A 115,343-nucleotide genomic window follows, 5' to 3' on the forward strand; every position below is an offset into this window, starting at 1 on the left:
GTGCGGCGGTCGGCCAAATCCCCTTCGCTGTAGGCCACACTGCGCAGCAGTGCGTGGCTGAACTGCACGCGCCGGTCCTCGGTGACGCTCACCAGGGACCGTTCGATGGCAGGCTCCCACCGCCACAGGTCCGCACCGAAACCGGCTGCGGCCGTGATGGTGTCGATGGTCTCGTACCCGGCCCCCGCGGCGGCGAACAAGGTCAACCGCCGCGCATCGGGCGGCAGCTCCGACAGTTGCGCGGCGAACAACGCGTGCGCAAACCCGGAACCCACCATGTGGTTGCCCCGGAACCTGACCGAACCCGTCTTGCCATAGAACCGGGCTGATTCGATGAGGGCCAATGGATTACCGCCGGACCAGCGGATGATCTCACCGCGGACGCTCGCGTCAGGCACCAGCGACTGGGTCGCGATCAGTTCCGCGGCGGCGACATCGGACAGCGGCGCAACCTCGACCACCCGGAAGGAACGGTCGAGACCGTTGAGCTGGTCCACCTGCCGCGCGCTGATCAGCAACCGAACCGCAAGGTGCGGAACCCGGCCGATCACATAGGTGAGTACCTGGCGGGAGTCTGGTTCGAACCGGTCGAGATCATCGAGCACGATGACCAGCGGCCGATCACCTGCGACGACCGCCAACAGTGCCAGCACCGCCTGCTGCACCTGCGCCGGGCCGTGCTCAGCGGCGCCGCCGCCACCGTTGATGATGTCCTGCAGTGCATCTCGCAGTGGTGCCGGCAGATCGGCGATCCGCTCGGCGATGGGCCAGAGCAACTCGGTCAACGCGGTGAAGGGGCGCACGTGGTCCGGCTCGGAACCCCCGGCAAAAAGCACAGTCTCGTGCTGCGGCTGCAGCGATGCGACCGTGTGGCGCAGCAGCGTCGACTTTCCGATACCCGGTTCGCCGAGCAGAACAACTGCCTGGGGCGCGCCCGCAGCACCAGAGGCGACCTCGGTCATGAGACCGATCAACTGACCGCGCCCGACGATCGGCGACTTCGGATGTGTCAGCGTCACTCGAGACACCGCTTCCTGCGCAGCACAATCAGGCGGCGCCTTCTCATCGCTGTATCGCTTCGTCGAGGAAGCGCACACCCTGCTCCAGCGCGGCCCGGGCAGCGGGGGTGTCGCTCAGCTGGCTGAGCACGACGAAATCGTGCACCGTGCCCAGATAACGGGTGCAGGTCACCGGGACACCCGCCGCGCGCAGCAGTTCGCCGAACGCTTCGCCCTCATCGCGCACCACATCGGCCTCGGCCGTGACGATCAATGTCGGCGGCAGCCCGCCGAGATCTGCGACCGGGGCGCGAACCGGAGACACTGTGGGGCAGTCCAGATCACCGTCGCAATACGAGCAATGATCAGAACCTGTGGATGAGCCTCGGCGAGGCGGCGTAGGAAAGGGCGCACCTTCCCGAGGATGATCTGAATGTCGAAGGTCTGATCAAGAGCCGGCGTTGGCGCGCTGGTTCGGGAAGGTACGCCCATGCTCACGGTAGTTCACGATGCGGATTCATCCAACGAGGATGCTGGCTCGTCGCGGTCGTTGCTCGATGAGATTGTCCGCGACGGTGCCCGCCAGATGCTGGCCGCAGCGTTGCGGGCTGAGGTCGCCGCCTACATCGAGGCTCATGCCGGTGAGCTTGATGAGAACGGGCACCGGCTGGTGGTGCGCAATGGCTATCACCGCGAGCGCGAGGTGCTCACCGCGGCGGGCGCGGTGAGTGTGACCGCGCCGCGGGTCAATGACAAACGTGTTGACCCGGACACTGGTGAGCGGCAACGGTTTTCCTCGGCGATCCTGCCGGCGTGGGTGCGCAAGTCGCCGCAGATGACCGAGGTGTTGCCGTTGCTGTATCTGCATGGCTTGTCGACCAGTGATTTCGGTCCGGCGTTGGAGCAGTTCCTGGGCTCGGGTGCCGGCTTGTCGGCCACGACGATCACCCGACTCACCACGCAGTGGCAGGACGAGGCCAAGGCCTTCGAGGCCCGTGATCTGTCGGGCACCGACTACGTCTACCTGTGGGTCGACGGCATCCATCTCAAGGTGCGCCTGGAGCAGGAGAAGCTCTGTTTGCTGGTGATGATCGGTGTGCGCGCTGACGGCCGCAAGGAGCTGGTCGCGCTCACCGACGGGTACCGGGAGTCGGCCGAGTCGTGGGCTGATCTGTTGCGGTCGTGCCGACGTCGCGGGATGACCGCACCGGTGCTGGCCGTCGGCGATGGGGCCCTGGGGTTCTGGAAGGCCGTGCGTGAGGTGTTCCCGGCCACCGGCGAGCAGCGGTGCTGGTTTCACAAGCAGGCCAATGTTCTTGCCTGCCTGCCAAAGTCGGCTCATCCGGGGGCGATCGCGGCGATGCGGGAGATCTACAACGCCGAGGATATCGACCACGCGCAGGTGGCGATCAAGGCGTTCGAGGTGGACTACGGCGCCAAGTACCCCAAGGCGGTCGCCAAGATCGTCGATGACGCCGATGTGCTGCTGGAGTTCTATAAGTACCCGGCCGAGCACTGGGTCCATCTGCGCACTACCAACCCGATCGAATCAACGTTTGCCACGGTACGTTTGAGGACCAAGGTGACCAAGGGGCCGGGTTCACGCGTCGCCGGAATGGCCATGGCTTACAAGCTGATCGACGCCGCGCAAGCCCGCTGGCGAGCCGTCAACGCACCGCACCTGGTCGCTCTGGTCCGGGCCGGCGCGATCTTCCACAAAGGCAAACTGCTCGAGCGACCCACCGACATCACCCCGTCGGCGGACTCGGCACCGACCGAATCAACTGGAACGGAGGTCGCCTGAAACAAGCCGATCCACAGGTATTGACAATTCCTCTCGCAATACTGATCCCAATACCAGGCCTGCTCATCGCTGGTCAGCAGGTAGCCCTCGGCATATGCGTTGTGGGACGGGTACTCACACCGCGCGTCGGTCGGCGGGTAGTACAAGAGCTGCGCGCGAAGTCGCGGACCGCCACGGGCCTTGCACACCATGCTCACCGCCGCGGCGATCGTCGCGCCCGCGCAATCTCCGGCCAGTGCAAAGGCTTTCGGCTCGATTCCGAGGGACGCCGCATTGTCACGAACCCACAGCAGCGCGGCGTAGCACTCTTCCAACGCGACCGGATATCGAGCTTCCGGCGCGCGGCTGTACTCGGGAACCACGACGGCGGCGCGGCAACCTGTGGCGATGGCACCGACAACTCGCCCGTGCGTGTCCGCGTCGCCGAACATGAATCGTCCGCCATGCACGTAGAACACCGCGGGCAGCGCACCTTGCGCGTTCTGCGGCCGCACCAACCAAAACCCCACCAGTCCAGAAGGACCCACCGGCGCGGTGTGAAACCGGGCCACTGTCCCGGGCTGCTCGATGACGGTTCGCTGCGCTTCCCGCAGCGCCAGCCGGCCGTCCTGCGACCCCAGTTGTCCGAGCGTCGGTGGCGTGGCCATCGCCGCCACCAGACGCGCGATCGTCGGATCCAGCACCACGTCTCGACTCACGACATCCTCCCAACCGATGCGGCGGTCTCGTTGCGTGCAGAGGACTCTACGCTGCTTCCGTCGGGACGGGCGGGCGGTCGTGGCGAGCCAGTCAACCGACTGATGACGGGCACGCGTCGACAGCGCAGACTGGACCGTGCACACGTCTGTGGCAGCAGGAACAGGAGCAGCACGTTGGCTCAGAACAAGATGGTCCAGACATACGCCGTGATCGGTGCCACCGGGGCGACGGGCGGTGCCGTCGTCAGCGCCCTGGCCGAGCGTGGCCTGCGCGTCCGCGCCATCGCGCGTAATCCCCAATCGCCGCGCGCCCAGAAGCTCGCGCAGGAGGGCATCGAGATCGCGGCCGCCGATCTCGGCGACGAAAGAGCACTCACCGCGGCCTTCACCGGCGTCACGGGGGTCTTCGCGGTCACCACGCCTTTCGAAGAGGGTCCCGATATCGAAGTGGCCCAAGGACTGCACATCATCGGTGCCGCGGTGCAGGCCCGAGTCCCCCACCTGGTCTACGCGTCAGTGTCCAACGCCGACCAGCACACCGGGATACCGCATTTCGACAGCAAGGCCAAGATCGAACAAGCGCTGACCGAGTCGGGTCTGCCTCACACGATCGTCGGTCCGACCTATTTCTACGACAACATGCTCGGCGGGATCGACGAGCTCCGAGCGGGTCAATTCGCGTTGCCGTTGCCGACGACCACACCACTGCAGCAACTTTCGCGCCGTGACCTGGGCCGCTTCGTCGCCATCATCCTGCAGGAACCACAACGTTTCATGGGGTTGCGCATCGACGTCGCATCCGACGCTCCAACGCCACTCCAGATGACCGCCGCCCTCGAGCATGCATTGGGGTATCCGATCGAGCTGGTCACCTACGACCCGTCCCGAATCGCCTCCGCCGATATGCGGGCCATGTTCAGCTTCCTGTCCGCACACGGTTACAGCGCCGACATCGCCGACCTGCATCGGCGCTACCCGGAGATCGGCTGGCAGACGTTCAGCGACTGGGTGGACGAACACCTCACCACGCGCGCGTGAGCGGCTGGTAGGCGCACCACCCCGGAGACGCCCGGCCCCGGGATCAGTCGAGGATTCTCCGGGCCACATTGGTGGTGATCAGATCGAGGAGCTCGTCCGAATGGCCGGCAAGAACGGTGCGAATCGCGTACAGGGAGAAGCCTTTTGCTTGTTCCGCGGTGATCGCCGGCGGAATGCTCAGTTCGTTGCGTGCCGTCACCACGTCGACGAGGGCCGGCCCGTCGTGCGCAAGCACGTCGGCGATCGCCGCCTCCAACTCGGCAGGATGCTCGACGCGGCGAGTGAACAGGCTACATGTTCGAGCAAGCTCCGCAAAATCGGGGTTGTGCAGGTCCGTGCCGAACGTGACGATGCCCGCTGCCTTCATCTCCAGTTCCACGAAGTTCAGCGACGAATTGTTGAACACGATCAGCTTGACCGGTAATCGGTTCTGCACCAAGGTGATCAGCTCGCCGAGCAGCATGGTCAGGCCGCCATCGCCGGCTAGTGCGACGACTTGGCGGCGGCGGTCGGCGGTTTGCGCGCCGATGGCAAGCGGCAGCGCGCAGGCCATGGTGCCGTGGTTGAAGGAGCCGATGAGCCGCCGTCGACCGTTCATCGTCAGGTAGCGCGCCGCCCACACGACCGGTGAGCCGACGTCGACGGTGAAGACCGCATCGGTCCCCGCCAGCCGGTTGACCATGGCGGCAACGTATTCCGGACGGATCGGAGTGCGGTTGTGGTCGTTGACGGCAAGCGAATCGAGCCGATCCCGGGTCCGCCGGTAATGGCCGAGTGCACGGTCGAGGTGAGTTCGATCCGTTTTCGCCACCAGCATCGGATGCAGCGCGATGAGGGTGTCTCGCACGGTGCCCACGAGCCCGAGATCGATCGGTGTGCGGCGGCCGAGATGCCGGCCCCGAATGTCGACCTGGATGACGATCGCGTCCTCGGGATAGAACTGGCGGTACGGGAAATCGGTACCGAGCATCAGGAGCACATCGGCTTCCTTGATGGCCTTGTAGCCGGAGGCAAACCCCAGCAGCCCGGTCATGCCCACGTCGTACGGATTGTCGTACTCGACATACTCTTTGCCGCGTAGCGCATGCACCACCGGCGCCTTGAGCGTTCCCGCCAACTCAACCAGCTGCTCGTGCGCCCCCGCTGCGCCGGCGCCCGCGAGAATCGTGATTCTGGCCGATTGGTTGAGAATCGCGGCCGCGGCGGCCAGCGCGGTGTCGTCGGGCCGCACGATGGGCCGGGTCGGCAATACCGGGCGGACGCGGGCCGGCTCACGCAGCCTTTGCAGGAACACCTCACCCGGGATGACAACCACTGCCACGCCCTGTTCCTCGATCGCAGCGCGCATCGCCATCTGCAGCACGCGTACCGCGGACTCCGGGGTGCCGGCCATTTCGCAGAAGACACTGCACTCGCGGAACAGTTCTTGCGGGTGGGTTTCCTGAAAGTACTGAGAACCGATCTCGGCGGCGGGGATGTGGGCGGCAATGGCGAGCACCGGTACGCGGCTGCGTTGCGCGTCGAACAAGCCGTTGATCAGGTGCAGATTTCCTGGACCACAACTACCGGCACACACGGCCAATTGACCGGTCACCGCGGCGAAACCCGCGGCGGCGAAGGCGGCCGCTTCTTCGTGACGCACGTGCTCCCACGTGAATCCGTCGGCGCGCCGGATCGCATCGGTGAATCCGTTGAGACTGTCACCGGGCAGGCCGAACACCCGGTCCACCCCGCTGGCCTGCAGTGTGGCAATGACGTGGTCGGCAACAGTGGGCATCATCGATTGTCCTCGCTTGCGTCGTTGTCGCTCCTGTATAGCCGACGCTGCTGTCCCAGCCATCAGTTTCATGACTGAGCAAACCCGTTCAGTCAGCGATGCCAGTCAGCTGACTGATGACACGACCCCTGCCGTCCTGCGACGCTGACACGGGCGGCCGTCGCCGACCACCGCTCCCGCGTAAGGAGGTGGCATGACGATAACGGGGGATCCGTCGCCGACGAGTGCCGACGGCGAGCACGGGACCGCAGCGATCGGGCGGCCGGTCAACCGGGTCGAGGGCACTGACAAGGTGACCGGTCGAGCCCGCTACGCGGCCGACACCACGCTGCCCGGGGTGCTGCATGCGGTTCTGGTGCAGTCGGATATCTCGCACGGGCACGTCACCCGCGACTCGCTGGTCGCCGCCACCGCCCGCGCCGAGGCCGCACCAGGAGTGGTGTGTGTTCTGTCGCCGCTGAATTGTCCTTCCCTCCACATGCTTCCCGAGGTCCTCACCTGGGACCTGCCATTGGAACGCCGGCCACCACTGTCGGATCTGACGGTCCAGCACCGCGGTCAGCATCTGGCAGTCGTCGTCGCCGACACGCTGGAAAATGCGCAGTTCGCCGCGTCACTGATGGACCTGACCTATGACGAGCTGCCCGCCGTGCTGGCGGCTCGTGAGGCGCTCGACCGGCCCGAAGACCGGGACCACGGCGACGATCGGATCGTGCGCGGCGGGGTGTACCAGCCCGACCATTTCGTGAAACTGCCGGAAGAGAAACTCCAAGACCACCGCGGCCCCGCCGACGAACCGGTCGAGGGCATCAGAATCTCGTCGCGTTACACCACTTCGGAGAACGCCCACTACCCCATCGAGCTGGCATCGACGATCGCCAGCTGGGACGGTGATCACCTCACCGTGTACGACAGCACACGGTGGATCGACGGTGAACGACAAACGCTGGCAACCTATCTGGGCATCTCGGTCGACCACATCCGGATCGTCGCCCCATTGGTCGGAGGCGCGTTCGGCTCGAAGAGTTTCCTGTGGATGCACGTCGTGCTGTGCGCCACCGCAGCGCGGATGACGGGACGAGCCGTCAAGCTGGTCGTCAGCCGCGACCAGATGTTCACCTCGACCGGACACCGTCCGCGCACCGAACAACATCTGCGCCTGGTCGCTGACGCTCAGGCTCGGTTGACCAGCATCGAGCACCACACCCTCACTGAAACCTCCACCGTCGGCCACTTCTGCGAGCCGGCCGGATTGTCGACGCGGTTCCTCTATCAATCCCCGCGAATGGTGTTGTCGCACAACGTTGCCCGCGTGAACCGGCCCACCCCGTGCTTCATGCGCGGACCCGGCGAAGCACCGGGCTTGTTCGCCCTGGAAGTCGCGATGGATGAACTCGCGTACGAACTACGCATCGATCCGCTGGAACTGCGGATAGCCAACTACGCGGACAACGATCAAGCCAGCGGACGGCCCTGGTCCGACGAGCATCTCGTCGAGTGTTACCGGCAAGGGTCCGATCGCTTCGGCTGGGAGCATCGACCGCACCGACCCCGCTCGCTGCGGCGCGGCGGCGTGCTCGTCGGATGGGGCATGGCCACCGCCACCTATCCGGGGCGCCGGATGCCGGCCGGTTGTCACGTCCGCACCACACGCGAGGGCACTGTCGAATTCTCTTCTGCCACCCACGAAGTCGGCACCGGCGTGCGGACTGCCATGACCCAGATCGCCGCGGACGCCGCCGGTTTGAACCTGCCGCACGTCGCGTTCTTCTCCGGCGACTCGGACTTCCCAACCGCGCCTTATAGCGGCGCATCGCAAACCACTGCCGCCGTCGGTTCGGCGGTGTTCGAGGCTGCCCGCGAATGGAAGCGTCGGGTGCTCGAATACGTCATCACCGCCGCGAGCTCACCGTATGCCGGATGTGACCTGTCCGCGGTGGACATCCAGGGCGGCCAGATCGTCGGCAGCCGGCCGACACGGGCAGGCATCCCCGTCGCGTCGGTGCTCGCGACAGCAGACAGCGACCTGCTCGACCAGTTGTCCTTCACCGCCGGCAGCGGCGGGCCACCCGAAAACGGGCCGGTGTCACAGTCGTTCGGCGCCCACTTCTGCGAGGTGGAGGTGGACGAACAAATCGGGCGGGCATCGGTGACGAGATGGGTGGCGGTGATGGACTGCGGGCGGGTCATCAACCCGAAACTCGCACGTAGTCAGGTGATCGGTGGCATCACGTTCGGGCTCGGCATGGCGTTGATGGAGCAGGTGCCATACGACCCCGGAACGGGTCACGCCCTGGGCGAGTACTACCTGCCCACGCACGCCGACGTACCCGCCTTCGACATCAGCTTCATCGACGGTGCCGACCGCCACCTGACGGTATTCGGCGCCCGCGGTATCGGCGAGATCGGCATCTGCGGTGTGCCCGCCGCGATCGCAAATGCGGTATACCACGCCACGGGTCGACGCTCGCGCGACTTGCCCATCACTGTCGAAAATCTGTTGTCCCCCTTCAGCAATGCCCGCAAGGAGCCAACATCATGACGGCTGACAATTCACCACCGCACACTGTCGAGCTGTTGATCAACGGTGTTCCGGTCTCCGTGCATACCGATGTCCGCTCGACGCTGCTCGACCTGCTGCGCGAACGTCTCGAGCTCACCGGCACCAAGAAGGGCTGCGACCACGGCCTTTGCGGCGCGTGCACGGTCAGCGTCAACGGCCGGCGCGTGGTGAGTTGCCTGACGCTCGCCGTGTCGATCGACGGGGCCAGCGTCCTGACCATCGAGGGCATCGCGCACGGCGACCAGCTTCATCCGCTGCAACAGGCCTTCGTCGACCACGACGGATTCCAGTGCGGTTACTGCACGCCCGGCCAGATCAGCTCTGCGCATGCGCTTCTCGAAGAGCACGCCCGTGGCGACCTGTCCGCCGCGTCCTTCGACGGCCCGTACGCCGATCTTGCCAGGGGCCCCGAGGCCCTGTCTGCCAATGAGATTCGCGAACGCATGGCGGGCAACATCTGCCGCTGCGGCGCCTACCCCAACATCGTGGGCGCCATCGCGTCCTGCCTGCCCGAGTGTGGCCGATGAAGACATTCGACTTCCACCGCGCGCGCGACGTCGAGGACGCCCTCGGCCTGGCAGGCGCGACCGGCGGCAGCTACTACGCCGGCGGCACCAACCTGCTCGATCTGATGAAACTCGGTGTCACACAGCCGTCGTCGGTGATCGACATCGGCAGGCTGGGCCTGGACGAGATCACCGCCACCGACAGCGGCGGCGTGATGATCGGCGCGGGCGTGACGAACAGCGCGATCGCCAATCATCACCTGATCCGCACCAGGTACCCCGTGCTGTCACACGCGATCCTGTCCGGAGCGACCACACAGCTGCGGAACATGGCCACTGCCGGCGGCAATCTCATGCAGCGCACCCGCTGCCCGTACTTCATGGATGTCACGTTCCCGGCATGCAACAAGCGCGCGCCCGGCTCCGGGTGCGCTGCACGTGACGGGTTCAACCGCGAGCACGCACTGTTCGGCGCCAGCCCCGCGTGCGTCGCGGTGCACCCGTCGGACATGGCGGTGGCACTGACGATCCTCGACGCCGTCGTGCACGTACGGTCGCGTGCAGGCGCCCGCACCATCGCACTGGCCGAGTTCTTCCGGCTCCCTGGGGATCACCCAGAGCAGGACAACGTGCTGCATCCGGGTGAGCTGATCGTCGGTGTCGAGCTGCCGCCCTCCGAGTACGCCTTCCACAGTTGGTATCTCAAGGTGCGTGACCGCCACAGCTACGCATTCGCCCTGGTCTCTGTGGCCGTCGGCATGACGATCGACGACGGGATCATCACCTCGGCCGCAATCGCCATGGGAGGCGTCGCCGCCAGACCATGGCGGTCCACCGACGCCGAGGCCGCATTGGTGGGCAACGTTGCCGACACCACGACGTTCGGTCGCGCCGCCGAAGCGGCCATGGCCGGTGCGGTTGCGCTGAGCCAGAACGAGTTCAAGATCGATCTGGGCAAGCACAGTGTGGTGCGCGCCCTGCACAGAGCAACCACCCGGTCCTGACCCAGCGTCAATCGCTACCCACGTTGGCCGCCCGGATCACCGCCGCCAGCGACGCGGTGAGCACCGAGTCGCTGCGGCCGCACGACCAGCCGCCGCGGTGTTCGAGGTAGGTGACCGCGGTGGCGCCGATCGACTGCTGGGTGAGGCCCAGAATCTCGACAGGCCGGTCCACATCCGCCAGCGCCTGCGTCAGCGCCTCGACGGGGCCGACGCCGCGATGCGTACTGGTGCGGGCGATGCCGTTGACCGTCACCGTGATCTCGGTGGTGTCGTCACTGCTGACCTGCCAGTCCTTCAGCTCGACCGGGCCGCCGCAGCCCAGGTAGGTCGCCTCGAACAGGTCGTACAGCTCGGCGGCGGTCACCTCGGCGCCACTGCCGTCGGTATGGGCCTGCACGTGCCGGGCGAAGTCGATCTGCAGCCGGCGCGGCAGGTCCAGCCCGTACCCGGTGTGCAGCAGATACGCGATGCCGCCCTTGCCGGACTGTGAATTCACCCGGATGACCGCGTCGTAACTGCGGCCGATGTCGGCCGGATCGATGGGCAGATACGGCACCCGCCAATCGATTTCGCGTTCGTCGCGGTTCTCGGCCGCCGCCCGGGCCCGGTGTTCGGCCAGTCCCTTCTTGATGGCGTCCTGATGGGTTCCCGAGAACGCGGTGTGCACCAGGTCGCCCACGTAGGGATGGCGTTCGTGGATCGGCATCCGGGTGCAGTGCGACACCGTGCGGGCGATCGCGTCGATATCGGAGAAGTCGATCATCGGATCGACGCCCTGCGCATACAGATTCAGGGCCAGGGTGGCGATGTCGACGTTGCCGGTGCGCTCACCATTGCCGAACACACAGCCCTCGACGCGTTGCGCGCCTGCCAGCACGGCCAATTCGGCGCAAGCCACGCCGGTCCCCCGGTCATTGTGCGGGTGCACCGACAAGATCACCGCGTCGCGCCGGGCCAGGTTCCGGTGCATGTATTCGATCTGGTCGGCATACACATTGGGCGTCGCAACCTCGACGGTGGCAGGAAGATTCAGGATCACCGGCCGGCTCTCGGTGGCGTCCCACAGCTGCGCCACGGCGTCGCAGATCTCCAGCACGTAATCGGGCTCGGTGAGGTTGAACACCTCTGGCGAGAACTGGAACCGGATGTCCGGCATGTCCTCCGTCAAAGTCAGCACGTCGAGCGCGCCGTGCAGGATCAGACTGCGCAGCTCGTCGCGGTCCTTGCCCAGCACGGTGTTTCGCCACGTGGGCGCGGTCGCGGTGTACATGTGGATGACGACGTCGTTGCGCATACCCCGCACCGAGTCGACGGTGCGCTCGATCAGGTCGCGACGGGCCGGGGTGAACACCGCGATGGTGACATCCGGCGGTGCGATGTCGGTTTCGGCCAACAGGCGCACGAAGTCGAAATCGGTCTGGGACGCCGAGGGATAACCGACCTCGATCTCCTTGTAGCCGATGGCGACGAGCTGTTCGAAGAATCGGCGTTTGCGATCGGGGTCCATCGGCTCGGCCAGGGCCTGGTTGCCGTCGCGCAGGTCGACGGGCACCCACAGCGGCGCGGCGGTGATTCGCTGACTGGGCCAATCCCGTTGGATCACAGGGATGTCCACCCGATCGAAGACATCGGTGTAACGGTGCCACGGCATGGTTGACGGTTGTTGACGGTTCCAGGTGGTGCTCATGAGTGATCTGCTCTCGGTCAGGTTTGGAGGTGACCGGTCGCGACAGAGCCCCACGGCAGGGGGCCGGTCGTTTCAGACCCCGCCGCGGCAGCCAAGGAGAAGCACGCGCGTCATGATGGTTAGACTATACACAACTCCTCAGACAAGTAGAGAGGTTCCATGGTCTCGCAGGTATCGCGCCAGCCCTTGGCGGCACAGGCCGCCCAGCTTCTCCTGATGCGCATCAAAGACGGCGAATGGGCTCTCGGACAACGGCTTCCGGGCGAAACCACGCTGGCCGCCCAGCTCGGCGTCGGCCGTTCCACCCTGCGTGAGGCCATCCGCGAACTCGCCGGAAAGGGCGTCCTCGACAGCCGCCAGGGCGCGGGCGTCTTCGTCACCGCCCTCGATGTCACCGACGACTGGGACACCGTGCTGCGCAGCGCGAACGTGGCCTCGGTGATCGAGGCTCGCATCGCGATCGAGGCCGAGGGCGCCGCGCTCGCCGCAACGCGGCGCACACCGGCCGATCTGCGCACCATCCGGCGCACCCTTGCCGCCCGCGGCGTCACCGGCCAGTCGGTCCCCGAACATGTGGACGCCGACATGGCCTTTCACCGGGCCGTGATCGCCGCGGCGCACAACGACGTGCTGACCCAGCTGTTCGACGCATTCCTGCCCCGGCTGCGGCTGGCCATGATCGACATGCTGAAGATCCGCCCGATCGCATCAGAGCCGTGCGACCACGCACTGCATCAACAACTCGCCGACGCCATCGTCGCGCGCGATCCCGACGCCGCAGCCGCCGCGAGCCGCACCCACCTGAGCGCTTTGAAGGAGTCGTTCACATGACCCCGGTCCTCGAGATCGACAACGTGACCTTCCGCCGCGAAGGCAAGCAGATCATCGACGGCATCTCGCTGACGGTGCGCGAGGGCGAGCACTGGGCGCTGCTCGGCCCCAACGGCGCGGGCAAGAGCACGCTGCTCGGCTTCTGCGGTGCGGTGACGTTCCCGACGACCGGTGTCGTTCGGGTCCTGGGTGCGCAGATGGGCCGCACCGACCTGGCACCGCTGCGCCGGTCGATCGGCCACGTGAATCCCCGGCACCGGCTGCAGTACCCACTGACGGTGCGCGAGGTGGTCCTGACCGGGATCACCGGCACCATCGACACCGCGGCCCGCTGGACACCCACCGCCGACGACATCGCACGGGCCGACGAGCTGATCGGGACGGTGGGACTGACCCACCGCGCCGATGCGGTGTGGCCGACGCTCTCGCAGGGCGAACGGGGCCGGACCCTGATCGCCCGCGCGCTGATCGCCGAGCCGCGGCTGCTGCTCCTCGACGAACCGACAACCGGACTCGATGTCGCCGCGCGCGAGCAGCTGCTGGAAACCCTTGACACGCTTGAGCATTCACATCCCGAAATGGCTTCGATCCTGGTGACGCATCACCTCGAGGAGCTGCCGACGTCGACGTCCCACGCACTGTTGATCTCCGGCGGCCGCACGGTCGCGGTGGGACCAGCGGTCGAGACTGTGACGACCGATCATGTGTCGGAGGCCTTTTCGCATCCGGTCGAGGTCGGTTACGACCACGGCCGGTGGTCGGCGCGGGCAAAAGCCGGCCGGGTCATCGCCTAACACACCAGCCGGGCTCTGTCCGGCTATTGGCAGTATTACTGGCCAGTACCTTGCCGAATATCGGTAATTTACGTGCGCGACAGAGTCTTTCGGTTCTCTTGCGACGGTTGTCGAACTAGTGGTCTACTGCGAACTAGAACATGTTCTACTAGCCACCCGCAACGACGTGGACGCGGGAACGTAGTCGGGGAAATCTACGGACACGTGCAGGATTGCCGCATGCCCGTCGCCGGCGCCGTCGACGCGTCACCTGTATCGGATTCGACTCCGCCGCGCGGACAGCGAAAGGGCTGCGATGACCTCAACGACGGAAGTGACGAACCTCAGCCGGGCCGGGGACGCGTTCCCGCCGTACCCCTACAGCTGGTACGCGGTGGCGTTCGCCCACGAGCTGGGGCCCGGGACGGTGCTGACGCGGCGCTTCCTCGACGGCGAGATCATCGTCTTCCAGACTGCATCCGGCGAACTGTCCGCCGCCGAGCCCTACTGCCCGCACCTCGGCGCCCACATCGGGAAACGTGGCTGGGTCGACGGCGAAGCCGTGGTCTGCCCGTTCCACGAGTTCAGATTCGCTCCGTCGGGCACCTGCGTCTCGACGCCGACCGGAGAGCCGCCGCGCGGCGCGGCACTCAAGACGCTGCCGGTCCGCAACCACCTGGGCATGATCATGGTGTACCACGGTCCACCCGGGCAGCAACCGGCTTTCGAGCTCGACCTGCCCGCCGCCGATGCAGGCTGGCATCCGATCGCCACCAAGAAGCTGCATTTCAAGACCCATCCGCAGGAAGTCAACGAAAATGGTTTGGACCACGCGCATTTCGCGACCATCCACAAGTTCCGCGACTTCGTCGTACCCAAACCGATGGAGATCGACGGTCCGCGCATCTATACCGAATACGGTGGCACCAAGCCCATTCCGGTGATCGGCGGTGTCAGCTTCCACTTCAAGTCGGTTCTGGTTGGCCTCGGCTTCTCCCTGGTGGAGATCGCCATCCAGGGCGGCCTGACGGTCCGCCAGATGGTGCTGCCCACGCCGGTCGCCGAACGCAACGTCGACATCTACATCGGCATCGCCGCGAAAAGGCATGTGCGCAACCGGCTTGTGCGCGCGCTGCTGGCACCGGTCGAACGCCTGGCGGGCTGGATCGTGCTGCAGGTCGTCGCCTACGAGGTCCAGCGTGATCAGCTGATCTGGGACGACAAGGTGTACCTCGAGCACCCCAAGCTGACGCCCGGCGACGGGCCGATCGGCAAGTACCGCCACTGGGTACGGCAGTTCTACACGCCGGCGGCATGAACACGGCCATGCCCCGCGCCGAGCGGGTCAGCGGGATGGACGCCTGGCAGCTCTATCAGGAGACCGGGCTGCAGGTCGGCAACGGCATGTCGCTGATCCTCGTCGATCGCAGTTCGGTGATCGGAAATCTGCGGGACTACGTGGTGTCGGCCCTCGACAACCGCATGCACCTGATGCCCGCGTACCGCAAGGTGCTGTACGACCCGTGGTTCAACCTGGACCGGCCCATGCTGGTGGCCCGGCCGCAGATCGACGTGTCGGCGCATGTGACAGCCCTGCCCATGCCCGCGCCCGGAGGTGCAGTCGGTGCGGCCAAGGCGCTGGCCGCGGTCCGGGCAATGCACCTGGACCGACGGGAACCCTTGTGGCACATGTACGTTCTGGAAGACGACGACCCCGGCTACGCGTATCTCATCTCGGTGGTGCATCACCTCCTCGTCGACGGTGACTCGGCAATCGAGGTCACCGGTTGTCTGATGACACCGGGCGATCTGAGTACCCGGCCCGCCAAGGCCGTTCCCGAATCGGCGACGTTTCCGGCGCGGCCGGCGGCGATCGCGCGCGATGCCGCCGCCCGTAAGGCGCGGCGCCTCCGGCGACTCCCCCGGCTCGTGGCCACCTCGGCGCGCGTCCTGCGTGGCAAGTGGGCCGCCCGCCACCTCGACGTGAAAGCACCACGGACGGCGCTGAACTGTTCGCTGTCGGGTACCTCGACCGCGGCCGTCACCGTCCTGCCGCTCGAAGATCTCCAGACGGTGGCCCAACGGTTTTCGGTCACCATCAACCACATCCTGCTCAGCTGTGTGGGCGCCGCCCTGGACGGTGTACTGCACCGGCAGGGCCGGCGTCCGCAGCAGCCTCTGGTGGCGGCCGTGCCCTATGCGATGCGTGCTGCCGACACGTCCGACTACGTCACCGACGGCATCGGCACCACCACGGTGCTGCGCGTCAACCTGAACACCACGGTGGCCGATCCGGTGCGGCGCCTGCTCGCCGTCGCCGAACACGCGCGGGCGGTCAAAGCAGTGCAGGAACAACGGGGCGTCAACCTGTTTCGGCAGTGGAACGAATACGCTCCGGGCCGCGCCGTCAATCTGCTGTTCCGCACCATCGAGCGGTTCGGCCTGGCCGAACGGATCTCGTGGCCGTGCAACGTCATCGTGTCCAATGCCAGCGGCATCGCGGTCGACGATCCGGTGTTCCTCAACCTGCCGGCCCTGCGCTTCCATCCGGCCGGGCCGCTGTACCACGGCATGGGTCCCAGCGTCATCGCCATGTCCTGGAACAACAACCTGTGCCTGTCGGTGACGGCGGACTCCCGGCACGTCTCCGACGCCGCCACCATCACCGACGGCATCGAGTCCGAGCTCGCGACCCTACTGGCCGCGGCGCGTTAGGGTTTCGTGTTCACCCTGCGGTTCGACATGCGGGCCCCCGCCGGTGGCGCGCCGGCGTCGTCGCTGTATCCCGCCGCGCTCGACATGGCCGCGTGGGCCGAATCCCGCGGCCTGATCCTGCTGGTGGTGTCCGAGCACCACGCCGCCGAAGACGGGTACCTGCCCAGCCCGTTGCCGATGGCCGCGGCACTGGCCGCCCGCACCACATCGGTGCCCATCGCCGTGAGCGCCCTCATCCTGCCGTTGTACAACCCGGTGCGGCTGGCCGAGGACATCGGCGTACTGGACCATCTCAGCGGCGGACGGATCTCCTACACCTTGGGCGTCGGCTACCGGCCCGAGGAGTTCGAGTCGCTCGGCGTCGACTATCACCGCCGTGGCGAATTGGCCGAAGCGCACCTGACGGTGTTACTCAAAGCCCTTGACGGAGCGCCCTTTTACGACAACGAACGCGGTGTGCTGGTCCGGCCCGCACCCGAGCGCAAGGTGCGGCTGTCCTATGGCGGCGGCACGCCGCGGGCCGCACGCCGCGCGGCCCGCTTCGGGCTCGGGTTCAACGCCCAGAACAACCTGCCGGAGCTGGCCGACGCCTACTACGACGAATGTGCAAGGCAGGGCCGCGTTCCCGGCCGGATGCAGCAACCGCGGCCCGGGTTCCCGACGACGGTCTTCGTCGCCGACGACGTGGACCGGGCCTGGGACGAGATCGGGCCATACCTGCTCCACGATGCGATGACATACGCCGACGGCCATCACGACCCGCACATCGTCAGCCTGTCCACCGCGCAGACCATCGATGCGCTGCGTGCCGAAAACGGCAGCCACCGCATCTATTCGGTGGACCAGGCGATCGAGGCCATTGCCCGGGACGGGGTGCTGTCCCTGCACCCGCTCTGCGGTGGTCTACCGCCCGAGCTCGCCTGGCCCTACCTGCACCGCGTCGTCGACGAGGTCATGCCCGCCGTACCGCGCTAGAACCGGACGCCGGTGAGGGATTCCGCCGTCTCCCACAGGCGCTGCGCGACAAGCGGATCGCGCGCGGCAGGGGCGAGTTCGACCTTCACCGGCGCGCCCGTCATCTGCAGACGCCCGCCCGGGCCGTAGAAGTCACCGGCAACGGCGTCGGGATCGGTCGCCGCGCGCAGGATCGGCAGTGCCCCGCCGTCGGCGTCCTGCACGAACCACGACGTGGAGAACCGCAGCCGCGGGTGATACGCCAGCTGCTGCCACCCCTGGTCCCGCAGGATCGCCGTCCTGGCGCTGCCGGGGTGCGCGGCCACGCACATGGCCTGGTGCCGCCGGTTGTACTCGGACATGAACAGCAGTTGCGCGAGTTTCGAATTCGCGTACGCCTTCGTGCTGCGGAACTTCTTGCGGCTGTGCAGATCCTCGAAGTCGATGACGCCGCGGCGGTGCGTCACGCTGCTCACCATCACGATGCGCGCGGCGCGGTCGTGCAGCAGGCCCGTGAGGGCGAAGTGCCCGAGGAAGTTCACCCCGAAATCGCCCTCGAAACCGTCCTTCGTCTCGGCGCGCACCCGATGCATGACGCCGGCGTTGTTGATCAGCAGGTCGATCCTGCGGTGCCGCGCACGCAGGCTCTCGGCGCAGCGCCGCACCGACGCCAAATCCGCCAGGTCCAGTTCCGCGAATTCGGTTGTCGCGTCCGGCAGTGCGGTCTGCACCCGCCGAGCGGCCTCGGCATTGCGGCAGGCCAGCACCACCGTCGCCCCGAGCCCGGCCAGCCCCCTGGCGATCTCGACACCGATACCGCTGCCGGCGCCGGTGACCACCGCGACGCGTCCGTCCTGACGGCTTGCGTCGGCGAGGGTCCACGGTTCGCTCGTCATATTCGTTGCAGCGTAACCGACCGGGATTTGTGCACGATTTTCCGCGGCCGCCGCGGAAAATCGTGCACAAATCACTGGGTGGCGAACTCCCTGGCCTGGAGGTAGGCGCGCCAGCCACCGAACTCCGAGATGTCGGGCGCGGCGATGGCCTCTTCGTCGGCGCACACGAACCCGGTCTCCCAGGACCCGTCGTCGAGTTCCACCGCCGCCAGTCCCATCGGCGTCGGGAGGGCGACCAGGAACGTCCCGAGCGCCGCCGGCGAGAGCGACCAGCGCTCCACTTCGAAGGCCCGCCCGCCATGCGGCAGCCGCACCAGCGCGGGCTTGCCCGACGGCAGCGCCGTCATGCGATAGCGCTCGGCCGTGCGGGCCGGGCCGTCCCACCGCGCCCCGAGATCGTGGAGCTGACCGGCCAGCGGCTGATCACGCAGATGCGCACCGGCCACCACCAGCGTCATCACCCCGGCGCCCGCCCGCTCCGGCCACGACGCCACGGTGCCCCGGTCACCACCGCCCAGCCGGGCCGCGATGTCCGCCACCACGGCGTCATCGAAGGCCCGGCCCAATACTGTGACACCGAATTGCGCTGTGGTGCCGTCGGATTCGACAACCTCGCCTGCCGGAACCGCGACACCGCACATGTCGAAGAGATTGCAGAAATTGGTGTACGTGCCGATCCGGGCGTTGACCGCGACGGGGTCGGCCGCCACCTCCGCGAGCGTCGGCTGCAGCGGAGCGGTCGGGACGAGCAGCGCGTCGCACTCCTCCAGGGCCCGGAATGCCCGCTCCCGCAGGCGGTCCAGCTCACGACGGTCGCGCAGCAGTCCGGTCGCGGTGTGCGCGCCGCCGGCGGCGATGATGGCCGCGACGGTCGGATCGAGACCGGCATCGGCACCGGCGGCGGCGATGAAGTCCCCCACCGCTTCGGTACGTTCGGCGACCAGCGCGCCTTCGTACAGCAGCCGTGCGGCCGCCAGGAAGTCCGTGAGATCGATGGGAACGATTCGCATCCCGGCGTCCCGCGCGGCATCGACCGCGCGCTGGAACGCGACATCCCACCCGGGCGCCATCGCCGGGAGCTCGGCCGGGACGGCCAGGATCGGGTCGGCCGGGGCGGCGAAGCGGGTCGACGTGGGCCAGGGCCGCTGAGTCGTGGCTGCCATCACGGCCATGGCGTTCTCCGCCGTGGCCAGATCCCGCGCCAGGATCGTCACGCAGTCATAGCTCGGGCAGGCCGGGACGACACCCGCGGTCGACACCAGGCCAATGGTGCCCTTGATGCCGACCAGGCCCTGGTACGCCGCCGGCACCCGGCCGGATCCCGCCGTGTCCGTGCCGATTCCGAGGTCGGCCGCACCGATGGCCACCGCGACCGCCGAACCCGATGACGAGCCGCCCGAGATCCGGTCCGGCCGCTGCGCGTCACGCACGGCGCCGTAGGGGCTTCGGGTGCCGACGAGCCCGGTGGCGAACTGGTCCAGATTGGTCTTGCCGATCACCACCGCCCCGGCCGCCCGCAGCGCCGCCACCGCGGGCGCGTCGGCGTCCGGGGTGTAGGCGTAGCCCGGGCACGCGGCGGTGGTCGGGAGGCCGGCGACGTCGACGTTGTCTTTGACTGCCAGCAGCTGTCCGGCCAGTGGGCCCTGCGCCTGCGCGAACTCGCGGCGCACGGTGTCCTCGTCGCGCACGGTGATGAAGGCTTCCGGCCGCTGCGCGATGGCCGCGTAGGCGGCGCTGATCCGGTCCGTCATGCGACTTCCTGTCCTGTTGTGGCGCAGCGCTTCTTGCGTGCGCCGATCTCGCCGCTGGCCTCCCAGCGGGCGCGTTCCTCGTTGCGGGCGGCGGTCATCCGCTGTCGCACCGCGGCGATGTCGTCGGCCTCCCGCGCGAGGAAGGCCAGATGGTCGGCGATCCGGAACTCACCGTCGGTGATGTCGACGGTGCCGCGGCCGGCGGCGACGTCGGCCCGCAGGTCGGTGAGCTCATCGGAGGACACCGGATACCACGACACCTGGTCGAAGAACCGCAGCAGCCACGGCTGCTCGGGCTCGAAACCGGGTGCGGACAGCGGGAATCGGTGGTTCCACACCTGGGTGGTACGGCCCATCAGCTGGTAGCCGCCCGGGCCTTCCATGCCGTAGATGCAGAGGTAAGCGCCGCCGATGCCGACCGCGTTCTCCGGCGTCCAGGTCCGTGCCGGGTTGTACTTGGTGGTGACCACGCGATGGCGTGGATCGACCGGCGTGGCGACGGGCGCGCCGAGGTACACATCACCCAGGCCGAGCACGAGATAGCTTGCCGCATGGACGATGTCGAACACCTCCTGCTGCGACTCCAGGCCGTTCATCCGGCGGATGAACTCGATGTTGCTCGGGCACCACGGCGCGTCGTCGCGCACACCGTTGCGGTACCGGTCGATGGCCAGCCGGATGGTCGGATCGTCCCAACTCAGCGGCAGCCGAACCGAACGGCTCGGCAACACCAGCTGGTCGACGGGCCCGAGCGCGGACTCGAGATCGAGTACGAAGGCCGTCATCGCCTGGTGATCGGTGAGCGCGGCGTCGAACTTGACCTGCAGCGAACGGATTCCAGGCGTCAGGTCGATGATCCCGCGCGGCCGGTGTGCCTCGATCGCGGTGTGCAGGGCGTGCACCCGCGCCCGCAACACCAGATCCAGTGTCATCGTGCCGTATTCGACCAGCAGGTTGTCGTCGCCGCTGCGGCGCAACGTCATCGACGTCGTACCGTCGCCGGTGACCCCGCGGTGCAACACGCCGTCATCGCCGTCACCGCGCGGGCTGCGCACCACCGGCGACGCCGCGCGCCGGGATGTCCCCAGCGCCGCCAGCGGTGCCGCGGCACTGGCCCGCACCGGAACGAAGCGCACCCGGTCGCCGGGCGTGAGCTGTCCGAGCTTCCAGCGGTCCGCCGACGTCACCGTCACCGGGCAGACGAAACCGCCGAGGCTGGGTCCGTCCGGGCCGAGCAGGATTGGGGTGTCGCCGGTGAAGTCCAGTGCGCCAACCGAATACGGGGTGTCGTGGATGTTCGACGGGTGCAGTCCGGCCTCACCGCCGTCGGGCCGCGCCCACTGCGGTTTCGGCCCGACCAGGCGCACGCCGGTGCGGTCGAGGTTGTGGTCCACCAGATACGTGGCCTCATAGAGGCTCTCGATGTCAGCGCGGGTGAAGAACTCCGGCGCGCCGTGGGGTCCCTCGGTCACCGCCAGCCGCCATTCGTGACCGATCGATGGGATCTCCTCATCGGTGAGGCGGCGCGGTCGTCCGCCTGGAACACCCAGATCGAGACGGTCACCGGCCGCGAGCGCCCGCCCGCCGGCGCCGAACTTCCCGAGCGTGAACGTCGAGCGCGAGCCGAGGTACGCCTCGGCCTCGATGCCGCCGGCCACCGCGATGTAGATCCGCATGCCGACGCCCTGCACCGCACCGATCTCGAGCACGCCGGCCTCCGGGACGGCGATGGGCGCCCACTGCCGCGCCGGCACCCCGTCGAGCGTGACCGATACCGGCGCGCCGGTGACGCAGACGACCGTCGCCTCGTCGAATCCCAGTGTGGGACCGGCCATCGTGGCCTCGAGGCCCGGTGCCCCCTCGGCATTGCCGACCGCGAGGTTGGCCAGCCGCAGGGACAGGTCGTCCATCGGCCCCGACGGCGGTACGCCCACCTGCCAGTAGCCGATGCGGCCCGGCCAGTCCTGGACGGTGGTGCTCGGCCCGGGCCGCAGCACGGTGAGGGCGGATGGCGCCATTCGGGTACTCCTTCGAATGCAGAACGCGGTGCGAGAGAACGTGGATCAGGACGGGCGGGTGACGATCATCCGCACCGGTGTCGGATCGAAGCCGTTGCACGGGTTGTTGATCTGCGGGCAGTTGGACACCAGTACGAGGACGTCGGTGTCGGCGCGCAGCGCCACCCGCAGTCCCGGCGCCGACAGCCCGTCGACGATGCCGAGCGTGCCGTCGGCCTCCACCGGCACGTTCATGAAGAAGTTGAGATTCGGCGCCAGATCACGCTTTCCGAGACCGTACCGGGCGCCTTCGATCAGGAAGTTCTCGACGCAGGCGTGCTGGTGCCGGGTGTGGTGGCCGTAGCGCAGCGTGTTCGACTCCTGTGAGCAGGCGCCACCGACGGTGTCGTGGTTACCCACCTCGTCGGCCACGACGGTCATCAGTGCCTCACCGTCGCTGTCCCGCAGCACTGTTCCGGTGCTGACGAACAACGACCGTTGCGCCGTGATGGTGGTCTGGGCGCTGTACCGCCGGGACGTGTCGTGGGCGCCGTAGATCAGCGTGTCCACGGCCTGGTTGCCGCGCAGGTCGACGATGGTCAGCACATCGCCGGCCGCGACGATCGCCGACCAGGGGCCGCGGGCCTCGACGATCTCGTCGCGGATGGTCGTGCCGGACACCAGCGCGGGAACCGAGTCGATGGCGGTGCTCATGCGGGAACTCCTTCGGTGAGATGCAGTGCGGTCCAGACGTCTTCGGTGTTGCGGTGCGCGCGTTCGTATTCGGGCCCGATCGTTTCGGCGCGGGCGGCCAGGTCGGCCAGGTCGGCGGGGGCAGACCAGGCCAGCACCTCCAGGTCGGAGGTCTCGAAGGCCGGCGCCTCGTCGAGCGGGTGTGCGGTGTTGGCGATGGCGACGATCACCGGCAGGTGCAGGATCAGCTCGATGGCCGTGCCGGGTCCGGCCGAGCCCGTCGAGACCAGATGGCCCGCATCGTCGGCGCGGACGCCGTGGAAGAACGACACGCCGGGGCCGACGTCGCGCGGGCCGAGGCCGTGTTTGAGCGCGGCGAGCACCAGCAGCTCGCGCCCGGCCGGGCTGTCCGAGTGCGCGGTGCCGGCGCCGTAGCGCGCTTCGTTCTGGGCTCGGGTCGTGGTGCCGCACAGGGCATCGTGGTGGCCCGAGGTATCGGCGACGATGGTCGCCAGGACCCGTCCCTGGTCATCGAGCAGCGGATGCCCGGTGCCGAGGTACGCCTGCCACGGCACCTTGACGGTGTCGGCGGTGTTGAGCCGTTCCCAGGGGGCGTCGGCGCGCCACAGCAACAGATGCGCGCAGGCGCGGCCCTCGATGTCGGTGAGCCGCAACCGGGTTCCCCGGTCCAGCACCTTGCTGGTGTAGCGGCCGCCGGGCACCGTCTCGGCCCAGGTCAGGCGGTCGGCGTCGACGCCGGCGGGCGGTGTCGGCCACAGCGATGCCGGGACGACGGGCATGGCCGCGGTGTGCGTGCCGGCCTGTGCCCGGGCGTGCGCACGGGCCGCCGCGGTGGTCGAAGTGGTGGAAGTGGACGAAGAACTCATGAGAATCCTTTCGGCAGTAGCTGATTGGCAGAGGTCAGAGCGACCCGACGGGGCGCGGATGGGTCCGGCGGTACGGGAAGCACAGGGCGCCGAGCGCCACGATGGCGACGATGGTGAACGGCCCCGCCCACACCAGCAGCGGCATGGTGCCGGTCGGGTCGTAGATTTCCGGACGTGGCCAGGCCAGGTTGATCACCATCGCCACGCCGTACATCACGGCGAACAAGTTGACCGGCAGACCCCAGCGGCCCAGCGAGAACAGCGGCCGGCCGCCGGCGTCGGTAGCCGTGGTGTCCCAACGCATTCCGCGCAGTCGGTGTGCCAGGAGCGGCGCGGTCACCAGCAGGTAGGCGATATAGATCGCGATGATGCAGACGCTCGCCAGGGTCGCGAAGATCGCGGAGTTACCGACGTTCACCAGCAGCACACCGACACACGCGACACCGACCACGATCGCCGGCGGGATGGGCGTCCCGGTAGCCGGGTTGACGCGGGACAGCAGCGACGAGAACGGCAGCCGGTGATCGCGTGCCATGGAGAACATCAGGCGCGTGGCAGCGGTCTGAATTGCCAAGGTGCAGATGAAGATCGCGATCGCCACGTCGACGAGGAGCAACGTGCCCCACGGCGAGGACAGCACCGCACCCAGCACGTAGGGCAGGCCTTCGGTCGCGAGACGGCCGTCGGTCAGGCTGGGCGCGGCCATCAACGCGCCGATGATCATGAGACCGCCGCCGAGTGCCGAGACGGTGAGCGCCGACCGGATGGTGCGCGGGGCGACCCGACGCGCGTCGCGGGTCTCCTCGGCGAGTTCACCGGCCGAACCGAAGCCGACCATGACGTAGGCGGCCATCAGCCCCGAGGCGATCCAGGCCCAGCCGTAACCGGAACCCGTTGCACCGGTGTCGAAGACGACCTGCGGGCCACGCTGTGCGTGCGTGAAGAACACCCCGACGACCGCGATCACACCGATGATCTCGCAGCACACACCGATGGTCGCCACGCGCGACATCCAGCGGACGCCGATGCAGTTGATCGTGGTGGTGATGACCAACAGCGCCGTACCCAGCAGGACGGCGTTGGCGGCGCCGTCGGCCGACGTGAGGGCGGTGTCGGTGCCGATGATCTGGAAGCCCGACCACACCGCCGGCAGCACCACCTGCAGCGCGATGGCCGCGGCAGACGCCGTGATGATCTGGGCGAGGATCATGAACCACCCGCCGAACCAGCCGACGACCTCACCGCCGAGTCGACGGGCCCACTGGTAGATGGCCCCCGAGATCGGGTAGCGCGCCGCGAGTTCGGCGAAGCACAGGGCCACCGCGAACTGTCCGATGAACACCACCGGCCACGTCCAGAAGAACGCCGGACCGCCGAAACTGTATCCGAGGCCGAACAATTGGAAGATCGTGGTCAGGATCGAGACGAACGAGAAGCCTGCCGCGAACGACGCGAACTTGCCCAGCGAGCGGTGCAGCTGTTGGTCGTAGCCGAACTCGGCGAGATCGTCGTGGTCTGCCGGCGACGTGTTGGTAAATGTCATCCGATCCCGATTCTGCGAAGCCTAATACCTGTCAACTGACAGAATTAATGCGAAGCGTGACGCAGAGGGGTCACCGACGTTTCCGCCGTGGGTCGCGATGTAACAGTTGGGTTTCGTGCGAGCCGACGCTGCACGGAAGAGCGCAGGTGGCACAGTAGTGGCATGAGCCGCCCCGGCCGCCCCCGCCATCGCGACGCCCTACGCCCCGGCAGCACCGCCGTCGAGCAGATCCTCGATGCCGCCGGAGAACTGTTCGTGACGCAGGGCTTCACGGTGACCTCGACCCGGTCCATCGCCGAGGCCGTCGGCATCCGTCAGGCCTCGCTGTACCACCACTTCCCCAACAAGGAAGCCATCCTCGAAGCGCTGCTCGATGCGACGGTGGTGCCGTCGCTGGAGTTCGCGCGGCGCGTGACGCGGTCGGTGGACGATCCCAAGGCCGCCCTGTGGGCAGTGACGGCCGGCGACGCGGCCAACCTGCTGTCTGTGCCGTGGAACCTGGGCCGGCTGTATCTGCTGCCGGAGGTCGACGGCATCGAGGGCTTCCACCGCCGGCGCCGTGAGTTGCACGCCGTGTACCGCGAGTTGGCAGTCGATGCCGTGGGCGGCCGTGACGAGTTCCGCTGCGGCCTGCCGGTGCGGCTGACCGAGACGGTCATCGCACAGCGCGTCGACGACCCGGACATCACCGGTGACGACGTGGCCGAGGCCATCGCCGATGCGGCGCTGCGGGTACTTGGCGTCGACGTCGACGACGCCCTACGAGCCGAGGGCCGGGCGCTGGTCGAGCAACATCTGCCCTCGTCTGAGTGATTTGTGCACGATTTTCCGCGCCGGCCGCGGATTTTCGTGCACAAATCACTCGGGGGCGAGCAACTGGTCGGCGTCGAAGCAGCTGTGGTCGCCCGTGTGGCAGGCCCCGCCGACCTGGTCGACCTCGAGCAGCACGGCATCGCCGTCACAGTCCAGCCGTACCGAGTGCACGTACTGCGTGTGGCCCGACGTCAGGCCCTTGACCCACTGCTCACCGCGCGAACGCGAAAAGTACGTCGCCTCACGGGTTTCCAGGGTGCGGGCCAGCGCGTCGTCGTCCATCCAGGCGACCATCAGCACGTCGCCGGTGCCGCGCTGCTGCACCACCGCGGTGAACAGCCCGGCCTCGTTGCGCTTGATGCGGGCGGCAATCCCGGGGTCCAGAACGTTCATCGCACCGTGATCCCTTCGGCCGCCATCGCTTCCTTCACCTGACCGATGGTCAGCTCGCGGAAGTGGAAGACGCTGGCCGCCAGGACCGCATCGGCACCGGCCTGCACCGCGGGGGCGAAGTGATCGACGGCGCCGGCTCCCCCACTCGCGATCACCGGCACGCTCACCGCGGCACGCACTGCCCGCAGCATCGCCAGGTCGAACCCGGCCTTGGTGCCGTCGGCGTCCATCGAGTTCAGCAGGATCTCCCCGACCCCGAGTTCGGCTCCGCGCGTGGCCCATTCGATGGCGTCGATGCCGGTACCGCGACGACCACCGTGGGTCGTCACCTCCCAGCCTGACGGGGTCGGCACAGAACCTTCAGCGCCCTCCGGCACCGTCCTCGCATCGACCGACAGCACGATGCACTGCGAACCGAACTGGCGCGACAACTCCGACAGCAGCTCGGGCCGGGCGATGGCGGCGGTATTGACCGAGACCTTGTCGGCACCGGCGCGCAGCAGAGTGTCGACGTCCTCGACCGAGCGGACGCCGCCACCGACGGTCAGCGGGATGAACACCTGCTCGGCGGTACGGCGCACGACCTCGAGCATGGTCGAGCGGCCCGACGACGACGCGGTGACGTCCAGGAACGTCAGCTCGTCGGCGCCCTCGGCGTCGTACGCGGCGGCCAGCTCGACGGGATCACCGGCGTCCCTGAGATTTTCGAAGTTGACGCCCTTGACCACCCGGCCGCCGTCGACGTCCAGGCACGGGATGACGCGCGTTGCGAGACTCACAGGTAATCCTCCGGAACCCCAACGGATTTCACGATCTCCAGCATCCTCTCGTGCACACCGGGCGCGGCGGCCAACGCAGACTTCGAATCGGCGGTCCACGGCTCCCCGGCCAGGTCGGTGACGATGCCGCCGGCGGCCCGCACCAGAGCCGCGCCCGCGGCGTGGTCCCAGATGTGGTGGCCGAAACTGATTGCGCCGCCGAGAATGCCGGCGCCGACATAGGCCAGGTCCAGACCGGTCGCACCGTGCATCCGCACCCGTGAGCATTCCCGGGTCAGACTCGACAGCACCGCGTTGCGCCACCGCCCTGGGAACCGGCCCTTCGAATCGATGTTGAAGGTCTGGATGCCGACAATCGAGTCGGCCAGGGTGGTCTGCGCCAACGGCGGCAACACCGTATCCCCGTCCCGGACCGGGCCATCCAGTGTCGCGACGTACCGCTGACCCATGAACGGCAGCCACGTCAGCCCCGCGACGGGAGTGCCCCGCCACAGCAGGCCGAGCAGGATCGCCGCCATGGGCGAACCGGCTGCGTAATTGAACGTGCCGTCGATGGGGTCGAGCACCCACACCAGTTCGGAATCGATGGGCTCGCCACCGAATTCCTCGCCGTGCACACCGATCCCGGTCGCGGCCGTCAGTGCCGCGACGACCTGGCGCTCGATGGCGAGGTCGATCTCGGTGGCGAAGTCGTTGCCCTTCTTGCGAACTGCCGCGTCGGCCTGGTGGCCGGCGATGAACGGGGCGACGGCATCGTCGAGGATGCTGGTCGCGGCCGCGACCAGCTCTGCCAACCTCGCCGGTTCGATCACTTCACCGCGGCCAGGGCCTCGGGCAGCGTGAACCGCTCGGCGTACAAGGCCTTTCCGACGATGGCGCCCTCGACGCCCTGCCCCGTCAGGGTGGCGATGGCCCGCAGGTCGTCCAGGCTCGACACGCCGCCCGACGCGATGATCGGCGCCTTGGTGCGGCCGGCGACGGTGCTCAGCAGGTCCAGGTTGGGGCCCGTCAGGGTGCCGTCCTTGGTGACGTCGGTGACGACGTAGCGCGAGCAGCCTTCGCCATCAAGGCGTTCCAGCACGTCCCAGAGATCGCCGCCGTCGGTCTCCCAGCCGCGGCCGCGCAGGCGCCAGCTGCCGTTCTCGAACTGCACGTCCAGGCCGACGGCCACCCGGTCGCCGTACTCGCCGATTGCGCGCTTGCACCACTCCGGGCTCTCCAGTGCGGCGGTGCCGATGTTCACGCGGGCGCAGCCGGTGTCCATGGCCGCCTTGAGCGAGGCGTCATCGCGGATGCCGCCGGAAAGCTCCACCGCCACATCGAGTTTGCCGACCACCTCGGCCAGCAGTTCCCGGTTACTGCCCCGGCCGAACGCGGCGTCCAGGTCCACCAGGTGCACCCACTCGGCGCCGTCGCGCTGCCAGGTCTGCGCCGCCTCTAGCGCCGAACCGTAATCGGTCTCGCTGCCGGCCTTGCCCTGCACCAGCCGCACTGCCTTGCCGTCGACCACGTCGACGGCCGGCAACAGAATCAAACTCATAGCCCCTCAACCCAATTCGCCAACAGCGTCGCACCTGCGTCGCCGCTCTTCTCCGGATGAAACTGTGTCGCCGACAACGCGCCGTCTTCGACGGCCGCGATGAACGGCACGTGATGCGTGGCCCAGGTGACCTTCGCGTCGGCATGGCCACCCCACTGCTGGGCGGCGTAGGAATGCACGAAATAGAACCGGGTGTCCGGTTCGAGCCCCTTGAACAGCGTGCTGTCAGCCGCGGCATCGACGGTGTTCCAGCCCATGTGCGGGATCACCGGCGCATCGAGCCGGGTGACTTCGCCGGGCCACTGACCGCAGCCCTCGGTCTGCACGCCGAACTCGACGCCCTTCGAGAACAGAATCTGCATGCCGACGCATACCCCCAGCACGGGGTGCCCCGCCGCCAGCCGGTCGGCGATGATCTTCTCGCCGCCGATCGACCGCAGACCCGTCATACAGGCCTCGTAGGCACCGACACCGGGCACCACCAGGCCGTCGGCGGCAGCCGCGGCAGCGGCATCAGAGGTCACCTCGACAGCAGCGCCCACGCGCTCAAGTGCGCGCTGTGCGGACCGGAGATTGCCCGAGCCGTAATCCAGAACAACCAGCTTCTTTGTCACAGAGTGCCCTTGGTCGACGGCACGCCGGCCACCCGCGGATCGGGTTCGACGGCCTGACGCAGCGCCCGCGCCACGGCCTTGTACTGCGCCTCGGTGATGTGGTGCGGGTCGCGGCCGTACAGGGTGCGCACGTGCAGTGCGATCTTGGCGTTGAAGGCCAGCGACTCGAACACATGCCGGTTGATCACGGTGTGGTACGGCACCGAGGAACCCGCGATGGTGAAGGACACCATGGACTCGGGCTCACCGGTGTGCACGAAGTACGGACGGCCCGAAACATCAACGGCCGCATGGGCGAGCGTCTCGTCCATCGGAATGAACGCATCGCCGAACCGGCGGATGCCCTTCTTGTCGCCCAGGGCCTGGCCGAGCGCCTGACCGAGGACGATGGCGGTGTCCTCGACGGTGTGGTGGCCCTCGATCTCGACATCACCCTTGGCGTGCACCGTCAGATCGAAGCTGGCGTGCGTGCCCAACGAGGTCAGCATGTGGTCGAAGAACGGCACCCCGGTGCTGATGTCGACCTGGCCCGTGCCGTCGAGATCGATCTCGACGACGATGCTGGACTCCTTGGTGGTGCGTTCGACGCGGGCGCGGCGGGTCATGAAACTCCTTGTGGGGCTGGTTCCGATGCGGCGAGCTTGGCGCTGACTTCCAGCAGGGCGTCGTTCTCCGAGGCCAAACCGACGGTGGTGCGCAGGAATCCGGGGATCCCGACGTCGCGGATCAGTACGCCCGCGTCGAGGTAGCGCTGCCAGGTCGCCGCGGCGTCGGCGAACTCGCCGAACAGGATGAAGTTCGCGTCGCTGGGGATGACCCGGAAACCCATGCCGGACAATGCCGCTGCGACCCGGTCCCGCTCCGCGGCCAACGTGGCGACGCTGCCCAGCGTCTCATCGGCATGACGCAGCGCCGCACGCGCGGCCGCCTGCGTCAGCACCGACAGGTGATAGGGCAACCGCACCAGCAGCATCGCGTCGATCACCGCGGGGTCGGCCACCAGGTAGCCCAGCCGCCCGCCGGCGAAGGCGAACGCCTTGCTCATGGTGCGGCTGATGATGAGCTTGGCCGGGTATTCAGCCAGCAGCGCGACGCCGCTGGGCTGCGACGAGAATTCGCCGTACGCCTCGTCCAGGATCAGCACACCCGGCGTGACGTCGAGCAGCCGGCGCAGGTCGTCGAGCGGCACGCTCTGCCCCGTCGGGTTGTTGGGGCTGGTCACGAACACCACGTCGGGCTGCTGTGCGCGGATCGCGGCCACGGCGACGTCGACATCGAGCCCGAAATCAGACGCCCGGGTCGCCGACAGCCACTCGGTCTGGGTGCCGTCGGAGATGATCGGGTGCATCGAGTACGACGGCACGAAACCGAGTGCGCTGCGGCCCGGCCCGCCGAACGCCTGCAACAGCTGCTGCAGGATTTCGTTGGAACCGTTTGCCGCCCAGAGGTTTTCCGCCGTCAGCGCGACACCCGTCTGCGCCTGCATGTAGGCGGCCAGATCGGTACGCAGCGCCATCGCGTCGCGGTCCGGGTACCGGTGCAACTCTGCGGCCGCTGCGGCGACCGAGGCGGCGACGTCGTCGACCAACGCCTGGGTCGGCGGGTGCGGGTTCTCGTTGGTGTTGAGCCGCACGGGAACCACGAGTTGCGGTGCGCCGTACGGCGACTTGCCGCGCAGGTTCTCCCGCAGTGGCAGATCGGCCAGGGAAATCTTCCTGCTCATCAGCTTTCGAACCTCCGGCGCACAGCCTCACCGTGCGCCGGCAGGTTCTCTGCCGTGGCCAACGTGATCACGTGACCCGCAACGTCTTTCAGGGCCGCCTCGGTGTAGTCGACGACGTGGACGCCGCGCAGGAACGTCTGGACGGACAGGCCACTGGAGTGCCGCGCGCAACCGGCGGTGGGCAGCACGTGGTTGGAACCGGCGCAGTAGTCACCGAGGCTCACCGGCGACCAGGCGCCGACGAAAATTGCACCCGCAGAACGGATTCGGCCCGCGACCTCAGCCGCGTCGACGGTCTGGATCTCCAGGTGCTCGGCGGCGTAGGCGTTCACCACCCGTACCCCGGTGTCGAGATCGTCGACCAGCACGATGGCGGACTGCTTGCCGTTCAGCGCAACCGTCACCCGCTCGCGGTGCAGCGTCGTGGCGACCTGCGCGGCCACCTCGACATCGGTGGCGTCGGCCAGCTTCTCACTGGTGGTCACCAGCACGCTGGCCGCCATCTCGTCGTGCTCGGCCTGGCTGATCAGGTCGGCGGCGATGTGCACCGCGTCGGCCGAGTGGTCGGCCAGGATGGCGATCTCCGTCGGCCCGGCCTCGGCGTCGATGCCCACCTGCGAGCGGCAGATGCGCTTGGCGGCCGTGACGAAGATGTTGCCCGGGCCGGTGATCATGTCGACCGGCGCAAGCTCTTCGCCGGTGGTGTCCACGCCGCCGTAGGCCAGCAGCGCGATACCCTGGGCACCGCCGACGGCCCACACCTCGTCGACCCCGAGCAGAGCGGCCGCGGCCAGGATGGTCGGGTGCGGCAGACCGCCGTGGTCCTTCTGCGGCGGGCTGGCGATCACCAGCGAGTCGACGCCGGCGGTCTGGGCCGGCACGACGTTCATCACGACGCTCGACGGGTAGACGGCGTTGCCGCCCGGCACGTACAGCCCGACCCGCTCGACGGGTACCCAGCGTTCGGTGACGGTCGCGCCCGGCGCCAGGGTCGTGGTGGTGTCGGTGCGGCGCTGGTCGGCGTGCACGGCGCGGGTCCGCTCGATAGCGACCTCGAGCGCCACCCGCACGTCGGCGGGCAGTCGGGTCAGCGCGGCGTCCAGCTGCGCCTTGGGGACGCGCACGGCCGCCGGCCGCACCCCGTCGAACGAATCGCCGTACTCCAGTGCCGCCACGGCACCGCGCTCGACCACGGCGTCGACGATCGGGCGTACCTTGGGCAGCACCGAATCCACGTCGACACCGCCTCGGGGCAGCACCGCTCGCAACTGCGCCGCGGACAGCTGCTGACCTCGCAAATCGATACGCGCGAGCTTCACTGCAGTGTTCACCCCACTATTCTCCCAGAGCAAGCCAAATCGAATACGGAGGCGTCAATGTCAAGCCGTCAGGACCACCCCAACAACGCCGCCGGCGTGCCGATGATCTTCCCGGTATGGCTGGAGAACTTCCAGATCAAGTACATCAACCCGGTGATGTCGCCGCTGGCCAAGAAGCTGCCGGGCTTCACCGTGGTCAAGCACCGCGGCCGCAAGTCGGGCAAGCAGTTCGAGACCACGGTCAACTCGTTCCGCAAGGGTGACGTGCTGGCGATCGGGCTGCTCCACGGCAAGACCAACTGGGTCAAGAACGTGCTGGCCGCAGGTGAAGCGGACATGTGCGTCTCGGGCACCGATCTGCATGTCGTCAACCCTCGCGTCCTGCCGGCCGGCACCGTCGACCCGTCACTGCCGCGGATCGCGCAGCTGGTCGCCAAGCGCAGCGGCGTCTTCGTCGCCGATATCGGCCACTGACACACCGGGGGCCACGCTGAATCTCAGCGTGGCCCCCGGATGGGTCAGCGGCTACTTGCAGATGTCGCTGATCTGCTTGCTGTCGGCGCCGGCGTCGTCCAGGCGCACCTTCTGCTGCGGGTCGTCGGTCTGTGAACCGGCCGTCGCGGCGGCCCCGATGTCCAACAGGGTGTTGGCGTACTTGCGCGCCGCCGTCGCCAGGTCGGCGGGGGCGGCCGGATCGATCCGGTTCAACAGGTACTGGCCACCGGTGATCAGCGCCAGGCGAGCGTTGGCCGCCACGGCCAGCGCGCCCGTCGTGTCGTCCGGGCCGCCGGGGACCGCCAGGTTGGTGTTGATCGCGATGCCCTTGCTGACGGTCTTCATGGCGTCACAGAGCGCGATCTTGGCCGTGTCCTGCTCGGCCTCGGTGTACTTCTTGTCTTGGTTCTTCACCGCGTACAGCGCGTAGCCGCCGACGGCGATGGCGATCAGGCCGATGACCACGGCCGCAATCGCGATGATCTGCGTGACGGACATCGAACCCGACGCCTCATCGGTGTCTTTTGCGGCTTTGCTCAGCGTGGTGGTCTTGTCTTCGGTCTTCTCGTCTTCCGCCATGCTCGTGATAGTAGCGGCCGAGTCAGGTATCGAGGCCGACGTCGAGCACCCGCACCGAATGCGTCAAAGCGCCGATGGCGAGGAAATCCACGCCGGTCGCGGCGTAGGCCGCGGCAGAGTCCAGGCTCAGCCCGCCCGACGATTCCAGCTTGGTGCCGGGCGCGCGGGCGTCACGGCGCTGCACCGCGATCTGCGTCTGCCAGACCGGGAAGTTGTCGAGCAGCACCAATTCGACATTCTCACCGAGGATTTCGTCGAGCTGCTCGAGCGAATCCACCTCGACCTCGCACGGCAGCCCGGGCGCCGCCGCACGGACCGCCTGCAGTGCCGCGAGCACCGACCCGGCGGCTGCGACGTGGTTGTCCTTGATCAGCGCGGCATCGCCGAGCCCCAGCCGGTGGTTGACCCCGCCGCCGACGCGCACCGCGTATTTCTGCAGTAACCGCAGTCCGGGCAAGGTCTTTCGGGTGTCGCGGATCGCGGCTTCGGTCCCCGCCACCTCCTGCACCCAGCGGGCCGTCTCCGAGGCGATCCCCGACAGGTGGCACACGATGTTGAGCATGGTGCGTTCGGCCGTGAGGAGATCTCGCGTCGGGGCTTCGACGGTCAGCACGGCGTCGCCGGGTTTGACCTCGGCACCGTCCTCGGCGCGGTCCAGGATCCGGTAGGCACCCTCGCCGATCACCTTGTCCAGCACCAGAACCGCGATGTCCAGGCCCGCGATGACGCCCTGCTGTCGCGACACCATGGACGCGACCGTGGTGGCGTCGGCAGGCACCGTCGCCGCCGACGTGACGTCCGGTCCGTAGCGCAGATCCTCATCGAGCGCGCGATCGATGATCGCGTGCGCGTCTGCCAGTTCCGCTGCGGTCAATGCCATCAGTTACACGCTCCTATCGGCAGGGCGGCCACCGCACGCCCGGCGGCGTCCAGCCGCACATCGATCGACATCCCGAACGCCGGATCGCGATCCGGATGGTCACTGCGGTGGTGGCAGCCACGGGATTCCGCGCGCGCGGCCGCAGCTGCGGCCACCGCCGACGCCGTCACGGTCAAGGCCGCATCCTCGACGGCAGCCCGGTCCGACATGGCCGCACCGCGGGCGCCGGCGAGCAACTCGCTCAACTGCCCCAGTCCGGCGGCGTCGCGCACCACCGATGCGTACTTCGTCATGTCACGTTGCAGCGCATCGCGATCCAACGCGGGCCGCTTGCCCAGATCCGGCTCCGGCACCCGGTTTCCGCCGGCCTGGCGGGCCTGCTCGGCCGCCGCACGACCGGCTCGGGCACCGACCACCAGCCCTTCCAGCAGGCTGTTGGAGGCCAGCCGATTACCGCCGTGCATGCCGGTGCGCCCGACCTCACCGGCTGCGTACAGGCCGGCCATCTCGGTGCGGCCGTACACGTCGGTGACCACCCCACCGCAGCTGTAATGCGCACCGGGCACCACCGGAATCGGTTGGCGCGCAGGGTCGATACCCGCAGCCAGGCACGCGGCCGTGACCGTCGGGAACCGGGCGGCGACGTCGGGGACGCCGCGGGCGTCGAGGTAGACGTGGTCGTCGCCGGTGGCCGCGAGGCGGGCGTCGATGGCGGCGGCCACGACGTCACGCGGGGCCAGGTCACCCATCGGGTGCACGCCGTCGGTCACCGAATCGCCGCGGCGGTCACGCAGGATGGCGCCTTCGCCGCGCAGCGCTTCGGTGATCAGCGGGCACCGGCCCCCGGCGGCGCCGGTGTACAGCATGGTCGGGTGGAACTGGATGAATTCGATGTCACGCACCGGCAATCCGGCCCGCAGCGCCAGGGCGACGCCATCGCCCGTCGAACCGTCCGGGTTGGTCGTCGCGGTGTACAGCTGCCCCAGTCCACCGGTCGCCAGGATCACCGACGGCGCCGTCAGCACCCCGGGTCCTTCGGGACTCAGGACCAGCAGCCCGCTGACTGCTCCGTCGTGGTGCAGCACCTGCAGCGCAACATGATTGGGCCGGATATCGAGCGTCCTCGTCGCGGCGGCCAGGGCACGCTGGACCTCGGCGCCGGTGGCGTCACCGCCGGCATGGATGATGCGCCGCCGGCTGTGCCCACCCTCGCGGGTCAGGGACCAGTCCCCCGGCCGGACTTCGTCGAAAATCGCGCCGGCACCGACCAATTCCCGCACGGCGGCATAGCCGTCGGCGACGATCGAGGTGACGGCGTCGACGTCGCACAAGCCGGCCCCGGCGGCGACGGTGTCGGCGACGTGCGCCTGCACCGAGTCATCGGTGTCGGGGATGACGACCGCGATCCCGCCCTGGGCGTAGGCGGTCGCCGTCTCGCCGGACTTGCCGACGACCACGACCCGGCTACCGGCCAGCTGCGCGGCGCGCGCCGCCGCCAGGCCGGCCACCCCGGTGCCGACGACGATGACGTCGGCCCGCTGACGCCAGTAGCCACGTCCGCCGCAAGCAGCCGGCCGACGGCCCACGTGGGCGCTCACGCTATTCCCCGCCGCCGGGCTGCCCGATCGCGATCATGCGCTGCACGCTCAACCGAGCTGCGGCTGCGACATCTTCATCGACGTGAACTTCGTCGGCGCCGTCGCGCAGGCAGCGCAGCAGCGCGGCCGGCGTGATCATCTTCATGTACGGGCAGGACGCCCGATCGTTGACGGCGAGGAACTCGGTTTCCGGTGCGGCGCGGCGCAACTGGTGCAGCATGCCGATCTCGGTGGCGACGAGGACCTGCTTGGCGTGCGTCTCGCGGGCGGCGTCGAGCATGCCGCCGGTCGACAGGATCTTGACCCGGTCGTCGGGCACGGCGCCCTCGCCCGCGAGGTACAGAGCCGAGGTGGCACAACCACATTCGGGGTGCACGAAGAGTTCGGCATCGGGGTGCGAGCGGGCCTGGTCGGCGAGCTCGTCACCGTTGATGCCGGCGTGCACGTGGCATTCCCCGGCCCAGATGTGCAGGTTGTCGCGCCCGGTCATCCGGCGCACGTGCGCGCCGAGGAACTGGTCCGGGCAGAACAGCACGGTCTTGGCCGCGGGAATCGAGGCGACGACCTCGACGGCGTTCGACGACGTGCAGCAGATGTCGGTGAGGGCTTTGACGGCCGCGGTGGTGTTGACGTAGGACACCACAACGGCGTCCGGGTAGTCGGCCTTCCAGGCCCGCAGGTCGTCGGCGGTGATCGAATCGGCCAGCGAGCAGCCCGCCCGCTGGTCCGGGATCAGCACGGTCTTGGCCGGCGAGAGGATTTTGGCGGTCTCGGCCATGAAGTGCACACCGCAGAACACGATGGTGTCCTCGGCGGCCTCCGCGGCGATGCGGGACAGCGCCAGCGAGTCACCCACGTGGTCGGCGATGTCCTGAATCTCGGGCAGCTGGTAATTGTGCGCGAGGATTGTGGCGTTGCGCTCCTTGGCGAGGCGACGCACCTCGTCTGCCCACTGCGCGTCGGCGACCACGTCGCCGAAACCTTCGAACTCCGCCGCACGGTCCAGAACCGTCATGGCCGTCTCCTTTGAACCTGGCCAGGTTTTCGACTTATGATCGAAAACATGCCACATACTAGCACTGCACACGAGATGTTCACCTTCGTGTACCGCGTGCGACAGCAGCCGGCCTGAACCTCACCTGGCTTGACCAGTAAAGACAGCTGCGGCCGGCCGGACCTCACTGGGCGTCGGGGCGGTTCCGGAAGTTCTGCCAGGTCTGCCGCGTCCGGACCGCGATGGCGTCGTTCGCCGTTCCGCTGCCGTCCCACAGTCCCCGACTGGCAACCAGCACGATGGGCCAGAAGTACGCCGCGACATCACGCACCTGACGGATCGGGATTCCCGTGGACACGGCGGCGTAGTGCAACCAGTAATCGTCCGCGCGGGGGCACACCTGGGCGAACACGTCCCCCCGATCCCGCAGTGCCCCAAGCAGTTCCGGCGGGTAGGCAACACCGGATACGCCTGTCGCGAAGACCGATTCGGAGGCTTCGGTCGTCGTGCACATCGGCCAGGTGCGGTAGGGACCGTCGCTGCGGATCCGCGCCCGGAAAGCGGTGACCTCGCCGGGCCGATGCGCGGCCAGCAGCTCCGCGAGCCAGCTGGGCGGGTAGTAGACGTCGTCGTCCGCGGTGACGAGCGTGCAGTCGGGTTCCTCCGGCAGTATCTCGTTGAGATACGGGAAGTACTTCTTGTGCGGCCCGTAGTCGCGGCAATGACGAATTTCCAGCCCACGTGCCTGCAATCGCTTCAGCGTTGCCGGCGGATCGAGGTACGCGTCGCGGTCATCCAGCCACAGGATCAGTCGGTGCGGCTTGACGGTGCCGGCGCCGATGGTCTCGATCGTTTGCCACACGGTGGAAATCCGCTTGCCATAACTCGTCAACGACACGTTGGCGGCACCGGTGCCGACGATCGGGTCAACAGACCTGCGGTTTCGCACGAGCAGGCGTGGACCGAGTGTGCCCAGCTCCGCGAAGGTGAACATCCACCCGAGCGCATCTGTTGGACGAATGCCGATATTGCGCATGGCCCACCGGCCTTTCCCCCGCGTGCCGAACACGAAGATTTGCTGCATTCGAGGGTGAGTCTAACGGCGGGACGGACTTTCTTCCTGTCGGAAATCGCCTGCGATTGGCACGCCGGATTTGCCGTCTCGCCACACCGACGATCGCTTTTGCGCTCCCACGTTTTCGACTTAAAATCGAAAACGTGACGGATGTGGGTACTGCGCATGAAGTGCTCGCCGTCGTGTTCCAGGTGCGTCACCTCGACAGCAAGCAGCCGCAGCTCAGCGTGCTGCTGTGGGAGCGCGCCATGGAGCCGCAACGCGGCGCGTGGTCCCTGCCCGGCGGTCAGCTGCGGCACGACGAAGACATGGTCAGTTCGGTCCGGCGTCAACTCGCCGAGAAGGTCGACCTGCGCCAGCTGACCCACCTCGAGCAGCTCGCCGTGTTCTCCGAACCCAAGCGCGTGCCCGGCCCGCGCACCATCGCCTCGACCTTCCTGGGTCTGGTGCCCTCCCCCGCGACACCCGAGCTGCCGAGTGACACGCGCTGGCATCCGGTGTCGGCACTACCAGGCATGGCCTTCGACCACGGCCCCATGATCACCCACGCCCACGCCCGGCTGGTTGCCAAGATGTCCTACACCAACATCGGATTCGCCCTGGCGCCAAAGGAATTCACCCTCAGTACCCTGCGGGACATCTACGCCGCCACGCTGGGCCACCCGGTGGACCCGACCAATCTGCAGCGCGTGTTGGCACGGCGCGGCGTCATCACCCCGACCGGCACGACGGCCCGCTCCGGCCGCAGCGGCGGCCGACCCGCCGCGCTGTACCGGTTCACCGACTCGACATACCGGGTTACGGACGAGTTCGCCGCGCTACGCCCACCTAGTTAACCTACGGACCGTGACGTAGGTCACTTTCCGGCCACATTTTGCGCGCCAGAATTGGTTTTTAAGGGTTCCTTAAGACATGATTTCCCGATGACCATGGGCAATGCAGCCAGGGCGTTCGACGCCGAGTGGATCGGCCAGCCGTACCACGAGGAACTCCGACCCGGCATCCGCCCACTGCGGCCCAGCGAGGACACGTTCTACGTGCCGCCCGTCGGCTTCGAGCTCACCGTCCCCGGCACCGTCCTGCGGTCCCGCGACGTCGAACTCGGCTTCATGGGCCTCATCCCCCAGGGCGTCACCGCCACCCAGCTCCTGTACCGCAGCACCGACCTGGGCGGCAGCGCGCAGGCCGCGGTGACCACAGTCCTGCTGCCCGTCGGCCACAACCCGGACACCCGCTGCCCCATCGTGTCCTACCAGTGCGCCATCGACGCGGTCTCCGACGCCTGTTTCCCGTCCTACGCCCTGCGCCGCGGTTCGCGCGCCCTGGGCTCGGTGGCGCAGCTCGAGTACATGCTCGTCGCCGCGGTCCTCGCGCAGGGCTGGGCGGTGTCCATCCCAGATCACGAGGGCACCGACGGCATCTGGGGCGCCCCGCACGAGCCCGGCTACCACATCCTCGACGGCCTCCGCGCCGCCATCAACACCGAATCGCTCGGCCTTTACGCCGACGCGCCGATCGGCCTGTGGGGCTACTCGGGCGGCGGCCTCGCCAGTGCCTGGGCCGCGGAGGAGTACGCCAACTACGCACCCGAACTCAACGTTGTCGGCGCCGCCCTCGGCTCTCCCGTCGGCGACCTCGCAGAGGTGTTCCGCCGGCTCAACGGCACCTCGAAAGCCGGCCTGCCGGCCACGGTGATCGCGGCCCTCATGCACATCTACCCCGGCCTCAAGCGCATCATCCATGAGCACGCCACCGAAGCCGGCAAGGCCATGCTGCGCAACATCGAGGGCATGACCACCGGCGAGGCGGTTCTCCGGCACGCCGGACTCGACTTCGACAGCCTGCTCAAGTCGCCGCTGCAGGAGGTGCTCGACACTCCCGAGGTCCAGCACGTCTTCGAGAGCATCAAGCTCGGTAAGACCGCGCCGACGCCGCCGCTGCTCATCATGCAGGCCGTGTACGACCAGATCATCTCGGTCGGCAACATCGACGAGCTGACCGACACGTATGTCATGGGTGGCTCGCACGTGACCTACCACCGCGACATCCTCAGCGAGCACATCGCCCTGCACCCGCTGGCCGCGCCGATGACGCTGAACTGGCTCGCCGAGCGATTCGACGGCAAGCCGCTCGGCCCCACGGTGCGTACCTCGTGGCCGGCCCTGCTGAACCCCGCGACCTACCTCGGCCTGCTCAAGCTCGGCGTCGTCAGCACGAAGGTTCTGCTGGGACTTCCGATTGGGCGTCGGTAGCCGCGGGAGCGGCGGCAGCCGGTAGCCGGACCGGCGCCGGCTCGACCGGCGGCCAGGCGCCCAGATCGTCGCGCTTGGTCGCCAGTGTGCAGAACAGATAGACCAGCGCGGCAATGCCGGCCGGGAAGATCAGCGTCGTCGCGATGACCCACGGCGAGTGGCCGAAGAACACCGGCGGCGCCTCGACGAGGTAGCCCACCCGATGCTCGGGAGACAACGGCGCGCCCGCGAGATCCGGTGTCCCGTAACGCCAATGCGCGACGACGGCGCCGACACCGGTGAGTGCGCCCGCGGCCGCCACATTGCCGAGCGCCAGCGCGCCGGCCAGGAGCGGCCCGCGATGCGCGCGCCACTGCCACACCAGTGTCGCCGTGACCACGGCGATCACCGTCAACAGACCGACCGCCAGCGCGCCGCCCAGGAAGACCCGGTCCGATTCGTCACCGAAGTACCCGTGAATGCGCTGACCCTTCTTGGTCAGCGCGACGACGGCGTCGACCGGCGGGGCGAGAAACGCCCACAGCACTCCACCGAGCGCGCCGGTCAGCGTCAGGCCGACGACGACCCGCAGCGCCGCGGCGCGATGCGAAAGCTTCGGCGGCAGTGCGGTTTCAGCGGTCTGGGTCACCGTTGGGTTTCCAGGTCCTTCGAGTCCACCACCCCGTGCCGCGAGCACTTGGCCCACCAACCGTCGGGGCGCACCTGCACGACCATGCGCCGGCCGCATTCGGCGCACCACCGGGGCGCCTCCAGCCCGAGCTGGGCCGTGGTCGGCATGACGGCGCCGTCGACGGCATCCGCCGCGACACCGGTGTACACGTTGAACTTGCCGGCACTGACGGGTGCGGGCAATTCTCTGGTCATCACGTCTAGTTCTACAGGGTGGCGTTCAGAGCCTTGATCGGCATCTGCAGATCGTCCAGCAGCTCCAGGTCGGACTCGGCCGGACGACCCAGCGTCGTCAGGTAGTTGCCGACGATGACGGCGTTGATACCGCCCAGGATGCCCTGCTTGGCGCCCAGGTCGCCGAGGGTGATCTCGCGGCCACCCGCGAAGCGCAGCATGGTGCGCGGCATGGCCAGGCGGAACGCGGCGACGGCGCGCAGCGCGTCGGCGGCCGGCAGCACCTCGAGGTCACCGAACGGGGTGCCCGGGCGCGGGTTGAGGAAGTTCAGCGGCACCTCGTGCGGGTTGAGCTCGGCCAGGTTGGCGGCGAACTCGGCGCGCTGCTCCAGGGTCTCGCCCATGCCGAGGATGCCGCCGCAGCAGACCTCCATGCCGGCCTCGCGGACCATCTCCAGCGTCTTCCAGCGCTCTTCCCAGGTGTGGGTCGTGACGACGTTCGGGAAGTACGACTTCGAGGTCTCCAGGTTGTGGTTGTAGCGGTGCACACCCATGGCCTTGAGCCGGTCGACCTGCTCCTGATCGAGCATGCCCAGCGAGCACGCGATCTGGATGTCGACCTCGTTGCGGATGGCCTCGATGCCGGCGGCCACCTGGGCCAGCAGGCGCTCGTCGGGCCCGCGCACGGCGGCGACGATGCAGAACTCGGTGGCACCGGTCTTGGCGGTCTGCTTCGCGGCCTCGACGAGGCTCGGGACGTCCAGCCACGCGCTGCGCACCGGAGACGCGAAAAGACCCGACTGCGAACAGAAGTGGCAGTCCTCGGGGCAACCGCCGGTCTTGAGGCTGATGATGCCCTCGACCTCAACCTCGGGACCGCACCACTTCATGCGCACGTCGTGCGCGAGGGCCAGCAGGTCTTCCAGTCGGTCGTCGGGCAGCTGCAGAACCTCGAGCACCTGCTCTTGGTTCAGGCCTTCGCCACGCTCGAGCACCTGCTCGCGGGCTACACCCAAAACATCGGTCGCGGCCTGAGTCATCGGCACTCCTTACTTCAGGCCGACTGCGGCCTACAACTTGAACGGTGTTTAGGATACAGACGTGCAACTGCACCGAAGCGACGTGGTGGCCAAGGCCGCCGAAATCCTGGACAACTACGGGATCGCCGACCTGACCATGCGCAGGCTGGCGCGGGAACTGAGCGTCAGCCCCGGCGCCCTGTACTGGCATTTCGCCGACAAACAGGAGCTGCTGGGCGCCGTCGCCGACCGGCTGCTGGCCACCGCGGCGACCGTGCCGGCCGCCGGCACCTGGCCGGACCGCATCGTCGCCCTGTGTTCGGCGCTGCGTGACGCGCTGCTGTCCGCGACCGACGGCGCGGAGCTGGTCTCGGCCAGTTTCTCCGCCGGCCGGTCTGCCGAGCTGAGCCGCATCGTGACTGCTCTCACCGAGGCATGTGCCGAATCGGGGCTCACGGCCCATGACGCCGACCTCGCGGCCCGCACCATCGTCTACTACGTGCTGGGCTTCACCGCCGACGAGCAGTCCCGCATCCAGTGGGACGCGGCCGGCGCCACCGTGGCCGACAGCGACGCGGTGTGGTCCGAAAACGCCGGTGGCCGTTTCGCTTTCGGCCTGGGCCTGCTCGTCGACGGCCTCGCGGCGCACGGGGACGACCGCCAGCCGTCGGTCGACGCCCTGCGCGCCCGGTAGAGCGTCCAGTCGACGCCGCCTGACCGGATCAAAGCGCCAGTACGCATCACTGCGAAGACGTGAAAAGTCCGTGAGTGCAACCACGTTGGCGATCTGCCCGCGGTGATTGCCCTGAGGGACGTCTGAGGGCTTCGAGGCGTACCTGACGTCAATCACGACAGGTGTCGATATCTCGTGATTGAACTCAGGGACATTCGGCCCAGCCGGTTCTCTCCGCGCCCGCGAGGGCGGGTCAGCGGATCTGAATCTCCGTGCGCTCGTTGCCGTTCCACAGCCGCAGCCCGCTGGCGGTGGCGCTGACCTCGGCGGGCCGGCCGGCGATACCGAGGGCGCGGGCAAGCCGGTCCGGCGGGACCCGGCGCGCCAGGGTGACGTGCGGCGTCCAGTCGCCCGGTTCGGTGTGTGGCATGGGGCCCGGCCGCAGGTGTGGCGCGCTGAGCCGGCAGACCTCGGCGTGCAGGTCGATCAGGTCGCGGCTGGGCACCACGAGTCGGGCGAGAATTCCGGCGGAGCGGCCGAACACCAGCGTGGCACCGAGGCGGACGGGGAACGCCAACCGGTCGACGACACCGGCGAGTGCCGCCAGCACCGCCTCGTCGATCTGTTGTGCGACGCACAAAGTGGCGTGCGGACGGGCGGCGGGTGGCTGTGCGGCGATGCCCGCATCCCTAAGGTCATCCCAGGCGCGCCTGATCACGGCCTCGGTGTCGAGGTCGAACAACAGCTCGACCGAGTGCACCATGTCAGCCGACCAGGCTCGAAACCCATTGCGGATCAAATGCTTTCGCACTGACGGCAGCGAACTCCGCGGGCGACAACCGGCCCGCGCCGTCGGGCAGCACGGCGCGCACCGGAGCGATGTCCGCGAGCGCACTCCGATTGGAGGTTTCCGCGAGCCCCGGTTCGTGCGGCCAGCTGCCGATCACCAGTCCGGCGCAGGCGATGCCGTGCGCGGCCAGCGACTCGACGGTCAGGCCCGTGTGGTTGAGAGTGCCGAGGCCCGGTGCGACGACGACCAGGACCGCGGCCCCGAGCTCGACGGCCAGGTCGCGCAGCGTCGTGCCGTCGGCGCCGAGTTGGACGAGCAGTCCCCCGGCACCCTCGACGAGCGTCAGCTGACGGGGCCGATCGACGTTCCGGACCAGAGCGACGAGCTCGCCGCGCGCCGGCAGCGTAAGACCGGCCAACTCGGCCGCCGCGAGGGGCGCCAGCGGTTCGGGGTAGCGCCAGCCCGGCACGAGCGAGGTGATGTCGGCCAGCCGCGCCACCTCGGCGAGATCGTCGTCGCCGTGCCCGGCCGCGGGCGCGATGCCGGTCTGCACCGGTTTACAGACCGTCACGTCCAGCCCGGCCTGGCGGGCGGCACTGGCCAGCGCCGCGGTGCCGATGGTCTTGCCGACTCCGGTATCGGTACCGGCGACCAGGAGCACCGTCACGACTGCACCAGCGCGAGCACCTCGCCGAGCACCCGCCCGGCCAGGTCGAGCTCGGCATCGTCGAGCGACGCGCGCGCGGTCAGGCGCAGCCGCGAGGTGCCGGCCGGCACCGACGGCGGGCGGAAACAGCCGACCCGAACGCCGCGGTCCAGGCAGGCCGACGCGGCGGCCAGCGCGACCTCGGGGTCGCCCAGGATCACCGACACGACGGCGGAATCAGGCGTATCGACGGCGCCGCCGAACCGGGCCAGCGTCGCGGCGTGGGTAAGCACGGCCTGTGCCCGCCACGGCTCGGCGATGAGGACCTGCAGCGCGGCTTGCGCGGCGCCGACGGCCGCCGGGGCCAGCCCGGTGTCGAAGATGAAGGTACGCGCGGCGTCGATCAGGTGGGCCCGTACTGCGGCCGGGCCGAGCACCGCGCCGCCCTGGCTGCCGAGCGACTTGGACAGCGTCGTCGTCACCACGATGTCGGGGGCACCGGCCAGACCCACCTCGTGCACCAGGCCACGGCCACCGGCGCCGCGGACGCCGAGGCCGTGGGCCTCGTCGACGATCAGCAGCGCACCGTGCCGGCGGCACACCTCGTGCAGGGCGCGCAGCGGGGCGAGGGCGCCGTCGGTGGAGAACACCGAATCGGTGATCACGACGGCGCGCTCCTCGGACCGGCTGATCAGCGCGGTCTCGACGGCGCCGACGTCGTTGTGCGGGGATACCACCACCCGCGCCCGGGACAGCCGACAGGCGTCCACCAGCGACGCGTGGCTGTAGGCGTCGGAGACGACCAGAGAACCGGGGCCCGACAGCGCCGCCACCGCGGCGATGTTGGCGGTGTAACCGGACGAGAACACCAGCGCCGACTCGGCACCCATGAATTCGGCCAGCTCGGCCTCGAAGTCCTCGTGCAATTCGGTGTTGCCGGTCACCAGCCGCGATCCGCCGGAGCCCGCACCCCAGGTGTGCAGCGCCGTCACGCCGCCTGCGATGACGTCGGGATGCTGCGTCAGGCCGAGATAGTCGTTGGACGCCAGGTCCAGTTCGGTGGCCACCGCGGGCCGGACCCGCAGCGACCGGCGCAGCCCCTCGGCCCGGCGCCGGCGTTCGACATCGGCGAGCCAGGCCAGCGGCGAGTGCTCGGTCATCGGCGCGCTCCTGACTCCAGTGCTATTGAACGGTGTTCAGGTTAACGCACGGGCAACGGCGACCACAGCAGAGGTGACCTGGTCGATCTCGGCGGGTGTGCAGATGAAGGGCGGCATCACGTACAGCAGCTTGCCGAAGGGCCGCAGCCACACGCCGTGCTCGATCGCGGTGACCGTGGCGAGCGCCATGTTCACCGGTTCGCGCATCTCGACCACGCCGATTGCGCCCAGCACGCGCACATCGGCGACCGACGGCAATACGGCCGCCGGCGCGAGACCTCGCCGCAGCCCCTCCGAGATCTCCGCGACCCGGGCTTTCCAGTCCTGTCCCAGCAGCAGCTCGACGGCTGCCACCGACACCGCGCACGCCAGCGCGTTGGCCATGAACGTCGGCCCGTGCATCAGTGCGCCCGGCTCGCCGGAGCTGATCACCCGCGCGATCTCCCCGGTGCACAGCGTCGCCGCCAGCGTGACATAGCCACCGGTCAGCGCCTTGCCGACGCACATGATGTCGGGGCTGACGCCGGCGTGGTCCGCGGCGAACAGCTCTCCGGTGCGCCCGAAACCGGTCGCGATCTCGTCGAAGATCAGCAGCACGCCGTGCCGCGTGCAGATGTCGCGCAGCGCCGTCAGGTAGCGCGGGTCGTGGAACCGCATGCCACCGGCGCCCTGGACCACCGGCTCGACGATGACGGCGGCGAGCTCGTCGACGTGTGCAGCGAGCTGGGCCTCGAAGGCCTCGACATAGGCGGGGTCGAATTCGGTGGGTACCCGCGGCGCGAAGATCTGCGGCATCAGGACATCGGTCCAGATGGAGTGCATGCCGCCGTCGGGGTCGCAGACGCTCATCGGGGTGAAGGTGTCGCCGTGGTACCCGCCGCGCCATGTCATCAGCTTGTGCCGGCCGGGACGGCCGAGGCTGCGCTGGTACTGCAGCGCCATCTTCGCGGCGACCTCGACGGACACCGAGCCCGAGTCCGAGAAGAACACCGTGTCGAGACCGGCCGGGGTGATCTCGACGAGCAGCTGCGCCAGCCGCGCCACGGGCTCATGCGTGAGGCCGCCGAACATCACGTGGTTCATCCGGCTCAGCTGCCGCGTGATCGCGGCGTCGAGCACGGGGTGCCCGTGCCCGTGCACCGCCGTCCACCACGAGCTCATCGCGTCGATGACCTGGACCGGGCGACCTTCGTGGATGAGGGTCAGCATGATGCCGTGCGCCTCGGTGGCAACCACCGCCGGCAAAGCCTCGGCACCGATGGTGCTGTACGGGTGCCAGATGTGGGCGGTGTCGATCGCCGAGATTTCGGCAGGGTTCAGCGCTGGCACGAGGACCGAGCCTAATCGCCCTGCAGGCACGTCGAAACCGGCCTACTCAGCGGGCGGGCGACTCGCCGTTACATGAACCAGACCTGGATCTTGGGTAGATTGACATCCGACCATGACGACTCTTGCAGCACCGCGGCCGGCGTCGCAGCCCGGGTCGGGCAACGCCGTGCACGTCACCGACAGCGGTGCGGACTCTGCTGCGGGCAACGCGCCCAGCGGGTTCTACCGCCACGACCTGGACGGTCTGCGCGGCATCGCCATCGCCATGGTCGCCGCCTTTCACGTCTGGTTCGGCCGCGTTTCCGGTGGTGTCGACGTCTTCCTGGCGCTGTCCGGTTTCTTCTTCGGCGGCAAACTTCTGCGCATCGCGCTGACGCCCGACGCGCCGCTGTCCCCCGGACCGCAACTGCGCCGCCTGGTCCGTCGCCTGCTGCCCGCCCTGATCGTCGTCCTGGCCGCCGGCGCCGTGCTGACCATCGTGATCCAGCCCGAAACGCGCTGGGAGACGTTCGCCGACCAGAGCCTGGCCAGCCTCGGCTACTACCAGAACTGGGAGCTGGCCGAGACCGCCTCGAACTACCTGCGGGCCGGCGAATCCGTCAGCCCCCTGCAGCACCTCTGGTCTATGTCGGTGCAGGGCCAGTTCTACGTCGCGTTCCTCGCCCTGATCTTCGGCTTCGCATATCTGTTCCGGCGCCGGCTCGGCGACCGGCTCCGCCCGGCGTTCATCGCGCTGCTCAGCGTGCTGACCGTCGCGTCGTTCGGCTACGCGATCTTCGCGCACCAGGCCGACCAGGTCAGCGCCTACTACGACAGCTTCGCCCGCGCCTGGGAGTTGCTGCTCGGCGCGCTCGTCGGCGCGCTGGTGCCGTCGGTCCGGTGGCCGATGTGGCTGCGCAACGTGGTGTCGATGGTCGCGCTTGCGGCCATCCTGTCGTGCGGCGCGCTGCTCGACGGCGTCCGCGAATTCCCCGGCCCCTGGGCGCTGGTTCCGGTCGGCGCCACCATGCTGTTCATCCTCAGTGCCGCAAATCACACCGAGCGGCTGCCCGCGCCGAACCGGCTCCTGGCCACGGGCCCGTTCCTGTCGCTCGGCACCATGGCGTACTCGCTGTACCTGTGGCACTGGCCGCTGCTGATCTTCTGGCTGGCCTACAGCGGCCACAGCCGGGCCCATTTCGTCGACGGCACCATCGTGCTGCTCGTCTCCGGGGTGCTGGCCTGGCTCACCACCCGCTACGTCGAGAACCCGCTACGCCGGCCGTCGACGACGGCAAGTTCCACCGGACTGGCCGGGCTGCGGCGTCCCACCGCCGTGTTGGGAACGCTCGTCGCCGTGCTGGGCGTGTCGCTCACCGCCACCGCGTTCACCTGGCGCGAGCACATGAACATCGAGCGGGCCAACGGCAAGGAGCTCGCCACGCTCAACCCGGTCGACTACCCGGGCGCGCGGTCGCTGCTGCGACACCTCAAGGTGCCGAAGCTGCCCTTCCGCCCGACCGTGCTCGAAGCCAAGGACGACGTACCGGCCACGACGGCCGACAGCTGTATCGCGGACTTCGACGACCTGTCCATCCGCAACTGCTCCTACGGCGACGTCGCCGCGACCCGCACCGTGGCGCTCGCCGGCGGTTCGCATGCCGAGCACTGGATCACCGCACTGGACCTGCTCGGCAAGCGCTACCACTTCAAGGTGGTCACCTATCTGAAGATGGGTTGCCCACTGTCGACCGAGCAGAACCCGCTGGTGATGGGCGACAACCGGCCGTACCCGAAGTGCTACGAGTGGAACGAGCTGGTCATGCCGAAGCTCGTGGCCGACCACCCGAGTTTCGTCTTCACCACCTCCACGCGGCCCTGGAACATCAAGTCCGGTGACGTCATGCCGGGCACGTACATCGGAATCTGGCAGCGCCTGTCGGATGCGAACATCCCGATCCTCGCCATGCGCGACACCCCGTGGCTGGTGCGGGACGGTAAGCCGTTCTTCCCGGCGGACTGCCTTGCCAGCGGCGGCAATTCGACGTCATGCGGTATTGCCCGCTCCGAGGTACTGTCCGACCACAACCCGACCCTCGATTTCGTCGCGCAGTTCCCACTGCTGAAACCGCTCGACATGAGTGACGCGGTGTGCCGCCCTGACATCTGCCGCGCTGTGGAGGGAAATGTGTTGCTGTATCACGACTCTCATCATCTGTCCGCCACGTACATGCGCACCATGACCGCCGAGCTCGGCCGCCAGGTCGGGGCTGCCACCGGCTGGTGGTGAGCTGCCTTCATGGTTGTTGGCGTCTGGCCGGGTAGCGCCTATCCCCTCGGTGCGACCTACGACGGGTCCGGCACGAATTTCTCGCTGTTCTCCGAAGTCGCCGAGCGCGTCGAGCTGTGCCTGATCGCGAAGGACGGCACGGAGGAACGCGTCAACCTCGATGAGGTCGACAGCTACGTGTGGCATTGCTACCTGCCGGCCGTGACGCCCGGGCAGCGCTACGGATTCCGGGTGTACGGGCCGTGGGACCCGGCCCACGGACACCGCTGCGATCCGAGCAAGCTGCTGCTCGACCCCTACGGCAAGTCGTTCCACGGCGATTTCGACTTCGGCCAGGCGCTGTACTCCTACGACATGGCGGCGCCGTCGGCCACCGGCGAGCCGCCCGGCATCGATTCGCTGGGGCACACCATGACGAGCGTGGTGATCAACCCATTCTTCAATTGGGACAACGACCGGCTACCGCGGACGCCGTATCACGAGACGGTGATCTACGAGGCCCACGTCAAAGGCATGACGCAGACGCACCCGGCCATCCCCGAGGAACTGCGCGGCACCTACGCCGGGCTCGCGCACCCCGCGATCATCGAGCACCTGAAGTCCCTCGGTGTCACCGCCATCGAGCTGATGCCGGTGCACCAGTTCCTGCACGACCACCGACTGCTGGACCTGGGCCTACGAAACTACTGGGGCTACAACACGTTCGGCTTCTTCGCGCCGCACTACCAGTACTCGTGGAACCAGCACGCCGGCAGCGCGGTCGCCGAGTTCAAGACCATGGTGAAGTCGTTCCACGAAGCGGGCATCGAAGTCATCCTGGACGTGGTCTACAACCACACCGCCGAGGGCAATCACCTCGGCCCGACGCTGAACTTCCGCGGCATCGACAACGCCGCCTACTACCGCCTCGATGACGACGACCCGTCGCTCTACAAGGATTTCACCGGCACCGGCAACAGCCTCAATGCCCGCCATCCCCACACGCTGCAGCTCATCATGGATTCGCTGCGGTACTGGGTGCTGGAGATGCACGTCGACGGCTTCCGCTTCGACCTCGCCTCGACCCTGGCCCGCGAGTTCTACGACGTGGACCGGCTGTCGGCGTTTTTCGATCTGGTGCAACAGGATCCGGTGATCAGCCAGGTGAAGCTGATCGCCGAGCCGTGGGATGTCGGCGAGGGTGGCTACCAGGTCGGCAACTTCCCAGGTTTGTGGACCGAGTGGAACGGGAAATACCGCGACACTGTGCGCGACTACTGGCGGGGCGAGCCCGCGACCCTCGGCGAGTTCGCCTCGCGGCTGACCGGTTCCTCGGATCTGTACGAGGCGACCGGCCGCCGGCCAAGCGCGAGCATCAACTTCGTCACCTGCCACGACGGCTTCACGCTGACCGATCTGGTGTCGTACAACGAGAAGCACAACGAGGCCAACGGCGAAGACAACCGGGACGGCGAGAGTCACAACCGGTCCTGGAACTGCGGCATCGAGGGCCCGACCGACGACCCCGAGATCCTCGAGCTCCGGGAACGCCAGCGCCGCAACATCTTCGCGACACTGATGCTGTCGCAGGGCACCCCGATGATCAGTCACGGCGATGAGATCGGGCGCACCCAGCAGGGCAACAACAACGTCTACTGCCAGGACAACCCGCTGTCGTGGATGGACTGGACGATGTGCGAGACCAACGCCGCGCTCCTGGAATTCACCCGCACCGTGGTGGCGTTCCGGCGCAAGCATCCCGTCTTCCGGCGCCGCCGGTTCCTGGCCGGTCAACCGGTGCGCAGCACCGGGCAGGTCCGCGACATCGCGTGGCTGACGCCGGCCGGCGAGGAGATGACGCTCGAGGACTGGGATTCCGGCTTCGGCAAGAGCATCTCGGTGTTCCTCAACGGCGATGCGATACCCGAACCCAACGCGCGCGGTGAGCGGGTCACCGACGACTCGTTCCTGCTGTGCTTCAACGCCCACGACGAGGCCCTCGATTTCGTGATGCCCGGCGAGGACTACGGCGCCAGCTGGGCGGCGGCCCTGGATACCGCGGACCCACACGGTCACACCGAACTGGTGGCCGAGGCCGGCGCGACGATCTCGCTACAGGCCCGTTCGCTGCTGGTGCTGCGTAAGACGGCGTGAACACGATGCCGGTCATGCCCGTTATCTCCACGTACAGACTGCAGATGCGCAGCGACGGAATGACGTTCGATGACGCGCTGGCCCTGCTGCCCTACCTCGACGAGCTGGGCGTCTCGCACCTCTATCTGTCGCCGGTGCTGACGGCAGCCTCCGGGTCAACGCACGGCTACGACGTCACCGACCCCACGGCCGTCTCTGCGGAGCTCGGTGGGCCGGAAGGCTTGTCCCGGCTGTCCGCCGCGGCGCGGGCGCGCGGCATGGGGCTCGTCATCGACATCGTGCCGAACCACGTCGGCGTCGAACGGCCCGAGCAGAATCCGTGGTGGTGGGACCTCCTGACGTACGGCCGGTCGTCGCGGTACGCGAGCTACTTCGACATCGACTGGGACCTGGACCCCGACGGCCGAATCGTGTTGCCGGTGCTGGGTTCCGACTCCGACGTCGACGACCTCGAAGTCGACGGTGACGTGCTGCGGCTCGGCGACCGGAGGTGGCCGATCCGGCCCGGCACCGGCGCCGGCACGGCCGCCGAGGTCTACGCCCGGCAGTCCTACCGACTGACGGGCTGGCAGTCCGGTTCCTGCGGCTACCGGCGGTTCTTCTCCATCACCTCACTGGCGGCGGTACGCCAGGAGGATCCCGACGTCTTCGACGCCAGCCACGCCGAGGTCGGGCGCTGGTTCCGCGAGGGCCTGGTGGACGGGTTGCGGGTCGACCACATCGACGGATTGACCGATCCGGCAGGCTATGTCGCCCGGCTGCGCGAGTTGGCCGGGCCCGGCGCCTGGATCGTCGCCGAGAAGATCCTGGCCGCCGACGAGCCGCTGGACCCCAGCCTTCCCATCGCGGGCACGACCGGTTACGACGTGCTGCGCGAGATCGGCGGGCTCTTCGTCGACCCCGACGGGGCCGACGCGCTGACGAACCTGGCCCGCGAAACCCGCAGCGATGAACGGGAACTCAAGATCAAGGTCGTCACCGAGACGCTGGCCAGTGAACTGGCCCGGCTGCGCCGAACGATCGTGCGGGCGGCCGGGGGCGACGATCCTGCCCTCCCGACCGCCATCGCCGAACTGCTCAGCCGCGTCAGTGTGTATCGCACCGACTACCCGGTACTGTCCGCGGCCCTACCCGAGGCCATCAACGAAACCCTCAGCGCGGCAACGGAACTGGCACCGGCTCTGCAGCTGGTCGTCACCGCCCTCGAGCAGCCCGAACCGGCGTCCCGGCTGCAACAGCTCTGCGGTGCGATGACGGCCAAGGCGATCGAGGACACCCTGTTCTACCGCGATGCCCGGCTGGTGTCGCTGAACGAGGTCGGCGGCACCCCGGAACGCTTCGGTATGAGCCCGGCGGAGTTTCACCAGCGCGCCGCGGCACGCGCCCACGAGTGGCCCGCCGCCATGGTGACGCTGTCCACCCACGACACCAAGCGGGGCGAGGATGTGCGCGCCCGCATCACGGTGCTGTCCCAGTGCGCCGAGCACTGGGTCCAGCGTGTCCGCCGCTGGAACGCCGTGTGCGTACCGCCCGACGAGGGCACCGGATTGTTCCTGTGGCAGAACATCATCGGCGTGTGGCCGGCCGCCGACGAGGTCGACGACACCCTCCGCGCGCGCCTACACTCCTATGCCGAGAAGGCGATCCGCGAAGCGGAGCTGCACACCAACTGGGAGCAGCCGGGCCGGGCCTTCGAAGATGCGGTCCGCGACTGGATCGACGCACTGATCGACGGGCCGGTCGCGGGCGAAGTCACCACATTCGTCCAGCAGCTCGATGAGGCCGCACGTTGCGACGCCGTCGCGCAGAAGCTGCTGGCCCTCACCGTGCCGGGGATCCCCGACATCTACCAGGGCACCGAGCTGTTCGACGACAGCCTGGTGGACCCCGACAATCGCCGTCCGGTGGATTTCGCGCGCCGCCGGACCGAACTGACGGCATTGAGCCACCCCAAGATTCGGGTGGTCGCGGCAGCGCTGCGGTCACGCCGCGAACGGCCGGACACGTACCTGTCGGGTGACTACACCCCCGTCGTCGCCGAGGGACCTGCCGCCGACCATGTCATCGCGTTCCGGCGCGGCACCGATGTGCTGGTGGTCGTGCCCCGCTGGACGCTGAAGATCGACGAATCGGCGTGCGCCGACACGGTTGTCGAGCTGCCTGCAGGTGAGTGGACCGACCGGCTGACCGGCCGCGTCTGGTCCGGCGCCGTCGCCGTCGACAATCTGTTCGCCGAACTGCCCGGCGTGCTGTTGGAGAAAGCCCGTGCCTGACCACGAATTCTCGGTCTGGGCGCCCGCGCCGGACGCCGTCGCACTCGAGGCCGGCGGCGCCCGGCACCCGATGACCCGCTCCGGCGACGGCTGGTGGCGCGTCACCGTCGACGTGCCGGCCGATGCCCGCTACGGCTTCGTCCTGGATGATTCCGATCCGTTGCCCGACCCGCGTTCACCGCGGCAACCCGATGGCGTGCACGGACTTTCGCAGCTGTGGACGTCCGAACCGCCGGCACCCTGGCCCGGCCGCACCATCGACGGCGCGGTGATCTACGAACTGCATGTCGGTACGTTCACCGAGGCCGGCACGTTCGACGCCGCCATCGAGCGGCTGGACCATCTGATCGACCTCGGCGTCGACTTCGTCGAACTCATGCCGGTCAACGCCTTCAGCGGCAACCACGGCTGGGGCTACGACGGCGTGCTGTGGTACGCCGTGCACGAACCCTACGGCGGCCCGTCAGGCCTGGTCCGCTTCGTCGACGCGTGCCACCGCCGGGGCCTGGGCGTGCTGCTCGACGCGGTGTTCAATCACCTTGGCCCGTCCGGGAATTACCTGCTCAAGTTCGGGCCGTACCTGACCGTGGGCCGGACCCCGTGGGGTGAGGCGATCAACATCGCCGCCGCCGACTCCGACCCGGTACGCCGGTACATCATCAACTGTGCGCTGCGCTGGATGCGGGATTTCGGCATCGACGGCCTCCGGCTGGACGCGGTGCACGCGCTGGTCGACATCACGGCCGTGCATCTACTGGAGGAACTGGCCGCCGAAACGGACGCGCTGGCACAGGAATTGGGCCGTCCGCTGTCGCTGATCGCCGAAAGCGATCTCAACGACCCGCGACTGATCACCCCACGCGACCGCGGCGGATACGGCCTCGCCGCCCAGTGGGACGACGACATCCACCACGCCATCCACACCGCGGTGTCCGGCGAACGGCAGGGCTACTACGCCGATTTCGGGTCGATGCAGACACTCGCCACCACCCTCACGCGTGGCTTCTTCCACGCCGGCACCTACTCGTCGTTCCGGCGCCGTCGCCACGGCCGGGAGCTCGACACCGCGCAGATTCCGGCGACCCGGCTGCTGGCCTACACCTGCACACACGACCAGGTGGGCAACCGGGCGATCGGCGACCGCCCGTCGCAGTACCTCGACTTCGGACAGCTGGCGGTCAAGGCCGCGCTGGTCCTCGGATCGCCGTATACGGCAATGCTTTTCATGGGCGAGGAGTGGGGCGCCTCGACACCGTTCCAGTTCTTCAGCTCACATCCCGAACCCGAGCTGGCACGCGCGACGGCCGAGGGCCGCAAGGCGGAGTTCGCCGACCACGGCTGGGCCGCCGACGACATTCCCGATCCGCAGGACCCGGCCACGTTCCGACGCTCCAAACTCGACTGGGACGAGGTCGGCACGGGCGAGCACGCCCGGTTGCTGCAGCTGTACCGCGACCTGATCGCCTTGCGGCGCACTGAACCCGACTTCGCCGACCCGTGGCTGGACCACCTGCGCGTCGAGTTCGACGAAGCCGACCGCTGGATCGTCATGCACCGCGGCGCGTTCGCCGTGGCGTGCAATCTCGGCGAACGGCCCGTCGAGGTACCCGTCAGCGGCGAGGTGGTGCTGAGCTCACAGACCCCCGAATCCGGAACCGGTGGCACGACGCTGCCCGGCCACAGCTTCGCGGTGCTGCGCCGAGACGATTAGGTCAGGTACCGGTACGCCGGCGACCCCGGCTCCAAGGGCTCCACGTGAATACCGGAATCGTGCATCCGCTCCAGCAGGCCGTCGAAGTTGGCGGCCGAACCGAGTTCGATGCCGACCAGCGCCGCGCCGGTCTCCCGGTTGTTGCGCTTGACGTATTCGAACAGGGTGATGTCGTCGTTGGGCCCGAGCACCTCGTCGAGGAATCGCCGCAGCGCGCCGGGCTCCTGCGGGAAGTCCACCAGGAAATAGTGCTTGAGACCCAGGTGCACCAGCGACCGCTCGAGCACCTCGCCGTAGCGCGAGACGTCGTTGTTGCCGCCGGAGATCAGGCAGACCACCGTCGACCCGGCTTCGACACCGTTCTCCATCAACGCCGCGACGGACAGCGCGCCCGCGGGCTCGGCGATGATGCCCTCGTTCTGGTACAGGTCGAGCATCGCGGTGCACACCGCGCCCTCGTCGACCGTCGTCACCGACACCATGTCACCGGCGGCGGCGAGCGCCGCGTAGGTCAGCTCCCCGGCCCGGGCCACCGCCGCGCCGTCGACGAACTGGTCGACGTGCTCCAGCGTGACGGGCTCGCCCTTGGCCAGCGCCGCGATCATCGACGCCGCCCCGGCGGGCTCGGCCCCGAGCACGGCGGTCGCCTTGGTGTGCGCGGTCAGGTAGGTGGTGATGCCGCTGATGCACCCGCCGCCACCCACCGGCACGATCACCAGGTCGGGTTCGCCGTCCAGCTGCTCGAGGATCTCGACGGCGATGGTGCCCTGGCCGGCCATGGTGCGCAGGTCGTCGTACGGCGGCACCAGCGTGGCACCCGTGCGGGCGACGTCCTCGAGTGCCGCCTCCGCGGCCAGGTCATAGGTGGCGCCGCCGACGATCAGCTCGATGAAGTCGCCGCCGTGATAGCGGATGCGGTCGCGCTTCTGCTTCGGCGTCTTGGCCGGCACGTACACGCGGCCGTGCACACCCATCGAGCGGCAGGCCAGCGCGAAGCCCTGGGCGTGGTTGCCGGCCGACGAGCACACCACGCCGGCGGCCTTCTCCTCTTCGGAGAGCTGCATCAGCAGGTTGTAGGCACCACGCAGCTTGTACGAGCGCACCGCCTGCAGGTCCTCACGCTTGAGGTACACCTGGGCGCCGGTCAGCGCCGACAGCCGGTCGCTGTACTGCAGCGGGGTGCGGGTCACCACCGAGGAAATTCGCCGGGCAGCCGCATCGATGTCGGCCGCGGCAAGCGGCGACGTCCTGTGGGTTCCCTGGCTCAGCTCGGCAGACACCGTCTAATGGTGTCATCTCGGTGCAAAACTGAGCGCATGGACCCCACCCCAGGACCGGTGCCGCCGGCGGTCAGGACGTTCGTCGAGCGCACGCACCGCCTGACGAGCAGCGCCGAACACCACGTGCCGTCGTGGCTGCGGCCCGGCGCACCGGAGAACCGGCTGCCGGTGATCGCCGCCATCCTCGGCGCGGTCCTACTGCAATGGGCCGTGCCCGAGCAGTACACCGTGGTCCCCCGGTGGCCGCTGATCGGCCTGGAGCTGCTGCTCGTGGTCGTGCTGCTGATCATCAACCCGGTGCGGATGTCCCGCGAGACCACCGTCGGTAAGTGGGCGATGTGGGTGTTGACCGCGGCCATCACCGCCGACAACACCACCTCGGCGATCGTCCTCGACGTCCACATCCTCTCCGGTCAGGTCTCCAACAACGCCGGGCTGTTGCTGGGCAGCGGCGCGGCGATCTTCATCACCAACGTCATCGTGTTCGGCATCTGGTTCTGGGAACTGGACCGTGGTGGACCGTTCGCCCGCCGGGCCGGCGACGACCCGTACCCGGACTTCCAGTTCCCCCAGATGAGCGATCCGCAGAACGCCGAACCCGGTTGGCGCCCAACGTTCGTCGACTACCTGTACGTCAGCTACACCAACGTCGTGGCGTTCTCCCCCACCGACACCATGCCGCTGTCCCGATGGGCGAAGATGATGATGACGCTGCAGTCGCTGGTGTCGATCTCGACGACCGCGCTGGTCATCGCGCGCGCCGTCAACGTGCTGAAGTAGGCGTCAATCCCGGTGGAACTCGAGCACCTCGGACTGCCGCGTCCCCGTGCGGTCGGTCGGCAACCAGTGTCGCGTCGAGTTGAGCGACCGGTCGATGAGTTCGGCCGACCGCGAGAAGTCCACCGGCGACACCCGCACCGGGCACAACGGCGGCACCACGTGCAACTCGACCAGCCCCTCGAACCGTTCGACGTCGGTGGCCAGCCGCCGATTGATCGCCAGCGTGAAGGCGTGCATCGCCATCGCGAGTGCGCCCGTGGGTGATTGCGGCATGGCGCACGAGTAGCCGGTGGGCAACACCCACACCTCGGTTGCGCCGAGGGCAACCGCGTGCGACAGCGGTGTGTTGTTCACCACGCCGCCGTCTACCAGATCGCGTCCGCCGATCCGCACGGGCGGCAGGACAGCCGGGATGGCCGCGCTGGCGACGATGGCGTCGACGGCGTCACCCGACGACAGCAGGACGTCCTGTCCGGACAGCACGTCGGTGGCCACCACGTGCAGCGGCGTGGGCGCGTCCTGCAGGCGCCCGAATCTCAGGTGCTGCTTCAGGATCGTGCGGATCCCGATGTCGGACACCAGGTGCGGGCGACGCCCGAGAACGCCGAGCAACCCCATGCTCGGGCTGGTCGGGAACACTTTCCGGCGCGACAGGGTCCGCCACAGATCGGCGAGCGCCAGGGCCCCGTCGTGGTCGGACCGCCCGGCGATCCACGCGCCGTTGAGGGCCCCGACCGAGGTGCCGACGATGAGGTCCGGCTTGATTCCCGCCTCGGCCAGCCCCAGCAGCATGCCCACCTGGACGGAGCCCAGGCTGCCGCCGCCGGACAGCACGAACGCCGTCGTCATGATCCTTCGCCCTCCGGCGCGGGCCGTAATGGAAGCCGGACGACGAAGGTGGTGTGCCGCGGTTGTGAGACCGCGAACAACTCTCCGCCGTGCCGGTTGACGACGATCTGCCTGGCCAGGTGCAGGCCCAGGCCGGTACCTTCGCCGAGCGGTCTGGTGGTGAAGAACGGGTCGAAGATGCGCCCACGGACGTCGGCGGGAATCCCGCTGCCGGTGTCACTGATCTCGATCCGGACCGCATCGTCCTCGAATCGGCTGCGCACCGTGAGCGTCCCAGAGCCGAACGGCCGCATCGCGGCGATCGCGTTCTCGATGATGCGCGTCCACACCTGATTGAGTTCGGCTGGGTAACACAGCAATTCGGGTATCGACGGATCGAAGTCCGTGATCACTTCCACCGGCGTATCCGCGCCGATCCGTCCGGCGAACATCCGCAGGGTACTGGTCAGCAGGGCGCCGATCTCCGCGAACTGGAACGGCGCGCTGTTCAGCTGGGTGTACTGCTTGACGTCGGCGACCAGGCCCGAAATCCGATGCGCCGCCTCATTGAGCTGATGCGTCAGCAGTTCGGCCTCGGCCCGGTGCCGCAACCACGTCATGGCGCGGGGCAACCAGTCCGGCCGGTGGTCACCCGGCAGCAGCTGTTCGAGCCATGCGCAGTCCAATCCGACCTCGACGAACGTCGGCGCCATGTCCCAGGCATCCGCTATACCTTGGCTGGACAACCATTCACAGACCTCGTCCTCGAGGTCGCTCGCCCGCATCGCCGACAGCCGCTGTCCGGACGCCGCGGCCACCTTCGCGACCACGTCGGCCTGCGCCGCGGCCAGGAAAGTCAGCGCCGCACTGTCGAATTCGCTGTCCATGAGCGGCACCGTGAGAGCATCCAAGCGGCCGCGCAGGTCGGTCGCGGCGCGGACGACGGCTGCCACGGGGTTGTTGAGTTCGTGTGTCAATCCGGCCGAGAGCTGTCCGAGTGCCAGCATCCGGTCCCGTTCGTCGGCGACGCGGTGCTGCTTCTCCGCGGTCTCCGCCAGCCCGTCGATGAGATGGACCGCCATCGGGAACTGGGTCTTGACGAAGGCACCGAATTCGCCGGCAGGCATGACGAAGAACCGGCTCGGCCGGGTGGCCCGCACCGAGAACCGGTTCCGGTCATGCCCGACGGGACTGAACGCCGACCGGGCACCGAAGTAGACGCCGGGCTGCGACGTTCGATCGATCTCGAGTTCCCGGCCACCGGCACGCTTCGACAGCACCAACTCGCCATCGATGAGAACCCGCAGCGGTGTGACGGGATCGCCTTCGGTGATGACCGGGCCCGGGCCGAAGACCTCGATGTGACCGGCGTGACACAGCTGCGCCAGCTGCTCGTCCGTCAGCGACTCGAACAGGAACAGTGCCTTCAGTTCCTCTGGTAGGCACTGCTGCAGGTCACCACTGACGTCTCCCACGTCGACACACTAAGCCCCGCCCGGGCCCGAATCGCGCACCCTGCTCGTTGCTCGCGAAGATCGGTCGTCGCGCGTGCCCCACAGATGGCCTCGACGCCCAGTGCCACCCGTCACTGAATTGCTCACCCCGCCGGAACTTCGGCTAGAGTGAAGACCGCCAGGCCGCAGTAACCCCGGGCCCCAAATTTCGCCGCCACGAGCGGCCTACCGCCGAGAGGCGTTCTGCGGTCTGGCTTTAACTTCTCAGCTGTATCCCGCCGATATCGGCGGTGACAGCATCAATCCAGCGAATCGCTGCGCCACAACCCGGCCGCGGCGTGGAGCTCGTTGGCGATCCGGGTGAACGTCACGGCACGGTCGGTCAGCTCCGCGGCGCGCTCCGGCGCCGTGTTCGTCGCATCCTCGGCCAGGCTCGTGCAGCCGGCCGCACTCACCCGGCAGTACGCCGCCGCGCGTTCCAGCGCCACGGCGAAATCCCCCTCGAAGACGCCGCGCAGAATCCGGTCGGCGAGCTCACGGATCTCCGTCGGCCCGACCGGCGTCTCCGCACCGGCGACCACCGGGTAGATCGAATGCAGCACCTCCGTGCCGCGGCCGAACATCAGACTCGCCGCATAGGGGTCGGTGCGGATCGACAGCCGCAGCAGATAGACGCGCCACAGCGCACCGGGCAGACTGCGCGGCCCGGCCCCGGCCCACAACTCGGCGATGGTCTCGATGCCGTGCTCGTCGGTGTACGCCACCAGCCGGGAGACCACGTCGGGGTCCGGATAGCTGCGCACACGTTCCAGCAGCGCCGCCGCGGTCTCGTGGGCGACGCGGCTGTCCTGCACGGGGTCCTCGACATCGTGGAACGCCTCGAAGCCGCGGCCCAGGAACTTGGTCGGCTTGTGTATCCGCCGACGGTCGTCAGTCATGCACCAATTCTTTCCCGCCACCGCGCGCCGTCAGCGGCTCATCCCGTCGCTGCGCTCGCCCTAACGCCAGCCGTCGGCGTCTTTGGCGGCCTGCAGCAGCACCTCACACAATTCTTTCAATTCAGTGGGTCCGGCGCCTTCGGCAACTGCCGTCGCGACGTCCTCGGCCGCACACCGTACCTGATAAACGCGGTCCGAGAGCGCCGCCGCTTCTTCGGCGCTGAGCACCACCGAGTCCTCGGCCAGGTTGGTCCCCTTGACCATGGCCCGCTGTTCATAGGCGCGCTGGCGGCACGACTGGCGGCAGTATTGGCGACGACGGCCCATGCCCGCGTCGGCCACCTCCCGGCCACACCACCGGCACGGCTGGGCCTTCGAGCGCTTCATGTCCGCCTCACGGTCGTGACTGTATCCGCCGGGCGGCCGAACGCCGGTATCATGGACAATCGAGTCGGGAACTTCACGGCGCTGGACTGCGTTGATTCCCTGTCGCTATACCAAGGGAGTGATTGACGATGGCTGATCGTGTTCTGCGAGGTAGTCGCCTCGGAGCTGTGAGCTACGAGACCGACCGCAACCATGACCTGGCACCGCGGCAGGTGGCCCGCTACCGCACCGACAACGGCGAGGAATTCGAAGTTCCGTTCGCCGACGACGCGGAAATCCCCGGCACCTGGGCGTGCAAGAACGGCATGGAAGGCACCCTGCTCGAGGGTGACGTGCCCGAGCCCAAGAAGGTCAAGCCGCCGCGTACCCACTGGGACATGCTGCTCGAGCGTCGTTCCGTCGAAGAGCTCGAAGAGCTGCTCAAGGAGCGCCTGGAGCTGATCAAGACCCGCCGCCGCGGCTGATCTGATTGCGCCAACGAAAAAGCCCCGCCGCGAGGCGGGGCTTTTTCGTGCTGACGTCAGCTAGCGGACGACGCCGCGGGCCCGGTCCAGCCGGCCGCGGATGCCCCACTTCGCCACCTGCGACATGGCCTCGCGGATGTTGGATCCGCTCATCTTCGAGACGCCCAGTTCGCGCTCGGTGAACGTGATGGGCACCTCGACGACGGTGAAGCCCGCGTTGATGGCGCGCCACGTCAGGTCGATCTGGAAGCAGTAGCCCTTCGAATCGACGTCATCGAGGCCGATCTTCTCCAGCACGTCGTGCCGGTAGGCGCGGTAGCCGGCCGTGATGTCGTGAATCTTGACGCCCAGCAGCACTCGGGCGTAGGTGTTCGCGGTGCGCGACAGGACGAGCCGGCGACGCGGCCAGTTGCGGATGGCGCCGCCCGGGACGTACCGCGACCCGATGGCCAGGTCGGCGCCGGCGTCGACGGCGTCCAGCAGGCGGTACAGCTCCTCGGGCGCATGGCTGCCGTCGGCGTCCATCTCGACCAGCACGCTGTAGCCGCGGCCCAGGCCCCAGGCGAACCCGGCGAGGTACGCGGCGCCCAGACCGCCCTTGCCGGCGCGGTGCATGACGTGCACGCGGTCGGGATCGGCCAGCGCCAGCTCGTCGGCCAGCTGGCCGGTGCCGTCGGGGCTGTCGTCGTCGACGACGAGCACGTGGACGTCCGGACGGGCGGCGTGCACGCGGCCGACGATCAACGGCAGGTTCTCGCGCTCGTTGTAGGTCGGAATGATGACCAGCGTGCGCTGACTCGGACGGTCCTCGCCCATGGTCATTACCCCTGTTCGTTCTCGGTGTCGGTGTCGGTGTCAGGCCCGGCTGCACTGCCGTCCTGACGCTCCGCAGCCGCCTGGCGGCGGCGCACGAGCTTCCTATTGTGCAACATGGCTGCCAGAAGAGCCGAAACGCCGACCCCGATGAGCACACCGTTGAGGACCGGTCCCCACCTCGTGGCGAACGTCAGATCGGTCTTCAACCGCACCTGGCGGTCCAGGTAGCCGGGCTGGAAGAACTCGGTGCGCTCGAGGACCTGGCCGTTCGGCGCGACCAGGGCGCTGATGCCGGTGGTGCCCGCGACGACGACGTACCGGTCGTGTTCGACGGCGCGCAGCCGGGCGAACGCCAGCTGCTGCACGCTCATCGGTTCGTCGAACGTCGCGTTGTTCGCGGGCACCGCCAGCAGCTGTGCGCCGTTCAACACCGACTGCCGGGCGGCACGGTCGAAGATGACCTCCCAGCAGGTCGTCACCCCGATCGGCACCCCCGCGGCGGTGACGACGCCGGTGCCGTGGCCCGGTACGAAGTAGCCGGCCCGATCGGCGTACGGCGACAGCATCCGGAAGAAGCTGCGCCAGGGCAGGTACTCCCCGAACGGCTGGACGATGGCCTTGTCGTGGCGCTCCCCCGGCCCATCCGTCCCGTTCCACACGATCACCGAGTTGGTGGTCACCGGGTGCTCCGGCGTGTACTCGGGCGCGGCCAGCACGGTGCCCACCAGGATCGGCGCGTGGATCGCGGAGGACGCGGCCGAGATCAGTTCCGCGGCGTCGGCGTTGACCAGCGGGTCGATGTCCGACGAGTTTTCCGGCCAGATGACCACCGTCGGTTGCGGTGCGCGCCCGGCGCGGACGTCCTCGGCCAGCAGCTTGGTTTCGTGGACGTGGTTGTCGAGCACCGCGCGCCGCTGGGCGTTGAAGTCCAGGCCGAGACGCGGCACGTTGCCCTGGACCGCGGCGACGTTGATCGCGGGGTCGTCACCCGCACCGGCACCGGCCTTGCGGACGTGCGGCCAGGCCAGCACGGTGAGCAGCAGCACCACGGCGATGCAGATGCCCGGGATGAAGACCTCCGGCGGGGCCGCCACACCCGTGCGGTGATCGTGCCGCCAGTGCCTGACCGCCTCGAGCACGATGGCTGTTGCGCAGAAACCGATGAGCGCCACCGCGAACGACACCAGCGGTGCACCGCCGAGCTGCGCGAGCGGCAGCAGCGGGCTGTCGGTCTGGCCGAAGGCGAGGACGCCCCACGGGAAGCCGCCGAACGGCACCGTCGACTTGAGCCATTCGGCCGATACCCACAGCGCGGCGAACCACAGCGGCCAGGCCGGCAGGCGCCGCACGAGAACCGCGGTCAGGCCGAACACTCCGGTGAAGAACGCTTCCAACACCGCCAGCATCAGCCATGGCACCGGGCCGACGAAGTTGCTGATCCACGGCAGCAGCAGCGTGTAGAACACCATCCCGGCCAGCATGCTGTAGCCGAAACCGCCGGCGGGCGTGGTGCGTTCGTCGATCAGTACCCAGGCCAGCAGCGCCAGCGCGACGAACGACAGGTACCAGAGGTCGTACGGCGGGAAGCTCGCGCACAGCAGCAGACCGGCCACGACGGCGGCGCCCAACCGGATCAACCGGGGCTCGAAGAACCGGCGCAGGCCGGCGACGATCCGGGCACCTCGGCCGGGCCCCTGTGGCTCTTCGGGTGCGTCGGGGGTTTCCGGCTCCGGCTCGGCCGGGGCCGCTTCCGGTACTTCTTCCTGTACCTCTTCGGTGCCCTCAGCCATGGATCAGCTCACCGCGGTGCACGGTCTGCAGGCAGGTCGGCAGCTCGTCATCGGGTCCCAGTGGCGGCAGCACCGGCACCCGCGAACGCGGATCGGTCGACCAGCGCTGCACGGCGTCGGCCGGTGCGGTGACGTCGAGGGCGTCAGCGCCGCCCGGCACCTGCCAGACGGCGTACGAGGCGACGGCGCCCGGCACCAGCGTGCCCGTCATGCCGTCACGGACACCGCCGGCCCGCCAGGCGCCGCGGCTGGCCGCCAGGAATGCCGACCGCGCCGAGATGGCACTACCGGCCGTCCGGTGACTGATGGCCGCGCGCACGGATTCCCACGGATTGATGCTGGTGACAGGACTGTCCGAACCGAAGGCGAGGGGCACGCCTTGCGATGCTAACAGCGCAAACGGGTTCAAACCCCGCGCTCGATCGACACCGAGACGCTGGGCGTACATGCCGCCGGCGCCGCCCCACAGCGCGTCGAAATTCGGCTGCATGCTGGCGACCACGCCCCACGCGCCGAGCTTGCGCGCCTGTTCGGCGTCGACCATCTCGAGGTGCTCCAGCCGGTGCACACAACGCGCCACCGCGGGTGCCCCGAACGCGGCCACGGTGCGCTCCAGCGCGTCGACGACGGTGGCGACTGCGGCGTCGCCGATGACGTGGAAGCCCGCGGTGATGCCGGCCTCGGTGCAGGCCAGCAGGTGTGCGGTGACGGCGTCGGTGTCCAGGTAGGTGTTGCCGCAGCAGCTTGGCGCATCGGTGTAGGGCTGCTGCAGCCAGGCGGTACGGGACCCGAGCGCGCCGTCGATGAAGAGGTCACCGGCCAGACCCTGGGCTCCGGTTCGGGCCAGCAGGTCGCGGGCCGCGGCCGCGTTGTCGACGGCCTCGCCCCAGTAGCCGACGATGTCGACGCCGTGTTCGGTGGCGCGCAGGTCGGCCCAGTCGTCGAGACCGCCGATCTCGGGGCCCGCGCACTCGTGCACCGCGACGATGCCGTTGCGGGCGGCCAGGTCGAGCGCGGCGCGCTGGGCGTCACGGCGTTGCGTCGCACTGAGCAGATCGCGGGCCGCGGCACGTACGCGGTGGTGGGCGTCGGCGGTCAGTGGTCCCTGCGCGGAGAAGCCCGCGGCGTCGGCGAGCCCGGGCACCAGCTGCCGCAGGCCGGTCGTCGCGACGGCCGAGTGCACGTCGACCCGGGCCAGGTAGGCAGGCCGCCCGCCGACGACACCGTCGAGGTCGGCGGTGGTCGGGACGACGCGCTCGGGCCAGCCGGATTCGTCCCAGCCGTGGCCCCAGATGACGCCGTCCGGGTGCCGCGCGGCGTGCTCGGTCAGCAAGGTCAGCAGATGCGGCAGCGACGTCGCGGTACGCAGGTCGAGCCCGACCACGGTGAGCCCGGTGGCGGTCAGGTGCACGTGGCTGTCGACGAACGCCGGCGCCACGAACGCGCCCTCGAGGTCGACGACGGTGGCGTCGGGGTGCAGTGCCCGGCCGACGTCATCGGAACCGAGCCAGGCCACCACGCCGTCGCGGATCGCGATCGCGGTGGCGTCGGGCGCCGCAGGGCTGTGAATACGACCGCCCAGCAGCAGCGTCGTCGCAAAGGTGGTCACGAAGGTGACAGGTTAGTCCGTTCAGCCGGCGTGCCGCTGGGCGGCGACCGGTGAGCTGTCGATGACCTCGATCACTTCGCCGTCGATGTACTCACCGCGACCGCGGTAACGCTCGTCGTGGTTGATGTAGATGACCTGGGTCGGGAAATCCATCGGGGTGAGCCGACGGCCGAACAGGGCGTTGGCCGCCGGGCGCACCGCGCGCCGGGTGAACGGCACCAGCATGAGCGCGCCGAGTACGGAGCTGGCCAGGCCCGGCACCACGACCAGGACCGTGCCGAGCGCCACCAACAGGCTGTCGGTGGCCAGTGTCGGGTCGGCGGATCGAGCGCTCAGCGCGTCGGACAACCTGCTGAAATGCCGGGTGATCTGCGTGCCCGCGATGGCCAGGCCGACGGCAAAAGTGGCCAGCAGCGCCAGCAACGTCCACGCCACACCGATGGTCGAGGCCAGGGCTGCCAGCACCGCGACCTCGACCAAGGCATAAACCAGAAAAAGTCGCATCGCCATGCCCTGGACAACGCGGAAACGCCGGAATTGGTTCCTAGCCGCCAGGAAGCGGCTCGACCTCGATGGCGGCGTGCACCTTGTCGACGCCGCCGCGGATGATGGCCTGTGGGATCCACCACCAGGCGTGCCACCAGTAGCGCCTGGTCACCATGTCGAAGACGCGCTTGGTCTCGGACTTCGGCAGGTTGCGGGCGATGGCCTCGACCGGTTCGCCCTTGACCTTCCCGAGCGCGCCGCATTTCTGGATGGTGACCCGCGGCGTGTTCTTGATCCGCTTGGTCTTCCACGAGCCGTCGTCGGTGCTGATCAGCAGCTTGCCCTCGTGCGGCACGCCCCAGACCGGAGTGGGCTTGGGCCGGCCGTCCTTCGTGAAGGTGGTCAGCAGCAGGTACTTCTCGCGGTACACGTCTTCGAACTTCGGAGCCATGGCTCTAGAAGACCACGGTTTCGTTGCCGTGGCGCAGGATCCTGTCCTGACAGTGCCACAGGACGGCCCGGGACAGCACCGCGCGTTCCACGTCGGCGCCCAGGCGAACGAGTTCTTCGACGCTGTGCGTGTGGTCGACCCGCACCACGTCCTGCTCGATGATCGGGCCCTCGTCCAGATCCTCGGTCACATAGTGCGCGGTGGCGCCGACGAGCTTCACGCCGCGCTCCTTGGCCCGCCGGTACGGCGTGGCGCCGACGAACGCCGGCAGGAACGAATGGTGGATGTTGATCAGCGGACACCCGATGGCCCCGAGGAACTCGCGCGTGATGATCTGCATGTACCGGGCCAGCACCACCAGATCGACGTTGCCCTTGAGCAGCTCCAGCTGGCGCTGCTCGGCCTGCTCCCGGATGTCGCGGCTGGCCGGGATGTGCACGAACGGCACCCCGAACGCCCGGACCTGCTCGGCGAGGTCAGCGTGGTTGGAGATCACCATCACCACGGTCATGTCGAGTTCGCCGCGACGGTTGCGCCACAGCAGGTCGAGGAGGCAGTGGTCGGCGGTCGACGCCATGATCGCCACCCGCTTCGGCTTGGACGCGTCGGCGAACCGGTAGTCCATGTCGAATTCGTCTGCCACCGCCTGGAATTCGCGCTCCAGGTCGGGCTGGGCCGCGGCCAGCCCTGGCAGATGGAAGACGGTGCGCTGCAAGAAGACGCCGTCTTCGGGAGCCGTCGAGTGCTGGTCCAGCGAGATGATGTTGGCGCCCGCGCGGGTCAGGAACGTCGACACCGCGGCGATGACACCACGACGATCCGGACAGTTCAGCAGCAGCCGCCCGATGTCCTTGTGGCGCGGCAGCTTTGGCGCGCCGGCAGGGAATTGACTCACGCCGCCCGCAGCTCCAGCGCGACGTTGTTCTCCATGCCGCCGCGCAGCTTGGAGAAGAAGTTGAAGGCCTTGCCGAGCAATCCGTAGCGCTTGCCGATGCCGTCGTAGACCGTGCCCAGCTGCGACTTGTCCAGGATCGCCGCCGTCGCCTCGACGGCCTCGCTCTTCGGGTTGCCGCGCATGTCGCACTTGGCGACCGTCACGCGCGGGGTGTTCCGGATCCGCTTGACCTTCCAAGCCTTGGCCTCGGAGATGACCAGCAGCCGGTCACCGTCCGGGACCGCCCAGACGGCGGTCGGCTTGGGCCGGCCGTCCTTGGTGAAGGTGGTCAGCAGGATGTAATTCGCGGTGGCGACATCGGCGAAGGTGAGGGCCATGGCGATGAGGTTAGTCGAGGTTCACCTCTCCAGCTCCCCTCCGGCCGCCCGCCGAGATTGACGAAATGGTCGTTTTCTGTGGGCTGAGCGACCATTTCGTCCATCTCGTGGCCACTACGGGACATTCGGCCCACGACCGCAACTGCACGGCGAGATTCAGGCCTTGAAGTCAAGCGATTAGTGCAACGCGGCTAGGCAGCTTGGTTCAGGAGTGCGGCCAGGCGTTGAGCTGGGGTGTCGAGATCTAGGGTGGGTCGGGGACGCTTGTTGAGGGTGTCCTGGATGCGTGTGAGGTCGTCTTTGGTGTGCACGCTCAGGTCGGTGCCCTTTTCGAACCAGAACCGCAGCAGCCGGTTGGTGTTCTCGTTGCTGCCGCGCTGCCACGGTGAATGGGGATCGCAGAAGTAGACCGGCGCCTTCAGCGCCAGTTTGATGTCACGCCAGTTGGCCATCTCACTGCCGCGGTCCCAGGTGATGCTGCGGCGCAGATGCGCCGGCAGCTCACTCATCGCCTCGATCATCGCGGCGGCCACTGTGTCGGCGGTGTGATCGGCGGGCAGGTGCAACAAGATGGTGAACCGGGTGCTGCGTTCAACCAGGGTGCCGATCGCACTGCCGCATCCAGCGCCTAGGATCAGGTCGCCTTCCCAATGTCCCAGTACGGCAAGGTCATTGGCTTCGGCGGGCCGGTCGCTGATGGTGAACACATCGTTGAACTTGCCGCGGCGCTCGGTATGGTCACGGGGCTTGCGGGCGGCCCGCTTGGTGGACAACCGCTTATTCAGATCAGCGCGCAGTTGGCCACGGCCCTGGACATAGAGGCACTGGTAGATGGTTTCGTGGCTCACCCGCTTGAGCCTGTCATGCGGGTGATCGCGGGCCAACACCTCGGCGATCAGTTTCGGGCTCCACCCGTCATCCATCCACGTTTCGATGGCGGCGCACAGCGCGGTGTCGTTGAGTTTGAACGCTTTTGGTCGGTGCGCGTTCTGCGCCGCCCGCCCGTGGGCCATCCGGGCGTGATAGTCCCCGTCGGCATTGCGATTACGCCGAACTTCACGCCACACCACGCTGCGGTGACGGCTGTCGCTTGCCAGGGTGATGGGACCACCTGATTGCCAGGGGGATGGGACCACCGTGGCGCGTTATTGAGGATGCTCGTCGGCGGGGTCTGGGTCAAGCTGAGGGCGGGTCCGTTGGCGGTAGGACGGTCCTTCGATGACCAGGGTGTGCGCGGCGGAGGTCAGTCGGTCGATGGCTGATTGGGCGAGCAGGGTGTCGGCGGTCATGGTCAGCCATTCGGCGGGCTCGCGGTTCGACGTCATGATCGTGGTCTTGGCGCGGTGGCGCTCGACGACGATTTCGTAGAAGTCGCTGGTTTCGGTGGCGTCGAGGGGGCGTAGCGCGAAGTCGTCGATGATCAGAACGTCGACGGCGGCCAGGCGGCGGATCTCGGCGTCGACGGTGTGGTCGAGGCGGGCGGCGCGCAGCCGGGTGAACAGTTTGTCGGCGCGGCCGAACACGACGGTGTGTCTGCGTCGAATAGCCATGTTTCCCAATGCTGTTGCCAGATGCGTCTTGCCAACGCCGACGGGCCCGAGGACGATCGCGGACTGGCCGGCATCGAGGAACCGTAGCGAGGTGAGATCACCGAGCAGGGTGCGGTCATAGCGCAGGTCGCCGTGGGCGGTCCAGGTATCAAACCGCATGCTCGGATCGAGTCCGGCTTTGGCCGCTCGTAGTGCCGCGGAGCGGGATTCGCGTCGGGAGACCTCGTCAGCCAGCAGTGTTTCCAGGAAGCCGATGTGGCTGAGTTTGTGTTGTCGGGCCAAGGCGGCGCGTTCGGGCAGGGTGTCAGCCAGTGCACCGAGCTTGAGGGCTTTGAGCAGTCGGAGCAGATCAGCGCCGATCGGGTCGGTAGCTCCACGGGCGGTGGTAGTCATGTCAGCGGTTCTCCTCGGAAACGATGGTCAATGATGTTGGGGTGGAGTTGAATTCGGAAGGATCACGGGCGAAGCGGGTCGCGGTGTGACCGACCGCTTTCGGCAGGGCCGGGGAGCTGGTCTCGGTGGCACGCTCGAGCATGGAGGCGATCTTGTTCACCGAGACGACATCGAGATCCAGCGACAATGAACAGGCCTGTTCGACCCGGTCGGCGCCGTAGCGGCGCACCAGACCCAGCAGCCGGTAGACGGTACGCATCTTCGTCCAGGGCAGCCGGTCATCGAGGATGCGTTCGGCGTAGATCCCGACGTTGGGGCCGTGCGCGGCGCAGGTGGCGATCAATGTCGTCACATCGCGCAGCGCGTAGCCGGTCTTGTGTTCGGGCAGATCAGCGGGGTCGGTGCTGCGCCCACCGGCCGGTTGGCGGGGATGGACCTTGACCAGCACGCCGCGGCGATAGAACTTCACCAGCTCGGTGTCGGCGCGCACGTCCAGGTACTGACCGATCCAGCATTCGGGCAGCGAATACAGGGCCTTGGCGACCTCGGCGTGGAAGTCGCGGTGGACCTTGACCGTCTTGAACACCGGCACGTCATAGACCTGCGGCACCGCCAACAGCCGGGGCTGCTCTTCGTCGGTGAACACCTCCAGCGGGCGTGCGCAGGTGGTGCCGTGGGTGCGGGTGCCCGCAGTGTCACGACACCACGCTGTGGCGGCGTCCTGCGCCTGCTGCAGACTGGTGAATGTTTCTCCGTCCCAGAAGTTTCGCCGCACGTACTGCACGGCGCGTTCCACCCGTGGCTTGTCTTTCGGCGAGGCCACCCTGGCGGGGTCGGTCAGAAACCCGCTATGCCCGGCGTAGTCCAGCCAGCCCTGGCTGAACTGCGGGTTGACCGCGTCCGCGGCGGCGATCACCGGTTTGAGGTTGTCGGGGATCAGCACGGCGAACACCCCGCCGAAGAACTCCCAGGCCGCCTCGCAGCCGGCGATCACCGCGGCCAGGGTCTGCGAGTACGACAACCACACGAACATGTGCCGGGAGTACACCGCGGTGAAGATCAGCGCGTGCACCTTGCGGCGGCGCCCGTCAGCAGCGTCGGTGAGCATCCCCAGGTAGCCGAAGTCGACCTGGCACTCCACTCCGGGATCGCCATCAGCGACCCGCACCGTGAGGTCTTTGCGGCCGAAACCGCAACGCTGGCTGGCGAATCGGTGCAACGTCCGATACGGCACCACACACCCCTGCCGGGCCAACAGGGTGTGGATCTTCGTGACCGTCAACGGCCGATGCTCACCGGTGCCGGCCACCCAGGCGGTGATCTGATCTTCGAAGCCCACCAGCTGCTCCCACGCCGCCCCGTGGCCATCGGGGCGCACCGGACGCACCGCCTCGGCAACCATCCCGATCAACGCATCATCGACCGCGCTGACGTCGTCGTCGCGACGCAAACCCGCCGCCTGGGCGGCCTCGACGTAGCGGCGCACCGTCTTGCGGTCCAGGCCGCAATGCGCGGCAATGCTGCGGTACCCCGGCGCCGGCAGTCCCACCACCCCCAGCCACACCCGCAGCACTTCCCTGATCTCATTCACACTGACCTCCCGAAAAGCCATGCCCGCCGACCTCCGTGACCTTGAGCCGTCACGGCGATCGAACGAACAAATGAAAAGACCACCGACGCGACGCGCCGGTGGTCCCATAACTGGCAATCCAGGTGGTCCCATCACCCTGGCAAAAATCAGGTCACACTGGTCCCATCCTCATGGCAGACGACAGACGGCCAATCTGCGCACCGATCTGCTCATAGGTCAGACCAGCGTCACGGCCCCGCATGATCGCGATGCGCTCATCGAGACTGAGCCGATGCCCGCGTCCACCCTGACGGTCCAGATCACCGGGCTCAACTAACCCATATGCGCTACCGCCGCTGAGCAATTTCATCGCGCCAGCCTCACTCCACCACCGCGACGCCGTCCACATCGACACGCCCATCTCCCGAGCCGTCGCCAGCAGCGGAGCACCCTGGCACACCCGGTCAAACAACTCCCGCCGAGTCGACCTCGGAAACCGATAACCAGACGGCACGACAACCCCTTAAATCAACGGATGTTGTCTTGACCGTATGAATCTGCCGCCGGGATTTGCGCCACCCAGTTGCGTTCGCGAACGCATCCGGGGTCCCGCACGCGCGATAGGGCGAATGCGTGTCAGAGCTGTTGGTTGACGACGGGGTTGGCCGAGTTGGGCGCGAACGCCGAATCGCAGCGACTTACGTTGAACCACGATCGCACGTACTTGGTGTTCGCGTCCGCGCCCGGAAGCGGGCTGTCGGTGAGGTACTTCACGAACCAGCCGGTGAGCCCGTCCCACACGGCGATATCGCCTTCGGGGTGAAGGTCCCAACCCAACTCGGCGAGTGTCCACATATCCTTCGCTCTGTTGGTGCGCATTGACGTTGTCACCCAATTTGATTCGTCATCCGCACCTCCACGAGTAACGGGAATGACGTGGTCGATAGTCGGCAGCAGTTCCCAGAATGCGATGTGCGTTTCAGTCATCTTCCAGTTCGGGTGAAAGGGGAACACACCTGGCAAACGAACGTGGATGAGGCGCAACACCCCCGGATTGACGAGCCGCTGCCCGGTGTATCGATCGATGAATCCGTCCCGACGAAACACGGCGAGCTTCTGTGCATCGGAATACCTGCGGGCCGCCGCCTCGACAGGTGCGTGGGGGTAGCGACTGCTGATGACGTGCCGGGCGGCGAAGGTACCGTTTGCAGCCAACTCAGCGCAGACAGCTTCAAGGGCGCCAGACCCGTCCGCCGACGGCCGCATGTGTTCGCCCATGGCGGCGCCCTATTCCAACTGACTCCAGGGAGATTAACGGACCTGGCAACGGCGCACACCGTCATCCGGATAGTGTCGGAACAGTCGAGGGGCGTCGGTCGGTTGCCGACAAAAGCGACAGGAATGTGGGGCCACCGGTACCGATGACATCTGCCGATTCAGTCGATTCACTCGTGGCAGCTATAGCCGCGGTGCGGATTCCCGCCGAAAACCATCCATTCATCCGCCGGTTCACTGGCCGAGTCGGCATCGTCGACTACCGGGCCGTTCCCTCGCCGGACAAGCCGTACATTCGGGCCGTCCGACGAGACGGCCTCCCCGACTTGCATATCTATTACGGATACACGACTGGATTCACCTCCGAAGCGGAAGTCATCGACGCCGCGGGCAACGGCGCGGGCCGTGGACGCAGCGCCCGGAAAGGCACGTGGTACGTCGAGCACCCGACGAATCGAATCTGGCACGGCCAGGAAGACCGATCGCGCGACAAACGGAGGCAGGCCGGCTTCTGTCAGTGCGGTATGCAACTGTCAGTTACCGGTATGTGCGGTTCGTGCGACTGAGGGAGTTGAATTACTGCAATGGCCCGACTCGGCATCGACAGAGACTTCCTGCTCGAATTCGCGAAACTGGACCGACCTGTGGCCGCGAAGGTCCGTGAGGTCTTCGGGAAGTTCGCCGAGGCGACACACACCGGCATCCATCTGGAGCCGATCAAGTCGGCACGAGACAAGCGCTTGCACTCGATCCGGATCGATGGCTACTGGCGCGGGGTCGTGCTCAAGCAGGATGACGGCGACATCTATACGCTGCTGACGGTCCGTGGGCACGACGAGGCCTACGAATGGGCGTCCCGCCGCTCGGTATCTATCAACTCGGCGACAGGCGCCATCGAACTCCGAGATGTCACAGCGCTGGACGAGCTGAGCTCCACGCAATCCGAGCAGAGGGCATCCGAACCAATCTTCGCGCACGTCAAGGACAGCGTGCTGATCCAATTGGGCATCGATGATTCAGTCATCAAGTTTGCACGCACGCTTACAGAGGTCGCCCAACTGGATGCAGCGAAAACACTTCTGCCGCAATCTCAGTGGGACGTACTATGCGGTCTCGCCGCAGGCCTGTCCCCCGATGAAGTCTGGGCTGAGGTCGCTGCCAACACTCCGACGGAAATCGACATCAATGATGTCGACGCCGCCGTGGAACGCACCAACAGTCGCATAGTCGTCGTTGATGGGCCTGACGAGTTGATGGCGGTGTTCGAACGCCCTCTAGACCTCTGGCGAGTGTTCCTACACCCCACCCAGCAGTTGTTGGTGGATAAGCAATTTTCCGGCCCCGCCCGAGTGACCGGCGGCCCCGGAACCGGCAAGACCGTCGTCGCGCTGCACCGCGCCTATCGACTCGCAGAACGCAACGACGGACGTGTTCTCCTCACAACGTTCACGTCCACACTGTCGGCCGTGTTGGACGCAAGCCTCCTCCTTCTCGCAGATTCACCCGGCCGAGACACCAATGCTCGCAACAGAATTGACATCTTGCACATCGACAAACTCGCCAATCAGCTGGTTCGCGAGCAACACGGACACCTGACCATCATCAATGACACTCAACAGGCGGGGCTATGGCAAGAGGTCATTGAGCAGCGCGGCGCAGGGTTCACACCGGCCTTCGTCAGCCAAGAATGGCGTGACGTCGTGCTCGCGCAGAATCTAGAAACGCAGGACGACTACCTCGACGCACGACGCTCGGGTCGAGGTGTCGCGCTCTCTGGCCGACAGCGCCAGGCGGTATGGAAAATCATGGATGCCTTCGACGTCACGCTGCGCGAACGCAAGCTCTGGACGCACGAGACCGTGCTACGCGAGGCAGTCCGGATAGCGAAGGCGAAAGGCACCAAGCCATTCCGACACGTAGTGGTCGACGAGGGGCAAGACCTCAGCCCGATGCAGTGGCGCCTGCTGCGTGCCGTTGCCCCAGTCGGCACCGACGACATGTTCATCGCCGCCGATTCACACCAGCGAATCTATAACAACTACGCGAGCCTGCGGTCACTCGGCATCCATATCGCCGGCAGGTCTAGCCGGCTGAAGGTCAACTACCGCACTACGGCCGAGATTCTGGCATGGAGCCTGGGCATGATGCGCGGCGAGCCGATCGACGACCTCGACGAAGGACTCGACACCCTTGCTGGCTGCCGATCGGAGGTCCACGGCGAGGCACCGACGCTGCGCGGATTCACCAGCCGCCAGCAGGAGTTGTCGTTCATCGCGGACACGGTCGCAGGCTGGCTGCAGGGCGACGTGACCGCAAGTGAAATCGGCATCGCAGCGCGCACCAACTCATACGCCGAGCGCATCACCGATGAACTGCGGTCCAGGAACATCGCTGTGCGCGCCCTCGCGAATTCGGGCGGCGACTCAGTGTCAGTGGGAACGATGCACCGGATGAAGGGGCTGGAGTTCCGGTGTGTCGTGGTCGCCGGCGTCAGCGCTCGCATGGTGCCGTTGCCCAATGCGGTACGAGCGGCCGAGGTCGACAAACAGGCCCACGCGCTGGACCTACTGCGCGAACGCAGCCTGCTGTTCGTGGCGTGCACACGTGCGCGAGAGGACCTCGTCGTCACGTGGAACGGCCAGCCCAGCGAATTTCTGGGATAGCCGACACTGAGCAACCGTAGTAGCGGCGCCTTGGCACACAGGACGGCTCACCGACGACCCGATGCACCTTCATAGGCGGCCCACTGGGTTCAGCTGCGCTATGCCTGACTGAATTCTGGTGCAGTGGACGGTCCTCTGGAGCACTTACGCTGTTATTCGGCACTTGTTTCGCCAACAGGGGGGCGCAATGAAACAGCTGACAGTCGACGCCGCAGTAGCGTTGCAGGCAGCTCAAGGAGTAGGCAGCGATGCCACAGAGCTTCAAGAGGAACTGTCGCGTCTGGAGCGGGAGTGGCAGGACATCGCCCACGGGTGGAAGGGTTCGGCCGCCGGTGCGTACGCCGCGCTATGGGAGCAGTGGCATGACGGAGCCATCAAGGTCGTTCAGTCGGTGGCCGAGTCCGCGGAAAAGCTGAATCAGGCTGCCGTCCTCTACACGCAGCAGGACGAAGAATCCGCGCACGTGCTGCAATCCGCATCGCCCGCCATCGAGCAATGATCAGAACCTGTGGATGAGCCTTGGTAGGGCGGCGTGAATGTGGGCGCGCCTTCCCGGGGATGATCACAAGTCCAGTTCGTTTCTGATCAAGACCGGCGTTGGCGCGCTGGTTGGGAAGGCACGCCCGTGCTCACCGTAGTTCACGATGTCGCGCAGGCCAACGACACCCGCAGCGGTGCCGGTCGGTCGTTGTTGGATGAGATTGTCCGCGACGGTGCCCGGCAGATGCTGGCCGCCGCTTTGCAGGCCGAGGTCGCCGCCTATGTCGACCAGTTCGTCGATCAGGTCGACGAGAATGGGCACCGGCTGGTGGTCCGCAACGGCCACCACAACGTCCGGGAGGTGCTCACCGGCGCTGGGGCGATCGAGGTGAAGGCGCCGCGGGTCAACGACAAACGGGTCGATCCGGAAACCGGTGAGCGGCAACGATTCTCGTCGAAGATACTGCCGGCGTGGGCGCGTAAGTCCCCGCAGATGGCCGAGGTGCTGCCGTTGCTGTACCTGCATGGCCTGTCCAGCAGCGACTTCGGTCCGGCGTTGGAGCAGTTCCTCGGCTCGGGGGCGGGGCTCTCGGCTCCGGCGATCACCCGACTGACCGCGCAGTGGCAGGACGAGGCCGCCGCGTTCGGCCGCCGGGACCTGTCGGGCACCGATTATGTGTACCTGTGGGTGGACGGCATCCATCTCAAGGTCCGCCTGGAGCAGGACAAACTGTGCCTGCTGGTGATGCTGGGGGTGCGCGCCGACGGCCGCAAGGAACTGGTCGCGCTGACCGACGGGTACCGCGAATCAGCGGACTCGTGGGCGGATCTGCTGCGGGACTGCCGGCGCCGTGGCATGCGCGCCCCGGTGCTCGCGGTCGGGGACGGTGCTCTGGGGTTCTGGAAAGCGGTCCGTGAGGTGTTCCCCGATACCCGTGAGCAGCGGTGCTGGTTTCACAAGCAGGCCAATGTCCTTGCCGCACTACCGAAGTCGGCGCATCCGGGGGCGATCGCGGCGATGCGGGAAATCGCGGGCGCCGAGGACATCGACCACGCGCAGGTCGCGGTCAAAGCCTTCGAACTGGACTACGGCGCCAAGTTCCCCAAGGCCGTGGCCAAGATCGTTGACGACCTCGATGTGCTGCTGGAGTTCTACCACTATCCCGCCGAGCACTGGGTACATCTGCGCACCACCAATCCGATCGAGTCGACCTTCGCCACGGTCCGGTTGCGCACCAAGGTCACCAAGGGGCCGGGTTCCCGCGCGGCGGGTATCGCCATGGCCTACAAGCTCATTGACGCCGCACAAGCCCGCTGGCGGGCGGTGAACGCCCCGCACCTGGTCGCCCTGGTCCGGGCCGGAGCGGTGTTCCACAAAGGCAAACTGCTCGAACGACCCGTCGACATCACCCCACCCGAACCGGCCGACAACCCGGCCACCCCGACCGGAACGGAGGTCGCCTGAAAAACACCAATCCACAGGTATTGACAATTACTCCCGCCATCACGACCGAAATGGGGCTGTGATGCGGTACAAGGTGGAGCTGAACGAACTCGAACGATTCGTCGAGAAACTGCAAGCGTTCGAACGACATGCTAAAGCCGTCACCGCTCGGATCGACGGACAGATCGCCCACCTACACACCACCTGGTCCGGCGATGCCGCCGACGCACACCGGGCACAGCACGACAAATGGGTAACAGCGGCCGCAGAAATGCGCGAGGCGCTGAAGGGCTTACGAGAGGCCGCCCACAACGCGCACCGCAACTACACCGAAGCGGCCAACATGAACGTTGCGATGCTGACGTGACCCAAGACGTCGATCCACAGACCTACTACGACGTCGGCAAGGGGTTGTACGAAAAGGCCGGCACTGTCTACAACGCGTTCAAAACCAGCGTCGCAACCCTCGGTGCAACCGGGTCGATGGCCGGCAGCACCGACGACGGTAAAGCGTGGGCGCAGTCCTACGACAGCCGTGCCGCTGACGTGCTCGGCGCGGTGAACGACCTGACAAAAGCACTGGAGAACTACGGCGGCGTCATCATCCAGGCCGGCTACAACCACGCCATGGCCGAGTACAACGCGCACCCGTCGCAAACGAGCACACCACCGGTACGTCCCGCCGACCCCGCTAGTGTCGCCGGAGAACTCACTACACCACCGTCTGCAGGTGGACCCGGGACCGGCTTGATCGAGAACATCGGCGTGCTCGAACACATCGGTATCCCAGTCCCCGATGGGGACACCGACAAGCTCGACAAGGCAGCGACTGCCTGGAACCAGCTCGCTACAGGTCCAGGCACCACGGCCGTGGTGCAGGCACTCAGCGGCAACACTGCCAAGTTCAGGGACACCAAGTCCCCCGAGGTCGATTTCATCGTCAAAGATCTCGACGAGCTGCACCAAGCCGCCGATGCGATCCTCGGCAGCTGCGCTGAACTGGCCCAGTCGTGCTCCGAATACAAGACGTCGCTCGATGACCTCCGAACCAAGATGAAGGAAACTGTCGAAGATCTCGTTAAGGAACTTGCGATCAGCGCCGCGATCGGCATCGCGACCGCATTCCTCAGCGCAGGCGTCGGCGCTTTCGCAGCGACTGCTAAGGCCGCGGCATCGATCAAGAAATATGCCGGGATCATCCGCGGGATCATCGAATCCTGGAAAATCTCCAAGAACATCTCGTCAGGCGTCAAGAAGGTTCACGACGTCGCCGGCGTACGGAAGAAACTGGAACGCATCAAGAACCTCGGACGAAAGAGCAAGCACGAAGGCGGAACTCCAGGCCCACGTGTCTCAATTCCAGAGGGTTCGCCCAAGGGAATCAGTGGCTACACAAAACACGCCGAAGAGCAAATCGCTGGGCGTGACGGTGGCGTTGGGGTACGCCGGGATGCGTTGGAAGACGCATTCCAGAACCCAGTCCGGGACGTCGAAAGGCTCGTGGATTCACAGGGGCGAGTTAGTTACCGTTACACCGGGGAAAATGCGACAGTCGTGGTAAATCAGGATGGCAGAGTAATCACTGGCTGGGCAAACAACAGCAGCGGCACGGGAGGAACAGGTGGATAGCTCTTTTGGCTTTCTGACAAGCTCGCAAGCGGATGCGCTCCGCGACATCCTTGGCCGCCGAAACGCCGCATTGCTTAACAGAATTCAGGCGTCAAAGGTCGTCACTCGTTCAGATGCAGAAATGCTGGTGTCAAGCCTCTCCGACGAGTTGACAGATAATCTGGACGACGAATGGGAGCCTACGGAGTATGGACGCGTAGTCAGCGGCATTCTAAGTCAAGTCAATTCGGCCCGAATCGCACAATGGCCATCGTAGACGAATCTTCCTCGCACCGTCGTGTCACACGAACAATCAACGCTTAGCCCGTGAACTACGTTCCCGCACAATATGACTCAACGTCATCGTCGCTCAGTTCTCTCTGCAACTTGCCTGCGCGGCGTAGCGGCTGAGCGAACCCACCTCGCGGTCACGACGGCGCTATAAGATCCCGATCACGCAGCGCGTTCCAGGCCACCTCGATGTGTTCGGCAGTAAATGTCTGCTTCTTTCGCGGCGACCATTGATGCACCTGCTCCATCGCCTTGCGCCAGTCAGCAGCGGCGGTGGCATCGTGTGACGCCACCCAATGCACCGACCCCAGCAGCTCCATGCCGTACCGCGATTCGAATCCGTCGATGGCCCGCATCACCTCCTCGACGCGGTCGCGGGTCTCGACGTTGTCAGCGAGGACACGGCTCGCATCGTCCTCTGCGCCCGGCAAAGCCTTCATCGCCTCGGCTTCCAGCACCCGTGAACTTCCGTCACCGTATCCGGTGATGAAATGCCCTTCAACGGTGGACAGCACGTGTCGCAGGTTGTCCGCGTACGGCCCGTAGCGACCTGGCTGAAAGTTCAGGTTCAATGGTTCGCCAACTGTTTGCAAGAAGTACATCAGCTTTTGAAGCTCGATTGGTGTCGCCCCGACCGCCAGGCGCGAGTAGCGCGCCAGCAATGACACGAGCGCCGCGCGTCCCGTGGTCATTGCTGGCCGGACGGTAGCGTTTGGCATTTCAGCAGCGGCAGGTGCGCCTTGCGGCGGATACAGCTTGACCTCAACGCTGGGCAGATCTGCGAAAGCCCGGACGATCAGCGGCTCCACATCCGCCCAGTCGAGTCCACCATTGCCGCACCCAAGGGGCGGAATCGCGATAGATCCGATCCCGTACGTTCGCACTACGCTGACGAGGTCATCGAGACCTGCAACAACATCGGTCAATCGCGACGGTGCCCGCCAGTGGCCTTTGGTAGGAAAGTTGACAACGAACTGTGGGCCGTCCAGAGCGCCGGTCTCCCAGACATGCATGTGACCGAGCTGCACTTCGCCGTTCTTGCACGCACGTTCGTAGGCTTTGAACATGGCCGGGTAGGCCCGCTTGAACTGTAAGGCGATTCCCTTGCCCATGACGCCAACGGTGTTCACCGTATTCACCAACGCTTCGACATCTGCTTGCAGCAGATTGCCGTGCTCGCTGGTGATCATGGCGGTTGTCTCCATATGGTCAAAAGTAGAACTTGGGTATGACACTGATCGGCGGACCGTCTACGCCCACAGTATCGAGGATCTCACCGACGCGGACCTTGCGGGCTTCGTCGAACACCGCGATACCGGTGAAGGCCGACCAGGGCACAGCTTGATGCGCCAGGCATTCAGCCATACGACGCTCCTTCCGGTCGGGATCGTTGTCGGTGTCGGCCCAATACCTCGCGCGCATCAGTTCCCAGTCGACCAACGTGTCGAGGTCCGGCACGTGCGCGCTGTGCTTGGCCACCTCAAGCACCGCATTCCGATCGGTGAAGACGAGCGACAATCCCTCTGATTGAAGCTTCTCAACCGTCGACATCAGGTAGACAACGTCGTGCGAGTCACCGGCAAACGACGGAACTCCCCCAGCATGGATCGAGAAGAGCATCGGGCTGCGGGACGCGAAGTAGAACGGCACATAGTCGGCGACGACGCCCCCTGGGTCAACCTTCACCCGGCGCTCGCGACGCCTGGCCTTGATGGACGGCTCGCCCACTTCGGTAACGCAGTGCCCTTCCCGCGCAACACTGTCGCACCGCAGGCCATCAACCGCGATCCTGGCGAGGTTGTCGAGGTGCGTGAAGTGCGCGACGGTGGTCGGGACTGGGCGCGCCAAGGATCAGACCGTCATCTTGTCGCAGGACTCAAGGACGAGCCGCCTCGTGCGATATTCGCCAGGCTTCGCTCTAGGATGCCGCCGCAGCACAAGATCGAAACCACCTAACGCATCGTCGGCGCACTTCCTTGACATCAGTTCATTTCGGTCTGCATCCCACACCGCTGGCGCACCCGACTCACCCGCCGCCGCATCGTACGCCGCCAGGCATTCACCGCTATCAGTGACCTCTGCGATCACGAGTCTGTACCCGTGAGATGTCGACCGATGTACCCAATGTAGATCTTCCCCGAACCGTTAGTGTCGTCGAAGTAGTGCATACGAGGAGCGAAGTGGTCCCTCCACGTCGGTTTAAAGTGCGCTGCCATCAGGATCTGCCCCGAAGGATCGACGCTGGTTGGTACGGGTCGAATCCGCTCCCGGCCCCACTTGTTGAGCGTGGTCGGGCTTTCACCTGCCGCGTGACGGTCCGGGTGACATTTGTGGCCATCAATGGAGTCAGTTTTCAGATACAAGTGGACGCCGCCACGGAATGCTCCGCTGGCACATCGCTCAGCGTAGTCGTAGAGAACGTGAACGTAATCCCAGAGGGCGTGGGTGTAGAGAGATGAGATATCTCTTTGCTGGACTTCGAGTGCCGCATCCGTGTCTCCGGTGAATTCGACTCTGCTGAATGCCACGTGAGGATCATTACCCGGCGTGATGCGGTCCAGCAGGCTCATGATGTCATCCGGTGGGCTCCACGATTCCGACTCCGGCTCGACGTATGTGAGCTCGGGTGCCCCCTGTTTCACCAGTCGATGGCGGAGAACCACTACCTCACGTTCCTGTTTGCGGAGACTCTCCTCCGCTACCGCGAGATCGAGGCCGATATTCTCAAGTCTCGACTTTGATTCGCGCGCAGATGATTCCAGACGTTCGTTCGCCTCTGCGACCTTCGTCCAATCTTCTTCCCACTGCGACGCCTCAGCCGATTTCCTGCTCAACAACCGGTCGAGCTCGACGAACGTTTCATCCGACAGCTCCTTGTCCGATCCCAACCAGCGCGATACCAACTGCTGCAGTCGCCCAGATGGAAGTAAGGCCGTGGCAGCAGCGTCGACGGAGTCGCGATGTTCCGGCTCAGGCAACGTCTCACTAACCCGGCGATCGACGTCGCGGGTGCGCTGCGCCGCGGCTTCCGCGCGCGCCAAGATATCGAGTCCGCGCCGCACATCGCTCGGCAATTCCCGCTCGATGAACCTGAGCCGAGTAGATCGAGCATGCAGCTTTGTCAGAGCACGGCTCACTTTGGTGCCATTCAGGTGCTTAATCAATGACCCCGGGTGCAATTTGGGGTGACGCAGAGCGTCGTCCACAGAGGCCAAGTCCACATTCGGCGCGAAGGTCCGAATGACACCTTTTTGTATCCTGTGCGATCCCGGCAATGTATTCGATATGAGTTCGGCCGCATCGTCATCCAGAATGAAGGTCGCTGCAACACCAACGCTTTGCGCGGTCAAGCCGCGAATCGCCTTGCGCCACAGCTCTTCGCCGTCCACCCATGGCAACGGAGCCACTATGACGGAAGCTAGGCGTGTCGGATCTGTAATCGCATCGAGGACGAGCTGCGCGTCCGATCCTCGAATGACCTGTGGCTCGCCGGTCAACTGCGTCACGCCGTCCATCGCCCGATGCGCCTCCAGCAGCTTGCGAATCAGGCGTGGCGGGTCGACTCGTTCGATCGCCTGCTCGATGTCGCCAAGGTCGACATCGACGTCGACGACGACGGTCTGCCGGAATGAGTTCGCGTTCGGCGTAACGAGTGCGGATAGGGAAACGGTCCACAGACCCGTGCTATTCGATTCACGAAAGCGATAGAGGCGCCGACGGGAGCCATCCTGCCTATCGGGATCGTGAACCACCGAAAGTGTGGCACTCGGGCCTAACGTGTGCTGACCGTCGCCGTCCCAGTCCGCGGCGGTCAGGCTGCCCAGCTGCTTCTTCTCTCTGAACCATGAACCGAGCTGCGACTCGGCGACGGAGATGGCATCCTCCGAGTTGTCCAGGCGTGCGATCGCTCGATACCCAATCGCCATCGAGTGTCCCCTTCCAGCTGATTACATGTCCTGCGCCGCAACTACGTTCGCGGACCATACAGCAGGCCGCCGACAGGTACTGCAGCGCTCCGCGGACGAAGTCCGCGATCGTGGTCACCCTGCCAACTGGTCGTAAGCGTCGAGAATCAAGCGCTTCGTGCGATATTCACCGTGCTTTGCGAAGTCGCGCCGCAGCACAAGATCGAAGCTGTCCAGTACGTAGCCGGCGTCGTCTCGCGGTATCTCGAACAGATGCAGGAACGCCGCGTCAAGTTCCGCCCGTAATAGTTCACGGCGGTCTTCGTCCCACACAAATGGTGCTCCCGACTCACCCGACGCCTCTGCATAGGGTGCAAGGACTTTGTCGGTTGCGGATATCTCGACACTCCGATGCACAATCCAGTCGAACGCGGTGGACGCACCAAAAGGCACCGTCCGCGCGTGATTAGGCGGGATGGTCGGAAGCTGCTCGAACGTCCCTTGTGGGATCGACGGTTGCGAAAGAAACTGTCGCAGGACAAAATCGAAGATGAACGAGTTGTATTGCGCACACAGGAACGCGAGCTCTTGGACTGAAGGTCCCGCGGAGAGAATCCAGCCGTACGAAGCCGCGCCCCACGGCAGAATCGCGGCTATGCAGGTCCTCTCGTCGGTGTTCCTCGCGACGCGACGGAAGCCCAGCATAGCCAGGTCTGTCCCCCATGTTCTCCGCTTCTGCCGCTCGTCAGCGCTTTCCGGCCGGACCCAGTACCTGGGCAAGACCGACGATTCAGTCGAGTGGTCATGATTCGGTTGGATATCGGTGTCCTCGATACCGACGAACGTGCCGAATCGGTGATCAAAGGCGTGCCCCATCTTGCCTTCGTACAGCGGCAACATTTGACGTGTCGTCATTTGCCCTCCGCAACAAACCATTCCGACGGAACGCTGGCCGCCCACAACTCAAGAGGTCGGTCATCCAGGCCAAAATAGCCTGCAACCAGGTGGGCGGACTTGTAGAAGATCGTGCAAGCAATCCTGGCCTGCCACTCAAGCATGCCCGGCGGCACTTCGTACATCAGCGCCTGAAAACCCTGACCGGTATCAACCATCGACGATTGAGCGCGCAGCCTAAAAAGCGACGGATGCGAGTAGTCGGACAAGACGTCATACAGACCACGATCATCACCCATGCAACTCTCCGCGAACAGCTTCGTCGCGTGCCCGAGGCCGACGTACTTCACGCCGCCGACGTCCCAACTCCTTTCATCACCGGGTTCAGACCAATCTGTCTGCGCGTCCGGGAACACTTGCATCAAGTCCGCCCGCAGGCGATCACGGATCGTCTTGCTCTCACGTTCGCGACCGCGGTTCTTCATCTGGCTAGCCGTGAATCTCTCTCGACACAGGGTCGCAAGAAATTCCATCTGAAACCGAGCGATCCGCAGTGTCGATGAAACAACCGACTCGCTGGACCCAGGAGCTAACAACCATGCGATGCGACCGGCGATCTCCAATTCGGCACGGATCAGGGGCCATACGGACAGCACGGCCTGATTGGTCTCGAACAGTGCGGCAATCGCGAGCACATATTGGCCTATGGCAGAGACGTACTCACCTGTGTAAAGGCTTGCAGCTTCGATGTTTTGAGGAGCGTCGGGATGCGAAGCACGAAAGTCCAGCCTGTCTCGACTGAACGGCGAGTCGAGTGCGAGTGCACCACGCGCTTGAGAACCGACCTGCTGCCAGGCCGTCACTATTGCCCGCATGTGGACGGCCCAGGAATTCATCTCTTCGCCGAGGCGTTCTGAGACAACAGGATTCATGAATTCTTCGCCAGCTCGTCGTATGCCTCAAGAATCAGTTCTTTGGTACGGAACGATCCGTACTCGGCTTCATCTTTGCGCTTTACGATGGGGAATGTGTCCATCACATAGTCAACATCGTCACGGGTAAGCCCATAGAGGTTGAACATCGCCGCGTCAATCTCCGCGCACGCGCGGCTGCGAGCATCGGTGTCAAAGCGCATCGGCAGCGCGTCCTTAGTCGCGATTCCCACCAAATCGACTGCGGTGTAGGAGAGTTCAATCACTCGACGCTTGACCCACTCCATCAACGTGACACTGGACTCACCCGAACTGGGGACCTGGAACATCGACACGGCGGGAACTGGGAGCTGCCCAACAACCGTGAACGTGAGATTGACACCGTTCAGCTTCTGGCGCAGCGCGTAGTCGAGCGCGAACGAGTTGAAAATGCCCAGGGCCAGAATCGGATCGACCGACTGCACGACTGGCACGCTGTTTCCAACTGCGGTACGAGGCAGCGCATACGCAACCATCGACCTTTCGTTTGTCGGACTAGTAACCCACGAGTACCCAACCAGCCAATCTGGAAGACCTGCAGGCAATTCGCCTTCATCTACCCACGATGCGGGCATTGCGAGACGCGTCGGATCCTGCAACTCGGCAAGTGTGAGATACCGCGGTTGGTTCTGACGCTGGACAGCCGTCGGACTCTTCACCACATCTGCAGCTCGGTGGTTATACATCGCCGCCATCATTCCTTGGTACAGAGGAACCATGAGATGGGTTACCCCCCCCCCGTCAGTTTTCTCGAAGATGTTGCCGTTGAGCACCCAGCCATCGGCCTCAAGTTCTTCGCGGGTATGGAACAGGTGAGAGTCGTTCGACATGTGGAACATCGTCATAAACTTGATGCCCCACGGATTTCCGTTCGGGTCGCCCTCCTTGATCAGCACCGGCACGCGTCGGTATATGCCTAGGGTGATCTCGGCATCACGGCGGGTCCGAAAGACCGGGCAGGTGCCGGTGTTGGGGTTTAGGAGCTGTATCTCCTCGGGTGGAGGAATTGTCAATACCTGTGGATCGGCTTGTTTCAGGCGACCTCCGTTCCAGTTGATTCGGTCGGTGCCGAGTCCGCCGACGGGGTGATGTCGGTGGGTCGCTCGAGCAGTTTGCCTTTGTGGAAGATCGCGCCGGCCCGGACCAGAGCGACCAGGTGCGGTGCGTTGACGGCTCGCCAGCGGGCTTGCGCGGCGTCGATCAGCTTGTAAGCCATGGCCATTCCGGCGACGCGTGAACCCGGCCCCTTGGTCACCTTGGTCCTCAAACGTACCGTGGCAAACGTTGATTCGATCGGGTTGGTAGTGCGCAGATGGACCCAGTGCTCGGCCGGGTACTTATAGAACTCCAGCAGCACATCGGCGTCATCGACGATCTTGGCGACCGCCTTGGGGTACTTGGCGCCGTAGTCCACCTCGAACGCCTTGATCGCCACCTGCGCGTGGTCGATATCCTCGGCGTTGTAGATCTCCCGCATCGCCGCGATCGCCCCCGGATGAGCCGACTTTGGCAGGCAGGCAAGAACATTGGCCTGCTTGTGAAACCAGCACCGCTGCTCGCCGGTGGCCGGGAACACCTCACGCACGGCCTTCCAGAACCCCAGGGCCCCATCGCCGACGGCCAGCACCGGTGCGGTCATCCCGCGACGTCGGCACGACCGCAACAGATCAGCCCACGACTCGGCCGACTCCCGGTACCCGTCGGTGAGCGCGACCAGCTCCTTGCGGCCGTCAGCGCGCACACCGATCATCACCAGCAAACAGAGCTTCTCCTGCTCCAGGCGCACCTTGAGATGGATGCCGTCGACCCACAGGTAGACGTAGTCGGTGCCCGACAGATCACGGGCCTCGAAGGCCTTGGCCTCGTCCTGCCACTGCGTGGTGAGTCGGGTGATCGTCGTGGCCGACAAGCCGGCACCCGAGCCCAGGAACTGCTCCAACGCCGGACCGAAATCACTGGTCGACAAGCCATGCAGATACAGCAACGGCAACACCTCGGTCATCTGCGGCGACTTGCGCACCCACGCCGGCAGGATCGCCGAGGAAAACCGTTGCCGCTCACCAGTGTCCGGGTCAACACGTTTGTCATTGACCCGCGGCGCGGTCACACTCACCGCGCCCGCCGCGGTGAGCACCTCGCGCTCGCGGTGATAGCCATTGCGCACCACCAGCCGGTGCCCGTTCTCATCAAGCTCACCGGCATGAGCCTCGATGTAGGCGGCGACCTCAGCCCGCAACGCTGCGGCCAGCATCTGGCGGGCACCGTCGCGGACAATCTCATCGAGCAACGACCGCGACGAGCCAGCATCCTCGTTGGATGAATCCGCATCGTGAACTACCGTGAGCATGGGCGTACCTTCCCGAACCAGCGCGCCAACGCCGGCTCTTGATCAGACCTTCGACATTCAGATCATCCTCGGGAAGGTGCGCCCTTTCCTACGCCGCCTCGCCGAGGCTCATCCACAGGTTCTGATCATTGCTCTCGGGTGTCAACGTGAATCGAGCGTCCTCCCGTAGCAGGTCGCTAGGGTGGTGCGCGAAGAACGAGAAGTCAGCGCTGGACACGTGGTCGTCGCGGCCGGCGACGGTCAGCAGACAGAACTTATACGAACGATGAACGCCGACGAACAGCGGCCGTGCATTCTCAAAGTCGTACAAACTCGCTATCACTGACCGTTGGACGAGGTCTTTGAAGAAGTATTGCGTGGTCGCATCGGTCGCAATGCCGGACGGCAGGATCAGCCCGCACCGGCCGTGTGTACCAGTGACATGTCGTCCGGTCTCGGCGAACACCGCGTAAGTGTTGATGTCCCCGCGCCCGTTGAGTGGGTAACGGCCTGAGTTCCTCAGGAAATGCGACACGCCTTCCGCTTCGCGCTTGGCGGCTTCGAACTCTTCGAGCAGTACCGGATTCGAGTCAGCAAGCTTCTTGATGAGGTTCTTGCGCGCGTTCGCGTTTGGAGCACCAGCGATCTCCGCGTCGCGCGCGGCGAAGAATTCCTGCTCCTGCAGCTTGACCCGCTCCCACGGCGGGTTTCCGCAAATCGCCGACAACCCCCCAGCCCAGCCAGTCGCCTCGTTGACCGAACCACCGGCCTCGGCCTTCGGAAATAGATGCGGGAACTCTAGATGCCAATGGAAGAAGCGGTATTCGGCGGTCAGCCGTTCAACTTCAGCTCGCTGCGCAGCATCCAGCGCATCGGGATCCTTCAGTAGCTGCTCGAACTTCGCCTGAGTTATCGCAGGTACCGCGTCCGCGGCCTTGCGCCAGACGAACGCCGCGCTCCACGCATCGGCGACGAGCTTCGCGTGCCGGTAGTCATCGGATGCCACATAGTCGCTGAGCCGCTTGCGCTGCACGTGCACGTCGGCCAGCGATAATGCGCGCTCGGCAACGACATTCCGCATCGCTGTGGCCAGCTTGGCGTTGTGCACCGCTTCAAGTTCGTCGGCGGCGAAAAACTCGTATTGGTCGGGATGCTTGCGCTCACTAGCATTCCGCTTCCGCAAGTCAGAGACGACCTTCTTGTCGTCACCCTCGATCGGCTTGAAAGCATCGTCGGGGATGCCGTCTTCAAGCAGGCGCGGCGTCGCTCCAATCAGCGCATTGCCGACCTTGATCTGCGCATCCAGGAACGCCAGCGGCCTGCCCGGTTCCATCGCCTCGAGCCACAGAGACACCTTCGCCAGTTCTGCGGCCAGCGGGTTCACATCCACGCCGTACACACACTTCCCTACGACCTCGCGCAAAGCAGAACGAACCTGCTCGGGCGGTGGCTCGGGATCGCCAGTGCGGTACGCGGCAAGACGTTTCGCAATCCGCCGAGCCGCTGCAACCAGGAAGTGGCCCGACCCACACGCGGGGTCGCACACCGTGATCGCGAGCAGCGCCGCATCAGGATCATCGGCTGCGATCGCACGGTCGAGGACAGGGTCGAGTGTGGAGTCCAGCAGGCATTCCACCAATGACGTTGGCGTGTAATACGAACCAGTGCCCTTACGCTCGTTGCCCGCGGCTTCGAGCAGTGAGTATGACCGCTGTATGGGGTCCCACGACGGGTGGAATTCCAGCAGCGACTCGTAGATACTGCCGAGTTCCTCGGCGTCGAGGCTGCGGTAGTCGACGGGCCATAGCCGATCCGACTTGCCCTTCACCACCGACAGGGAACGCACCGCACTGAGGAAATCGGCGTTACGAATGCCGTAGTCCGACAGGAAATCCAGCGGCCCGTTCTCGAACAGGCCGCCGAGCGCCGGTAGCCCGAGTTCGGGCATGCCTTCGGCCAGTCCTCGCCACACCAGCACTTGTGCCGACCAGCGGTCAGCGTGCCGGTCACCGAGGCGGCGGCGCGCGACATTGCGCAGCCGGCTAGTCGAGAAGTACCGCGAATACCGTTCCCTTACAGCAGTATCCGCGTCATGAACATGTAAGACGCCGCGGTCTTCAACCACAAAGGTGAACAGCAGCCGGTACACCACCCGCAGCAGAGCATGGTGATAGTCACTGACCGCCAGCTCCCCTGACGCGACCTTTTCCCGAAGGTCTTGATTGTCCGGGTGATTGAGGAAGCCGTTGCCAAGCGTCTGGAGCGCCTCGACAACCCCGTCGCGCAGCTGGTCCAACGCACGGGCACCGGTCTGAGCAGCCGCATCACGCCAGCGTTCCATCCAGCACGATGCCTGCCCGACTTCCGCGTCCAGTGCGGCGAGCCGCGACTGATGGCACATCCGGTAGAGCAGCAGGAAGTCGGAGAACAACTCACCGGCGAAGATCGCGTCAAGGTCGAACTCGATGTAGGCCGAACCCGTCAGCGATGTCGAATCGCGCAGCAGCCGGAGGGTTCTGCCGTTGGACAGGATCGCCCACAGATGCCGGCCGGAGCGGTTCAGGTATTCCTGGACCATCGATTGCGGAGCCTGCTTCGCCGCACCCGACACACCCGGTGTCCGCTTGTCGAGATCCACCCCGGCACCGAGCAGATGGATCGGGATGTCGTCGGCCCACAGATGCGAAATGGGGAACCGCTTCTCCGAATCGTCGTCGCCGCCCAGCCCACCGGCGGGCGCAGGCGGAACCCGCCCATAATCGAGCTGATTCAGCAGCGGCAGCAGGAACCGCTCGCGGGTCAGGCCGATGGCGGCGTCGTTGCTATTTGCGCTGGCGAGCTCGTCCTCGAAACGCTTCCACACTCCGCGCATGTACGCCCACACCCGATTCGCGGCGTCACGCACCGACTCACCGCCGGCGAGGTGGTAGTCAGCAGCCGACGAGCCGTCCATGTCGCCGACCGAGATACGGCTGAGAACGCCTGCGGGGATCAGCCCGCCTTGCACCCGCACACCGACAAATGTGTCACTCATGCGGTCACCTCCGGCAGGTAGAGGTACGCGCCGACGATGTCGGCGTTCGGTTCGACCGTCACCTTCAGGCCACGGACGAGTTCGTAGCTGGCCTGACGGACTCGCCGGTGTGATTCGAAAACTTTGGCGGCCAACGCTTCTCCGACCTTGCGTAGGTGTCCGTCCAGCTCGTCTAGCTCGGCGAGGGCGCGTCCCGCAGCCGAATGTGCCTGCTGCTCGGGGATATTTTGCGATGGCACCGCGGCGAAGAGTGGTGCCATGTCCTCGAGCCACTCAGGGCTGGTCGGCGAACCTGCAAAAGCGAGCGATACGAGCTCCTCGGCCACTAGTTTGCGCTGCCCCGTCCGTGACGGCAGTTCCAGATGGAATCGGTAGCGCACCAGCAACAGTGTCGTCCGCTTGGCGACATCGCGGGTACGGATGACGGCACACCGCCGCGCGGGGCGCGCCCCGGCCGGGAGCTCAGAGTCGAGCGCTGACTGCAACACGTAGTCAGCGATAGCGGACACGGACTCGTCGGTGCGCAGCAACACCGCATCGCCACGGCCCACCGGTAGGTCGTCGGCGAACAGCAGAGGATCGGACTTGCCGAGCGGTAACGCATTTCGAAGCCCCAACGGCAGGTTGGCGGTGGACGCCTGCACGCCGTCTTTGCGATCCACCACGGTCGAGCCGAGTTCGCTCAGCGCCCGCCGCACCAGGTCCTTGATATCGGCGTGTGTTCCCATACCGGCACGGACGTCGTCGATCTCCCGTTGTACCTCGGCGGGTTTGATGGCCGCCTGCGCGTATTTGGTCATCGACAGCTTCTCGCGTTCAGCGGCACTATCCCATTCCGCGTGCAGTGAATCGCGCTGTTTGGACACGTCCAGGTCGAGCGACAACTGCTCGGCTTCCATGCCGCGGAACAGGAGGCCCTCCATGAGTGCCTCGACGACCGCGTCGCTGCTGTCGGGCACTGGCACCGAAACGCCCGTCGCCTTACGGATGCGTTCGTGCTTGCGCAGCAGCACCTCCAGGACGATGCCGTCGATGTGATTGTCCGTGCCGTACAACGTGACTGCGCGCACTACGTCGCGCCGCTGGCCGAACCGGTCGACCCGGCCTTCGCGTTGTTCGTGGCGGGTCGGGTTCCATGCCAGGTCATAATGAATGACAGCCTGGAAGTCATCCTGCAAGTTGACGCCCTCGGCCAGGCAGTCGGTGGCGACCAGCACATGCTGCCCACCCGCGGCAGCCAACTCCTCAATGCGGGCAACGCGTTCTTCTGGCGGGAGCGCGCCGGTGACCGCTTGCACCGTCACCTTGCGCCCGAGCTTGGCCGTCAGCACCTCCGCCACATACTCGGCAGTGTGGATGAAACGGCAGAACACGATCGGGTTGTAGTCCTCGGCGAGGAGCTTTTTGACCACCTTCACCAACTCGGTGGCTTTCGTGTCCTTGTCCTCCAGCGCCTCGGCTGCCTTGCGGAATGCCGTGAGCTTGCGGGCCTGCGGACTACCGGAATCAGCTCCTGGCGTCGAGTCGACTGACTCGAGGGTGTCCAGGTCGGGCAGATCCAGCACCGCGGCGCGACCGATCTGATCGGCTTCGTTCGGGTTGACTGCTTCCAGTGACGCCGCTCGGGTCCGCAGTGTCTGAGCAGCTGCGCGAGGAGACGAGGCCAATGCCCGCAGCAGAGCCAGCGCGGACCACCAGTTGACCCGCTTAGCGACTCCCCCGTCGTTCGTCCGGACAGTTTCGCGAGCGTAGTCGAGCACCTGGTCGAACAGCGCGCGGTACTCAGGGCTCAGCGAATACGCGACTTCCTGCGATTCACGATCTTTCGGAAACGGTGTCTCTTGGTCGAGGAAGATCCGAATGTCGCTGCGGCGACGCTGTACGAAATGCCGGGCCAACTTCTCGCGGCCCAGTGCCGAATCGAGCGCGTCCAGACGAAAATTCTTGTCCAGTAATCGGATCAGATTCTCGAAGGCCTCGTCCTGACCGCTGTGGGGTGTGGCGCTCACCAGGATCAGATGCCGATTCACGTCGTCGGCCAATTCACGGATCAAGTCGTATCGCTGTGTACGACCGGAACCTGAGAGCCCGGCCGCAGCGACACAGGTGTGCACCTCGTCGACGATCACCAAATCCGGACACGTGCGCAGGAATTCATGCCGCCTACGGTGTGACTTGATGAAGTCGGTCGACACCACAACATGCCGGTAGCGGTCGAACAGTGACTCAGTGCCAATCAGGCCGCGCTCCAGCCGTGTCACCGTCGACGGCAACACCAGCTCGGCCTCGATGCCGAACTTCTGCCGCAGTTCGGCCTGCCATTGCTCGGCCAGAGCCGGGCTACACAAAACCACCAACCCGTTGGCTGCGCCCGTTTCTAGCAGCTCGGTCGCGATCAACGATGCTTCGACGGTCTTGCCGATACCGACATCATCGGAAATGAGCAGTCGTACGACGTCCTGTCGGAGTGACATCATCAATGGCACCAGTTGATACGACCGCGGCTCCACGTTGATCGACGCCAGACAACGGAAAGGTCCTGTGGTCGAGCGGAATCCGACTTTGATTGCGTCACGCAAGAGGGTGGCGCTGTAATTGTCGCCGAGGTCATCCGGAGAGGGCGGTGCAAAGGTGGCAGCCTGAACGCCTTCGCTGAGGAAGACGCCAGCGATATCGTCGTCGGCACCGCCAAGCGGACGAAGCACTAGAAAATCGCCGACACTGTCGGGCTGAACGACCCATTCCCGACCACGCGCGGAGACGAGACTGCCCGGCGCGAAACTCGTTGCCGCTAAGGTCACTGCGCGGTCTCCTTGATCTTGCCAAACACCCATTCGTGGCCGCCAGCGACCGCGTCCCAGTCGTCGTCGTACCGGAACCGCACTACCTCCCAACCGGCGTCGTACAAGCGCTCCTCGGCAGCGGCGTCACGTTCGGCAACGGACTCTGCATCATGCACCGGACCGTCGATGAACACTGCCACCGCTACTCCGCTATCGAGCCTGTAGGCGAAGTCGGGCCGGACTTTGAGCGCGTCGATCCGACGCTGAGCCTCCGTCGGAACGCGCAGGCCACGCTCCTTCAGATAGCCAAGAAAGTCGCGTTCCAGAGTCGAGGTCGACTGGCGGTCCAAATCTTCCACCTGTACCCGAGGCTTCTGGGTGGTGCCAGCGGCCGAGAGGCGCAACAGATAGTCACGCACCACGTGGCGGTCAATCTTTGTGTGATGCAACTGATTTCCATACGACAGCAAACAGTCGTAACAGGCCTGCACGCAATCGGGCTTAAGGTCAACCCCGGCAGCGTCGAAATGGCAGATGTCCAACGCTTTTCGCGCTGCCCGCGCCAACGCTTCCGGCTCTGCGGCGATCCGTCGCAGAACCCCTGCGCCGCCCTCGGCGGACTCGGTGAACAGCATTCGGCCGCGCTCATCAGGGTCAGGCAGCAGTTCGGTGGATAGCTCGGAGTCCTCCAGCTGGAACTCGGCCTCGATCCCACGCTCCAGGGCGTACTGCAGCGTCATGGCCTCGTTCGAGCCGATTGCTTCCGCAACGCGGAACAGCAGAATGTTGCGGGTGTCCTCCACATACGGGATGACCTTGTCCTTCAGCTTGACCTTGCCGACGTCGTCGATGTCGCTGTCGTCGCCATCCATATCACCGGCGCTCTTCTCCGATAACCAGTTGCCTTTCGCCAGATCCAGCCAGAACCCATGTTCGTTGGGGTCTTTGCGGCGTCGGCGGCCGAGGTTGGTCCGGCGGATCAACGCGGTGTCACCGTAGGCGAGTTCTGCGAGTGTGCCGTCACCGTCCGAAACCGTCGAGTCGTCGCGGTTGTGGTTCGGGGTGAACTTGAATGACGTCGCAATCTCGAATCCCGCACGACGACGTTCCTCCTCGTCCGACGAAATGCGTTCCCTGCGCCTGGTAAATACCGTTTCCATCCGCATCAAGCCGCGGCGCGGCTTCGGAAGCAGGGTGTTGCAGTATTCGCAGCGTTCGAGACCCGGCCCTCGGTCATGGTGGTAGCCACAGGCTTCACACGTGCGCGCCGAGCTGGTGACCAAGCTGCCGTCGGCGGCAGCGTCCATCGGCAACTGGATGCGCACCACCTCGTAACGCGAACCCTCATGGTAGATAAGCGCATTGGGACCGAACTCGCTGATCGCCAGGAAGCGCGGCCGTTGGATGTAGTCGCCGTCCTTGGCGCTGCCGCGTCCGGGAATGAATGCGGCAAGCGGTAAGCGTGGGAAGTTGTAGCCCGGCAGGAAGCCTTCGGCTGCGAAGTAGCGGTAGGTGTAGAAGTCCGAGAACTGCTGGCCTGTGTCGTCGTTGACTAGGAGCCGCAGCTGGTTTTCCGCCTGTGCGCGACGGACTTTCGCGGCTTCGATCTCCTTGGTACTGGCACTGTGATCACCAACAACCTTGTGGAATTTCTCGCGGTCTGCCTGCGCAGCGAGATATAGCGAACGCCACCGGTTGCAGGCCTCGTCGAAGTTCCGGTAAGCCGAGCGCATCGTCTGCTCGACCCAGTCGTCGGTCCACCAAGTGGTTTCACATAGCGCAGGTTCCAATGCAGCGATGAGTTCCTTGGCTCGGGCCGTAGCCTTCTGCACCGCAGAACTTTTCGACAGGAAGCCGTCGATGTCGTGTTTGACGGGGAAGCCCGGCTTGTCCAGGTCAAGGAGACCTCGCATGCTCGAACTCAGGTGTTCATCGGTTTCGGCCAGCCAGATGGCGTGCAAATGCGAACGCAGTAGCGCCTCATTGGCCAAATCCAGCCGCGGTGGGGCGACCGATCCGGCCACCATGTCTTCGGACCGCCGGAAGTAATAGTGATCGTGCGCGTTACCGCTCGCACAGTAAGTGACGACGAGCGCTGGCTGACCACTTCGGCCGGCCCGGCCGCTGCGCTGCGCATAGTTCGCCGGCGTCGGCGGCACATTACGCAGGCCGACTGCGTTGAGGCCCTTGATGTCGACACCCAATTCCATTGTCGGCGAACAGAACAGCAACGGTAGGTCCGCTTCGCGGAATTCGGCTTCCCGATCCTGTCGTTCAGCGGACGAGACCTGGGCAGTGTGTTCCTTGGCGTACAGCCCACGCAACGTCTCCGCAGTGTCGCGATACAAGTCGCGGAAGAACGGATTGACCCGCGCCCCCTCACCGTCGACGCGCTTGCGGGTGGCGTCAACAACGCCGTTGGCGCCGTCCCCGGCCCGCCAGATCAACGCCGCAGCCCGCAGTCGGTAGCCCAATCCCTTGCGCACCTCGGTCATGGAGTCCGTGAGCAGGCCAGCCCGTTCCAGGCATGAAAGCATCTGGCCCAGAACGAGTTCAGCGTCCGACTCGGTGAGCCGGGTCCCGTTGTGGTCGCACAACTTCTCCCGGACGTACCGCCCGATCGACGATCGAGGTGTCAGACGGGGCGACAAGGTGCGAGTACGCGGGTCAGACGTATCGGTGACACCGATCTTGCTGTTGTGGCCGAGTTTGTCGCCCAGGGTCAGCTGCCACCGTTCCACAAGATGTTGTGCCGACTGGCTCAACACACGTTCAAATCCGTACTCGCTGAGGCACTCGGCGTCGATCGCAAGCTCGCGGCGCAACTGCTCAAGAAGGTTGAAGCACACGTCATAGCGGGCCTGTTGCGGAGCATCGCGCAGCGCAGGGTGCGTTCCTTCCCAGAGCTTTTCGCTGGCAATGATCTCATCGAGCGAGTCATAGTCGATATGCAGTAGGCCTGTCTGCTCCAGATTTGGCATAGTGACACGCCAACCGCGCTGCAGGTCGGCATACAGGCGAAACTCGATCACCGCCCGCAGGGCGGCCTCAGCCTTGCGACGCATACCAAATTCAGCCTCAGCACTCGCAGCGTAATCGGCGAAATCGAGCCCGATGGTCTGCGCCACTTTGCGTGCGATGTCTTCGTGCGTGAGGCCGTCCTCAGCGTCGAGCAGCGCCCGATACAGCGCACCGCGCAGTTGTGTCACCTGTACGAAATCGTTGAAGTGTCCGGCTTGCAGGCTGGCATCCTGACGGTTGTCGACGAACGTGAGCAACTTGCGTGCGTTCTTGGGTAGTGCCTCGGCAGGCAAACCCTTGAGGCTACGGACAACCGATGCGGCGATCACCGTCATCGCCGACGATCGGCCTTCGGCGTCTAGTGGTGCCAGGCGCGCGAAATCCGTTGTACCGGCGCGCTGGTAGGTCACCGCGCAACGCAGGCAAAACCGGAACGCACCGGTGATGAAGGCGGCGTCGACGCCGCCCGTGTTCGTCTCGGTACCATCTGGCAGAACCCGGACCCGCTGGGGCCGGTACTTCACCATATTCGGTTTGAGTTGACCGTTCTCCATCCAGGATTCGGGGTATCGGTGACCGACCTCCGGGTCCTGCGGCCACGCGAAATCGGTTGAGATGTAGAGATAGCCGTCCGCGTTGTTGTCCGAGCTTTCGCGATCATTGCGAGACCGGTACGTGGTTCCGTCACCATTGGTCGTGCGCGTGACCACGACGTACTCCTGGCCACATTCACGGCAGAAGCTCACCGGCAGCAGCAGGTGGTCCGGCTGACCCGGTACCTTCAGTTGATACGACGTCGCGATGTGCCGCGTCTCTGGGGATTCCAGCGATACCAGGACGCCCTCGCCCTTAGACAGGAACTGGTGTAGCCGGAACCCGAAGAGCGGCCGATTGGTTTTTGGGTTGATCGCGTTGGCGCCCGCCAAGAGAGTCTTTTCGATGGCAGCCGTGGCCGCCACCTCCGACGAACCCGTCTGTTGGGCGAGCTGCTTGGCTGCGACGGACACTCGCTGTGGGCGCTGGCGAACCAGCTGACCCTCTCTTTGCGTCAGGCCGAACGCTTCCTCGACCCAACCAGCCAGCGGCGCCTTCACCAATTCGTCGTAAGAGGTAGCGGCTAGGTCGAGGCTCGTTACCGGACCCGCCGCGGTTGCCCGCGTGAGAGTTTCGCCGATCACCCGCTCGGGCGTGACGTCGTCGCCGAAGATCTGTGTGGCTACGGTGGCGACCGTGGCCTTCTGATCCGCGATCGAATCGCCGGATGCCATCGTGGCGGACGTGCCGATGCACTGCAGTTCGCCGGATCCGCAGGCATCACGCACGCGCCGCACTAACATCGCCACATCCGACCCCTGCCGGCCGCGATAGGTGTGCAGCTCGTCGAGGACCAGGAATTTGAGTGTGTGGGCCGCACCAATCAACGCCTTGCGCTCATTCGGCCGGGTCAGCAGCAGTTCGAGCATCACGTAGTTGGTCAGCAGAATGTCGGGCGGGTTCGCCAGAATCTGCTCACGTTTTTCCTCCGACTCCTGGCCGGTGTACCGCTCGAACGTAACCGGTTCGTTCCCGTCGCCATAGCCGTAGACGAGAAACTTCCGCAGTTCTTCGAGTTGGCTATTGGCCAGCGCATTCATCGGATAAACGATGATCGCCTTCACGCCCTTCGACTGGTCGGAGCCGATCCGCAGTACGTGGTCGACGATCGGGACGATGTACGACAACGACTTGCCCGACCCAGTACCAGTGGTGAGGACATACGACTTGCCGGTGCGCGCAATCTCCACCGCATCACGCTGGTGCTTGTGCAAGGTGATCGGGGCGGAACCGTGGTCGTCGATGGTCGTCTTGTCGCGGAAGATGAATGAACACTCTCCGTCGACCAAACCCTCGGCAACCAGCTCGTCGATGCTGCCGCCCGAAGCGAACATCGGGTTGAGAGAGACCCAGGGCTCAGGCCACTGTCGACCTTCGTCGAGCGACTTTTCGATTTCCGCGCGAATCCGGTCGTCACGGATGTCGACACCGGCTGTGGTGAACCCGCGATAGTCGTCGATCAGTTGCTTGTGGATCTGGAATACGTCCACTCAGCACCCCCCAAATGAAACCTGTTCTAGCCGACCGGCGGCCAGCCAGTCAGGATACGACCTACCGCCGACAAGTTTGGCGAAATGTGCGCCTGAATTACCCCTCCAACTCCCCCTCGGTCTCCAGCAGCACCTGCTTGAGACCGTCGAGGGTCGCGGATTCGGGCTCGGCCCACATGCCGCGGCCTGCCGCCTCCAGGAGCCGCTCGGCCATGCCGTGCAGCGCCCACGGGTTGGACTCGCTCATGAACTTGCGGTTCTCCGGATCCAGCACGTAGCTCTGCGTCAGCTGCTCGTACATCCAGTCGGCCATGACGCCCGCGGTGGCGTCGTACCCGAACAGGTAGTCGACGGTGGCGGCCATCTCGAAGGCGCCCTTGTAGCCGTGCCGCCGCATGGCGGTCATCCAGCGGGGGTTGACGACGCGGGCGCGGAACACGCGCGTCGTCTCCTCCGACAGCGTGCGGGTGCGGACGGCGTCGGGCCGGGTGTTGTCGCCGATGTAGGCGGCCGGGTCCTTGCCGGTCAGTGCGCGCACCGTGGCGACCATGCCGCCGTGGTACTGGAAGTAGTCGTCGGAGTCGGCGATGTCGTGCTCGCGGGTGTCGGTGTTCTTGGCCGCCACGGAGATTCGCCGGTAGGCCCGGTTCATGTCGTCGGTCGCCGGGGCGCCGTCGAGGCCGCGGCCGTAGGCGAAGCCGCCCCACGCGGTGTACACCTGGGCCAGGTCGGCGTCGTCACGCCAGTTGCGGCTGTCGATGAGCTGCAGCAGACCGGCGCCGTAGGTTCCCGGCTTGGAACCGAAAATCCTTGTGGTGGCACGCCGCTGGTCGCCGTGGTCAGCGATGTCGACCTGCGAATGGGCGCGGACGTAGTTCTCCTCGGCCGATTCGTCGAGTCCGGCCACCAGCTGGACGGCGTCGTCGAGCATGGTCACCACATGCGGGAAGGCGTCGCGGAAGAAACCGGAGATGCGGACGGTGACGTCGACGCGCGGGCGGCCCAGCTCGGCCAGCGCGATGGGCTCCAGCCCGACCACGCGGCGCGACGCGTCATCCCAGATGGGCCGAACACCGAGCAGCGCAAGCACTTCGGCGATGTCGTCGCCCGCGGTGCGCATGGCCGAAGTGCCCCACACCGAGAGGCCGACGGATTCGGGCCAGCGGCCGTAGTCGGTGCGGTAGCGCTCGAGCAGCGAATCCGCCATCGCCACACCGGTTTCCCACGCCAGCTTCGACGGGACGGCCTTGGGGTCGACGGAGTAGAAGTTGCGTCCCGTCGGCAGCACGTTCACGAGGCCGCGCAGCGGGGATCCCGACGGCCCGGCCGCGATGAACCCGCCGCCGAGGGCGTGCAGAATCTGGTCGACCTCGCGGCTGGTGGCCCGCAGCCGCGGCACCACCTCGGTGGCGGCGAACCGCAGCACCTTGGCGACCTCGGCGTTGTCGGTCAGTCCGGACACCGCGGCAGCGTCCCAACCCGACGCCTGCAGCTTGGCCACCAGTTCACGGGCCTCGCCTTCGGCAGCATCGACGGCTTCACGTTCGGCAGAACCGTCTTCGGCGAGCCCGAGCGCCTCGCGCAGCCCCGGCACCGACTGCTCGCCACCGAACAGCTGCCGCGCCCGCAGGATCGCCAGCACCAGATCCAGTTCGGCCTCGCCATCCGGCGCCTGGCCCAGGATGTGCAGGCCGTCGCGGATCTGGACGTCCTTGATCTCGCACAGCCAGCCGTCGACGTGCAGCAGCATGTCGTCGAACACGTCCTCGTCGGGCCGGTCCTCCAACCCCAGATCGTGGTCCATCTTGGCGGCGCGCATCAGCGTCCAGATCTGCTGCCGGATCGCCGGGAGCTTGCCGGGGTCCAGCGCCGAGATGGTCGAGTGCTCGTCGAGCAGCTGCTCCAGCCGGGCGATGTCGCCGTAGGTCTCGGCGCGGGCCATCGGCGGGATCAGGTGGTCGACCAGCACCGCGTGGGCCCGGCGCTTGGCCTGCGTGCCCTCGCCGGGATCGTTGACCAGGAACGGGTAGACGAGCGGCAGGTCGCCGAGCGCGGCGTCGGTGCCGCACGCCGCGGACATGCCGAGCGTCTTGCCGGGCAGCCATTCCAGATTGCCGTGCTTGCCCAGGTGGATCATCACGTCGGCGCCGAAGTGCTTGTTGATCCAGTGATAGGCCGCCAGGTAGTGGTGGCTCGGCGGCAGATCCGGGTCGTGGTAGATCGCGACGGGGTTCTCGCCGAAACCGCGGGGCGGCTGGACGATCAGCACGATGTTGTCGGAAACCATTGCCGCGATGACGATTTCGCCGTCGGGGTCCTGCGAGCGGTCGACGAACAGCTCACCCGGCGCCGCACCCCAGTGTTCGGTGACGGCGTCGGTGAGTTCGGCGGGCAGCGTCGCGAACCAGGCGCGGTAGTCCTTGGCGGACACCCGGACCGGGTTGGCCTCGAGCGCCTCGGTACTGAGCCAGTCGGGGTCCTGGCCGCCCTTTTCGATCATGGCGTGGATCAGGGCATCGCCGTCCTCGGCGTCGACTCCGGGGATGTCGCCGATGCGGTAGCCGGAGTCGCGCATGGCGCGCAGCAGCGCGACGGCGCTGGCCGGGGTATCGAGGCCGACGGCGTTGCCGATGCGGGCATGCTTGGTCGGGTAGGCCGAGAACACCAGGGCCACACGCTTTTCCGCCGGCGAGATGTGCTTCAACCGGGCGTGCCGGACCGCCAGCCGCGCGACACGCTCGCAGCGCTCCGGGTCAGCGACGTACGAGATCAGACCCTCGCTGTCGATCTCCTTGAACGAGAACGGGACGGTGATGATGCGGCCGTCGAACTCCGGCACCGCCACCTGCGATGCGACATCCAGCGGCGTCAGACCGTCGTCGTTCTCGTCCCATTGGGCACGCGAGCTGGTGAGGCACAGGCCCTGCAGGATGGGGATGTCGAGGGCCGCAAGGTGCGCGACGTTCCAGTTGTCGTCGTCGCCGCCGGCGCTCGCGAGGGCAGGCGTCGCACCGCCGGCCGCCAACACCGTGGTGATGAGGGCGTCGGCGGTCCCCAGCAGCTCGATGAGCTCGGGTTCGGCGGTGCGCAGCGAGGCGCAGAAAATCGGGAGCGGACGGCCACCGGCCTCCTCGATGGCCCGGCACAGCGCGTCGATGTAGGCGGTGTTGCCGGCCAGCTGCTGGGCGCGGTAGTAGAGCACCGCGACGGTCGGGCCATGCGCGTCCGACGCGCGCTCGAGCAGCCCCCAGCTCGGGGTGGACTCGGGCTCACCGAAGCCGAAGCCGGTCATCAGGACGGTGTCGGAAAGGAAGGCGTGCAGATGGCGCAGGTTGGTCACGCCGCCCTGCGCCAGGTAGATGTGCGCTTGCAGCGCGACGCCGGCCGGGACAGTCGAGTGGCTCATGAGGTCGGCGTCGGGCGTCTGCTCCCCCGACAGCACCACCGTCGGGACACCGGTGGCGACGACGGCGTCGATGTCGTCCTGCCAGGTGCGATAGCCGCCCAACACCCGAACCACGGCCAGGTCCGCACCGGCCAACAGGTCCGCCAGTTCGCCGTCGATCAACCGCGACGGATTGGCCCACCGGTACTCGGCGCCGCTGGCGCGGGCGGTGATCAGATCGGTGTCGGACGTCGAGAGCAGCAGTACGGTCGGCACCGACTATTCGTACCGCACCGGCGATGCGGGCTGCTCTGCGGTGCCTGACGGCGCCTCGACCAGCTGGTTTCGGCCCCGGTTTTTGGCCTCGTAGACGGCCCGGTCGGCGCGGGCCAGAAGTTCACGGGCAAAACCGCCGGCCGGGGTGCAGTCCGACCGGGACATCTCGGCGAATCCCGCCGAGGCGGTCAGCGTGGTGGGCGTATCCGCGAGGGGGCCCAGCCCGGCGATGCCGCTGCGGAGTTCTTCAGCTCGCCGCTTCCCGGTGCCGTCGCTGTTGTCGGGACCGCGCCACAGCGCCGCGAATTCCTCACCGCCGACCCGCGCCACGACGACGTCCTCGTCCACCGTCGCCAGCCGTAGCCAGGTGCCGATCGCGCGTAGCGCGTCGTCGCCCGCCGGGTGGCCGTACCGATCGTTGAAGCCCTTGAAGTCGTCGACGTCGAGAACCATCAGCGCCGCATACCGGGTCCCCACCGACTCGTCGAGCGCGTCGAGCGCCTCGTCGAACGACCGCCGGTTGGCCAACCCCGTCAGTGGGTCGGTTCGGGTGAGTTCGTCCAGTTTGCGCTCGTCGAGCCACGCCAGCCGCACCGATCGCTCGAGCCGGTAGGAGAACCGCAAGGTCACGATCACCATGAAGATCGACGTGCCCACGGTGAGCAACCTGTTGCTGGTCCACGGGAACACCCACAACTCCAGCGCCGACACCCACAGCAGAATGGCCAATACCGATGGCGCCAGCAGCCGGAACCGGATCTTCACCACGCACAGGCTCAGCAGCACCGCGGTGGGCATGAGGTACGGGACGACGTCGTAGCCCTGCGGCAGCTGGATCACCCGCTCGTACATCTGCGCGCTGGTGATGACGCCGACGGCCGCGACGTACGTGGGAGCGGAGAACCGGTAGAGCCGGGGCACCAGCGCGGTCAGCGCGGCCAGCGTCGCCATCGGCATGATCCCGTAGACCAGGGTGTACACGCCGAGCGCCTGCGATTCGGGCGGCATCTTCAGCACGGTCTTGTACGACGACAGCATCGCGAGGCAGACGGCGTCCAGACCCAGCATGATCGCGGCCCGCGCGATGCGGCCCTGCCGGTCGTACACCTTCGCGAACTCTGCTTCCTGCTCGCGCGCCGGAGCGGGCTGCGGCGCACCGGCCGGCGCGGCCGTCGCTGGGTGGGCGTTCCTGTCGCGGCTCGCCATGGCGGGCAGCTGCGGATCTGCCACGACGAGTCGGTCGCGGCCGTCGCGCTTGGCCCGGTAGAGCGCCGAATCCGCGCGACGGAGCAACTCGACGGCACTGGTCGCGGCCGGGTCGGGCGCGGGATCGTGTGCCAGGCCGGCCGAAGCGGTGACGACGCGACCGTCTTCGCCGCGGTCGATGGCGAGTGCGGCGATTCCGGACCGGATCTCCTCGGCGCGAGTTGTCATCGTGGTCGGGTCGGTCGCACACCACACCGCGACGAACTCCTCACCGCCGAGGCGAGCGCAGAGCTCATTCACGCCGGTCAGGGATCGACCCAGATAGGCACCGACCCGGCGCAGGCAGTCATCACCGGCCAGGTGACCGTTGTGGTCATTGAAGGCCTTGAAGTCGTCGACGTCGAGCACCAGCACCGCCAGGCTCTGGTGCGTGCGCTGCGCAGCCTGCGCCAGCCTCGTGAGCTGTTCGTCGAAGTAGCGCCTGTTCGGCACTCCGGTCAGCGCGTCGGTGCGGGTCAGGCGGTCCAGCGTGCGGGCGCGCAGCCACCCGGTCCGGGTCGACCGCTCGAGCTCGTAGGCGGCGCTGAGCGCGACTGTCACCATCGCGATCGACGCGGTGATGTCGAACATTTCGTTGCTCGTGGGCTCGAACGCAGTCAGCTCGGTCGCCACGATGCCGGCGAGACCGGCCAGAATCGCCGGGGCCAGGAGCACGAAGCGGATCTGTACGACGATGAGACTCATCAGGATCCCGGCGGGCATGACCAGCGGCACGACGTCCAGACCATGCCGGATGCACGCGATGCGCAGCACCATCAGGCACGCGACGTCGATGTACACCGACGCGATGTAGAGCAGCGACGACCAGCGCTGCACTGGGCTGCGGTCTCCGCTGAGCCAGCGCAGCACCATGGGCACGGCGACCGCCAGGACCAGGGAACGCCCCAGCGGCATGACCTCGGGCGGCACCCGCAGCAGGGTGTGGTGAAAAGCGATGCCCGCGGTGATCACGATCAGCAGGACGGCCCACATCTCGTGGCGGGACTTGCGGCCCGACTGGTTGAAGCTCGATCGGAATTCGGACTCGAGGGGCTCGCTGAAGCGAATCCCGTTGACCATCGCCGACCACACGGACTGCGCCTCCCCTGTCGCGACGGCCATCTGAACAGCAGCCTACGTCGCGACCTGCGCAGATCGCGCCCAACCGGGGCCGGAAAAAGCAACAGCGGGCGGGTTGCTGTGCAACCCGCCCGCCGGCGGTCTTATCTACCGCGCTGAGATCAGCGCTGGTTGGTCTCCCAGCGCTGGTACCACGTCTTGCCCTGGTAGGGCAGGCCCGCGGCGACGATGAGAGCGAAGACGCCACCAACGTACAGAGCGAAATCGGACATTGCGTCCCTCCTTATGTCATCCGAATGCGGTGTAGCAAGCGGAAGTTCGGATTCCACGGTACGGGCCGGGAGGTCGAAAACAAGGGTCTTGTAAGGCACGGAACAGGCCGGAAACGGCAGTGACCTGTTTCACTATCTGCGGCACAACGTAACGTGGACAAGGTGATTCGCAGCCGTGACGACGACGCCTGCCCCGGCGCCCTGCAGGTGCACCAGGCGGCCGACGGGGGCCTGGCCCGCATCCGCCTGGCCGGCGGCGTGATCACCGCTGCGCAGCTCGAGGCGCTGGCCCACGCGGCCCCCGAATTCGGTTCGCCGGCAATGGAACTGACCTCGCGCGGCAACATCCAGGTGCGTGGGATTCACGACGCCGCCGGCCTGGCCGCGGCGGTCGAAGCCGCGAGCCTGCTGCCCTCGGCAACCCACGAGCGCGTCCGCAACATCGTGGCGTCCCCGCTGTCGGGCCGCAGCGGCGGACTGGGCGACATCCGGGCCGCCGTGCGCGACCTCGACACCGGCCTGCAAAACCGCCCTGACCTGGCCGAACTGCCCGGTAGGTTCTGGTTCGGGATCGACGATGGCCGCGGGGACATCTCAGGGTTGGCCCCCGATGCCAGCACCCATCTGACCTCTGCCGACACCGCCGCCGTGCTGGTGGCAGGCCGCGATACCGGGGTTCGGATACCCGCCGTGCAGGCCGCGGACACGCTGCTGAACCTGGCCGGCGCCTTCCAGGCCATTCGCGGAAACCGCTGGCGGACAAGCGAACTGGACGACACTGACGAGCTCCTGGCCGGCGCCGGGCTGAATCCCACCGAACCTGCCGGCGCGACCTGGTCACCGGTCGACGTTCCGCCGGTCGGCTGGATACCCCAGGACGACGGCCGGATCACATTGGGCGCCGCTGTCCCGCTGGGTGTGCTGCAGGCCCGTACCGCCGAGTTTGTGGCGGCGATCACCGCTCCGGTGGTGGTCACACCATGGCGCTCGTTACTGATCTGTGACCTCGAAGAGGGCATCGCCGACACCTCCCTGCGGGTGCTGGCACCCATGGGCCTGATCTTCGACGAGCACTCCCCCTGGCTGTCCATCAGCTCCTGCACCGGCAGCCCGGGGTGCGCCAAGTCACTGACCGACGTGCGTAGTGACGCCGCCGCAGCCGCGGAGTCGGGTGAGCCCGGCGGCCGCCGGCATTTCGTCGGCTGTGAGCGCGCCTGCGGCAGTCCGGCCGTCGGCGAGGTGCTGGTGGCGACCAACTCAGGGTACGAACCGCGCCACCCGTAGGGTTATCGCGTGCTCGACTACGTCCGCGACGCTGCGGAGATCTACCGGCAGTCGTTCGCGACCATCCGCGACGAAGCGGATCTGGCGCGATTTCCCGACGACGTGTCACGTGTCGTCGTCCGGCTGATCCACACCTGCGGCCAGGTCGATGTCACCGAGCACGTCGCGTACACCGACGACGTGGTGACCCGCACGCACGCCGCGCTGGCCGCCGGGGCTCCCATCTTGTGCGACTCGTCGATGGTGGCGGCGGGCATCACGCGCTCACGCCTGCCCGCGGACAACGAAGTCGTGTCGCTGGTTGCCGACCCGGGTGCGCCCGCCATGGCCGAGAAGCTCGGCAGCACCCGGTCCGCGGCGGCCGTCGATCTGTGGGCCGACCGGCTCGGCGGTGCCGTGCTGGCCATCGGCAACGCGCCGACGGCGCTGTTTCGGCTGCTGGAGCTGCTGGACGCGGGCGCGCCGGTGCCCGCCGCGGTGTTGGGCGGCCCGGTGGGCTTCGTCGGCTCGGCGCAGTCGAAGGACGAATTGATCGCGCGGCCGCGCGGCATGGACTATCTGGTGGTGACGGGGCGGCGTGGCGGTAGTGCCATGGCTGCCGCCGCGGTGAACGCGATTGCGAGTGAACGCGAATGACAGGGACTCTCTACGGCGTCGGTCTGGGCCCGGGTGACCCGGAATTGGTGACGGTCAAGGCCGCGCGCGTGATCGGCGAGGCCGACGTGGTGGCGTACCACAGTGCGCGCCACGGCCACAGCATCGCGCGCCGCATCGCCGAGCCGTATCTGCGCCCCGGCCAGATCGAGGAGCACCTCGTCTACCCCGTGACGACCGAGACCACGTCGCACCCCGGCGGGTACGACGGCGCGATCGAGGACTTCTACACCGAGGCCGCCGAACGCATCGCCACCCACCTGGCCGCGGGCCGCAACGTCGCGCTGCTGGCCGAGGGCGACCCGCTGTTCTACAGCTCGTACATGCACATGCACACGCGGCTCACCGAACGGTTCCACGCCGTCATCGTGCCGGGAGTGACGTCGGTCAGCGCCGCGTCGGCGGCGATCTCGACGCCGTTGGTGCAGGGCGAACAGGTGCTCACCATCCTGCCCGGCACGCTGCCGGCCGGCGAGCTGCAGCGCCGCCTGGCCGACACCGACGCCGCCGTCGTGATGAAGCTGGGGCGCTCGTACCCGGCGGTGCGGCAGGCACTTTCGTCGGCCGGACGGCTGGACGAGGCGTTCTACGTCGAGCGCGCGAGCACCGAGGCGCAGCGGGTGCTGCCGGCTGCCGACGTCGACGAGACGACGGTGCCGTACTTCTCCATCGCGATCCTGCCGGGCGGCCGGCAGGACCAGGCCACGGCCGGCAGCGTGGTCGTGGTCGGGCTGGGGCCGGGCGACCCGGAGTGGACGACGACCCAGACCCGTCGGGAACTGGCCGCCGCCACCGACCTGATCGGCTACGGGCCGTACCTGGACCGGGTGCCCGAGCGTCCCGGCCAGCAGCGGCACCCGAGCGACAACACCGACGAACGTGCCCGTGCCGAGCTGGCCTGCAAGCTGGCCCAGGAGGGCCGGACCGTCGCCGTGGTGTCCTCCGGTGACCCCGGCGTGTTCGCGATGGCGACCGCGGTGCTCGAAGAGGCCCGGCAGTGGCCGGGCGTCGACGTCCGGGTGATCCCGGCGATGACCGCCGCACAGGCCGTGGCCAGCCGCGTCGGCGCACCCCTCGGTCACGACTACGCGGTGATCTCGCTGTCCGACCGGCTCAAGCCGTGGGACATCATCGCCACCCGCGTCACTGCCGCCGCCCGCGCCGATCTGGTGCTCGCGATCTACAACCCGGCGTCGAAGACGCGCACCTGGCAGGTCGCGGCCATGCAGGATCTGCTGCTGGAATACCGGGACCCGAACACCCCCGTCATCATCGGTCGCGACGTCGCCGGACCGAACGAATCCGTACGGGTGGTGCGCCTGGCCGACCTCAAGCCGACCGAGATCGACATGCGCTGCCTGCTGATCATCGGATCGTCGCAGACGGTGTGGCACTCCACCCCCGAAGGCGACCGGGTGTTCACCCCGCGGTATTACCCCCACTGATTCGGTTGGGCCACTAGGGTTTCCGGACATGAGCGAAAGCCCTCGAGTCACGCGCCTGGTCATGTACAAGCACGGCATGGCGCTGGTCGAACGCAGTGGCCCGGTCGACGGTGATTTCGCCCTGACGTTCCGCCACACCCAGATGAAGGACGTGCTGAAGTCGCTGTCGGTGACCGGCACGGGCGGCGAGCTGGCCGTCGGGGCAGTCTCGTTCGACACCCCGACCGATCCGCACACCCAACTGGGTGGCCGCGGGGTGCAGATCGAGTCGGGCAACGCGCTGCGCGGACTGTTCGACGGATTGCGGGGCCGCACCGTCGAAGTCGACTGCGGCGGCACCCGGCATCGGGGCGAGGTGATCGGTGTCGACGAATCCGCGAAGTATCGACAGGTGCTGGTCCTGCGCACCGACGCCGGATCGGTCAGCCTGATCGAACTGGCCGACGTCGGCGCCGTGACGCTGGCGGAGGGACCGTCACGCGAGAACCTCGAGTACCTGCTGGACCGGTCCCGCGCGCTGACCGCGGGCCAGCATTGCCAGGTGGGCGTACAGGTTCGGGGCAGCGGCACTGTGCAGGTGTCGTATGTGGTGCCGGCCCCGCTGTGGCGACTGTCGTACCGCCTGGTCCGCGACGGTGACACGCTGATCCTGACGGCGATGGGCATCGTGCACAACCCGGTCGACGAAGACCTCACCGACATCGCGCTGACCCTGACCACCGGTGAACCGGTCTCCTTCGATATCGACCTGTACGAGAGCAAGCACGCGCATCGGGAGGTCGTCGAGGAAAGCCGCCGCGGCGTGGCTCCCGTGGTCGCCGCAGGGAAGACGCGATCTCCGGCCGCGGTGTCGATGGCGATGCCCGCGCCTGCCGGAGCGGGTTACTTCGACGCGTACGCCGATGCCGTCGATGATGTCGAAACCGCGGACCGCGGTGAGTATTTCGAGTACCGGCTGAGCACCCCGGTGTCGCTCAAACGCGGCGGCGCGTCGATGATTCCGCTGGCGGTACAGGCCATCGACAATGTCCGGCGCGAGTTGGTCTGGAACGGCCATGACCGCTCCCCCGTCATCGTCCTCGTCTTCACCAATACCGCGGGCATCGTGCTCGAGGAAGGTCCCGCCGTCATCTACGAGCAGGACGCCTATGCCGGTGAAGCGATGGTGCCCTTCACCGCCCGCGACGCGAAGGTGCGCCTGCCGTTCGCGAAAGACCTTGCGGTGCGCTGCCGGCACACCTCGACCGTCAGCGACGTCACCGCCCGCGTGCGCCTCGCTCGTGCCGCGCTGGTGCACGAGCAGCGCCGCGAGAGGCTGCACACCTTGCGCGTCGAGAACGACCATGCCGAACCGGTCGATGTGATCTTCGAAATCCCCCGGGTGCAGGGTCGCCGCGTCGAGACGCGCGACAACGTCACCACGATCGCCGACGACGGGACCAACCACCGGATCACCGTCACCGCGGCAGGCCACGGGACGGTCGAAGCCACGGTGCTGGAAAGCTGGCCGCTGTCGAGCGAGATCGACTACGAGCACCTCGCGCCGGGTCAGCTCGAGGAGTGGCTCGCCGACCGGTCCCTCGACGAGGCCACCATCACCGCGCTCGGCGATGTCCTGGACAAGTGGGCGGCCGCCGAGCGGCTGGAATCTGGCGCCGAGCAGGTCGAGGCCGCGCGCTCGGGTGATTACGAGGCGCAGAGCCGAATCTCGGAGCAGCTCAACGTCCTCGGCACCGACGGCCCCGAAGGCGAGCTGCGCCGCCGGCTCATCGTGGACCTCGAGGCGCTGCGGGACCGCAGCACCGAGCAGGGCGAGAAGGTCCGTCAGCTCCGCGACGACGCGGAAGCGCACCGGCAGGCGGCCTGGGACGAACTCCAGCGGCTCATCGGCGGGCAGCGGCGATCATGAACGCATCCGTGACCGCGCTTCTGATGCCCGAGCCGACAGACATTGACGCGTTACAACACCGGGATATAGCGTAACGCGCGATGACGGCCGTGGTTCCCCTCCCGCGCAGCCCCGAGGACGTGACTGCAGAGTGGCTCAGCCACGCACTCGGTACTCCGGTCGGCGGTGTCGACATCAGCCCGATCGGCACCGGCCAGACCGGCGCTACCTACCGGGTGACGGTTGGCTACCACGAAAACCGCTCCCTCCCTGATACTTTCGCGATCAAGTTGCCGTCACAGGATGAATCGGTGCGAGACCGGGTCGCGATCGGCTATCGCTCGGAACACGCCTTTTACACCGAGATGGCGAAGCACGTCGCCGTCCCGGTGCCGGTCTGCCACTACTGCGAGATCGACAATGACGGTGCCGACTTCGCGCTGGTACTCGGTGACCTGGCACCGGCCGAACAGGGTGACCAGTTGGCCGGATGCAACGTCGACGAAGCGCTGCTTGCTGTTCGGGCGCTGGCCGGACTGCACGGCCCCAGCTGGTGCGAACCCAAATGGGCAGATTTCCCTGGCATCTCGATGCCAAAGGCCGATCAAGACTTCGCCAACGGGCTCGGCGAAGTGGCGAAGATGGCCACGGAGATCACGCTGGAGAAGCTCGGTGCCCGCATGCCGGCGACCGACCGGGAAACGTTGCGCGCATCGATGTCGATGGTCGCACCCTGGCTGATGACGGAGCCCGACCGCTATGCGCTGCTGCACGGCGACTACCGACTGGACAACATGCTGTTCAAACCCGATCGCACGGAGGTCACGATCGTCGATTGGCAGACCATCGGTAACGGTTTACCGGCGCGCGATCTGGCGTACTTCACCGCGACCAGCCTGACACCCGAACTCCGCGCGGCGGCGGAAAGGCAGCTGGTCGATGCCTACCATGCCGAGCTGATGCGTTACGGTATCACCGATTACGACCGCGACACCTGCTGGCGCGACTACCGGCTCGGCATGCTGCAGGCACCACTGTTGATCGTCTTGGGCACCGCGTTCGCGAACTCGACCGAACGTGGCGACGACATGATGCTCGTGATGACCGCGCGCAGCTGCCAGGCCATCCGCGAACTGGGGGCCATGGACCTGGTCAGCGCTGCCTGACCCACGCTTCGGCTTCGTCGACAGTGGCGGCTGTCGCCACGCCGCCGGGCAGCCTCGGCCTGTCCACCATGATCACCGGGACATTCAGCGCGGCAGCGGCATCCAACTTTGCCCGCGTCATGGCGCCGCCGCTGTTCTTCGTGACCAGGGCGTCGATGCGGTGGTCGCGCAGCAGCGCCAGCTCGTTGCCGTAGTCGTACGGACCTCGGGACAACAGGATGTGGTGCTGCGGCGGCAGCGTATCGGCGTCCGGCGGCGTGACGGCACGGATCAGGAACCAGGCGTCCGACGCACGGAAGGCCGTCGTGCCCGAACGCCCCGTGGTGAGGAAGACCCGTTGGTAGCCATGGTCTTTGACGGTCTGCGCGGCCTGCCGGTCATCGGCGACGACGATGGCGTCACCGTGCGGCCACGCCGGCCGTGCCAGGACCAGGTGCGGCAGCCGCAGATCGGCGCAGGCCTGAGCCGCATTGGCGGTGATGGTGGCGGCGAACGGGTGCGTGGCGTCGACAACGGCGGTGATCTCGTTGTCCTGCAGGTAGTTTCGCAGGCCCTCGACGCCGCCGAAGCCGCCGATCCGCACCGGGCCGACCGGTAGCGCCGGGTCGGGGACACGGCCGGCCAGGGAACTGATCAGGTCGACGCCGGGGTGCAGTCGCTTGGCCAATGCCCGCGCCTCGGACGTTCCGCCCAGGAGCAGCAGTTTCATCAGTGGGTGGCCCCGCGGCGGCGGCCACTGGAATACAGGTAGCTCTCGGCAAACCCCTGAGCGCCCAGTGCGTCTCCGATGAAGATGACCGCGGTTTTGGTGATACCCGCCGCTTTGGTCCGCTCGGCCAGCTCGGCCAGGGTGCACGTGATGACCTGCTCGGTCGGCCAGCTCACGAAAGCCACCACCGCACAGGGAGTCTCTGGACGGTACCCACCTTCGAGCAGCTGCGGGACGATGTTGTCGATCTGAGCGGCCGCCAGGTGCAGTACCAGGGTGGCACCGGGCTTGGACAAAGCCACCAAATCCTCACCGTCGGGCATCGCGGTCGACAGCGTCGCCACGCGGGACAAGGTGACGGTCTGGGCCACGCCGGGCACCGTCAGCTCACGCCCGAGTGCCGCGGCCGCAGCGGCGAAAGCCGGTACCCCGGGGACGATTTCGTGGTCGATGCCGAGCTCGTCCAGCCGGCGGCACTGCTCCGCCACCGCGCTGTAGATCGAGGGATCCCCGGAGTGCAGTCGCGCCACGTCGAGTCCCGCCTCGTGCGCGGCGACCAACTCACCGATGATCTGCTCCAGGTTGAGCGGACCGGTATCCACGACCCGCGCATCCGGCGGGCATTCCGCCAGCAGATCGTCGGGCATGATCGAGCCGGCGTACAGGCAGACCTGACACGAACGCAGCAGCCGCTGCCCGCGCACGGTGATGAGATCCGCGGCGCCGGGTCCTGCGCCGATGAAGTACACCGTCATTCTTTGACCACCGTCCACTGGGTTATCGGCAATGCCGGGCGCCAACCGGTGAAGCCACCGATCGGTTCGCCGTGATAGTGCTGGAACCGACGCAGATCGCCACCCAGCTTCGAATAGAGCTGCACCACAAAGGCTTCCGACTCTGCCGTCACCGCATTGGCGACCAGCCTGCCACCGGATTCGAGGGCGTCGTAGCAGGCGTCGAACAACCCGGGCTGAGTCAGGCCGCCACCGATGAAGATGGTGTTCGGGCCGGCCACATCGGCGAAACTCTCCGGCGCCGCGCCACGGACATCGACGCGCACGCCGAACGTGGTGACGTTGGTGGTGATCCGCTGACGGCGCACGTCGTCGCTCTCGAAGGCGACCGCCCGGCCGCCCGAGGCCCGGCACCATTCGATGGCCACACTGCCCGAGCCCGAGCCGACGTCCCAGAGGATTTGATCCGGGCGCGGCTCCAGCGTGGCCATGGTCACCGCGCGGATGTGCTGTTTGGTGATCTGCCCGTCGTGGTCGAAGGCATGGTCTGCCAACACCGCCCCGACCCGGAGATCGGGGACGTACCGCACCGCAACGACATTGAGCGCGTCGACGTGCGGATCCTGGGTGTCCCACTCCTGGGCGGTCATGGCGGTGACGCGTTCGTCCGGACCACCGAGCTGTTCCAGGACGATGAAATCCGATTGACCGCGGCCGGCTTCGGTGAGCAGTCTGGCCAGTGCCCGCGGGGTGTCGGCGCCCTTCGACAGCACGACAGCCTGCCCGCCCAGCCGCATCGCGGTGTGGGGTGCGGCATTGACGAGGCTGATCACCTCGGTGTCCTGGACACTCCAGCCCAGCCGCGCGCACGCCAGGGTCACGGAGGACACATGCGGCAGCACCCTGACGCGATCCCGACCGAACAGCCGGATCAGGGTAGCGCCGATGCCGTGCAGCATCGGGTCACCGGATGCCACCGCGTGGACATCCCCCAGCCCGTCGAACACCGACGGCAATGCCGCCAGCATCGGCGACGGCCAGGCTCGACGCTCTGCCGTCACCGCGGCGTCCAGCAGGTCCAGCTGCCGCGGACCGCCGAAAATCACCGCGGCGCCGAGTAGTTCGTCACGGGCAGCCTGGCCCAGCCCGGCCATGCCGTCGGCGCCGATACCGACGACCGTGATCCTCCCGCTCATCTCGGCATCTTCTGCCAGATCGCCTTCGGCACAAAACGGGTCGCAAAGATCAGCGGGCGGATACCCCACGGCACCCAGACGGCGGACTTGCCCTTCCGCAGTGCTGTTGCGGCCGCCTCTGCGACCTGCGCCGGCGTACTCGACATCGGCGCCGGGTCCATGCCCGCGGTCATCCGCCCGATCACGAAACCGGGTCGCACGATCAGCAGCTGAATCCCGGAGCCGTGCAGCGCGTCGGCCAGCCCGCAGGCAAAGCCGTCCAGACCCGCCTTGGCCGACCCGTAGACGTAGTTGGCGCGACGGACCCGCGCCCCGGCGATCGACGAGAACACCACCAGTCGTCCCCTGCCCGCGGCGCGCATGCGCTGCGTGAGCAGTGTCAGCAGGTTCACCTGGGCCACGTAGTCGGTGTGTACGACGGCCACCGCGTGCGCGGCGTCATCCTCGGCCCGCGCCTGGTCACCGAGGACACCGAACGCCAGGACCGCGGTGCCGATGGGGCCGTGTTCGGCTTCGATCGTGTCGACCAGCGCGGCGTGCGAGGCCAGGTCGTCGGCGTCGAACTCGCAGGTCTGCACGTTGGTGGCGCCTGCCGCGCGCACCGCCTGCACCTCGTCGGTCAGCTGGTCGGCCCGGCGCGCGGCGAGCACCACCGTGTTGCCCGGCGCCAGCCGGACGGCCAGTTCCAGGCCGATCTCGCTGCGGCCGCCGAAGATGACGACCACCTCGCTGCTGGTATCCGCCGTGTCGTTCACGGCTGCGATTATCACCTGCGCTAGTTTTGATCACGATGGCGAAGGCAACGACACGGCTCACCAGTGACGCGCTGGCATTCCTCACCGAGCGTCATCTGGCCATGCTGACCACCCTGCGGTCGGACAATTCCCCGCACGTCGTGGCTGTCGGTTTCACCTTCGACCCGAAGACCCACATCGCGCGCGTCATCACCACCGGCGGTTCCCAGAAGGCTCTCAACGCGGCCCAGCGGGGCGTCGCCGTGCTGAGCCAGGTCGACGGTGCCCGGTGGCTGTCCCTGGAAGGCAAGTCGACCGTCAGCAACGACGCCGACGACGTCCGCGACGCGGAACTGCGCTACGCGCAGCGCTACCGCACTCCGCGGGTGAATCCCCGGCGCGTGGTGATCGAGGTCCGGGTCGAGCGCGTCCTCGGCTCCAGCGAGCTGCTGGACCGCGGCGAGGCTTAGTCCGCTTTTCAGCCTCAGCTCCGGCGACCTGCCGACCGTGGTGACGGTTCGGCGCCCAGCGCAACGCAGGTGCCGCCGTCGCGACGTGGGTGTCGTCGAGCGTCACTGACTCCGTATCACGTTGCGGGACTGTCACTTTCGCCGCCCTCGTCGCCACTCTCGGCCGGGTAGAGCGTCGGGTGGTGAGACTGGTTCGTCCTGGGTTGGCCGACGTCCAGCAGTGGTGGTGGGGTCCAGTGGGTGTGGCCGTCGGGGCCCATGGTGGTGCTCCAGCCGCCGGTGTCGACGAGGCGGTTGTCGCGCCCGCACGCCAGGGTCATGGTGTCGATGTTGGTCAGTCCGTCATCGCGCCAGTTGGTGACGTGATGGGCTTGGGAGCGCGAGGCAGGGGCGGTGCAGTTCGGTCTGGTGCAGCCGTGGTCGCGGCCGAACAACGCCAACCGCTGGGCGGTGCTGGCGGTGCGGGCCGCCCGACCCAGGTACAGGGGTTGGCCGGTGTGGTCATCGAAGATGGCGAGGTAGTTGTCCGAGCCTTGGGCGGCCATCCGGATCAGGTCTTTGATGGGGAGTTTGGTGCCGGTGTGGGTGAGCGCGGTTCCGGCGCGCTTTTCCAGGTCGGTGACGGTGCCGGTGGCGACCACCGCGACGGGGAACCCGTTGTGCACCCCGGAGGTGCCGGTGGCGAGCATCATCCGGCCTACGAATGTGAACGCGTCATATTGGCGCTGCGCCAGGGTGCGGGTATCCGCGTCGATCTGCTCTTGGGTGGGCGTCCCGGAGTGGCAGGGGTGTGGGTCGGCGGGGTTGCACATGCCGGGGGCGGCGTACTTGTCGAACAGCACTTCCCAGTAGGCCCGGCCTTCGGGGTCGAGTTGGGCGGTGACGTCGGTACGGCCGTCGGGCCGCTGCTTACTCATCACGAATGAGCGTTTCGGGTCGGGTT

General features: G+C 66.9%; 95 protein-coding genes and 1 pseudogene (2 of these 96 cut by a window edge). 32 read left to right on the forward strand and 64 right to left on the reverse strand.

The genetic code is table 11. From position 1 onward, the window contains the following. Together ACJEIK_RS17880 and ACJEIK_RS17885 are read right to left on the reverse strand one after the other, a co-directional pair. Positions 1-1,019, reverse strand: partial view of an AAA family ATPase gene (locus tag ACJEIK_RS17880; RefSeq protein WP_409430060.1) — the 5' end (the start) only. It extends 1,768 nt beyond the left edge of the window; 1,019 of the gene's 2,787 nt are visible here — the first part of the coding sequence; its start codon is at positions 1,017-1,019; its stop codon lies beyond the left edge, outside the window. 43 nt (positions 1,020-1,062) lie between these two features. After that, the gene (locus ACJEIK_RS17885; protein WP_409430061.1) at positions 1,063-1,323 is read right to left on the reverse strand and encodes an alpha/beta hydrolase; all 261 of its coding nucleotides are present in this window, start codon (positions 1,321-1,323) and stop codon (positions 1,063-1,065) included. Between the two features lie 165 nt (positions 1,324-1,488). On the opposite strand from ACJEIK_RS17885, the gene ACJEIK_RS17890 reads away from it, so the two are divergent. Further along, positions 1,489-2,802 carry an IS256 family transposase gene (locus tag ACJEIK_RS17890; RefSeq protein ID WP_052536990.1) on the forward strand — a complete coding sequence of 438 codons (1,314 nt, stop codon included), beginning with the start codon at positions 1,489-1,491 and terminating at the stop codon, positions 2,800-2,802. 92 nt (positions 2,803-2,894) lie between these two features. Here ACJEIK_RS17890 and ACJEIK_RS17895 read toward each other — a convergent pair. Beyond that, positions 2,895-3,449: pseudogene (locus ACJEIK_RS17895) on the reverse strand (alpha/beta hydrolase fold domain-containing protein); the annotation flags it as partial. A gap of 240 nt (positions 3,450-3,689) precedes the next feature. Here ACJEIK_RS17895 and ACJEIK_RS17900 point away from each other — a divergent pair. After that, positions 3,690-4,538 carry an NmrA/HSCARG family protein gene (locus tag ACJEIK_RS17900; RefSeq protein WP_409431720.1) on the forward strand — a complete coding sequence of 283 codons (849 nt, stop codon included), beginning with the start codon at positions 3,690-3,692 and terminating at the stop codon, positions 4,536-4,538. A 43-nt stretch (positions 4,539-4,581) separates the two neighbouring features. Here ACJEIK_RS17900 and poxB read toward each other — a convergent pair whose 3' ends face one another. Then, positions 4,582-6,315 carry a ubiquinone-dependent pyruvate dehydrogenase gene (gene poxB / locus ACJEIK_RS17905; protein WP_409431721.1) on the reverse strand — a complete coding sequence of 578 codons (1,734 nt, stop codon included), beginning with the start codon at positions 6,313-6,315 and terminating at the stop codon, positions 4,582-4,584. Between the two features lie 193 nt (positions 6,316-6,508). On the opposite strand from poxB, the gene ACJEIK_RS17910 reads away from it, so the two are divergent. From ACJEIK_RS17910 to ACJEIK_RS17920, 3 genes are read left to right on the forward strand one after another with little or no spacing between them, the layout of a single operon-like run. Beyond that, positions 6,509-8,857: a xanthine dehydrogenase family protein molybdopterin-binding subunit gene (locus ACJEIK_RS17910; protein WP_409430062.1), complete on the forward strand. Its 2,349-nt coding sequence runs from the start codon at positions 6,509-6,511 to the stop codon at positions 8,855-8,857. Further along, positions 8,854-9,405, forward strand: coding sequence for a (2Fe-2S)-binding protein (locus ACJEIK_RS17915; RefSeq protein WP_061006412.1), 552 nt, complete (start codon positions 8,854-8,856; stop codon positions 9,403-9,405). The genes ACJEIK_RS17910 and ACJEIK_RS17915 overlap by 4 nt, the downstream gene beginning before the upstream one ends. Beyond that, on the forward strand, positions 9,402-10,388 hold the full coding sequence (locus tag ACJEIK_RS17920; RefSeq protein WP_409430063.1) for an FAD binding domain-containing protein: 987 nt from the start codon (positions 9,402-9,404) through the stop codon (positions 10,386-10,388). Before ACJEIK_RS17915 ends, ACJEIK_RS17920 begins: the two co-directional genes overlap by 4 nt. Positions 10,389-10,395: 7 nt before the next feature. Here the strand turns inward: ACJEIK_RS17920 and ACJEIK_RS17925 are convergent, their stop codons facing one another. Then, a complete protein-coding gene (locus tag ACJEIK_RS17925) occupies positions 10,396-12,039 on the reverse strand; it encodes a 2-isopropylmalate synthase (protein WP_061006416.1) in 1,644 nt (547 codons plus the stop codon). A gap of 195 nt (positions 12,040-12,234) precedes the next feature. On the opposite strand from ACJEIK_RS17925, the gene ACJEIK_RS17930 reads away from it, so the two are divergent. From ACJEIK_RS17930 to ACJEIK_RS17950, 5 genes are all read left to right on the forward strand, one after another. Beyond that, entirely contained in the window at positions 12,235-12,906 is a 672-nt protein-coding gene (locus ACJEIK_RS17930; protein ID WP_061006414.1) for a FadR/GntR family transcriptional regulator, read from the forward strand. Continuing rightward, entirely contained in the window at positions 12,903-13,700 is a 798-nt protein-coding gene (locus ACJEIK_RS17935; RefSeq protein ID WP_409430064.1) for an ABC transporter ATP-binding protein, read from the forward strand. Before ACJEIK_RS17930 ends, ACJEIK_RS17935 begins: the two co-directional genes overlap by 4 nt. A 295-nt stretch (positions 13,701-13,995) precedes the next feature. Continuing rightward, a complete protein-coding gene (locus tag ACJEIK_RS17940) occupies positions 13,996-14,997 on the forward strand; it encodes a Rieske 2Fe-2S domain-containing protein (RefSeq protein WP_061009760.1) in 1,002 nt (333 codons plus the stop codon). Beyond that, a complete protein-coding gene (locus tag ACJEIK_RS17945; RefSeq protein WP_409430065.1) occupies positions 14,994-16,394 on the forward strand; it encodes a wax ester/triacylglycerol synthase domain-containing protein in 1,401 nt (466 codons plus the stop codon). The genes ACJEIK_RS17940 and ACJEIK_RS17945 overlap by 4 nt, the downstream gene beginning before the upstream one ends. 6 nt (positions 16,395-16,400) lie before the next feature. Next, a complete protein-coding gene (locus tag ACJEIK_RS17950) occupies positions 16,401-17,369 on the forward strand; it encodes an LLM class flavin-dependent oxidoreductase (protein ID WP_226518698.1) in 969 nt (322 codons plus the stop codon). On the opposite strand, the gene ACJEIK_RS17955 is transcribed toward ACJEIK_RS17950, so the two are convergent. From ACJEIK_RS17955 to ACJEIK_RS17980, 6 genes are all read right to left on the reverse strand, one after another. Then, positions 17,366-18,244 (reverse strand): oxidoreductase, encoded by an 879-nt coding sequence (locus ACJEIK_RS17955; protein ID WP_409430066.1) that lies wholly within the window; start codon positions 18,242-18,244, stop codon positions 17,366-17,368. The genes ACJEIK_RS17950 and ACJEIK_RS17955 overlap by 4 nt on opposite strands. A 71-nt stretch (positions 18,245-18,315) precedes the next feature. After that, positions 18,316-19,995 carry an allophanate hydrolase gene (atzF, locus tag ACJEIK_RS17960; RefSeq protein ID WP_409430067.1) on the reverse strand — a complete coding sequence of 560 codons (1,680 nt, stop codon included), beginning with the start codon at positions 19,993-19,995 and terminating at the stop codon, positions 18,316-18,318. Continuing rightward, positions 19,992-22,013, reverse strand: coding sequence for a 5-oxoprolinase/urea amidolyase family protein (locus tag ACJEIK_RS17965; RefSeq protein ID WP_409430068.1), 2,022 nt, complete (start codon positions 22,011-22,013; stop codon positions 19,992-19,994). Before ACJEIK_RS17965 ends, atzF begins: the two co-directional genes overlap by 4 nt. Before the next feature lie 45 nt (positions 22,014-22,058). Continuing rightward, entirely contained in the window at positions 22,059-22,706 is a 648-nt protein-coding gene (locus ACJEIK_RS17970) for an urea amidolyase associated protein UAAP2 (RefSeq protein ID WP_135357820.1), read from the reverse strand. After that, positions 22,703-23,572: an urea amidolyase associated protein UAAP1 gene (locus ACJEIK_RS17975; RefSeq protein WP_135357819.1), complete on the reverse strand. Its 870-nt coding sequence runs from the start codon at positions 23,570-23,572 to the stop codon at positions 22,703-22,705. The genes ACJEIK_RS17970 and ACJEIK_RS17975 overlap by 4 nt, the downstream gene beginning before the upstream one ends. Before the next feature lie 34 nt (positions 23,573-23,606). Then, complete coding sequence (locus ACJEIK_RS17980; RefSeq protein ID WP_409430069.1) at positions 23,607-25,115, reverse strand: amino acid permease; 1,509 nt, start codon at positions 25,113-25,115, stop codon at positions 23,607-23,609. 162 nt (positions 25,116-25,277) lie between these two features. Between ACJEIK_RS17980 and ACJEIK_RS17985 the strand changes: the two genes are divergently transcribed. Then, positions 25,278-25,928: a TetR/AcrR family transcriptional regulator gene (locus tag ACJEIK_RS17985; RefSeq protein WP_133427741.1), complete on the forward strand. Its 651-nt coding sequence runs from the start codon at positions 25,278-25,280 to the stop codon at positions 25,926-25,928. A 45-nt stretch (positions 25,929-25,973) separates the two neighbouring features. Here the strand turns inward: ACJEIK_RS17985 and hisI are convergent, their stop codons facing one another. Genes hisI through hisD form a run of 8 tightly spaced genes read right to left on the reverse strand, consistent with a single transcriptional unit; the run spans position 25,974 to position 32,296 of the window. Beyond that, entirely contained in the window at positions 25,974-26,321 is a 348-nt protein-coding gene (gene hisI, locus ACJEIK_RS17990) for a phosphoribosyl-AMP cyclohydrolase (RefSeq protein ID WP_061002308.1), read from the reverse strand. Continuing rightward, complete coding sequence (gene hisF / locus ACJEIK_RS17995; RefSeq protein ID WP_409431722.1) at positions 26,318-27,127, reverse strand: imidazole glycerol phosphate synthase subunit HisF; 810 nt, start codon at positions 27,125-27,127, stop codon at positions 26,318-26,320. Before hisF ends, hisI begins: the two co-directional genes overlap by 4 nt. After that, entirely contained in the window at positions 27,097-27,909 is an 813-nt protein-coding gene (locus ACJEIK_RS18000) for an inositol monophosphatase family protein (RefSeq protein ID WP_135357831.1), read from the reverse strand. The genes hisF and ACJEIK_RS18000 overlap by 31 nt, the downstream gene beginning before the upstream one ends. After that, entirely contained in the window at positions 27,909-28,640 is a 732-nt protein-coding gene (priA, locus tag ACJEIK_RS18005) for a bifunctional 1-(5-phosphoribosyl)-5-((5-phosphoribosylamino)methylideneamino)imidazole-4-carboxamide isomerase/phosphoribosylanthranilate isomerase PriA (RefSeq protein ID WP_061002314.1), read from the reverse strand. The genes ACJEIK_RS18000 and priA overlap by 1 nt, the downstream gene beginning before the upstream one ends. Next, positions 28,637-29,254, reverse strand: a complete 618-nt coding sequence (gene hisH, locus ACJEIK_RS18010) for an imidazole glycerol phosphate synthase subunit HisH (protein ID WP_409430070.1) — start codon at positions 29,252-29,254, stop codon at positions 28,637-28,639. Before hisH ends, priA begins: the two co-directional genes overlap by 4 nt. Continuing rightward, the gene (gene hisB, locus ACJEIK_RS18015) at positions 29,251-29,859 is read right to left on the reverse strand and encodes an imidazoleglycerol-phosphate dehydratase HisB (protein WP_020103224.1); all 609 of its coding nucleotides are present in this window, start codon (positions 29,857-29,859) and stop codon (positions 29,251-29,253) included. The genes hisH and hisB overlap by 4 nt, the downstream gene beginning before the upstream one ends. Next, positions 29,856-30,977: a histidinol-phosphate transaminase gene (locus ACJEIK_RS18020; protein WP_409430071.1), complete on the reverse strand. Its 1,122-nt coding sequence runs from the start codon at positions 30,975-30,977 to the stop codon at positions 29,856-29,858. The genes hisB and ACJEIK_RS18020 overlap by 4 nt, the downstream gene beginning before the upstream one ends. Next, positions 30,977-32,296, reverse strand: coding sequence for a histidinol dehydrogenase (gene hisD, locus ACJEIK_RS18025; RefSeq protein WP_409431723.1), 1,320 nt, complete (start codon positions 32,294-32,296; stop codon positions 30,977-30,979). Before hisD ends, ACJEIK_RS18020 begins: the two co-directional genes overlap by 1 nt. Before the next feature lie 57 nt (positions 32,297-32,353). Here hisD and ACJEIK_RS18030 point away from each other — a divergent pair, with 57 nt between their 5' ends. Next, complete coding sequence (locus ACJEIK_RS18030; protein WP_409430072.1) at positions 32,354-32,770, forward strand: nitroreductase family deazaflavin-dependent oxidoreductase; 417 nt, start codon at positions 32,354-32,356, stop codon at positions 32,768-32,770. A gap of 51 nt (positions 32,771-32,821) precedes the next feature. Here ACJEIK_RS18030 and ACJEIK_RS18035 read toward each other — a convergent pair whose 3' ends face one another. The 5 genes from ACJEIK_RS18035 to ACJEIK_RS18055 form a co-directional block, all read right to left on the reverse strand. Next, entirely contained in the window at positions 32,822-33,370 is a 549-nt protein-coding gene (locus ACJEIK_RS18035) for a hypothetical protein (protein WP_082934570.1), read from the reverse strand. 22 nt (positions 33,371-33,392) lie between these two features. Then, a complete protein-coding gene (nadC, locus tag ACJEIK_RS18040) occupies positions 33,393-34,250 on the reverse strand; it encodes a carboxylating nicotinate-nucleotide diphosphorylase (RefSeq protein ID WP_061002324.1) in 858 nt (285 codons plus the stop codon). Next, positions 34,250-35,848 carry an L-aspartate oxidase gene (locus tag ACJEIK_RS18045; protein WP_346416707.1) on the reverse strand — a complete coding sequence of 533 codons (1,599 nt, stop codon included), beginning with the start codon at positions 35,846-35,848 and terminating at the stop codon, positions 34,250-34,252. Before ACJEIK_RS18045 ends, nadC begins: the two co-directional genes overlap by 1 nt. Before the next feature lies 1 nt (position 35,849). Then, positions 35,850-36,863: a quinolinate synthase NadA gene (gene nadA / locus ACJEIK_RS18050; protein WP_064857986.1), complete on the reverse strand. Its 1,014-nt coding sequence runs from the start codon at positions 36,861-36,863 to the stop codon at positions 35,850-35,852. A gap of 163 nt (positions 36,864-37,026) precedes the next feature. Further along, entirely contained in the window at positions 37,027-37,926 is a 900-nt protein-coding gene (locus tag ACJEIK_RS18055; RefSeq protein WP_205848898.1) for a hypothetical protein, read from the reverse strand. 134 nt (positions 37,927-38,060) lie between these two features. Between ACJEIK_RS18055 and ACJEIK_RS18060 the strand changes: the two genes are divergently transcribed. Further along, the gene (locus tag ACJEIK_RS18060) at positions 38,061-38,753 is read left to right on the forward strand and encodes an NUDIX hydrolase (protein WP_064857989.1); all 693 of its coding nucleotides are present in this window, start codon (positions 38,061-38,063) and stop codon (positions 38,751-38,753) included. Positions 38,754-38,840: 87 nt separating this feature from the next. Next, positions 38,841-40,169 carry a lipase family protein gene (locus tag ACJEIK_RS18065; protein WP_133427191.1) on the forward strand — a complete coding sequence of 443 codons (1,329 nt, stop codon included), beginning with the start codon at positions 38,841-38,843 and terminating at the stop codon, positions 40,167-40,169. On the opposite strand, the gene ACJEIK_RS18070 is transcribed toward ACJEIK_RS18065, so the two are convergent. The 3 genes from ACJEIK_RS18070 to bioB are packed head-to-tail and all read right to left on the reverse strand — an operon-like array spanning position 40,126 to position 42,052. Then, positions 40,126-40,797 carry a DUF2567 domain-containing protein gene (locus ACJEIK_RS18070; RefSeq protein ID WP_082761898.1) on the reverse strand — a complete coding sequence of 224 codons (672 nt, stop codon included), beginning with the start codon at positions 40,795-40,797 and terminating at the stop codon, positions 40,126-40,128. The genes ACJEIK_RS18065 and ACJEIK_RS18070 overlap by 44 nt on opposite strands. After that, the gene (locus tag ACJEIK_RS18075; RefSeq protein ID WP_020103208.1) at positions 40,794-41,033 is read right to left on the reverse strand and encodes a hypothetical protein; all 240 of its coding nucleotides are present in this window, start codon (positions 41,031-41,033) and stop codon (positions 40,794-40,796) included. Before ACJEIK_RS18075 ends, ACJEIK_RS18070 begins: the two co-directional genes overlap by 4 nt. 11 nt (positions 41,034-41,044) lie before the next feature. Beyond that, positions 41,045-42,052, reverse strand: coding sequence for a biotin synthase BioB (gene bioB, locus ACJEIK_RS18080; protein ID WP_061002338.1), 1,008 nt, complete (start codon positions 42,050-42,052; stop codon positions 41,045-41,047). A 61-nt stretch (positions 42,053-42,113) separates the two neighbouring features. Between bioB and ACJEIK_RS18085 the strand changes: the two genes are divergently transcribed. Further along, on the forward strand, positions 42,114-42,725 hold the full coding sequence (locus tag ACJEIK_RS18085) for a TetR family transcriptional regulator (RefSeq protein ID WP_406802385.1): 612 nt from the start codon (positions 42,114-42,116) through the stop codon (positions 42,723-42,725). Between the two features lie 232 nt (positions 42,726-42,957). Here the strand turns inward: ACJEIK_RS18085 and ACJEIK_RS18090 are convergent, their stop codons facing one another. The 4 genes from ACJEIK_RS18090 to ACJEIK_RS18105 are packed head-to-tail and all read right to left on the reverse strand — an operon-like array spanning position 42,958 to position 46,629. Further along, positions 42,958-43,467 (reverse strand): 2'-5' RNA ligase family protein, encoded by a 510-nt coding sequence (locus ACJEIK_RS18090; protein WP_133427190.1) that lies wholly within the window; start codon positions 43,465-43,467, stop codon positions 42,958-42,960. A 1-nt stretch (position 43,468) separates the two neighbouring features. After that, positions 43,469-44,161 (reverse strand): dethiobiotin synthase, encoded by a 693-nt coding sequence (bioD, locus tag ACJEIK_RS18095; protein ID WP_409430073.1) that lies wholly within the window; start codon positions 44,159-44,161, stop codon positions 43,469-43,471. Continuing rightward, a complete protein-coding gene (locus tag ACJEIK_RS18100; protein WP_409430074.1) occupies positions 44,158-45,300 on the reverse strand; it encodes an 8-amino-7-oxononanoate synthase in 1,143 nt (380 codons plus the stop codon). Before ACJEIK_RS18100 ends, bioD begins: the two co-directional genes overlap by 4 nt. Before the next feature lie 36 nt (positions 45,301-45,336). After that, positions 45,337-46,629, reverse strand: a complete 1,293-nt coding sequence (locus ACJEIK_RS18105; protein WP_409430075.1) for an adenosylmethionine--8-amino-7-oxononanoate transaminase — start codon at positions 46,627-46,629, stop codon at positions 45,337-45,339. 112 nt (positions 46,630-46,741) lie between these two features. On the opposite strand from ACJEIK_RS18105, the gene ACJEIK_RS18110 reads away from it, so the two are divergent. Genes ACJEIK_RS18110 through treZ form a run of 4 tightly spaced genes read left to right on the forward strand, consistent with a single transcriptional unit; the run spans position 46,742 to position 55,015 of the window. Further along, complete coding sequence (locus ACJEIK_RS18110; protein ID WP_409430076.1) at positions 46,742-48,898, forward strand: acyltransferase family protein; 2,157 nt, start codon at positions 46,742-46,744, stop codon at positions 48,896-48,898. Positions 48,899-48,907: 9 nt separating this feature from the next. After that, positions 48,908-51,031 carry a glycogen debranching protein GlgX gene (gene glgX / locus ACJEIK_RS18115; protein WP_061002350.1) on the forward strand — a complete coding sequence of 708 codons (2,124 nt, stop codon included), beginning with the start codon at positions 48,908-48,910 and terminating at the stop codon, positions 51,029-51,031. 14 nt (positions 51,032-51,045) lie between these two features. Continuing rightward, a complete protein-coding gene (treY, locus tag ACJEIK_RS18120; protein ID WP_409430077.1) occupies positions 51,046-53,304 on the forward strand; it encodes a malto-oligosyltrehalose synthase in 2,259 nt (752 codons plus the stop codon). Then, on the forward strand, positions 53,297-55,015 hold the full coding sequence (gene treZ / locus ACJEIK_RS18125; RefSeq protein WP_061002353.1) for a malto-oligosyltrehalose trehalohydrolase: 1,719 nt from the start codon (positions 53,297-53,299) through the stop codon (positions 55,013-55,015). The genes treY and treZ overlap by 8 nt, the downstream gene beginning before the upstream one ends. Here treZ and ilvA read toward each other — a convergent pair. Next, positions 55,012-56,295: a threonine ammonia-lyase IlvA gene (gene ilvA / locus ACJEIK_RS18130; protein WP_061002355.1), complete on the reverse strand. Its 1,284-nt coding sequence runs from the start codon at positions 56,293-56,295 to the stop codon at positions 55,012-55,014. The two genes, treZ and ilvA, sit on opposite strands and share 4 nt — an antisense overlap. 36 nt (positions 56,296-56,331) lie before the next feature. Between ilvA and ACJEIK_RS18135 the strand changes: the two genes are divergently transcribed. Then, positions 56,332-57,075 (forward strand): hypothetical protein, encoded by a 744-nt coding sequence (locus ACJEIK_RS18135; RefSeq protein WP_234785402.1) that lies wholly within the window; start codon positions 56,332-56,334, stop codon positions 57,073-57,075. Positions 57,076-57,078: 3 nt separating this feature from the next. On the opposite strand, the gene ACJEIK_RS18140 is transcribed toward ACJEIK_RS18135, so the two are convergent. The 4 genes from ACJEIK_RS18140 to ACJEIK_RS18155 form a co-directional block, all read right to left on the reverse strand. Beyond that, positions 57,079-57,924 carry a patatin-like phospholipase family protein gene (locus tag ACJEIK_RS18140; protein WP_061002357.1) on the reverse strand — a complete coding sequence of 282 codons (846 nt, stop codon included), beginning with the start codon at positions 57,922-57,924 and terminating at the stop codon, positions 57,079-57,081. Next, positions 57,921-59,378, reverse strand: a complete 1,458-nt coding sequence (locus ACJEIK_RS18145; RefSeq protein WP_409430078.1) for an ATP-binding protein — start codon at positions 59,376-59,378, stop codon at positions 57,921-57,923. The genes ACJEIK_RS18140 and ACJEIK_RS18145 overlap by 4 nt, the downstream gene beginning before the upstream one ends. A 278-nt stretch (positions 59,379-59,656) precedes the next feature. Continuing rightward, positions 59,657-60,295, reverse strand: a complete 639-nt coding sequence (locus ACJEIK_RS18150) for a hypothetical protein (RefSeq protein WP_061002361.1) — start codon at positions 60,293-60,295, stop codon at positions 59,657-59,659. A 60-nt stretch (positions 60,296-60,355) separates the two neighbouring features. Further along, entirely contained in the window at positions 60,356-60,682 is a 327-nt protein-coding gene (locus ACJEIK_RS18155; protein WP_029119937.1) for a hypothetical protein, read from the reverse strand. Between the two features lie 128 nt (positions 60,683-60,810). Between ACJEIK_RS18155 and ACJEIK_RS18160 the strand changes: the two genes are divergently transcribed. Continuing rightward, positions 60,811-61,146 (forward strand): RNA polymerase-binding protein RbpA, encoded by a 336-nt coding sequence (locus ACJEIK_RS18160; protein ID WP_043400890.1) that lies wholly within the window; start codon positions 60,811-60,813, stop codon positions 61,144-61,146. A gap of 60 nt (positions 61,147-61,206) precedes the next feature. Here the strand turns inward: ACJEIK_RS18160 and ACJEIK_RS18165 are convergent, their stop codons facing one another. From ACJEIK_RS18165 to ACJEIK_RS18215, 11 genes are all read right to left on the reverse strand, one after another. After that, positions 61,207-61,968 carry a polyprenol monophosphomannose synthase gene (locus ACJEIK_RS18165; protein ID WP_061002365.1) on the reverse strand — a complete coding sequence of 254 codons (762 nt, stop codon included), beginning with the start codon at positions 61,966-61,968 and terminating at the stop codon, positions 61,207-61,209. Beyond that, positions 61,968-63,752, reverse strand: coding sequence for an apolipoprotein N-acyltransferase (gene lnt, locus ACJEIK_RS18170; RefSeq protein ID WP_409430079.1), 1,785 nt, complete (start codon positions 63,750-63,752; stop codon positions 61,968-61,970). Before lnt ends, ACJEIK_RS18165 begins: the two co-directional genes overlap by 1 nt. Further along, positions 63,745-65,361, reverse strand: a complete 1,617-nt coding sequence (locus tag ACJEIK_RS18175; RefSeq protein ID WP_409430080.1) for an amidohydrolase — start codon at positions 65,359-65,361, stop codon at positions 63,745-63,747. Before ACJEIK_RS18175 ends, lnt begins: the two co-directional genes overlap by 8 nt. A gap of 21 nt (positions 65,362-65,382) precedes the next feature. Continuing rightward, entirely contained in the window at positions 65,383-65,871 is a 489-nt protein-coding gene (locus ACJEIK_RS18180) for an FxsA family protein (protein WP_133427186.1), read from the reverse strand. A 34-nt stretch (positions 65,872-65,905) separates the two neighbouring features. Next, positions 65,906-66,298 (reverse strand): PPOX class F420-dependent oxidoreductase, encoded by a 393-nt coding sequence (locus ACJEIK_RS18185; RefSeq protein ID WP_061002374.1) that lies wholly within the window; start codon positions 66,296-66,298, stop codon positions 65,906-65,908. A 4-nt stretch (positions 66,299-66,302) separates the two neighbouring features. Further along, a complete protein-coding gene (purU, locus tag ACJEIK_RS18190) occupies positions 66,303-67,193 on the reverse strand; it encodes a formyltetrahydrofolate deformylase (protein WP_409430081.1) in 891 nt (296 codons plus the stop codon). Beyond that, positions 67,190-67,570: a PPOX class F420-dependent oxidoreductase gene (locus tag ACJEIK_RS18195; protein WP_409430082.1), complete on the reverse strand. Its 381-nt coding sequence runs from the start codon at positions 67,568-67,570 to the stop codon at positions 67,190-67,192. Before ACJEIK_RS18195 ends, purU begins: the two co-directional genes overlap by 4 nt. A gap of 191 nt (positions 67,571-67,761) precedes the next feature. After that, entirely contained in the window at positions 67,762-68,583 is an 822-nt protein-coding gene (locus ACJEIK_RS18200) for an IS30 family transposase (RefSeq protein WP_409430083.1), read from the reverse strand. Positions 68,584-68,715: 132 nt separating this feature from the next. Continuing rightward, complete coding sequence (locus tag ACJEIK_RS18205; protein WP_138247680.1) at positions 68,716-69,513, reverse strand: ATP-binding protein; 798 nt, start codon at positions 69,511-69,513, stop codon at positions 68,716-68,718. A gap of 1 nt (position 69,514) precedes the next feature. Next, on the reverse strand, positions 69,515-71,125 hold the full coding sequence (istA, locus tag ACJEIK_RS18210; protein WP_406775775.1) for an IS21 family transposase: 1,611 nt from the start codon (positions 71,123-71,125) through the stop codon (positions 69,515-69,517). Positions 71,126-71,719: 594 nt separating this feature from the next. Further along, positions 71,720-72,361, reverse strand: coding sequence for an HNH endonuclease (locus ACJEIK_RS18215; protein WP_409430084.1), 642 nt, complete (start codon positions 72,359-72,361; stop codon positions 71,720-71,722). A gap of 581 nt (positions 72,362-72,942) precedes the next feature. Here ACJEIK_RS18215 and ACJEIK_RS18220 point away from each other — a divergent pair. From ACJEIK_RS18220 to ACJEIK_RS18240, 5 genes are all read left to right on the forward strand, one after another. Beyond that, the gene (locus ACJEIK_RS18220; RefSeq protein ID WP_409430085.1) at positions 72,943-75,021 is read left to right on the forward strand and encodes a 3'-5' exonuclease; all 2,079 of its coding nucleotides are present in this window, start codon (positions 72,943-72,945) and stop codon (positions 75,019-75,021) included. Between the two features lie 187 nt (positions 75,022-75,208). Continuing rightward, the gene (locus ACJEIK_RS18225; RefSeq protein ID WP_409430086.1) at positions 75,209-75,520 is read left to right on the forward strand and encodes a WXG100 family type VII secretion target; all 312 of its coding nucleotides are present in this window, start codon (positions 75,209-75,211) and stop codon (positions 75,518-75,520) included. A 126-nt stretch (positions 75,521-75,646) separates the two neighbouring features. Continuing rightward, positions 75,647-76,966, forward strand: coding sequence for an IS256 family transposase (locus ACJEIK_RS18230; protein ID WP_016894482.1), 1,320 nt, complete (start codon positions 75,647-75,649; stop codon positions 76,964-76,966). A gap of 61 nt (positions 76,967-77,027) precedes the next feature. Next, the gene (locus ACJEIK_RS18235; RefSeq protein WP_409430087.1) at positions 77,028-77,312 is read left to right on the forward strand and encodes a WXG100 family type VII secretion target; all 285 of its coding nucleotides are present in this window, start codon (positions 77,028-77,030) and stop codon (positions 77,310-77,312) included. Beyond that, the gene (locus ACJEIK_RS18240) at positions 77,309-78,574 is read left to right on the forward strand and encodes a hypothetical protein (RefSeq protein WP_409430088.1); all 1,266 of its coding nucleotides are present in this window, start codon (positions 77,309-77,311) and stop codon (positions 78,572-78,574) included. Before ACJEIK_RS18235 ends, ACJEIK_RS18240 begins: the two co-directional genes overlap by 4 nt. Before the next feature lie 407 nt (positions 78,575-78,981). On the opposite strand, the gene ACJEIK_RS18245 is transcribed toward ACJEIK_RS18240, so the two are convergent. The 12 genes from ACJEIK_RS18245 to ACJEIK_RS18300 all read right to left on the reverse strand — a co-directional run bounded on the left by ACJEIK_RS18245 (position 78,982) and on the right by ACJEIK_RS18300 (position 103,890). Next, positions 78,982-80,049 (reverse strand): macro domain-containing protein, encoded by a 1,068-nt coding sequence (locus tag ACJEIK_RS18245; RefSeq protein WP_409430089.1) that lies wholly within the window; start codon positions 80,047-80,049, stop codon positions 78,982-78,984. 4 nt (positions 80,050-80,053) lie between these two features. After that, positions 80,054-80,692, reverse strand: a complete 639-nt coding sequence (locus ACJEIK_RS18250) for a DUF4433 domain-containing protein (RefSeq protein ID WP_409430090.1) — start codon at positions 80,690-80,692, stop codon at positions 80,054-80,056. Positions 80,693-80,928: 236 nt separating this feature from the next. Continuing rightward, positions 80,929-82,770 (reverse strand): hypothetical protein, encoded by a 1,842-nt coding sequence (locus ACJEIK_RS18255; protein WP_409430091.1) that lies wholly within the window; start codon positions 82,768-82,770, stop codon positions 80,929-80,931. Between the two features lie 114 nt (positions 82,771-82,884). After that, a complete protein-coding gene (locus tag ACJEIK_RS18260; RefSeq protein ID WP_409430092.1) occupies positions 82,885-83,664 on the reverse strand; it encodes a hypothetical protein in 780 nt (259 codons plus the stop codon). After that, positions 83,661-84,575, reverse strand: coding sequence for a hypothetical protein (locus ACJEIK_RS18265; RefSeq protein WP_409430093.1), 915 nt, complete (start codon positions 84,573-84,575; stop codon positions 83,661-83,663). Before ACJEIK_RS18265 ends, ACJEIK_RS18260 begins: the two co-directional genes overlap by 4 nt. After that, a complete protein-coding gene (locus ACJEIK_RS18270) occupies positions 84,572-85,516 on the reverse strand; it encodes a hypothetical protein (RefSeq protein ID WP_409430094.1) in 945 nt (314 codons plus the stop codon). Before ACJEIK_RS18270 ends, ACJEIK_RS18265 begins: the two co-directional genes overlap by 4 nt. 131 nt (positions 85,517-85,647) lie before the next feature. Continuing rightward, positions 85,648-86,961: an IS256 family transposase gene (locus ACJEIK_RS18275; RefSeq protein ID WP_052536990.1), complete on the reverse strand. Its 1,314-nt coding sequence runs from the start codon at positions 86,959-86,961 to the stop codon at positions 85,648-85,650. A gap of 88 nt (positions 86,962-87,049) precedes the next feature. Then, positions 87,050-89,974 carry an Eco57I restriction-modification methylase domain-containing protein gene (locus ACJEIK_RS18280; protein WP_409430095.1) on the reverse strand — a complete coding sequence of 975 codons (2,925 nt, stop codon included), beginning with the start codon at positions 89,972-89,974 and terminating at the stop codon, positions 87,050-87,052. Beyond that, positions 89,971-92,808, reverse strand: a complete 2,838-nt coding sequence (locus ACJEIK_RS18285) for a helicase-related protein (protein ID WP_409430096.1) — start codon at positions 92,806-92,808, stop codon at positions 89,971-89,973. The genes ACJEIK_RS18280 and ACJEIK_RS18285 overlap by 4 nt, the downstream gene beginning before the upstream one ends. Continuing rightward, positions 92,772-97,862, reverse strand: coding sequence for a DEAD/DEAH box helicase (locus tag ACJEIK_RS18290; protein WP_409430097.1), 5,091 nt, complete (start codon positions 97,860-97,862; stop codon positions 92,772-92,774). The genes ACJEIK_RS18285 and ACJEIK_RS18290 overlap by 37 nt, the downstream gene beginning before the upstream one ends. 97 nt (positions 97,863-97,959) lie before the next feature. Beyond that, positions 97,960-101,523, reverse strand: a complete 3,564-nt coding sequence (gene cobN / locus ACJEIK_RS18295) for a cobaltochelatase subunit CobN (protein ID WP_409430098.1) — start codon at positions 101,521-101,523, stop codon at positions 97,960-97,962. A gap of 3 nt (positions 101,524-101,526) precedes the next feature. Then, a complete protein-coding gene (locus ACJEIK_RS18300) occupies positions 101,527-103,890 on the reverse strand; it encodes a GGDEF domain-containing protein (RefSeq protein WP_135356566.1) in 2,364 nt (787 codons plus the stop codon). Between the two features lie 392 nt (positions 103,891-104,282). Between ACJEIK_RS18300 and cobG the strand changes: the two genes are divergently transcribed. The 5 genes from cobG (at position 104,283) to ACJEIK_RS18325 (ending at position 110,557) form a co-directional block, all read left to right on the forward strand. Then, a complete protein-coding gene (gene cobG / locus ACJEIK_RS18305) occupies positions 104,283-105,404 on the forward strand; it encodes a precorrin-3B synthase (RefSeq protein ID WP_409430099.1) in 1,122 nt (373 codons plus the stop codon). A 9-nt stretch (positions 105,405-105,413) separates the two neighbouring features. Continuing rightward, positions 105,414-106,040, forward strand: coding sequence for a precorrin-8X methylmutase (locus ACJEIK_RS18310; protein WP_409430100.1), 627 nt, complete (start codon positions 105,414-105,416; stop codon positions 106,038-106,040). Further along, positions 106,037-107,503, forward strand: a complete 1,467-nt coding sequence (locus ACJEIK_RS18315; protein WP_409430101.1) for a precorrin-2 C(20)-methyltransferase — start codon at positions 106,037-106,039, stop codon at positions 107,501-107,503. The genes ACJEIK_RS18310 and ACJEIK_RS18315 overlap by 4 nt, the downstream gene beginning before the upstream one ends. Positions 107,504-107,531: 28 nt before the next feature. After that, positions 107,532-109,412 (forward strand): hypothetical protein, encoded by a 1,881-nt coding sequence (locus tag ACJEIK_RS18320; protein WP_409430102.1) that lies wholly within the window; start codon positions 107,532-107,534, stop codon positions 109,410-109,412. Between the two features lie 80 nt (positions 109,413-109,492). Beyond that, entirely contained in the window at positions 109,493-110,557 is a 1,065-nt protein-coding gene (locus tag ACJEIK_RS18325; RefSeq protein ID WP_064859096.1) for a phosphotransferase family protein, read from the forward strand. On the opposite strand, the gene ACJEIK_RS18330 is transcribed toward ACJEIK_RS18325, so the two are convergent. Genes ACJEIK_RS18330 through ACJEIK_RS18345 form a run of 4 tightly spaced genes read right to left on the reverse strand, consistent with a single transcriptional unit; the run spans position 110,544 to position 113,951 of the window. After that, entirely contained in the window at positions 110,544-111,266 is a 723-nt protein-coding gene (locus tag ACJEIK_RS18330; protein ID WP_409430103.1) for a cobalt-precorrin-6A reductase, read from the reverse strand. The genes ACJEIK_RS18325 and ACJEIK_RS18330 overlap by 14 nt on opposite strands. Then, positions 111,266-112,021, reverse strand: a complete 756-nt coding sequence (cobM, locus tag ACJEIK_RS18335) for a precorrin-4 C(11)-methyltransferase (protein ID WP_064859094.1) — start codon at positions 112,019-112,021, stop codon at positions 111,266-111,268. The genes ACJEIK_RS18330 and cobM overlap by 1 nt, the downstream gene beginning before the upstream one ends. Then, complete coding sequence (gene cbiE / locus ACJEIK_RS18340) at positions 112,018-113,196, reverse strand: precorrin-6y C5,15-methyltransferase (decarboxylating) subunit CbiE (protein ID WP_133427177.1); 1,179 nt, start codon at positions 113,194-113,196, stop codon at positions 112,018-112,020. The genes cobM and cbiE overlap by 4 nt, the downstream gene beginning before the upstream one ends. Further along, positions 113,193-113,951, reverse strand: a complete 759-nt coding sequence (locus ACJEIK_RS18345) for an SDR family NAD(P)-dependent oxidoreductase (RefSeq protein WP_133427176.1) — start codon at positions 113,949-113,951, stop codon at positions 113,193-113,195. Before ACJEIK_RS18345 ends, cbiE begins: the two co-directional genes overlap by 4 nt. A gap of 35 nt (positions 113,952-113,986) precedes the next feature. Here ACJEIK_RS18345 and ACJEIK_RS18350 point away from each other — a divergent pair, with 35 nt between their 5' ends. Then, positions 113,987-114,400, forward strand: a complete 414-nt coding sequence (locus ACJEIK_RS18350; protein ID WP_061002402.1) for a F420-dependent biliverdin reductase — start codon at positions 113,987-113,989, stop codon at positions 114,398-114,400. Positions 114,401-114,516: 116 nt separating this feature from the next. On the opposite strand, the gene ACJEIK_RS18355 is transcribed toward ACJEIK_RS18350, so the two are convergent. Further along, positions 114,517-115,343: the 3' portion of an HNH endonuclease signature motif containing protein gene (locus ACJEIK_RS18355; RefSeq protein WP_133427175.1), read on the reverse strand. It continues 574 nt past the right edge of the window; 827 of the gene's 1,401 nt are visible here — the last part of the coding sequence; the start codon falls outside the window, past its right edge; its stop codon occupies positions 114,517-114,519.

The sequence above is a fragment of the Mycobacterium sp. SMC-16 genome, assembly GCF_046250085.1.
GTDB classification, from domain to species: domain Bacteria; phylum Actinomycetota; class Actinomycetes; order Mycobacteriales; family Mycobacteriaceae; genus Mycobacterium; species Mycobacterium phocaicum.

Bases quoted from the DNA above. Each gene is read 5' to 3' on its own strand.
- ACJEIK_RS17890 (WP_052536990.1), top strand. From the start codon at position 1,489: ATGCTCACGGTAGTTCACGATGCGGATTCATCCAACGAGGATGCTGGC.
- ACJEIK_RS17900 (WP_409431720.1), top strand. From the start codon at position 3,690: ATGGTCCAGACATACGCCGTGATCGGTGCCACCGGGGCGACGGGCGGT.
- poxB (WP_409431721.1), bottom strand. From the start codon at position 6,315: ATGCCCACTGTTGCCGACCACGTCATTGCCACACTGCAGGCCAGCGGG.
- ACJEIK_RS17910 (WP_409430062.1), top strand. From the start codon at position 6,509: ATGACGATAACGGGGGATCCGTCGCCGACGAGTGCCGACGGCGAGCAC.
- ACJEIK_RS17915 (WP_061006412.1), top strand. From the start codon at position 8,854: ATGACGGCTGACAATTCACCACCGCACACTGTCGAGCTGTTGATCAAC.
- ACJEIK_RS17920 (WP_409430063.1), top strand. From the start codon at position 9,402: ATGAAGACATTCGACTTCCACCGCGCGCGCGACGTCGAGGACGCCCTC.
- ACJEIK_RS17925 (WP_061006416.1), bottom strand. From the start codon at position 12,039: ATGCCGTGGCACCGTTACACCGATGTCTTCGATCGGGTGGACATCCCT.
- ACJEIK_RS17930 (WP_061006414.1), top strand. From the start codon at position 12,235: ATGGTCTCGCAGGTATCGCGCCAGCCCTTGGCGGCACAGGCCGCCCAG.
- ACJEIK_RS17935 (WP_409430064.1), top strand. From the start codon at position 12,903: ATGACCCCGGTCCTCGAGATCGACAACGTGACCTTCCGCCGCGAAGGC.
- ACJEIK_RS17940 (WP_061009760.1), top strand. From the start codon at position 13,996: ATGACCTCAACGACGGAAGTGACGAACCTCAGCCGGGCCGGGGACGCG.
- ACJEIK_RS17945 (WP_409430065.1), top strand. From the start codon at position 14,994: ATGAACACGGCCATGCCCCGCGCCGAGCGGGTCAGCGGGATGGACGCC.
- ACJEIK_RS17955 (WP_409430066.1), bottom strand. From the start codon at position 18,244: ATGACGAGCGAACCGTGGACCCTCGCCGACGCAAGCCGTCAGGACGGA.
- atzF (WP_409430067.1), bottom strand. From the start codon at position 19,995: ATGACGGACCGGATCAGCGCCGCCTACGCGGCCATCGCGCAGCGGCCG.
- ACJEIK_RS17965 (WP_409430068.1), bottom strand. From the start codon at position 22,013: ATGGCGCCATCCGCCCTCACCGTGCTGCGGCCCGGGCCGAGCACCACC.
- ACJEIK_RS17970 (WP_135357820.1), bottom strand. From the start codon at position 22,706: ATGAGCACCGCCATCGACTCGGTTCCCGCGCTGGTGTCCGGCACGACC.
- ACJEIK_RS17975 (WP_135357819.1), bottom strand. From the start codon at position 23,572: ATGAGTTCTTCGTCCACTTCCACCACTTCGACCACCGCGGCGGCCCGT.
- ACJEIK_RS17980 (WP_409430069.1), bottom strand. From the start codon at position 25,115: ATGACATTTACCAACACGTCGCCGGCAGACCACGACGATCTCGCCGAG.
- ACJEIK_RS17985 (WP_133427741.1), top strand. From the start codon at position 25,278: ATGAGCCGCCCCGGCCGCCCCCGCCATCGCGACGCCCTACGCCCCGGC.
- hisI (WP_061002308.1), bottom strand. From the start codon at position 26,321: ATGAACGTTCTGGACCCCGGGATTGCCGCCCGCATCAAGCGCAACGAG.
- priA (WP_061002314.1), bottom strand. From the start codon at position 28,640: ATGAGTTTGATTCTGTTGCCGGCCGTCGACGTGGTCGACGGCAAGGCA.
- hisB (WP_020103224.1), bottom strand. From the start codon at position 29,859: ATGACCCGCCGCGCCCGCGTCGAACGCACCACCAAGGAGTCCAGCATC.
- ACJEIK_RS18020 (WP_409430071.1), bottom strand. From the start codon at position 30,977: ATGAGCAGGAAGATTTCCCTGGCCGATCTGCCACTGCGGGAGAACCTG.
- ACJEIK_RS18030 (WP_409430072.1), top strand. From the start codon at position 32,354: ATGTCAAGCCGTCAGGACCACCCCAACAACGCCGCCGGCGTGCCGATG.
- ACJEIK_RS18035 (WP_082934570.1), bottom strand. From the start codon at position 33,370: ATGGCGGAAGACGAGAAGACCGAAGACAAGACCACCACGCTGAGCAAA.
- nadC (WP_061002324.1), bottom strand. From the start codon at position 34,250: ATGGCATTGACCGCAGCGGAACTGGCAGACGCGCACGCGATCATCGAT.
- nadA (WP_064857986.1), bottom strand. From the start codon at position 36,863: ATGACGGTTCTGGACCGTGCGGCGGAGTTCGAAGGTTTCGGCGACGTG.
- ACJEIK_RS18055 (WP_205848898.1), bottom strand. From the start codon at position 37,926: ATGCAGCAAATCTTCGTGTTCGGCACGCGGGGGAAAGGCCGGTGGGCC.
- ACJEIK_RS18065 (WP_133427191.1), top strand. From the start codon at position 38,841: ATGACCATGGGCAATGCAGCCAGGGCGTTCGACGCCGAGTGGATCGGC.
- ACJEIK_RS18075 (WP_020103208.1), bottom strand. From the start codon at position 41,033: ATGACCAGAGAATTGCCCGCACCCGTCAGTGCCGGCAAGTTCAACGTG.
- bioB (WP_061002338.1), bottom strand. From the start codon at position 42,052: ATGACTCAGGCCGCGACCGATGTTTTGGGTGTAGCCCGCGAGCAGGTG.
- ACJEIK_RS18090 (WP_133427190.1), bottom strand. From the start codon at position 43,467: ATGGTGCACTCGGTCGAGCTGTTGTTCGACCTCGACACCGAGGCCGTG.
- ACJEIK_RS18100 (WP_409430074.1), bottom strand. From the start codon at position 45,300: ATGACCGAGCACTCGCCGCTGGCCTGGCTCGCCGATGTCGAACGCCGG.
- ACJEIK_RS18110 (WP_409430076.1), top strand. From the start codon at position 46,742: ATGACGACTCTTGCAGCACCGCGGCCGGCGTCGCAGCCCGGGTCGGGC.
- glgX (WP_061002350.1), top strand. From the start codon at position 48,908: ATGGTTGTTGGCGTCTGGCCGGGTAGCGCCTATCCCCTCGGTGCGACC.
- treY (WP_409430077.1), top strand. From the start codon at position 51,046: ATGCCCGTTATCTCCACGTACAGACTGCAGATGCGCAGCGACGGAATG.
- ACJEIK_RS18135 (WP_234785402.1), top strand. From the start codon at position 56,332: ATGGACCCCACCCCAGGACCGGTGCCGCCGGCGGTCAGGACGTTCGTC.
- ACJEIK_RS18140 (WP_061002357.1), bottom strand. From the start codon at position 57,924: ATGACGACGGCGTTCGTGCTGTCCGGCGGCGGCAGCCTGGGCTCCGTC.
- ACJEIK_RS18150 (WP_061002361.1), bottom strand. From the start codon at position 60,295: ATGACTGACGACCGTCGGCGGATACACAAGCCGACCAAGTTCCTGGGC.
- ACJEIK_RS18155 (WP_029119937.1), bottom strand. From the start codon at position 60,682: ATGAAGCGCTCGAAGGCCCAGCCGTGCCGGTGGTGTGGCCGGGAGGTG.
- ACJEIK_RS18160 (WP_043400890.1), top strand. From the start codon at position 60,811: ATGGCTGATCGTGTTCTGCGAGGTAGTCGCCTCGGAGCTGTGAGCTAC.
- ACJEIK_RS18165 (WP_061002365.1), bottom strand. From the start codon at position 61,968: ATGACCATGGGCGAGGACCGTCCGAGTCAGCGCACGCTGGTCATCATT.
- lnt (WP_409430079.1), bottom strand. From the start codon at position 63,752: ATGGCTGAGGGCACCGAAGAGGTACAGGAAGAAGTACCGGAAGCGGCC.
- ACJEIK_RS18180 (WP_133427186.1), bottom strand. From the start codon at position 65,871: ATGGCGATGCGACTTTTTCTGGTTTATGCCTTGGTCGAGGTCGCGGTG.
- ACJEIK_RS18185 (WP_061002374.1), bottom strand. From the start codon at position 66,298: ATGGCTCCGAAGTTCGAAGACGTGTACCGCGAGAAGTACCTGCTGCTG.
- ACJEIK_RS18195 (WP_409430082.1), bottom strand. From the start codon at position 67,570: ATGGCCCTCACCTTCGCCGATGTCGCCACCGCGAATTACATCCTGCTG.
- ACJEIK_RS18200 (WP_409430083.1), bottom strand. From the start codon at position 68,583: ATGGCCCACGGGCGGGCGGCGCAGAACGCGCACCGACCAAAAGCGTTC.
- ACJEIK_RS18205 (WP_138247680.1), bottom strand. From the start codon at position 69,513: ATGACTACCACCGCCCGTGGAGCTACCGACCCGATCGGCGCTGATCTG.
- istA (WP_406775775.1), bottom strand. From the start codon at position 71,125: ATGGCTTTTCGGGAGGTCAGTGTGAATGAGATCAGGGAAGTGCTGCGG.
- ACJEIK_RS18215 (WP_409430084.1), bottom strand. From the start codon at position 72,361: ATGGGCGAACACATGCGGCCGTCGGCGGACGGGTCTGGCGCCCTTGAA.
- ACJEIK_RS18220 (WP_409430085.1), top strand. From the start codon at position 72,943: ATGGCCCGACTCGGCATCGACAGAGACTTCCTGCTCGAATTCGCGAAA.
- ACJEIK_RS18225 (WP_409430086.1), top strand. From the start codon at position 75,209: ATGAAACAGCTGACAGTCGACGCCGCAGTAGCGTTGCAGGCAGCTCAA.
- ACJEIK_RS18235 (WP_409430087.1), top strand. From the start codon at position 77,028: ATGCGGTACAAGGTGGAGCTGAACGAACTCGAACGATTCGTCGAGAAA.
- ACJEIK_RS18245 (WP_409430089.1), bottom strand. From the start codon at position 80,049: ATGGAGACAACCGCCATGATCACCAGCGAGCACGGCAATCTGCTGCAA.
- ACJEIK_RS18255 (WP_409430091.1), bottom strand. From the start codon at position 82,770: ATGGCGATTGGGTATCGAGCGATCGCACGCCTGGACAACTCGGAGGAT.
- ACJEIK_RS18260 (WP_409430092.1), bottom strand. From the start codon at position 83,664: ATGACGACACGTCAAATGTTGCCGCTGTACGAAGGCAAGATGGGGCAC.
- ACJEIK_RS18265 (WP_409430093.1), bottom strand. From the start codon at position 84,575: ATGAATCCTGTTGTCTCAGAACGCCTCGGCGAAGAGATGAATTCCTGG.
- ACJEIK_RS18275 (WP_052536990.1), bottom strand. From the start codon at position 86,961: ATGCTCACGGTAGTTCACGATGCGGATTCATCCAACGAGGATGCTGGC.
- ACJEIK_RS18280 (WP_409430095.1), bottom strand. From the start codon at position 89,974: ATGAGTGACACATTTGTCGGTGTGCGGGTGCAAGGCGGGCTGATCCCC.
- ACJEIK_RS18285 (WP_409430096.1), bottom strand. From the start codon at position 92,808: ATGGGTGTTTGGCAAGATCAAGGAGACCGCGCAGTGACCTTAGCGGCA.
- ACJEIK_RS18300 (WP_135356566.1), bottom strand. From the start codon at position 103,890: ATGGCCGTCGCGACAGGGGAGGCGCAGTCCGTGTGGTCGGCGATGGTC.
- ACJEIK_RS18315 (WP_409430101.1), top strand. From the start codon at position 106,037: ATGACAGGGACTCTCTACGGCGTCGGTCTGGGCCCGGGTGACCCGGAA.
- ACJEIK_RS18320 (WP_409430102.1), top strand. From the start codon at position 107,532: ATGAGCGAAAGCCCTCGAGTCACGCGCCTGGTCATGTACAAGCACGGC.
- ACJEIK_RS18325 (WP_064859096.1), top strand. From the start codon at position 109,493: ATGACGGCCGTGGTTCCCCTCCCGCGCAGCCCCGAGGACGTGACTGCA.
- ACJEIK_RS18330 (WP_409430103.1), bottom strand. From the start codon at position 111,266: ATGAAACTGCTGCTCCTGGGCGGAACGTCCGAGGCGCGGGCATTGGCC.
- cobM (WP_064859094.1), bottom strand. From the start codon at position 112,021: ATGACGGTGTACTTCATCGGCGCAGGACCCGGCGCCGCGGATCTCATC.
- cbiE (WP_133427177.1), bottom strand. From the start codon at position 113,196: ATGAGCGGGAGGATCACGGTCGTCGGTATCGGCGCCGACGGCATGGCC.
- ACJEIK_RS18350 (WP_061002402.1), top strand. From the start codon at position 113,987: ATGGCGAAGGCAACGACACGGCTCACCAGTGACGCGCTGGCATTCCTC.